This is a genomic window from Kitasatospora sp. NPDC059146 (assembly GCF_042786665.1).
Classification (GTDB): domain Bacteria; phylum Actinomycetota; class Actinomycetes; order Streptomycetales; family Streptomycetaceae; genus Kitasatospora.
In genome coordinates this window covers 55,984-141,559 of the sequence record NZ_JBHZCY010000009.1, presented here as the reverse complement: position 1 = coordinate 141,559, position 85,576 = coordinate 55,984, and the positions used below count along the sequence as shown (strand labels likewise).

43 protein-coding genes and 1 pseudogene are annotated in these 85,576 nt (G+C 75.9%); 17 read left to right on the top strand and 27 right to left on the bottom strand.

Annotation, left to right across the window (positions count from 1 at the left end):
• The first annotated feature begins 383 nt into the window (after nt 1-383).
• Complete coding sequence (locus ACFXPX_RS06260) at nt 384-722, top strand: GNAT family N-acetyltransferase (RefSeq protein WP_380399378.1); 339 nt, start codon at nt 384-386, stop codon at nt 720-722.
• A 121-nt stretch (nt 723-843) separates the two neighbouring features.
• The gene (locus tag ACFXPX_RS06255) at nt 844-1,575 is read left to right on the top strand and encodes a sigma 54 modulation/S30EA ribosomal C-terminal domain-containing protein (RefSeq protein ID WP_380639768.1); all 732 of its coding nucleotides are present in this window, start codon (nt 844-846) and stop codon (nt 1,573-1,575) included.
• Nucleotides 1,576-1,639: 64 nt separating this feature from the next.
• On the opposite strand, the gene lpdA is transcribed toward ACFXPX_RS06255, so the two are convergent.
• Both lpdA and ACFXPX_RS06245 read right to left on the bottom strand, forming a co-directional pair.
• Nucleotides 1,640-3,046 (bottom strand): dihydrolipoyl dehydrogenase, encoded by a 1,407-nt coding sequence (lpdA, locus tag ACFXPX_RS06250; protein ID WP_380639766.1) that lies wholly within the window; start codon nt 3,044-3,046, stop codon nt 1,640-1,642.
• Nucleotides 3,047-3,321: 275 nt separating this feature from the next.
• Nucleotides 3,322-4,914, bottom strand: a complete 1,593-nt coding sequence (locus tag ACFXPX_RS06245; protein WP_380530669.1) for a M28 family metallopeptidase — start codon at nt 4,912-4,914, stop codon at nt 3,322-3,324.
• Between the two features lie 147 nt (nt 4,915-5,061).
• Here ACFXPX_RS06245 and ACFXPX_RS06240 point away from each other — a divergent pair, with 147 nt between their 5' ends.
• A complete protein-coding gene (locus tag ACFXPX_RS06240) occupies nt 5,062-5,238 on the top strand; it encodes an antitoxin (protein ID WP_380530672.1) in 177 nt (58 codons plus the stop codon).
• 39 nt (nt 5,239-5,277) lie between these two features.
• Here ACFXPX_RS06240 and ACFXPX_RS06235 read toward each other — a convergent pair whose 3' ends face one another.
• Nucleotides 5,278-5,457: a hypothetical protein gene (locus ACFXPX_RS06235; RefSeq protein ID WP_380530675.1), complete on the bottom strand. Its 180-nt coding sequence runs from the start codon at nt 5,455-5,457 to the stop codon at nt 5,278-5,280.
• Between the two features lie 74 nt (nt 5,458-5,531).
• Here ACFXPX_RS06235 and ACFXPX_RS06230 point away from each other — a divergent pair, with 74 nt between their 5' ends.
• Entirely contained in the window at nt 5,532-6,176 is a 645-nt protein-coding gene (locus tag ACFXPX_RS06230) for a TetR/AcrR family transcriptional regulator (protein WP_380639764.1), read from the top strand.
• On the top strand, nt 6,173-7,549 hold the full coding sequence (locus ACFXPX_RS06225) for an MFS transporter (protein ID WP_380589392.1): 1,377 nt from the start codon (nt 6,173-6,175) through the stop codon (nt 7,547-7,549). The genes ACFXPX_RS06230 and ACFXPX_RS06225 overlap by 4 nt, the downstream gene beginning before the upstream one ends.
• Here the strand turns inward: ACFXPX_RS06225 and ACFXPX_RS06220 are convergent.
• The 6 genes from ACFXPX_RS06220 to ACFXPX_RS06195 all read right to left on the bottom strand — a co-directional run bounded on the left by ACFXPX_RS06220 (nt 7,536) and on the right by ACFXPX_RS06195 (nt 49,455).
• The gene (locus tag ACFXPX_RS06220) at nt 7,536-8,063 is read right to left on the bottom strand and encodes a DinB family protein (protein WP_380530684.1); all 528 of its coding nucleotides are present in this window, start codon (nt 8,061-8,063) and stop codon (nt 7,536-7,538) included. The genes ACFXPX_RS06225 and ACFXPX_RS06220 overlap by 14 nt on opposite strands.
• 84 nt (nt 8,064-8,147) lie before the next feature.
• A complete protein-coding gene (locus ACFXPX_RS06215; RefSeq protein WP_380530687.1) occupies nt 8,148-8,660 on the bottom strand; it encodes a GNAT family N-acetyltransferase in 513 nt (170 codons plus the stop codon).
• Between the two features lie 35 nt (nt 8,661-8,695).
• Nucleotides 8,696-8,899, bottom strand: coding sequence for an MbtH family protein (locus tag ACFXPX_RS06210; RefSeq protein WP_375897473.1), 204 nt, complete (start codon nt 8,897-8,899; stop codon nt 8,696-8,698).
• Between the two features lie 40 nt (nt 8,900-8,939).
• Entirely contained in the window at nt 8,940-29,048 is a 20,109-nt protein-coding gene (locus tag ACFXPX_RS06205) for a non-ribosomal peptide synthase/polyketide synthase (protein WP_380639762.1), read from the bottom strand.
• Nucleotides 29,049-29,061: 13 nt separating this feature from the next.
• Entirely contained in the window at nt 29,062-47,907 is an 18,846-nt protein-coding gene (locus tag ACFXPX_RS06200; protein ID WP_380639760.1) for a non-ribosomal peptide synthase/polyketide synthase, read from the bottom strand.
• Between the two features lie 165 nt (nt 47,908-48,072).
• Nucleotides 48,073-49,455: a serine hydrolase domain-containing protein gene (locus ACFXPX_RS06195; RefSeq protein ID WP_380639758.1), complete on the bottom strand. Its 1,383-nt coding sequence runs from the start codon at nt 49,453-49,455 to the stop codon at nt 48,073-48,075.
• A gap of 1,074 nt (nt 49,456-50,529) precedes the next feature.
• Between ACFXPX_RS06195 and ACFXPX_RS06190 the strand changes: the two genes are divergently transcribed.
• Nucleotides 50,530-51,018 (top strand): flavodoxin family protein, encoded by a 489-nt coding sequence (locus tag ACFXPX_RS06190; protein WP_380639756.1) that lies wholly within the window; start codon nt 50,530-50,532, stop codon nt 51,016-51,018.
• Nucleotides 51,019-51,083: 65 nt separating this feature from the next.
• Here the strand turns inward: ACFXPX_RS06190 and ACFXPX_RS06185 are convergent, their stop codons facing one another.
• Nucleotides 51,084-52,421 carry an MATE family efflux transporter gene (locus tag ACFXPX_RS06185; protein ID WP_380639754.1) on the bottom strand — a complete coding sequence of 446 codons (1,338 nt, stop codon included), beginning with the start codon at nt 52,419-52,421 and terminating at the stop codon, nt 51,084-51,086.
• Between the two features lie 147 nt (nt 52,422-52,568).
• Between ACFXPX_RS06185 and ACFXPX_RS06180 the strand changes: the two are divergent.
• The 5 genes and pseudogenes from ACFXPX_RS06180 to ACFXPX_RS06160 all read left to right on the top strand — a co-directional run.
• Nucleotides 52,569-53,099, top strand: a pseudogene (locus ACFXPX_RS06180) (PadR family transcriptional regulator); the annotation flags it as partial.
• 257 nt (nt 53,100-53,356) lie between these two features.
• A complete protein-coding gene (locus ACFXPX_RS06175; protein WP_380526092.1) occupies nt 53,357-54,232 on the top strand; it encodes a class I SAM-dependent methyltransferase in 876 nt (291 codons plus the stop codon).
• A 414-nt stretch (nt 54,233-54,646) separates the two neighbouring features.
• The gene (locus tag ACFXPX_RS06170) at nt 54,647-55,531 is read left to right on the top strand and encodes an oxaloacetate decarboxylase (RefSeq protein WP_380639752.1); all 885 of its coding nucleotides are present in this window, start codon (nt 54,647-54,649) and stop codon (nt 55,529-55,531) included.
• Entirely contained in the window at nt 55,528-55,845 is a 318-nt protein-coding gene (locus tag ACFXPX_RS06165) for a hypothetical protein (protein WP_380589372.1), read from the top strand. The genes ACFXPX_RS06170 and ACFXPX_RS06165 overlap by 4 nt, the downstream gene beginning before the upstream one ends.
• The gene (locus ACFXPX_RS06160) at nt 55,842-56,885 is read left to right on the top strand and encodes a bile acid:sodium symporter family protein (RefSeq protein WP_380589369.1); all 1,044 of its coding nucleotides are present in this window, start codon (nt 55,842-55,844) and stop codon (nt 56,883-56,885) included. Before ACFXPX_RS06165 ends, ACFXPX_RS06160 begins: the two co-directional genes overlap by 4 nt.
• Here ACFXPX_RS06160 and ACFXPX_RS06155 read toward each other — a convergent pair.
• The 6 genes from ACFXPX_RS06155 to ACFXPX_RS06130 form a co-directional block, all read right to left on the bottom strand.
• Entirely contained in the window at nt 56,851-57,324 is a 474-nt protein-coding gene (locus tag ACFXPX_RS06155; protein WP_380639750.1) for a hypothetical protein, read from the bottom strand. The genes ACFXPX_RS06160 and ACFXPX_RS06155 overlap by 35 nt on opposite strands.
• Nucleotides 57,325-57,393: 69 nt before the next feature.
• Nucleotides 57,394-58,236: a hypothetical protein gene (locus ACFXPX_RS06150; RefSeq protein WP_380526102.1), complete on the bottom strand. Its 843-nt coding sequence runs from the start codon at nt 58,234-58,236 to the stop codon at nt 57,394-57,396.
• The gene (locus tag ACFXPX_RS06145; RefSeq protein ID WP_380526104.1) at nt 58,233-60,023 is read right to left on the bottom strand and encodes a GMC family oxidoreductase; all 1,791 of its coding nucleotides are present in this window, start codon (nt 60,021-60,023) and stop codon (nt 58,233-58,235) included. The genes ACFXPX_RS06150 and ACFXPX_RS06145 overlap by 4 nt, the downstream gene beginning before the upstream one ends.
• Nucleotides 60,020-60,448 (bottom strand): hypothetical protein, encoded by a 429-nt coding sequence (locus ACFXPX_RS06140; RefSeq protein WP_380639748.1) that lies wholly within the window; start codon nt 60,446-60,448, stop codon nt 60,020-60,022. Before ACFXPX_RS06140 ends, ACFXPX_RS06145 begins: the two co-directional genes overlap by 4 nt.
• Nucleotides 60,449-60,660: 212 nt before the next feature.
• Nucleotides 60,661-61,707, bottom strand: a complete 1,047-nt coding sequence (locus ACFXPX_RS06135) for a TIGR03617 family F420-dependent LLM class oxidoreductase (RefSeq protein WP_380526108.1) — start codon at nt 61,705-61,707, stop codon at nt 60,661-60,663.
• A gap of 102 nt (nt 61,708-61,809) precedes the next feature.
• Entirely contained in the window at nt 61,810-62,427 is a 618-nt protein-coding gene (locus ACFXPX_RS06130) for a TetR/AcrR family transcriptional regulator (RefSeq protein WP_380526110.1), read from the bottom strand.
• A 115-nt stretch (nt 62,428-62,542) separates the two neighbouring features.
• Here ACFXPX_RS06130 and ACFXPX_RS06125 point away from each other — a divergent pair, with 115 nt between their 5' ends.
• Entirely contained in the window at nt 62,543-64,033 is a 1,491-nt protein-coding gene (locus tag ACFXPX_RS06125) for a carboxylesterase/lipase family protein (protein WP_380639746.1), read from the top strand.
• Between the two features lie 46 nt (nt 64,034-64,079).
• Here ACFXPX_RS06125 and ACFXPX_RS06120 read toward each other — a convergent pair whose 3' ends face one another.
• Nucleotides 64,080-65,318 carry a styrene monooxygenase/indole monooxygenase family protein gene (locus tag ACFXPX_RS06120; protein ID WP_380639744.1) on the bottom strand — a complete coding sequence of 413 codons (1,239 nt, stop codon included), beginning with the start codon at nt 65,316-65,318 and terminating at the stop codon, nt 64,080-64,082.
• Nucleotides 65,319-65,617: 299 nt separating this feature from the next.
• On the opposite strand from ACFXPX_RS06120, the gene argJ reads away from it, so the two are divergent.
• On the top strand, nt 65,618-66,772 hold the full coding sequence (gene argJ / locus ACFXPX_RS06115) for a bifunctional glutamate N-acetyltransferase/amino-acid acetyltransferase ArgJ (RefSeq protein ID WP_380526115.1): 1,155 nt from the start codon (nt 65,618-65,620) through the stop codon (nt 66,770-66,772).
• A 72-nt stretch (nt 66,773-66,844) separates the two neighbouring features.
• On the opposite strand, the gene ACFXPX_RS06110 is transcribed toward argJ, so the two are convergent.
• The 5 genes from ACFXPX_RS06110 to ACFXPX_RS06090 form a co-directional block, all read right to left on the bottom strand.
• Nucleotides 66,845-67,597 carry a thioesterase II family protein gene (locus ACFXPX_RS06110; RefSeq protein WP_380526117.1) on the bottom strand — a complete coding sequence of 251 codons (753 nt, stop codon included), beginning with the start codon at nt 67,595-67,597 and terminating at the stop codon, nt 66,845-66,847.
• Nucleotides 67,598-67,729: 132 nt separating this feature from the next.
• On the bottom strand, nt 67,730-68,971 hold the full coding sequence (locus ACFXPX_RS06105) for a serpin family protein (RefSeq protein WP_380639742.1): 1,242 nt from the start codon (nt 68,969-68,971) through the stop codon (nt 67,730-67,732).
• A 119-nt stretch (nt 68,972-69,090) separates the two neighbouring features.
• Nucleotides 69,091-69,633 (bottom strand): GNAT family N-acetyltransferase, encoded by a 543-nt coding sequence (locus ACFXPX_RS06100; RefSeq protein WP_380589343.1) that lies wholly within the window; start codon nt 69,631-69,633, stop codon nt 69,091-69,093.
• 42 nt (nt 69,634-69,675) lie between these two features.
• A complete protein-coding gene (locus ACFXPX_RS06095) occupies nt 69,676-70,251 on the bottom strand; it encodes an O-methyltransferase (RefSeq protein ID WP_380639740.1) in 576 nt (191 codons plus the stop codon).
• A gap of 28 nt (nt 70,252-70,279) precedes the next feature.
• Nucleotides 70,280-70,948: an AAA family ATPase gene (locus ACFXPX_RS06090; RefSeq protein WP_380639738.1), complete on the bottom strand. Its 669-nt coding sequence runs from the start codon at nt 70,946-70,948 to the stop codon at nt 70,280-70,282.
• A gap of 145 nt (nt 70,949-71,093) precedes the next feature.
• On the opposite strand from ACFXPX_RS06090, the gene ACFXPX_RS06085 reads away from it, so the two are divergent.
• Both ACFXPX_RS06085 and ACFXPX_RS06080 read left to right on the top strand, forming a co-directional pair.
• A complete protein-coding gene (locus tag ACFXPX_RS06085) occupies nt 71,094-72,638 on the top strand; it encodes an AMP-binding protein (protein WP_380639736.1) in 1,545 nt (514 codons plus the stop codon).
• Nucleotides 72,639-72,788: 150 nt separating this feature from the next.
• Complete coding sequence (locus tag ACFXPX_RS06080) at nt 72,789-72,971, top strand: hypothetical protein (protein WP_380399440.1); 183 nt, start codon at nt 72,789-72,791, stop codon at nt 72,969-72,971.
• Between the two features lie 12 nt (nt 72,972-72,983).
• On the opposite strand, the gene ACFXPX_RS06075 is transcribed toward ACFXPX_RS06080, so the two are convergent.
• The 4 genes from ACFXPX_RS06075 to ACFXPX_RS06060 are packed head-to-tail and all read right to left on the bottom strand — an operon-like array spanning nt 72,984 to nt 80,300.
• On the bottom strand, nt 72,984-73,973 hold the full coding sequence (locus ACFXPX_RS06075) for an ABC transporter ATP-binding protein (RefSeq protein WP_380526129.1): 990 nt from the start codon (nt 73,971-73,973) through the stop codon (nt 72,984-72,986).
• A complete protein-coding gene (locus ACFXPX_RS06070) occupies nt 73,970-74,161 on the bottom strand; it encodes a hypothetical protein (protein WP_380526131.1) in 192 nt (63 codons plus the stop codon). The genes ACFXPX_RS06075 and ACFXPX_RS06070 overlap by 4 nt, the downstream gene beginning before the upstream one ends.
• Nucleotides 74,158-76,974, bottom strand: coding sequence for a hypothetical protein (locus tag ACFXPX_RS06065; protein WP_380639734.1), 2,817 nt, complete (start codon nt 76,972-76,974; stop codon nt 74,158-74,160). Before ACFXPX_RS06065 ends, ACFXPX_RS06070 begins: the two co-directional genes overlap by 4 nt.
• Nucleotides 76,971-80,300, bottom strand: coding sequence for an FtsX-like permease family protein (locus ACFXPX_RS06060; protein WP_380639732.1), 3,330 nt, complete (start codon nt 80,298-80,300; stop codon nt 76,971-76,973). The genes ACFXPX_RS06065 and ACFXPX_RS06060 overlap by 4 nt, the downstream gene beginning before the upstream one ends.
• A 406-nt stretch (nt 80,301-80,706) precedes the next feature.
• Here ACFXPX_RS06060 and ACFXPX_RS06055 point away from each other — a divergent pair, with 406 nt between their 5' ends.
• The gene (locus tag ACFXPX_RS06055; protein WP_380527608.1) at nt 80,707-81,441 is read left to right on the top strand and encodes an ABC transporter ATP-binding protein; all 735 of its coding nucleotides are present in this window, start codon (nt 80,707-80,709) and stop codon (nt 81,439-81,441) included.
• Between the two features lie 399 nt (nt 81,442-81,840).
• On the opposite strand, the gene ACFXPX_RS06050 is transcribed toward ACFXPX_RS06055, so the two are convergent.
• The gene (locus ACFXPX_RS06050) at nt 81,841-83,463 is read right to left on the bottom strand and encodes an alpha/beta hydrolase (RefSeq protein ID WP_380639730.1); all 1,623 of its coding nucleotides are present in this window, start codon (nt 83,461-83,463) and stop codon (nt 81,841-81,843) included.
• 552 nt (nt 83,464-84,015) lie between these two features.
• Between ACFXPX_RS06050 and ACFXPX_RS06045 the strand changes: the two genes are divergently transcribed.
• Nucleotides 84,016-85,576: purine-cytosine permease family protein (locus ACFXPX_RS06045; RefSeq protein ID WP_380639728.1), on the top strand; the 1,561-nt coding region annotated here is incomplete at its 3' end.

Here is an 85,576-nt window from a genome sequence, read left to right as displayed (position 1 = left end):
TCCACGGCCACCACCGCCGCCAGCAGCACGGCGGGGATCAGCCAGGACCGGTGCCCGTACCGGACCAGCACCGGCAGCTGGGGCCCCGGGTCGGACGGCGGCCGGGCCGGCCCGAACGCCTCCGCGGCACGCACCCGCAACGGCCCCTCCGCTCTCCTCCGGTGTCGCGACGGTGCCGGGCCCGGCGCCGTCGCGCCCACGTTAGAGGGCCGCGGCGCCCCTCGCCCCTCGGCCCGCACCCGTCCGGCCCAGCCGGCCGGCCCCTCGCGCGGCGCGGCGGGGTGGGCACCCGGCACGGCCCGGAGCCGACCGCCCCACCCGGCCAGGGCTAACCTGGCCCCCGCACCGCAAGACCGTACCCGCACCGTGAGAGGCCTTTCCCGATGAGCACCCCCAGCACCCCCGTCGTCGAGCGGTCGGACGACCGGCACCGCTACGAGATCCTGGTCGACGGCGAACTCGCCGGTTTCACCGAGTACTTGGACCACGACGGGCAGCGCGTCTTCTACCACACCCTGGTCGAGGAGGCCTTCGCCGGCCGCGGCCTGGCCGGGCAGCTGGTCCAGGAGGCGCTGACGGACGTCCGGGCCGCCGGGAAGCGCATCGTGCCGATCTGCCCGTACGTGGCCAAGTTCCTGACCAAGCACCACGAGTTCGCGGACCTCACCGACGAGGTCACCCCCGAGGTCAAGGCCTGGCTGCGCGGCCAGCTGCACAGCTAAGCCCTGTCCGGCCCGGGGCGGTGGGGTCGTTGGGCCCTGGCCGCCGCCCCGGGCCTGTCGGGATCCTGGTGGCCGGTCGCGCCGGAGGGACGCGGCGCGCGGCGGCGGAAGGGCCTGGGCGATGGGCGGGTTGATCACGGTGGGGGCGTTCGAGGGCGGCGCGGCGGCTGAGGCCCTGGCCGAGGCCCGGGGGCGGATCGCGGCGGGTGAGGCCCTCGCCGGCGGGGTCGGCACGCTGGTGGAGGCGCTGCGGATCCGGCTGAGCGCCGTGGCCGGCGGGGTGCTGGCGCAGGCGAACGCCGAGGTGGACGGACGGCGGATCCGGGTCCAGCGGGCCGCCGCCGAGCCGGGCGCCTCGCTCGACCGGGTCGCCGAGTCCCTGCTCGGCCGGATCCGGTCCGTCACCGGCAGCTGGGCGCCGCGCCCGTGGCCCGCCCCGGCGACGCCCGCTCCCCCGGTGGCCGCCGAGGGTGCGGACCGGATCGTCCGCCGCAAGGAGCCGGCCCTGGTCCGGTGCACGCCCGAGGCGGCCGCCCGGACGATGGACGCGATGGACTACGACATCCACCTCTTCACCGACCCGGCCACCGAGACCGACGCCGTGCTCTACCGGGTCGGCCCCACCGGCTACCGGCTGGCCCGGACCAGGCCGGACGGCCCGTCCGGGCGCCGCACGGCGCCGATCACGCTCAGCCCGCACGGCGCGCCGACGCTCACCGAGCGGCAGGCCGTCCGGCGGCTGGTGGGGGCGGAGCTGCCGTTCCTGTTCTTCGCCCACCCGGCGGGCGGCCGGGGCCGGGTGCTCTACCGGCGCTTCGACGGCCGGTTGGGCCTGATCTCGGGCCGGGGCTGAGAGGGGAAGGCACGACGGTGCGACCCCGCCGGAGCGGGGCCGCACCGTCGGCACGTCCGGGTCGTCACATGTTGATCATGTGACCGGCGAGGCCGTGGACGGCCTCCTTGACCGCCTCGCCCAGGGTCGGGTGGGCGTGCACGTTGCGGGCGACCTCGTGGACGGTGAGGTCCCACTGCTGGGCCAGCGTCAGCTCGGGCAGCAGCTCGGTGACCTCGGGGCCGATCAGGTGGGCGCCGAGCAGCTCGCCGTGGGTGTTGTCGCAGATCACCTTGACGAAGCCGATCGGGTGGCCGAGGCCGTGCGCCTTGCCGTTCGCGGTGAACGGGAACTTGGCGACCTTGACGTCGTAGCCGAGGTCGCGGGCCTGGGCCTCGGTGTAGCCGAAGGAGGCGATCTGCGGCTGGCAGTAGGTGGCGCGCGGGATCATGGCGAAGTCGACCTCCATGGTCTCCGCCCCGCCGATCGTCTCGGCGGCGATCACGGCCATCGTCTCGGCGGCGTGCGCGAGCATCAGCTTGGCGGTGACGTCGCCGATCGCGAAGATGTGGTCGACGCTGGTACGGCCGTGGCCGTCCACCGCGATGGCGTTGCGGTCGGTCAGCTTGACGCCGGTGTTCTCCAGGCCGTAGCCGTTGACCCGCGGCGCGAAACCGATCGCCTGGAGCACCTTGTCGGCCTCCAGCACCTGCTGCTGCCCGTCCTTGCTGACGGTCACCCGCACCTTGGCGTTCGGGTCGCTGTCGTCGATCGACTCGACCCGGGTCGAGGTGAGCACCTCGATGCCCAGCTTGCGGTACTGCTTGGCCAGTTCGGTGGAGACCTCGACGTCCTCCAACGGCACCACGCGGTCCAGGAACTCGACGATGGTGACCTTCACGCCGTAGTTGTGCAGCACGTAGGCGAACTCGACGCCGATCGCGCCGGCGCCCGCGATGATGATGCTCTCCGGCAGCTGCTCGGTGAGGATCTGCTCCTCGTAGGTCACCACGCGCTCGCTCAGGCTGGTGCCGGGCAGCAGGCGGGTGGTGGCACCGGAGGCGATGACGCAGTGGTCGAAGGTGACCACGTCGAAGCCGCCGCCGCTGAGCGCGACCTGGAGGGTGTGGTCGTCGACGAAGGTGCCCCAGCCGTCGTACTCGGTGATGCCGTTCTTCTTCATCAGGTAGTGGACGCCCTTGACCCGGCCGTCGGCCACCGAGCGGCTGCGCTTGAAGGCCTCGGAGAAGTCGAAGGTCACCTGGCCCTCGACCTTGATGCCGAAGGTCTTGGCCTCCTTGGTGAAGATGTGGGCGAGCTCGGCGTTGCGCAGCAGGGCCTTGGAGGGGATGCAGCCGACGTTGAGGCAGACGCCGCCCCAGTACTTGGCCTCGATGACCGCGACCTTCAGGCCCAGCTGGGCCGAACGGACGGCGGCGGTGTAGCCGCCGGGGCCCGCGCCGAGGACGACGACGTCGTAGTGCGTGCTCATGTTGCTGACTCCTCCGAGGGTGTCACGGTGTCGTGATCTCGTGATCTCGGTCCCATGGTGTCAGGACCGGACTCGGCGCACCCACCGGGTCTCGGCGGATGCGCTCCGCGCGGCACCGTACAGGGCCGGGGGCCGATTGTCAGTGGCGTCCACTACGGTGGCCCGTACCCTGACCCACCAGGGGCGATGGCCGACGGGAGGTGCCGGATGGACGGTGTGCGCACGGCCGGTGGGTGGGCCCGCCGCCCGAGGACGGCAGCGGGCCCACCCGGGCGTCAGGCCGCCACCGCGTGGGCGTCGGCGCCGCCCGCTCCGGCATCGCCGGCTCCGGTGCCGCCCGGGGTGTCCGTACCCGCTCCGGCGGCCGCCCGAGCGGCCGGGCGCTGCCCGGGCACGGGCCGTTGCAGTGAGGAGAGGTCCCAGGCGTAGGTGCCGACGGCGTGGGCGATCACGTCGATGTTGACGTCGAAGGCCGCCGGGTCGAGGTTGTCCAGGTCGTCACAGGCCTTGTGGTAGCAGGCGTCGAAGGCGGTGCCCGCCGTGCCGCCGTAACGGGACTGCTGCTCGGGGGTCTTGATCACCTCGGCGCCGGTGTCGGTGCCGCCGGCCGGGATGCCCGCGTCGATGAACGGACCGTAGTCGGAGCGGCCGTTGAAGGCGGACGGGTCGTGCGGCAGCTCGCGGCCGTCCAGGTAGTCGGTGAGGAACCGCTCGATCTGGGCCGAGCCCTCCGGGCCCGCGCCGCCGCCCGCGCTGCCGGAGCCGTTGTAGACGAACTGCGCGTAGTTGGGGGACGCGATCATGTCGAAGTTGAGGTAGAGCCGGATGTTCTTCCGGTCCGCGTCGGAGAGCGACTTGACGTACGCCTCGGAGCCCTTGAGGCCGAACTCCTCGGCGGACCACCAGGCGAACCGGACCTTGTTCTTCACCGGCCGGGTGCCGAGGTTCTTCGCGACCTCCAGGATGCCGGCCGCGCCGGAGCCGTTGTCGTTGATGCCGGGCCCGGCCGGGACGGAGTCCAGGTGGGCGCCGATCATCACGGTGTTCGCCGGATCACCGCCCCGGGTCTCGGCGATGACGTTCCAGGTCTTGCGCTGCTCCATGAAGGTGCGGAGGTCCAGGGTCACCCGCACCGGCCCGGCGGCGGCCTGGGCGGCCAGCGCCTCGCCGGCCGCCTTGGCGATCCCGCCGGTCGGGACCTTCCCGGCGGTGGGCTCGCCGAGGGTCCCGTTCAGCTCGCCGTCGGTGTTGTTGTAGATCAGCGCCCCGAGGGCGCCGGCCGTGGCCGCGGCCGCCTGCTTCTCGGCGAAGCTGCACCCGCCGCGCCGGATCAGCGCGATCCGGCCGGTGACGGAGCCCGCCGGGTAGTCGGCGGGCGTGCAGCCGGTGGCGGCGCCCACCGGGGCGACGCCCAACTCGGCGGTCAGGCCCGCCTCCGGGCCGCTCACCGAGTAGGTCATCGCCAGGACCGGTACCGACTCCGCCTTCGGTGACAGCACGTCCAGGCGCTGGGAGCGGGCGTCGAAGAAGGTGTACTCGAAGTCCTGCCGGGAGACCTTGAGCCCGGCCCGCCGCGCCTGTTCGGCGATGTACCGCGCGGACAGGTCGTGGCCCTTCGAACCGGCCGCCCTGGTACCGCCGTTGCGGTCGGCGAACCGTTGCAGCGCGACCAGGGTGTCCCGGGCGTCCTCGGCGCTGCTGGCCCCGACCAGCCGCTCGGCCAGCTTGGCGCCGCGGCGGGCCGGGTCCGGGTCGGCGTTGGCGCTGCCCGCGCCGACCAGGAGTAACGGGGCGACCAGGGCGGCGGCGGTCAGGGCGGCGAGCGGGGACGTCCGGAAACGGGATCGGTGACGGGAGCGGGGCTTCAAGGCGACTCCTTCCGACGGTCGGTGGGTTCACGATTTGACAGGACGCGGACCGCCTTGCCAAGGGCGCCGCGCGGCCGCGAGGTGCGCGGGACGCCCTGGGCGGTGATCCTGGAGGGGTGGGGGCGTCTCATCCAGGAGGGTGACCACATGTCCATGCTGGATAAGCTCAAGGCCATGCTGAAGGGCCACGAGGACCAGGCCGAGAAGGGTGTCGACAAGGCCGGCGACTACGTCGACGAACGCACCCAGGGCAAGTACCAGAGCCAGGTCGACACCGCCCAGGACAAGCTCAAGGAGCAGTTCCGCGACCAGCCGCCGCAGTAGCGCGGCCCCGGCACTGCCCGGCCGGGCCGGCGGCGGCGCTCAGGCGTCGCCCCGGCCCGGCCGTTCGGCGTCCCCGTCCGGCTCGCCGTCCGCCGCACCGACCGGATCCCCGCCCGCGCCGCAGTTCTCGCACGGCCCCCGGCCGGGCCGCTCCCGCAACCGCCCGCACTCCGGGCACACCCGGTCCAGCCAGCAGGCCGACTCGCCGCCTTCGTCCATGCCCGCGATTCTGCCCGGCGGACCCGCGGCCCGGCGAGTAGACACTGTCTACGGCGATCCGGTAGACAGTGTCCATGACCGAACAGGACCGCGACCTGCGCGCCCGGCTGGTGGCCGCCGGCATCGAGCTGGTGACCGAGGAGGGCGTCCACGCCCTCGGGCTGCGGGAGATCGCCCGCCGCGCCGGGGTCTCCCACGGAGCACCGCGCCGCTACTTCCCCACCCACCGAGAACTGCTCGCCGCCGTCGCCCGACACGGCTTCGGCCGGCTCACCGACACCCTGGCCGGTGCCGACGCCCTCGCCGCCGGCACCGGGGCCGACCCCCGGGCCCGGATCGAGGCCCTCGCCCGCGGCTACCTCGGCTTCGCCGCGGCCAACCCCGGCCTGTTCGAGCTGATGTTCCGCCACGACCTGCTGGAGGGCAGCGGCACCGAACTGCGCCGCTCCACCCTGCCGCTGTTCCGCACCCTCGTCGGCCTGGTCGGCGAACTCCACCCGCAGGGCGGGGACCCGACCGCCGCCACCGCCGCGCTCTGGTCCAACCTGCACGGCTTGGCCCAACTCCGCAGCTGGGGCAGCCTCGCCCTGGCCACCGGCAGCGACGGCGACAGCGACAGCGACAGCGACAGCAACAGCAACAGCAACAGCAACAGCAACAGCATCGAACCCGTGCTGCGCGCCGCCCTGACCGCCCACCTCGGCCCGGCCGACCGGTGACCGCCCGCCACCGGGGGCTCGCCCTCGCCGCGAGCATCACCGGCGCCGTCCTGGTCGCCGTCGACGGCACGGTGCTCACGGTCGCCCAGCCCACCCTGCAGCGCGACCTGCACGCCTCCCTGGCCGCCGTCCAGTGGACCAGCAGCGGCTACCTCGTCACCGTCGCCGCGCTCCTGGTCTTCGCCGGGCGGCTCGGCGACCGGTACGGCCACCGGCGGCTCTTCGTGGCGGGGGTGGTCTGCTTCGCCGCCACCTCCGCCGCGATCGCCCTGGCACCCGGCATCGGCTGGGTGATCGCGCTGCGCGTGGCCCAGGGCCTCGCGGGCGCCCTGCTCCAGCCCGCCACCATCGGCATGCTGCGGGCCGTCTGGCCCGCCGACCTGCTCCCCCGCGCGATCGCCGTGCGCACCGCCGCCCTCGGCCTCGCGGTCGCCGCCGGACCGCTGGTCGGCGGCGCGCTCACCACCCACTTCGGCTGGCGGGCGGTCTTCCTGCTCGGCCTGCTGCCCGCCGCCGCGGCGCTGGTCGCGGCCCTCGCCGTGCCCGCGGCCCGTACCGAGCCGGCCGGCGGCGGCCTCGACCTGCCCGGCGCGGGACTGCTGGCACTCGCCCTGGTCTGCCTGGTGCACACCCTGGCCGTCCTCCCGACCGACGGCTGGTCGACGGGGACGGTCCTCGGCCTCGCGACGGCCGGGCTCGCCGCCCTCGCCTTCGCCCGGCACGAGCGCCGGACCGCCTGCCCGCTGGTACCGCCCGCCCTGCTCCGCTCACCGGCCGTCGGGCCGGCGCTCGGCGTCCTGCTCGCGGCATCGGCGGCGGTGCTCGGCACGCTCTTCCCCGCGACCTACTTCCTCCAGGAGGTGCTCGGGCTGGATCCGCTGCACAACGCCCTGCGGGGGCTGCCGCTCGCCGTGGCGATGATCGTGGGCGCGCCCGCCTCGGCCTGGCTGGCGAGGCGTCACGGCGTGCGCGCCACCGTCTTCACGGGCATGGCACTGATCACCACGGGCACCCTGCTCACCTCCCGGCTCGGACCGGACTCGGGCGACACCGCGATCGGCTGCTGCTTCCTGCTGCTCGGCGGCGGCCTCGGCGCGGTGATGGCGACCGCGACCTCGGCCGTCGTCCGGGGTGCGGCGGACGCCGAGTCGGGAGTCGCCGGAGGGCTCCAGCAGACCGTGATGAACATCGGACCGGCCCTCGGCATCGCCCTCGCCACCACCGTCGCCGGCCGTGCCGCACCCGGCACGGCGCTCACCCCGGTCGCCCTGGCGACGACCGGGGTGGCGGCGGCGGGAGCCCTGCTGGCGCTGCGGCTCCCCCGCCCGGCCGCGCGGCCGGTCCCGGCGCCGGTGCCCCTCAGACGCCCGTGACGCCGTCGATGCCCTCCCGGAGCAGGTCGGCATGACCGTTGTGGCGGGCGTACTCCTCGATCAGGTGCACCAGGACCCAGCGCAGCGAGACGGTGTCCGAGCCGACGATCCCGGCGATCCGCCGGTCCAGCGGGCCCGGTGAGTCCAGCGGCGCTCCCCCGGCCAGCTCGCGGCCGTGCTCGACCTCGGCCCGCCAGTTCGCCAGCGCCTCCGTCATCCCCCGGGCCTCGTCCAGGCCGTAGCCGTCCGGATTCTCCGGGCCGTACACCGGCGGCACCGTGCGGCCGGCGAACACCCGCTGGTACCAGGTGCGTTCGACCTCGGTGAGGTGCTGCACCAGGCCGAGCAGCGTCAGCGTCGACGGCGGCACCGAGGCCAGCCGCACCTGCCGGTCGTCGAGCCCGGAGACCTTCTGCACCAGCGTGGCCCGCTGGAACTCCAGCCAGCCCTCCAGCGTGGCGCGTTCGTCGGCGTGCGGCGGCGGGAAGGCCCGGCCGTCAGGCATGAGTGTCATGGCCGCCACTGTGCCATCCACCACTGACAGCGACCCCCGGCGCGGCCGAGCACGCCGGGGGCCGGTCGGGGGCCGGGCCCGGGGTCAGGCCTCGCCGGTCGTGGAGACCACCACCACCCTGGCCACCGTGCCGTCCTCGTCCACCGAGTCCCGCAGGTGGCGGAAGCCCAGCTTCTCGCACATCGCCAGGCTCGGCGTGTTCTCGGCGCCCACCAGGCCGTAGACCTCCTTGAGCCCCAACTCGTCGGCGGCGTAGCGGATCAGGCCGCGGACCACCTCGGTGCCCAGGCCGCGGCCCCAGAAGCCGGGGGCGAGGGCGGCGACCAGCTCGTGCCCGTCGACGTTCCCGGTCCGCTTCACCTCCGCGTGGCCCGCGTAGGCGCCGTCCAGCCACAGGCCCCAGACGTCGAAGAGCCGCTGGGGGTACACATCGCTCAGGATCGCGCGGAACAGCGTGCGCAGCTGCGGTTCGGGCACCAGGTCCTGGCCCATCCAGCGGCAGACCTCCGCGTCGCGGAGCAGGGCGACGAAGGCGTCCTCGTCCTCGGGCCGGTAGGGGACGAACTCCAGGCGTTCGGTGTGCAGCACGGGGGTCACGGCGGACTCCTCTTCCTCGTGGTGGGACGGTCGGGTCAGGCCTCGGCGTTCTCCATGCGCTCGCGCAGGCTGCGCGGGCGCATGTCGGTCCACACCTCGTCGACGTAGGCGGAGCACTCGGCCTCGGTGCCCTCCCGGCCGACCGGCTGCCAGCCGGCCGGGACGTCGAGGTCGACCGGCCAGAGCGAGTACTGCTCCTCGTCGTTGCGCAGCACCTGGAAGCGGGTGTTCTCGTCCATGTCGTTCCTGCCTCTTCTCGTTCTCGTGGGGTGGTGCCGGTCAGCGGCCCGGCCGGCCGTTCCGGGCGTGCCGGGCGATGTGGCGCAGCGCCTCGGCGAACTCCTCGGCGGCCCGGCGCACTTCGGCCGGGTCGTGGACGGCGGGGCGGTGGTGCCAGGTGAAGGCGAGCCGGCCCCGCTGGGCGGCGCCGACCACCTCCAGCGGGTGGGAGCCGGGGTCGCGGGGGTCGTGGTCCTGGCCGCAGGAGCCGAGTTCGGCGCGGACCAGGCCCCCGCCCGCGGCTTCGGGGCGGGCGTCCCACTGGCCGAGGTAGTTGAAGACCACCTGGCCGTGGGCGGCGGCGGCGAGGCGTTCGCGGACCTCGGGCGGGCCGAAGGCGCGCAGGGCGCCGAAGCCGAGCCCGTTGCCGGGCACGGCGCGCAGTTGCCGGCGGACGGCCTTGACCAGGGCGCGCCAGTCGCGCTCGGGACCGAGCTGCTCGGGCGCGGGGACGTCGAGGCCGACCGGGTGGACGGTGGTGAACCAGCCGACCGTACGGGACAGGTCGACGCCGTCGAGCAGGTCCTCCCGGCCGTGGCCCTCCAGGTCGAGGCGGATCCGCGGCTGTCCGGTCCAGCGGGCCAGGGCGAGCGCGAGGGCGGCGAGCAGCACGTCGTTGACCCGGGTGCGGTAGGCGGCGGGGGCGGCGCGCAGCAGGGCCTCGGTGTCCGCCTCGTCGAGTTCCACCGTGACGGCCCCGGTCCCGGCGGCTGTGCCGGTCCCGGTGCTGGAGCTGGAGCCGGGGGCGTCGGCGGGGCGCGCGGGCGGTTCGGCGCGGCCCGTCACCGCCTGCTCCCAGTAGGGCAGTTCGTGGTCGAGGCCGCCCTCGGCGACGTGGGCGGCGAGCCGCCGGGCCCAGTCCCGGAAGGAGGTGCCGCGCTCCCCCAGGTCGACCGGGCCGCCCGCCCGGGCCTGGTGGTAGGCGCTCTCCAGGTCGTCGCGCAGCACCCGCCAGGAGACGGCGTCGATCACCAGGTGGTGGGCGACCAGCAGGAGCAGCGGCGGACGGTCCGGTTCGCCGGTGAAGGTGAACAGGGCGGCGCGCAGCAGCGGGCCGCGGGCCAGGTCGAAGCCGCCGTGCAGCTCGTCGGCGGCCTTGGCGAGGGCGGCGTCGGCGGACTCGGGCGACTGGCCGGTCAGGTCGTGGTGGACCAGGAGGTCCTCGGTGCGGGCGGGCGGCGGGTTGAACTGGTGCCAGCCGGAGGCGTCGTGGGTGAAGCGCATCCGCAGCGCGTCGTGGTGCTCCAGCAGGGCGTTCAGGGCGGTGTCCAGGGCCGCGCGCAGGGCGGGGTGGTCGGGGTCGGGGCCGAGTTCGAGCAGCGCGGACTGGTTGAAGTGGTGGTGGGCGGCGCGCGGGGTGGTGAGGAACCACGCCTGGATCGGGGTGAGCGGCACGGCGCCGGTGACCGGTCCGTCGTCGGCGCGGTCGGGGGCGTCGCGCACCACGGTGGCGAGTTCGGCGACGGTCTGGTGGGTGAAGAGGTCGCGGGTGGCCAGGTGCAGGCCGTCCCGGCGCAGTCGGGAGACCACCTGCATGCTGAGGATGGAGTCGCCGCCGAGCAGGAAGAAGTTGTCGTCGGCGCCGACCCGTTCGACGCCGAGGACGTCGGCCCAGATCCGGGCGATCCGGCGTTCGGTGTCGTTCTGCGGGGGGCGGTGCGGGCCGGCCGCGGCCCGCACCGGTCCGGGGTCGGGCAGGGCCCGGCGGTCGGTCTTGCCGTTGGGGGTGAGCGGCAGCCGCTCCAGCGGGACGAACACGGCGGGGACGAGGTGCGGGGGCAGCGACTCGGCGAGCTGGGCGCGCAGTTCGAGGGCGGTGCCGGCCGGGTCGGCTTCCCCGCACGGGTCGGCGGGCACCACGTACGCGACCAGCCGGCCGCCGCCGGGGGCGTCGGTGCGGACGGTGACCACGGCGTCGCGCACCAGCGGGCTGCGGCGCAGCGCGCTCTCGATCTCGCCCGGTTCGATCCGGAAGCCGCGCAGCTTGATCTGGTCGTCGGCGCGGCCGCAGTAGCGGAGTTGGCCGTCGGCGTCGCGGCGGGCGAGGTCCCCGGTGCGGTACATCCGCTCGCCGGGGGCGCCGTACGGGTCGGGCAGGAAGCGCCGGGCGGTCAGGCCGGGGCGGCCGAGGTAGCCGCGGGCCAGGCCGGGGCCGGCCAGGTGGAGTTCGCCGGTCACGCCGGGCGGGACGGGGCGCAGGGCGGCGTCGAGCAGGTAGGCGCGGGTGGCACCGCTGGGGTGGCCGATGGCGGGGGCGGTGCCGGTGCCGGGGGTGAGCGGGCCGGTCCAGGTGGCGACCACGGTGGCCTCGGTGGGGCCGTAGGAGTTGACCATGCGGCGGCCGGGGGCCCAGGTGTCGACCAGGTCGGCGGGGCAGGCCTCGGCGCCGACCACCAGGGTGCGCAGCTCGGGCAGCGCGCCGGCGGTGCCGGGTTCGAGGGTGGCCAGGGCCGCCGGGGGGATCAGGGCGTGGCTGATCCGGCGTCCGGCCAGGGCCTCGGCGAGGCGTTCGCCGGCCAGCGGGCCCTCCTCGCCGGTGACCAGGGCGGCGCCGCTGAGCAGGGAGATGCACAGTTCCAGGACGGAGGCGTCGAAGCTGGGCGAGGCGAACTGGAGCACCCGGTCGCCGGGGCCGACGGCGTACTGGCGGGCGGCGGCGGCCGCGAAGGAGGCGAGTCCGGCGTGGGTGACCACGACGCCCTTGGGGGTGCCGGTGGAGCCGGAGGTGTAGACGACGTACGCCGGGTGGCCGGGGGTGAGGGGGGTGGTGCGGTCGGCGTCGGTGGGGGCGGTGTCGGGGCCGTCGGCGGCCCACACCCGGGCGGGGTCGTCGATCAGGACGGTGGCGCCCGCGTCGCGGACCATGAACTCCCGCCGGGCGGCCGGGTAGGCGGGGTCGACCGGGAGGTAGGCGCCGCCGGCCTTGGCGACGGCGAGTTGGGCGACCACGGCGGCCGCCGAGCGGGGCAGGGCGAGGGCGACCAGCCGTTCCGGGCCGATGCCGTCGCGGATCAGCTGCCGGGCCAGGCGGTTGGCCGCCCGGTCGAGTTCGGCGTAGCCGATCACCCGGTCGCCGTCGAGCAGGGCGGGGGCGTCGGGGGTGCGGGCCGCCTGCCGTTCGAACAGCTGGGGCAGGGTGGCCTCCGGCACCGGGGGGAAGTCGCCGGTGGCCAGGGCGAGTTCGGCGGCGAGCCGGTCGGGGCCGGCCAGCGGCAGGGAGCCGAGGGCGCACTGCGGGTCGGCGGTGACGGCGGTCAGCAGGGTGGCCAGCTGCTCGGCCATCCGCTCGGCGGTGGCGGGCTCGAACAGGTCGGTGTTGTAGGTGAGTTGGCCGTGCAGCGCACCGTCGTCGGCGTGGGCGAACTCCAGCACCAGGTCGAAGGCCGTGCCGGTGGCGTCGGTCTCGACGTCGGTCACCGCCAGGCCCGGCAGGTCGAGTTCGGCCGCGGGGGTGTTCTGCAGCACGACCAGCACCTGGAAGAGCGGGCTGCGGCTGGTGTCGCGCACCGGCTGCACCTCGTCGACGACCCGCTCGAAGGGCACGTCCTGGTGGGCGAAGGCGTCCCGGACGGTTTGCCGGACCTCGGCGAGGAAGGCGGTGAAGGGCTGCCGGGGTTCGATCCGGGAGCGCAGCACCAGGGTGTTGACGAAGAAGCCGATCAGCCGCTGGGTGCCGGGGTGCTCGCGGCCGGCGGTGACGGTGCCGACGGCGATGTCCCGGTCGCCGCCGAGCCGGGCCAGGTAGGCCTGGGCGGCGGCGACCAGGGTGGTGAACAGGGTGGTGTCGCCGCCGCGGGCGACCCGGGCGAGCCCGCGGGCGGTGTCGGCGGGCAGGTCGATCCGGACGCTGCTCCCGGAGCTGGTGCGGACCGTCGGCCGGGGCCGGTCGAGCGGCAGCCGGACGGGGTCCAGGTCGGCCAACTGGCCCTTCCAGTAGGCGAGCTGGTCGGTGGCGTCGTTGGCGCGCTGCCAGTGGGCGTGGTCGGCGTACTGCACCGGCAGCGGGGCGAGCGGCGGGTGGGCCGGGTCGAGGGCGGCGCGGTAGAGGTGGGCCAGGTCGGTGAGCAGGACGGCGTTGGACCAGCCGTCGGTGACGATGTGGTGCAGGGTCAGGGCGAGTACGTGGTCGTCGGCGGCGAGCCGGACCAGCGCGGGGCGCAGCAGCGGGCCCCGGCGCAGGCCGAAGGGGCGGGCGCGTTCGGCGGCGAGCAGGGCGCGCAGGGCCTCCTCCCGTTCCCCGGAGGGCAGTTGGGCGAGGTCGCGGCGGGGCAGCGGCACCGGCTGCGGCGGGTGGACGAGTTGAACGCCGTGGCCGTCGACGCCGTCGAAGGTGGTGCGCAGCGACTCGTGCCGGGCGGCCAGGGCGGTCAGCGCCGCGCCGAGGGCGTCGCCCTCCAGCGGGCCGCGCAGCCGCAGGGCGAGGGCGGTCACGTACTCGGCGCCGCCGGGTGCGAACTCCTCCAGGAACCAGAGGCGTTGCTGGGCGTAGGACATCGGCGCCGCGCCGTCCCGGGCGACCGGGACCAGGGGCGCCACGGGGGCGGCGGGGACGGCGGGCGGTCGGCCCGGGCCGGACCGCCCGGTGAGCAGTGCGGCGAGACCGGCCGGGGTCGGGTGGTCGAACACCGCTCGGGGCGTCAGTTCGGTGCCGAAGGCCTCGGCGAGGCGGCCGGCGAGCCGGATGCTGAGGATGGAGTCGCCGCCGAGCGCGAAGAAGCCCTCCGTCACCCCGGGCGGGTGGATGCCCAGCACCTCGCCGAAGACCTTGGCGGTGCGGCGTTCGGCCTCGGTGCGCGGCTCGGTGCGCGGCTCGGTCCGGTCGGCGGCTCCGGCGGTGTGCCGCTGCTCCGGTGCGGGGAGCGCGGCGCGGTCGACCTTGCCGTTGCGGCTGAGCGGGAGGGCGGTGAGCGGGACGAAGGCGGCGGGCACCAGGTAGTCGGGCAGGGTGCGGGCGGCGAGGTCCCGCAGGCTCTCGGGGTCGGCGGTGCCGACGGTGTAGGCGACCAGCCGGCGGGCGCCGGGCCGGTCGGTGCGGGCGACCACGGCGACGTCGGTCACCCCGGGGTGGGCGGCGAGGGCGGCCTCCACCTCGGCGGGCTCGACCCGGAAGCCGCGGATCTTGACCTGGTCGTCGGCCCGGCCGAGGAACTCGACGGTGCCGTCGGGGCGGCGCCGGGCCACGTCCCCGGTGCGGTACATCCGGGTGCCGGGCGGGCCGGACGGGTCGGCGAGGAAGCGGGCGGCGGTCGCGCCGGGGCGGCCGAGGTAGCCGCGGGCCACGCCCTCACCGGCGAGGTACAGCTCGCCCGCGCAGCCGGGCGGGACGGGCCGCAGCCGGCCGTCCAGGACGTGCAGGCGCCGGTCGTCCAGCGGGCGGCCGATCGGCAGGGTGTCGGGTACGGCGGCGGGGTCGGCGAGTTCGTGGGCGGTGGCGAAGGTGGTGGTCTCGGTGGGGCCGTAGCCGTCCACCACGGTCAGCCCGGGGCAGGCGGCGAGCACCCGGCGCACGGCCGCGGCGGGCACCACGTCGCCGCCGGTCCACAGCGTGCGCAGGCCGGCGAAGCAGTCCGGGGCGTCCTGGGCGAGCAGCCGGAACAGTCCGGCGGTGAGCCACAGCGCGGTCGGGCCCTGCGGTCCGGCGAGGCGGCGCAGCAGCGCGGCGTCCACCGGCCCGGCGGGGGCGACGAGCACGCAGCCGCCGGTCAGCAGCGGGGCCCAGACCTCGAAGGTGGCGGCGTCGAAGGCCACCGGGGAGTGCAGCAGGACCCGGGCGCAGCGGCCGTCGGCGAAGCGGCCGTCGGTGCCGAGCGAGGCCACGTCGCGGTGCCGGACGGCGACGGCCTTGGGCTCGCCGGTGGAGCCGGAGGTGTACATCACGTAGGCCAGCCGGTCGGGGTCGGCGGGCGGCAGGGCCGTGCCGGTGGCCTCGGTGCGGGCGGCGGCGGTGCGGGCGGCGGCGACCAGGTCGGCGGTGAGCCGCCGGGTGGCACCGGCCCGGGCGAGCAGGGTGCGGCGGCGCTCCTCGGGGGCGCGGAGGTCGACGGGCAGGTAGGCGCCGCCCGCCTTGAGGACGGCGAGTTGGGCGACGACCAGGGCGGTCGAGCGCTCCAGCTCCAGCGCGACCCGCTCCTCGGGGGCCAGCCCCTCGGTGAGCAGCCGGCCGGCGAGCCGGTCGGACCACTCGTCGAGCTGCCGGTAGGTCAGCCGGTGTTCGCCCTCGCGCACGGCGGGGGCGTCGGGGGTGCGCCGGACGTGCCCGGCGAGGACGGTCAGCGGGCTGCGGGGTACGGCCGGGCGGGCGGTGGCCTGCCAGTCGGCCAGCAGGGCGCGGTCGGCCGGGGTGAGCGGCTCCAGCGTGTCGAGGTCGCGGCCGTCGGTGAGGGCCTCGGTGAGGGCGGTGAGCAGCAGGGCGAGCCGGTCGGCGGCGTCCTCGGCGGTCCGGTGGTCGAACAGCGCGGGGTCGTACCCGAGGTCGAGGCCGAGGCGCTCGCCCAGGTGGGCGCGCAGGCACCAGGGGAAGGTGGTGGCGTCGTCGGCGCGCACCTCGACCACCCGGACCCCGGTGCGGGCTTCGGCGGACTCGTCCACGGGGTAGTTCTCGAAGACCAGCATGCTGTCGAACAGCGGCTCCCCGGGGGGCAGTTCGCCGAGTGCCCGGATCCGGGTCAGGGACAGGTGGTCGTGGGCGCGGGCCTCGCTCTGGCGCGCCTGGAGCTCCCGCAGCCAGGGCAGCACGCCGCCGGGGGCGAGCCGGACCCGGGTGGGGACGGTGTTGATGAACAGGCCGATCATCGCCTCCACGCCGGGCAGTTCGGCGGGGCGTCCGGACACGGTGGTGCCGAAGACGACGTCCTCGCCGCCGCCGTGCCGGGCCAGCAGCAGGCCCCAGGCGCCCTCCAGCACGGTGTTCACGGTCAGTCCGGCGGCGGCGGCCCGTTCGCGCAGCCGCCGGGTGAGCGCCTCGTCCAGCTCGCGGTGGACGGCGGCGGTGGAGCGGGCCCGGTGGGCCTGCGCCGGGCGGCGGTCGTACGGGAGCGGGGTGCGGGCGGTGAAGCCCTCCAGGGCGGCGCTCCAGTGCGCCTCGGCGGCGGGCCGGTCGCGTTCGGCCAGCCAGCCCAGGAAGTCCGCGAAGGGGCGGCGGACCGGGCGCGGGGCCTGGGGGCCGCCGGTGAGCGCGGCGTACTCCTCGCAGACCTCGGTGAGCAGTTGGCCGGTGCTCCAGCCGTCCAGGGCGAGGTGGTGGGTGGACCACAGCAGCAGCAGCTCGTCGCCGGGCAGGGCGGCCAGGGTGAGCCGGGTGAGCGGCGCGGTGGTCAGCTCCATCGGGGTGGCCCGCTCCTCGGCCAGCAGCTGTTCGGTCACCGCGGCCAGCTGTCCGGGGTCGGCCGGGTCGATGCCGAGGTCGAGGTGCCGTACGGGCAGCGCGGCGTGCCGGGCGACCAGTTGGACGGGGTGCGGCAGCCCGCGCCAGTGCACGGCGGAGCGCAGCGCCGGGGTGCGGTCGGCGACCTGCTGCCAGGCGGCGGCGAAGGCCCGCGGGTCGGCGATCCCGGCGAGGCGCACCGCGATCCGGTCGACGTAGGCGTCGCCGGTGCCGTCGGCCTCGTCGGTGGCTTCGGTGCCGCCGGTGCCGGCGCTGTCGACCAGGCCGTGGAAGAGCATGCCGGACTGCAGCGGGGTCAGCGGCAGCACGTCCTCGACCGCGCGGCCGTCGCCGACCAGCCGGTCCAACTGCTCCTGGTCCAGGCCGGCCAGCGGGAAGTCGGACGGGGTGCGCCCGCCGGCGCCGGGCCGGGCGCAGTGCTCGGCCAGTTCCCGCAGGGCGGTGCGCATCTCCTCGGCGAGGCCCCGGACGGTGGCCTCGCCGTAGATCTCCGCGGGGTAGGTCCAGGCCAGTTCGAGGCGGCCGTCCTGGACCGCTCCGGTGACCTCCAGCAGGTAGGGGCGCGGCTCGTCCGGGTCGGTGTCGCGCCCGGCCGGGGGCAGCTGGCCGCGGACCAGGCCGGCGGTGCCGGGGCCGTCGCCGGATCCGACGCCGCCGGGGTCGAACCGGCCGTGGTAGTTGAAGCCGACCTGCGGGGCGGCGCCGCCGGTCAGCGGGCCGTCCGGGTGGAGGTGGCGCAGCGCGCCGTGGCTGAGGCCGCGCAGCGGGACGGCGCGCAGCTGCTCCTTGACGGCCCGCAGGGTGTGGTGCCAGTCGGCGGCCGGGTCGACGCGCAGGGCGAGCGGGAACTCGGCGGTGAACCAGCCGACCGTGCGGGAGAGGTCGAGGTCGTCGAAGAGGTCCTCGCGGCCGTGCCCCTCGACGCCGATCAGCACCTCGTCCCGGCCGCACCAGCGGGCCAGGGTGCGGCCCAGGGCGCTGAGCAGCACGTCGTTGACCTGGGTGCGGTAGGCGGCGGGCGCCTCGCGCAGCAGGGCCGCGGTGGTGGCCCGGTCCAGGGTCACGGCGAGGGTGGCGGCGCCGGCGTGGGTGTTGGCGCCGGGGCGGCCGGCGGGGAGCCCGGCCGGGGCGGCGCCGGTGCGGGTCCAGTACGCGGTGTGGGCGTCCAGGGCGCCCGCGCGGGTGTGCCGCTCCAGCCGGGCGGCCCACCGGCCGTGGGTGGCGCCCTCCGGCGGGAGCTCGACCGGGGCGCCGGTGCGGGCGGCGTGGTGGGCGGTTTCGAGGTCGGCGAGCAGGATCCGCCAGGAGACCCCGTCGACGGCCAGGTGGTGGACGGTGAGGACGAGTTGGCCGGGCTGCCGCTCGCCGCGGTCGAAGAACAGGGCGCGCACGGTGCGGCCCTCGACCGGGTCGAGCGAGCGCTGGGCGGCGTCGGTGGCCTGCTGGACCTCGGCCTCCAGGGCGGCGGGGTCGAGGCCGGCGGCCGGGTGGTGGGCGAACAGGCCGCCGGGCGGCTGCTCGGCGACCTCCTGGCGCCAGCCGTCCGGGCCGGGGCGGAAGCGGGTGCGCAGCGCCGGGTGGTGCCGGACCAGGGCGTGGACGGCTTCGCGCAGGGCCGTCGGGTCGGTGCCGGGGGCGAGTTCCAGGCGCTGGGTCATGGTGAAGCGCAGCGGCTCGCCGGGGCGGCGGGCGTCCAGGTACCAGCGTTGGATCGGGGTGAGCGGCGCCTCGGCGGGCTCCGGCTCAATCTCCTGATGTTCGATCACCTCTTGGGTGATCAGGGCGAGTTCGGCCACGCTCTGGTGCCGGAAGACGTCCTTGGTGGTCAGCGCCAGCCCGGCGGACCTGGCCCGGGAGACGATCTGGATGCTCAGGATGGAGTCGCCGCCGAGCGCGAAGAAGTTGTCCCGGGCGCCGACCCGTTCGACGCCGAGCACCTGGGCCCAGATCTCGGCGAGCCGCTGCTCGGTGCCGGGCGCCGGGGCGACGTACGGGGTGGAGCGGTCGGGCTGGGCGGGCGGTGCGGGCAGGGCGCGGCGGTCGGTCTTGCCGCTGACGGTGCGCGGGATCCGGGCCAGCGGGACGAAGGCGGCGGGCACCAGGTGGTCGGGCAGGGTGCGGCGCAGCCAGGTCCGCAGCTCGTCGGCGGGTGGCACCCGGTCGGCGGCCGGTACCGGGTAGCCGACCAGCACGGTGCGTCCGGCGTGCTCGCGGGCGGCGACCGCGCAGTCGGCGAGGTCCGGGTGGGCCAGCAGGGCGGCCTCCACCTCGCCGGGTTCGATCCGGAAGCCGCGGATCTTGACCTGTTCGTCGGCCCGGCCGAGGAACTCCAGCTGGCCGCGGGCACCCTGGCGGGCCAGGTCGCCGGTGCGGTACATCCGGGAGCCGGGCGGGCCGTACGGGTCGGCGAGGAAGCGGGCGGCGGTCAGGCCCGGCCGGTTCAGGTAGCCGCGGGCGACCTGGGCGCCGGCCAGGTAGAGCTCCCCCGGCATGCCGGGCGGCACCGGGCGCAGGGCGCCGTCCAGTACGTGGGCGCTCAGGCCCCGGCCGGGGCGGCCGATGACGGGGTGCTCGGGGTGGTCGGCGCAGCGGGCCCAGGTGGCGTCGACGGTGCACTCGGTGGGCCCGTACACGTTGTAGGCGGTGACGCCGAAGTCGGCGCGGGCGGCGGCGAGTTGCCGCCAGGTGGTGGCGGGGACGGCCTCGCCGCCGACCAGCAGCAGCCGGGGGTGGTGGCGGCCGGGGGCGAGCAGCCCGGCGGCGGTGAGTTCGCGCAGGAAGGACGGGGTGACGTTGACCAGGTCGAGGCGGCGGTCGGCGACCAGCGCGCAGAAGGCCTGCGGGTCCAGCCGGACGTCCTCGTCGATCAGGTGGATCTCCTGGCCGAGGGCGAGCAGCAGCGGGCCCTCCCAGCTGGTGTCGAAGGAGAAGGAGGCGCTGAGTGCGACCCGCAGCCGCTCGCCGTCGGCGGTGTGCGGGTCGACCAGGCCGAGCCGGTGGTCCCGGCAGAGGTTGACCAGTTGGCGGTGTTCGACGGCGACGCCCTTGGGGCGGCCGGTGGAGCCGGAGGTGAAGACCACGTACGCCGTGCCGGCCGGGTGCAGCGGCGACGTCCGGTCGGCGTCGGTCAGGTCGTGGTCGGGCAGGGCCTGCCAGGCCGTGTCGCGCAGGGTCCGTTCGGTCAGCACGGCCCGTGGCCGGGCGTCGTCGAGCAGCAGGGCTGCGCGTTCCTCGGGCAGCTCCGGGTCGACGAAGAGCACCGCGGCGCCGGTCTTGAGCACCGCGAACAGGGCGACCACCAGCGCGGAGGTGCGCGGCAGCCGGACCGCGACCAGCTGTTCGGGGCCGGCGCCGAGGGCGACCAGGTGGCGGGCCAGCCGGTTGGCCCGGGCGTTGAGCGCGGCGTAGTCGAGGGTGGTGTCCCGGGCGACCAGGGCGGTGGCGTGCGGGGTGCGGGCGGCCTGGGCCTCGAACAGGGCGGTGAAGGTGGTGTCGGGTGCCTGCGGCAGCGGTTCGCCGCGCCCCTGCCGCAGGGTGCGCTCGCGCTCCTGGGCGGTCATCAGCGGCAGGTCGCCGACGGGGGTGTCCGGGCCGTCGGCGACGGCCGTCAGCAGCACGGTCAGCCGCTCGGCCAGCAGTTCGGCGGTGCGGGCGTCGAACAGCCCGGTGCTGTACTCCAGGTGGCCGGTGAGGCCGCCGTCGCGTTCGACGAAGTCGAAGGAGAGGTCGAAGCCGGCGGTGCGCACCGGCGGGGTCAGCGGCTCCGCCGTCAGCCCGGGCAGCCGGGGCGCCTCGGCGCCGAGGTTGTGCAGGGCCACCATGACCTGGAACAGCGGGGTGCGGCTGGTGTCCCGCTCCGGCTGGAGGGCGTCCACCAGTCGTTCGAAGGGCACCTCCTGGTGGGCCAGGGCGTCGAGCAGGGTGCCCCGGGCGCGGGCCAGCAGCGCCCGGAACGGCTCCTCCGGGCGGACGCTGCCGCGCAGCACCAGGGTGTTGACGAACATGCCGACCACGTCGTGGAGTTCGCCGTGCTCGCGGCCGGAGGTGACGGTGCCGACGGCGAAGTCCCGCTGACCGGACCAGCGGGCCAGCAGCACCTGGCAGGCCGCCAGCAGCACGGTGTACAGGGTGCCGTCGGCCTCCCGGCCGCGCTCGCGCAGCCGCCCGGTCAGCTCGGCGGGCAGGGTGAAGCTGACCAGCGCGCCCTCGGTGCCGCGGACGGCCGGACGCGGACGGTCGGTGGGCAGCTCCAGCGGCGGCAGCCCGGCCAGGGTCTCCCGCCAGTGGTCGAGCTCCGCCTCGGCCCGGTCGCCGCGGCCGCGTTGCCAGGCGGCGAAGTCGGCGTAGCGGACGGGCAGTTCGGGCAGTTCGGGGCGGCGGCCGGTGAGCGCGGCGGCGTACAGCTCGGCGAGGTCGCGGCCGAGCACGCCGATCGACCAGCCGTCGGTGACGATGTGGTGCACCGCCAGGACCAGCACGTGCTCCTCCGCCGCCGTCCGGGCCAGCCGGGCGCGCAGCAGCGGGCCGGCGGCCAGGTCGAAGGGGGTCGCGGCGATCCGCTCCAGCAGCGCGTCCAGGGCGGCCGGGTCGAGGTCCTCGCAGGGCAGCTCGACGGGGTACGGCGGGTGGACCACCTGCCGGGCCACGCCGTCCCGTTCGGCGAAGGTGGTGCGCAGCGCCGGGTGCCGGGCGACCAGGGCGTCCAGGGCCGCGCCCAGCGCGCCCCGGTCGAGCGTGCCGCGCAGCCGCAGCACGGACAGCGTGGTCCAGTCGGTGCCGCCCGGCTGGAAGCGGTCGAGGAACCAGAGCCGCTGCTGGGCGTACGACAGCGGCGGTTCGGCGGCGTCGGCGTCCGCGAGGACCGGGATGACGGCCGGGATGACGGGGCCGTCGGCGGGGCGGGATCCGGCGGGCTGCCCTCCCCCGGCGCTGAGGGCCTCGGCGAGCCGGGCCAGCACCGGGTGGTCGAACAGCACCCGGGGGGACAGGTCCGCCCGCCCGAAGGCCTCGCGCAGCCGGGCGGTGGCCCGGACGGCGAGGATGGAGTCGCCGCCGAGCGCGAAGAAGTCGTCCTCGGCGGCGACCTCGCCGGTGTCCAGCACGGCCGCCCAGGCCCGCGCCACCAGCTGCTCGGCCGGGGTGCGCGGTGCGGTGCGGTCCCGGCCGGCCGTGCCCGGGTAGCCGTCCGGGCCGGGGGCGGGCAGCGCGCGCCGGTCGAGCTTGCCGTTGGGGGTGAGCGGCAGCGCCGCCATCGGGACGTAGCCGGCGGGCACCAGGTAGGCGGGCAGCAGCCGCTCCAGGTGGGCGCGCAGGTCGGCGGCGGACGGCGGCTCGGTCGCGCCCTCCCCGGCGACGACGTGGGCGACCAGCCGGCGGGTGCCGGCGGCGTCCTGGTGCACCCCCACGGCGGCCTGGCCGACGCCGGGGTGGGTGAGCAGGGCGGCCTCGACCTCGCCGGGCTCGATCCGGAAGCCGCGGATCTTGACCTGCTGGTCGGACCGGCCCAGGTAGTGCAGGGTGCTGCCGTCGGCCGAGCGGCGGGCCCGGTCGCCGGTGCGGTACATCCGGGTGCCGGGGGCGCCGAAGGGGTCGGCGAGGAAGCGGGTGGCGGTCAGCCCGGGCCGGTCGAGGTAGCCCCGGGCCAGCCCCTCCCCCGCCACGTACAGCTCGCCGACCGCGCCCGGGGGGACGGCTGCGAGGTCGGCGTCCAGCAGGTACAGCCGCAGGTCGGCCAAGCCGTCGCCGAGCGGGGCCGGGCCGCCCGCGGCGGCGGTGGCGGCGTCCAGCGGGGCGTGGGTGACGTGCACGGTGGTCTCGGTGATGCCGTACATGTTGACCAGGCGCGGGGCGTCCTGGGGGTGGCGGGCGTACCAGTCGGCGAGCCGGGTGACGTCCAGTGCCTCGCCGCCGAAGACGACCGTGCGCAGCGCCGACCGCCGGGAGAGTTCGGGGTGTTCGGCGTCGGCGCGGACCAGCGGCAGGAACGCGGACGGGGTCTGGTTGAGCACGGTGACGCCCTCGTCGGCGAGCAGCCGCAGGAACGCCTCCGGGTCGCGGGCGGTGTCCGCGGGCACCACGACCAGTCGGCCGCCGTGCAGCAGCGGGCCCCAGAGCTCCCAGACCGAGAAGTCGAAGGTGTAGGAGTGGAACAGCGTCCAGACGTCCTGCGGGCCGAAGCCGAGGAGTTCCCGGGTGTGGTCGAACAGCCGGACCACGTTGGCGTGCGGCACCACGACGCCCTTGGGGCGGCCGGTGGAGCCGGAGGTGTAGATGGCGTAGGCGGGGTTGTCGGACAGCGGGCGGTGGCGGGGGCCGAGCGGGGCGGCCGGACGGCGCTCCAGGTCGGCGCGCACGGCCGGGTCGGCCAGTGCCAGGACGGGGACGTCCGCGTCGGTGCGGTCGAGCGTCACCAGGGCCACCGGGGCGGCGTCGCCGAGCAGTTCGGCCCGGCGTTCGGCGGGCAGGTCCGGGTCGAGCGGCAGGTAGGCCGCGCCGGCCTTGAGCACGGCGAGCACGGCCACCACCAGGTCGGCCGTCCGGGGCAGCGCGAGGGCGACGAACCGCTCGGGCCCGGCGCCGAGTTCGGCCAGCCGGTGGGCCAACCGGGAGGCCCGGGCGTCCAGTTCGGCGTAGTCGAGGTGCTCGGCGCCGTGGCTGACGGCCCGGGCGTGCGGGGTGCGGGCGGCCTGGGCCTCGAAGAGGTCCACCAGGGTGTTCCGGGGCCGGGCCGGGAGGGTGACCGGCCCGGTCGCCCGGCGGCGCTCCTCGGGCGTGGTCCAGGCGAGTTCGCGCAGCGGCCGGTCCAGGCCGTCGGCCAGCCCGGCGAGCAGCAGGCAGAGCCGCCCGGCGAGCGCGCGGACGGTGTCGGCGTCGAACAGCTCCGGGTCGTACCCGAGGTCGAGGCCGAGCCGCTCCCCCTGGTGGGCGCGCAGCACCAGCGGGAAGTTGGTGGCGTCCCGGGAGGAGACCTCGGCCAGCCGCACCCCGGCGCCGGCCGCGCGGGCGTCGTCGAAGGGGTAGTTCTCGAAGGCGACGATGCTGTCGAACAGCGCGCCGCCGGGGGGCAGGTCGCTGTACCCGGTGAGTTCGGCGAGCGAGACGGCGGCGTGCCGCCGGGCCTCGGCCTGGGCCTCCTGGAGGGCGCGCAGCCAGTCGGCGGCGGTGCGCCCGCTCTCCACCCGGACCCGGGTGGGCAGGGTGTTGATGAACAGGCCGATCATCGACTCCACGCCGGGCAGGTCCTCGGGGCGGCCGGAGACCGTGGTGCCGAACAGCACCTCCGGCTCACCGGCGTACCGGGCCAGCAGCAGCGCCCAGGCGCCCTGCACCACGGTGCCGAGGGTGAGCCCGGCCCGGCGGGCCGTGTCGGCGAGCCGTCCGGAGACCTCCTCGGACAGGCCCGCGCGGTGGCTCTGCGCCGAGCGGGCCCGGTGGGCCTCGCGCCGGGCCCGGTCGACGGGCAGCGGGGTGGCACCGGCGAAGCCCGCCAGCACGCCGCGCCAGTGGGCCCGGGCGGCGGCGGCGTCCTGGGCGGCCAGCCAGCGGACGTAGTCGCCGAAGGGGCGGCGCACCGCGGGGGCGGGGGCGGTGCCGGTGGTGACGGCGGCGTACTCCTCGAAGACCTCGGTGAGCACCTGGGCGAGGCTCCAGCCGTCCAGGATCAGGTGGTGGGAGGTCCAGAGCAGGTGCAGCCGGGCCTCCGGCAGCCGGACCAGGGTGAGCCTGGTCAGCGGGGCGGTGGCGATGTCCAGGCCCCGGGCGAGGTCATCGGCGCGCAGCCGCTCCAGGCGTTCGGCGCGCCGCGCCGGGTCCAGGGCCCGCAGGTCGTGCACCGTGACGGGCAGCCGGACGCCGCGGCGCACCAGCTGGAGCGGGGCGGGGACGCCCTCCCAGACCACCGAGGTGCGCAGGGCGGGCGTGCGGTCGGTGACCCGCTGCCAGGCCAGGGCGAAGGCCTGCGGGTCGGTGACGCCGTCCAGCAGCAGGGCGGCCTGGTCGAGGTAGACGTCGTCGGGGCCGCCGACCAGGCGGTGGAAGAGCATGCCCTCCTGGAGCGGGGTGAGCGGCAGCAGGTCCTCGACGTCCCGGCCGTCGCCGACGGTCCGGTCCAGGGCGGCCTGGTCCAGCCCGGCGAGCGGGAAGTCGGAGGGGGTGCGGCCGCCCGCGCCGGGGCGGGCGCAGTGCTCGACGACGGCGGTCAGCGCGGCCGCGGTGGCGTCGGCGAGGGCGCGGACGGTGGCGCTCGCGTGCACCTGGTCGCTGTAGTGCCAGGTGAGTTCCAGCTCGCCGTCGGCGACCACGGCGGAGACGTCCAGCAGGTGGTCCAGCGGCTCGCCGGGGGCGAGCTCCCGGCCGGGCGCCGGGCCGGCCGGGGCGAAGTCGCCACCGGCGGGCGCGGTCCACTGGCCGTGGTAGTTGAAGCAGACCTGCGGCAGCGGGACGTCCCGCAGGGCGCGGGCCGCCGGGTCGTCCCGGCGCAGCCTGGCCAGTGCCTCGAAGCTCAGGCCCCGGTGCGGGAGAGAGCGCAGCCGCTCCTTGACCCGCTTGAGGGTGGCGCCCCAGTCGGGGGCGTCGGCCGTCCCGGCGGGGGCGAGGGTGACGGGGTACCGGGTGGTGAACCAGCCGACCGTACGGCTGAGGTCGAGGCCGTCGAAGAGGTCCTCGCGGCCGTGGCCCTCCAGGGCGACGGTGACCTCCGCCCGGCCGGTCCAGTCGGCGAGGGCCCGGCCGAGGGCGCTCAGCAGCACGTCGTTGACCTGGGTGCGGTAGACCTCGGGGACGCTGCGCAGCAGGGCCGCGGTGGTGGCGGCGTCCAGCCGGGTGCGCAGGGTGCGGACGGAGCCGGCGGTCGGGGTGCCGGGGTGGTCGACGGGCAGCGGGTGGGCCGGCTGCCCGGCCTGGTCCGTCCAGTACGGGAGGGCCGGGTCGAGGGCGCCTGCGCGGACGTGTCCGGCGAGCCGGTGGGCCCAGTCGGTGAACGGGACCGGCTCGGGCTCCAGCTCGGGCGTGGCGCCGGACTCGGCCTGCCGGTAGGCCTGTTCGAGGTCGGCGAGCAGCACCCGCCAGGAGACGCTGTCCACGGCCAGGTGGTGGGCGGTCAGCAGGAGTTGGGGCCGGGCGCCGTCGTCAGCCGGAGGGAACAGCACGGCGCCCAGCAGGGCGCCGGTGGCCGGGTCGAGGCGGGCGCGGGCGGCGTCGGCGGCCTCGGCCCGGTCGCCGGCCGGGTCGGCCGTGCTCAGCAGGGCGGCGTCCGGCGGGGTGTCCACGGGCTGTTGCCGTCGGCTGCCGGGGCCGTCGGTGAAGCGGGTGCGCAGCGCCGGATGGGCGGTGACCAGGGCCCGCAGGGCGGCTTCCAGGGCGGGGCGGTCGAGCCGGTGCGGCAGGTCGAGCAGCAGCGACATGGTGAAGCGCCGCAGCGGGCCGTGGTCGGCGAGGAACCAGTCCTGCACCGGGGTGAGCGGGGCGGGTCCGTCCGGACGGCGCGGCGCCGGTGCGGTGGCGGCCGGGCGGGCGGCGGCGGCCAGGCAGGCGGCGGCCAGGTCGGCGACGCTCTGGTGGCGGAAGACGTCCTGGGAGCCGATCAGCAGCCCGGCCGCGCGGGCCCGGGAGACGGCCTGGATGCTCAGGATGGAGTCGCCGCCGAGTTCGAAGAAGTTGTCGGTGGCGCCGACCCGGGGCAGGCCGAGCACCTCGGCCCAGATCGCCGCCAGGGTCTGCTCCTCGGGGGTCCGCGGGGCGACGAACTCCCGTTCCGTGACGTGGACTTCGGGGGCGGGCAGGGCCCGGCGGTCCAGCTTGCCGCTGGTGCTGAGCGGCAGCGCCTCCAGGGCGGTGTAGGAGGAGGGCACCAGGTGGTCGGGCAGGGTGCGGCGCAGCGCCGCCCGCAGGTCGGCGGCGGTCCGGGCGGCGCCGTCGGCGAACACCAGGTAGGCGGCCAGCCGGGTGTGGCCGTGCCCGTCGGGTACGGCGGCGACGGCGGCCGCGGCGACCCCGGGCAGGTCCAGCAGGGCCGCCTCGACCTCGCCGGGCTCGATCCGGTGGCCGCGCACCTTGACCTGGTCGTCGGCGCGCCCCAGGTACTCCAGCCGTCCGTCGGCCGTCCAGCGGGCCAGGTCGCCGGTGCGGTACATCCGGGCGCCGGGCGGCCCGTACGGGTCGGCGGTGAACCGGGCGGCGGTCAGCCCGGGGCGGCCGGCGTAGCCGCGGGCGAGCTGCTCGCCGGCCAGGTGGAGCTGGCCGCCGACCCCGGGCGGCACCGGCCGGAGCCGGTCGTCCAGGACGTACGCCCGCAGGTTGGGCAGCGGACGCCCGATCAGCGGGCGGTCCTCGGCGGCGATCCGGCAGGCCAGCGCGTCGACGGTGCACTCGGTGGGGCCGTAGTAGTTGTACGCGGCGACGTCCGGGTGGGCGGCGAGTTCGCGCCAGAGCCGGGGCCCGACCGCCTCGCCGCCGAGCATCAGCACCCGGGGGCGGTGCCGGGGGTCGTCGAGCAGCCCGGCGGGCAGCAGTTGGCGCAGGTAGGAGGGGGTGAGGTCGAGGAAGTCGATGCGGTGGCGGACCACGTACTCGACCAGCGCGGCCGGGTCGGTCCGGGTGGTCTCGTCGACCAGGTGCAGCGGGTGGCCGTCGGCCAGCAGCAGCACGCCCTCCAGGGAGGTGTCGAAGGAGAACGAGGCGGTCAGCGCGACCCGCAGCGGGCCGCCGCCGGCCTCGGCGACGAACCCGGCCCGGTGGGCGGCGAGCAGGTTGGCCAGCGCGCGGTGCGGCACGGCGACGCCCTTGGGGCGGCCGGTGGAGCCGGAGGTGTACAGCACGTAGGCGGTGTTGGCGGGGTCGAGCGGGGCGGTGCGGTCGGCGTCGCCGGGGTCGGTGGCGGGGCCGTCGGCGGGCAGCGCGCGCAGCGCCGCCTCGTCCAGGACGAGCGCCGGGCGGGCGTCCGCGAGCAGGAACGCGACGCGTTCGGCGGGCAGCGCGCGGTCCAGCGGCAGGTAGCCGGCGCCGGTCTTCCAGACGGCCAGGATCGCGGTGATCATGTCGGCGGTGCGCGGCAGGTGCAGCGCGACCAGCTGTTCGGGGCCGATGCCGCGGGCGATCAGCTGGTGGGCGAGCCGGTTGGCGCGGGTGTTGAGCTCCGCGTAGCCGAGCGCCTCGCCCCCGGCGACCAGGGCCGGGGCGTCGGGCGTCAGGGCCGCCCGGCGCGCCAGCAGGTCGGGGTGGGTGGCGGGTTCGACGGGCAGCCCGGTGCCGCTCCAGTCCTGGAGGAGCTGCCGGGTCTGCGCCGGGGAGAGCAGCGGCAGGGTGCCGAGCGGGCGGTCCGGTTCGGCGGCGGCGCCGGCCAGCAGGCGCAGCAGCTGGTCGGCGGTGCGGCGGGCGGTGGCCGGGTCGATGAGGTCGGCGCGGTACTCCAGCAGGCCGGTGAGCGCCTCGCCGTCGGGGACGAACTCCACGCTGAGGTCGAAGGTGGCGGCCTGCCGGGGCACGTCCACCGGGGTGATCGCGGTACCGGCCGGGGCGGTGGCCGCGGGCGGTGCGGGGTGCAGCAGCACCAGGACGTCGAACAGCGGGTTGCGGCCGGCCTCGCGGGGCGCGGCCACCGCCTCGACCACCCGCTCGAAGGGTGTGTCGCCGTGCGCGAGGGCGTCGTTGCCGGTCCCGGTGGCGGCCGTCAGCAGGTCGCGGAAGGAGCCGGCCGGGTCGACCCGGGTGCGCAGCACGACCGTGTTGACGAAGCAGCCGACGGCCCGCTCCAGTTCGGTGCGGACGCGCCCGGGCGTCAGCGAGCCGACGGTGACGTCCGCCTGCCCGGACCAGCGGGCCAGCAGCGCCTGGACGCCGGCCGTCAGGGCGGTGTTCAGGGTGCCCTGCCGCTCGGCGGCGAGCTCGCGCAGCCGGGCGGTGAGCGCGGCGGGGACGGTGAAGGGGTGGACGGCGCCGGGGCCGGCCTCCTCGCCGCGCCGGGGGTGGTCCAGCGGCAGTTCGGGGGGCACCGCTCCGGTCAGGCGTTCCTTCCAGTGGGCCAGCTGTCTGTCCGCCCGGGCCCCGGTCTGCTGCTCGCGCTGCCAGGCCGCGTAGTCCGGGTACTGGACGGCGACGGGCGGCAGCTGCGGGGCCTCGCCGCGGGCCAGCGCCGCGTAGCCGGTGCACAGTTCGTCCAGGACCACGCCCATCGACCAGCCGTCGGTGACGATGTGGTGGGCGGTCAGCTGGAGCACGTGGGAGTGCGCGGACTCGCGCAGCAGCAGGGCGCGCAGCAGCGGGCCGTGCCGCAGGTCGAACGGGCGGGAGTACTCGGCGAGGAGCAGGGCGTCGAGGTCGGAGCCGTCGACCTCGTGGACCGGCAGCGGCACCGGCCCGGCCGGCCGTACGGTCGGCACCGGGCGGCCGTCGGCCTCCTCGAAGACGGTCCGCAGCGCCTCGTGCCGGGCGACCACGGCGGCCAGCGCCCCGCGGAGCGCCGTGGCGTCCAGCGGCCCGGTGAACCGGACGGCGAGCGCGCTGTTGTAGCGCGGGTCGCCGGGCCGCAGCCGGTCCAGGAACCAGAGCCGCTGCTGGACGGAGGACGGCGGCAGCGGCCGGTCGCGGTCGGCGCGCGGGATGCCCGCCGGGGCGGCGGCGGACTTCCCGGCCAGCCGGAGCCGGAGCGCTTCCCGCAGGTCGGCGGGGAGGGCGGCCGCGCGGTCCCGCCGGGCGGGCCCCGGGGGTGTCGAAGGCGTCGAAGGCGTCATGGTCGTCGGATCCTCACCGTTCGTCATCGTCGGGGCCGCCGGACGCGGCGGCTTCGAGTTCGCTCAGCACCTGGTCCTCCACCAGGTCGGCCAGGTCGGCCACGGTGCGGGAGACCAGCACGTCGCGGGGGGTGAGCGTGACGCCGAAGGCATCGTTGGCGCGGGAGGCGATCAGCAGGGCCCGCACGGAGTCGCCGCCGAGCAGGAAGAAGTCGTCGGTGACGCCGACGGCGGTGCCCAGGGTGTCGGCCCAGATCGCGGCGACCGCCTCCTCGGTGGGCGTGCGGGGTGCCACCCGCTCGGCGGGGCCCGGTTCGACCGGCCGGGGTGCGGGCAGCGCGGCGCGGTCGGTCTTGCCGCCGGGGGTGAGCGGGAAGCGGTCGAGGACGGCGAAGGCGGTGGGGACCATGTGGCCGGGCAGTGAGCGGGCGGCCAGCGCCCGCAGTTCCGCACCGGTCGGTGGCTCGCCGGGCGAGGCGAGCACGTGGGCGACCAGCCGGGGCAGTCCGGGCTCGTCCTCGCGGATGCTCACCACCGCGTCCAGCACCGCGGGGTGGCGCACCAGGACGGCCTCGACCTCGCCCGCCTCGATCCGGTGGCCGCGCAGCTTGAGCTGGTGGTCGGTGCGGCCCAGGAAGTGCAGTTCGCCCCGGTGGTCGCGGCACACCAGGTCGCCGGTGCGGTACATCCGGCTGCCGGGCGGTCCGTACGGGTCGGCGGTGAACCGGGCGGCGGTCAGTCCGGGCCGGCCGAGGTAGCCGCGGGCCAACCCGGGCCCGCTCAGCCACAGTTCGCCCGGCGTGCCGTCGGGCACCGGCCGCAGCCGGGCGTCCAGGACGCGGGCTCCGGTGCCGGGCAGCGGGCGGCCGATCGGCGGTGCGGCGCCGTCCGCCGTCAGCGGCGCGGACCAGGTGGCGACCACGGTGGCCTCGGTCGGGCCGTAGGAGTTGACCATGCGGTGGTGCGGGGCCCAGCGGGCGACCAGCTCGGGGCCGCAGGCCTCGGCGCCGACGATCAGGGTCCTGAGGTCCGGCAGCGTCCCGGGGGTGTCGGCGGGCAGGGTGGCCAGGGCGGCGGGCGGCAGCAGGGTGTGGGTGATCCGCTCGGCGCGCAGCAGGCCGGCGAGCCGGTCGCCGAGCAGCGGCCCGGGGGCGGGCACCACCAGGCGGGCGCCGTGCGGCAGGGCCAGGCAGAGTTCCAGCACGGAGGCGTCGAAGCTGGGGGTGGCGAAGGCCAGCACCCGGTCGCCGGGGGCGATCCGGTAGTGGGCGGCCTCGGCGGCGGCGAAGGCGGCCAGGCCGCGGTGGGTGAGCACGACGCCCTTGGGGGTGCCGGTGGAGCCGGAGGTGTAGATGACGTAGGCGGGGTCGTCGAGGTCGAGCGGGCGGGTCCGGTCGGTGTCGGTGGGGCGGTGCTCGGGGCCGCCGTCCGGTCCGGCGGCGAGCAGGGCGGCGGTCTCCTTGGCGTCCAGGGTGAGCGCGGGGGCCGCGTCGCGCAGCATCGCCTCCACCCGCTCGTCCGGGTAGGCGGGGTCGACGGGGAGGAAGGCGGCACCGGTCTTGGCCACGGCGAGTTCGGCGAGCAGCATGTCCGCCGAGCGCGGCAGCAGCAGGGCGACCAGGGTGCCGGGTCCGGCGCCGCGGGCGATCAGCCGGTGCGCCAACCGGTTGGCGTGGGCCTCAAGTTGGGCGTAGGTCAGCTCCGAGCCGTCGGCGCTCAGGGCCACCGCGTCCGGCCTGCGGTCGACGGCGGCCTCGACCAGGGCGGGCAGGGTGGCCGGGGTGACCGGGTCGAGGGCCGGGCGGGCCGGCCCGTGCAGCAGCCTCCGCCGTTCCCGGGGCGGCAGCAGGTCGAGGTCGTCCAGCCTGGCGGCGCCGTCGCTGCCGGCCAGCGCGGTGAGGATGTGCAGCAGTTGGTCGGCCAGGCTCTCGGCGGTCGCGCGGTCGAGGTGGCGGGGGTCGTGGCCGAGCTCCACGGCGAGCCGCTCGCCCGGCGAGACGACCACGGTGAGCGGGTAGTTGGTGGCCTCCCGGGCGTCCAGGTCGCGGATCCGCAGCCCGTGGGCGCCGGCCGAGGCCGCGCTGACGGGGTAGTTCTCCAGCACCACCAGGCTGTCGAACAGCGGTGTGCCGGGCGGGAGTTCGCTCAGCGCCCGGATCGCGGCGAGCGGCAGGTGCTCGAACCGGCGGTCCTCGGCCCGCTCCTCCTGGAGGCCGCGCAGCCAGTCGGCGCAGGGCCGGGTGCCGTCCACGGTGACCAGGGCGGGCAGGGTGGTGATGAACAGGCCGACGATGTCGTCCGCGCCGGCCAGGTCGGCGGGGCGCCCGGAGACGGTGGTGCCGAAGCACACCCGGGCGTCGCCGCTGCGGTGGGCGAGCAGCAGTGCCCAGGCGCCCTGCACCAGGGTGTTGAGGGTGAGCCGGTGGCGGCGGGCGAAGGCCTGGAGCAGCGCCGTGTCGGCCGCGGTCAGCCGGTGCGAGAGCCACTGCCCGGAGCGGGCGGTGTCGCCGGGGGCGGGCCTGCGGTGGTAGGGCAGGGCGGTGGGCGCGGTGAGGCCCGCCAGGGCGGTGCGCCAGTGCTCGGCGGCGGCGCCGGTGTCGCGGGCCGCGAGCCAGCTCACGTAGTCCGCGAAGGGGCGGCGTTCGGGCAGCTCCGGCGCCCGCCCGGCGAGGAGTGCGGCGTGCGCGGCCAGCACGTCGGCGAGCACGTGGAAGACGCTCCAGCCGTCCAGCAGCACGTGGTGGAAGGTCCACACCACCCGGATGCTGTCCGGCCCGAGCCGGACCAGGTCGAGCCGGAGCAGCGGGGCGCGGTCCAGCGCCATCGGGCGGGAGCGCCGGTCGGCGAGCAGCGCCTCCAGCCGCCGGGTGCGCTCGCGCTCGGTGTGCCCGCTCCAGTCGTGCCGGGTGACCGGCAGGGTGGCGTGCCGGTGCACCAGTTGCAGCGGGACGGGCACGTCGTGGAGGGCGACGGCGGTGCGCAGCACGGGCGTGCGGTCGACGACCAGCTGCCAGGCGGCGGCCAGCGGCTCCGGGTCGCGGGCGCCGTCCAGCACGAAGGTGAGCTGCTCGACGTACAGGCCGTGTTCGGCCTCGTCCAGGCCGTGCAGCACCATGCCGGTCTGGGTGGGGGTGAGCGGCTGGATCCCGGTCACCTCCCGTCCGGTGCCGACCAGCCGGTCGACGGCGGCCTGGTCCAGCGGGGCGAGCGGGAAGTCGGACGGGGTGCGGCCGCCGGCGCCGGGTTCGGCGCAGTGGCGGACGATCTCCCGCAGTTCGTCGAGGAGTTCGGCGGCGAGCCGGTCGACGGTGGCCCGGTGGTGCCGTTCGCGGGAGTAGGACCAGGTGAACTCCAGCCGCCCGTCCGCCACCCGGCCGAGCACGTCGAGCAGGTGGGGGCGCCGGGCGGTGCGGTCGAGCCCGCCGGTGAGCGCGCCGTACGGGGTGTGCAGCAGGCCGCCGGGGGCGGGCGTCCAGTCCTGCCGGCCCAGGTAGTTGAAGCCGAGCTGCGGGGTTCCGGCGAGGCCGGGGGCCTTGCGCAGGTGGCGCAGGGCGCCGTGGCCGAGGCCGCCGTGCGGGACGGCGCGCAGGTTCTCCTTGACGGCCTTGAGCACGGTGCCGGTGTCGGCGGCCCGGGGGACGTCCAGGGTGACGGGGTACATCGTGGTGAACCAGCCGACGGTGCGGGAGAGGTCGACGCCGTCGAGGAGTTCCGCCCGGCCGTGGCCCTCCAGGGCGACGCTCACCCGGTCGCGTCCGGTCCAGCGGGCCAGCACCCGGCCGAGGGCGCAGAGCAGTACGTCGTCGATCCGGGTGCGGTAGGCCGCGGGGACGTCCTGGAGCAGTCGGGCAGTCCGCTCGGCGTCCAGGGCGACGGTCAGCGACTCCTCGACGGCGGCGGTGTCGGCGCCGTCCAGGTCGGTCGGCAGGACGGCCCCGGCCTCGCCCTCCGGGCTTTGCCAGTGGGCGAGTTCGCCGTCGAAGCCGCCGGCGGCGGTGTGTGCGGCGAGCCGTTCGGCCCAGGCGCGGAAGGAGGTGGTCTTGGGGCCGAGGTCGGGCCGCTGCCCCGCGCGCAGGGCGCGGTGGGCGGTGTCCAGGTCCTCCAGGATCAGCCGCCAGGACACCGCGTCCACCACCAGGTGGTGCGCGGCCAGCAGCAGGACGGGGTGGGGTTCGTCGGCGAGGTGGCAGAGGGCGGCGCGCAGCAGCGGTCCGGCGGCCAGGTCGAAGCCCTCGGTCAGCTCCCGGCGCAGCGCCTCGAACTCCGGTGCACCCGGCAGGTGGTGGGTGCGCAGCTCCGGGTCCGGCCCGGGCGCGCTGCCGTACTGCCGCCACCCGCCGTCCGGCCGGCGCCGGTAGCGCAGCCGGAGCGCGTCGTGCTGCGCCAGGACGGCGGCCAGCGCCGCCCGGAGCAGGTGTTCGTCGGTGTCGGGGGCGAGCCGGAAGGCGAGCGACTGGGTGAGCCGGGCCGGGTCCCCGTCGAGGGTGTCGAACAGCCAGTGCTGGACGGGGGTGAGCGGGGCGTCGCCGGTCACCGGGCCCTGTTCGGCGGTGCCGCCCGGGTTCGGCGACTTCTCGGCGGCGCGGGCGAGTTCGGCCAGGGTCTGGTGGGCGAACAGGTGGCGGGGGGTCAGGGCGAGGCCGGCCCGGCGGGCGGCGGAGACGATCCGGATGCCCAGGATGGAGTCGCCGCCGAGGGCGAAGTAGTTGTCGTCGGCGCCGACTTCGGGCACGCCGAGGACCTCGGACCAGATCGCGGCGAGGGTGCGTTCGGCGGCGGTGCGGGGCGGCCGCGCGGCGGCGTCGGCCGGGGCGTGCCACTGCGGTACGGGCAGGGCGCGCCGGTCCAGTTTGCCGGTGGCTCCGAGCGGCAGCCGCTCCAGCGGCACCACGAGGGCGGGCACCAGGTGGTCGGGCAGGCTCCGGCCGAGGAAGTCCCGCCACTCGACGGGGTCGGGCAGCCGGCCGTCGCGGGGGACGGCGTAGCCGACCAGCCGCTTGTGGCCGTCCTGTTCGACCACCCGGGCGGCGGCCGCCGCCACCTCCGGGTGGCGGGCCAACGCGGCTTCCAGCTCGCCGAGTTCGATCCGGAAGCCGCGCACCTTGACCTGGTCGTCGGCGCGGCCGAGGTAGCGCAGTCGGCCGTCGGCACCCCAGCGCACCAGGTCGCCGGTGCGGTACATCCGGGCGCCGGCCGGGCCGAAGGGGTCGGGCAGGAAACGGGCGGCGGTGAGGCCGGGGCGGCGCAGGTAGCCGCGGGCCACGCCGGTGCCGGCCAGGTACAGCTCCCCGGGGGCGCCGACCGGCACCGGGCGCAGCCGCCCGTCCAGCACGTAGGCCCGGGCGCCGCCGGCCGGGCGGCCGATCGGCGGGTCGCGGTCGGGGTCGGCGGGATCGGCGGGACGAGCGGGGTCGGCCGGGTCGGCGGGGTCGCAGACGGCGGCGGTGGCGTAGACGGTGACCTCGGTGGGGCCGTAGACGTTGAGGACCCGGCAGCCGGGGACGGCCTCCCGGACCAGGCGTACGGTGCGGGCGGGCAGCGCCTCGCCGGCCAGCACCACGGTGTCGGCGGTGAGGCGGACGGCGTTCCCGGCCAGCAGTCCGCCGAGGGCGGAGGGCACCGCGCTGACCAGCCCGGCCCGCCGGGGCCCGGAGCCCTCGGTGAGGGCGAGGAGGTCCCGGACGAGCTCCACGCAGCCGCCGGCGAGCAGCGGCGAGAAGATCTCGAACACCGAGACGTCGAAGTTGAGCGAGGTGGCGGCCAGCACGTGGTCCAGGCCGCGGCCGGTGAACTCCCTTGCCGCCCAGTCGGTCAGGGCCAGCACGGAGGCCTGGGCGACCACCACGCCCTTGGGGCGGCCGGTGGAGCCGGAGGTGTGGATGACGTAGGCCGGGTGCCCGGGCAGCAGCGGGGCGGATCGTTCCTGCACGTCCAGCGCCTCGGCGGGCGCGGCGGCGAGCCGGGTGGCGCAGTCCGGGTCGTCGAGCAGGATCCGGGTGAACCCGCCCGCGGGGAGGCGCCGCCCGGCGCCGGAGTCGGTGATCACGGCCTCGGGCCGGACGTCCTCGAACAGGTACGCGATCCGCTCGGCCGGGTACCCGGGGTCGACCGGGAGGTAGCCGGCGCCGCTCTTGAGCACCGCCAGCAGGGCCACCACCAGCTCCGCGGTGCGGGGCAGCGCGAGCGCGACGAAGCGCTCGGGGCCGGCCCCGGCCGCGATCAGCAGCCGGGCCAGCCGGTTGGAGCGCTCGTCCAGCTCCCGGTAGCTCAGCACGGTGCCGCCGGAGCGGACGGCCGGGGCGTCGGGGGTGCGGGCGGCCTGCCGGGCGAAGGCCTCGGGCAGGGTGCGCTCCGGTGGCTCGACCACCGCGCCGCCGAGGCGTCGGACCAGCTCGCGGCCCGACTCCGGTGCCAGCAGGGGCAGTTCGGCGGCGGTCCGGTCGAGGCCCGCCGCCAACCCGGCCAGCAGCGTGCGCAGGCTCGCCCCGAGGCCCTCGACGGTCGCGGTGTCGAAGGCGGCCGGGTCGTGGTCGAGGTCGATCACGACCGAATCGCCGGGGGCGACCACCACGCTGAGCGGGTAGCTGGTCGGCTCCTGGACGCTCTCGGTCTCCACCGCCAGGCCGTGCCGGCTCAGCGCACCGGCGTCGAAGGGGTAGTTCTCGAAGACCACGATGCTCTCGAACAGGGCTGTCCCGCCGGGCAGTTCGCTCCAGTTCTGGAGCTGCGCCAGCGAGACGGAGTCGTACCGGCGGGCCTCCGACTGGGCGCCCTGCAGCGCGTGCAGCCACTCCCGCAGCGGGCGGCGCTCGTCGATCCGCGCCCGGGTCGGCAGCGCGTTGATGAACAGCCCCACCATCGAGGTGACGCCGGGGAGTTCGGCGGGCCGCCCGGAGACGACGGTGCCGAACACCACGTCGTCCCCGCCGCCGTAGCGGGAGAGCAGCAGCGCCCAGGCGCCCTGGAGGACGGTGTTGACGGTCAGCCCGGCCTGCCGGGCGGTGTCGCGCAGCCGCTCGGAGAGTTCGGCGCCGAGGCCGATCCGCACCTTGGCACCGGAGCTCGCCCGGTGGGCCCCGGCGGGGCGCCGGTCCCGGGGCAGTTCGGTGGGCGCGGGGAAGCCGGCCAGGGTGTCGCGCCAGTACCGTTCGGCCCGCGCCCCGTCCTGGGCGGCGAGCCAGCGCAGGTGGTCGGCGAAGGGGGCGCGTTCGACGAGCTGCGGCGGCCGGCCCTCGGTCAGCGCGGCGTAGCGCTCGCAGACCTCGTCGAAGACCTGGGCCGCGCTCCAGCCGTCGAGCAGCACGTGGTGGAAGGTCCACACCACCCGCACCCGGTCGGCGCCCAGCCGGACCAGGGAGAGCCGCAGCAGCGGCCCGGTGGCCAGGTCGATCCCGGCCTCCCGGTCGGCGGCGAGCAGCCGGGCGGTGTCCCGGGCGACCCGCTCGGCGGGCCGGTCCGACCAGTCGTGGTGGGCGATCGGCAGGGCCGCCCGCCGCCGCACGACCTGGACCGGCTCGGCGGTGTCCTGCCAGCTGAGCCGGGTGCGCAGCACCGGGTTGGCGTCCGCGGTCCGCTGCCAGGCCTCGGCGAGCGCCCCCGGGTCGGTGACCCCGGTGAGCACCAGCTGCACCTGGTTGACGTAGGTGCGCCCGGCCGGCTCCAGCAGGCTGTGGAACAGCATGCCCGCCTGCATCGGCGTCAGCGGGAGGACGTCGGCGACCTCGCGCCCGTCCCCGACGATCCGGTCCACCGCCGCCTGGTCCAGCCGGGCCAGCGGGAAGTCGGCGGGGGTGCGCCCGCCGGCGCCCGGTTCGGCGCAGTGCGCGAGGATCCCCTCCAGCGCGCGCAGCATCGCCTCGGCCAGGGCGGTGACGGTGTCCGCGCGGTGCCGGCCGGCGCCGTAGTACCAGGCGATCTCCAGCTCCTCGCCCTCGACCCGGGCGACCACGTCCAGCAGGTGGGGCCGCTCGGTGCCGGGCGCCTCCGAACCGCCCAGGCCGCCGGGGACGGCGCGCACCAGGGCGGCGCCCTCGGCGGACCAGTCGAAGCGGCCGAGGTAGTTGAAGCTGATGCCGGGCGCGGGGGCGTCGGCGAGTCCGCCGTCGGGCGCCAGGTGGCGCAGCGCGCCGTAGCCGAGGCCGTGGTCCGGCACCGCGCGCAGCTGCTCCTTGACGGACTTGAGCGCGGCGCCCCAGTCCCCGCCGGGGGCGTCGGGGACGTCCAGGGCGACGGGGTACAGCGAGGTGAACCAGCCGACCGTACGGGACAGGTCGACGCCCTCGAACAGGCCGTCCTCCCGGCCGTGGCCCTCCAGGCCGATCGCCACCGTGCGCCGCCCGGTCCAGTCCGCCAGCACCCGGCCGAGCGCGGTGAGCAGCACGTCGTCGATCCGGGTGCGGTAGACGGCGGGCACCTGGCGCAGCAGCCGGTCGGTGCGTTCGCGGTCCAACCGGACGGTCACCGAGCGCAGTTCGGCGGCGGTGTCGGCGCCCTCGCCGCCCACCGGCAGCGGGGCGGCGCACGCCCGGGCGGCCTCGGCCCAGTGGGCGCGCTGCCCGGCGAAGCCGCCGGACTCGGCGCGGGCGCGCAGCAGGCGGGCCCACTCCCGGACGGAGGTGGTGCGGGCGGGCAGCCGCAGCGGGCGGCCCTCGACGGCCTGCCGGTAGGCGGTCTCCAGGTCCTCCAGCAGCACCCGCCAGGAGACGCCGTCGACCACCAGGTGGTGGACGACGAGCAGCAGCCGGGCCGGGCCGGCGGTGCCGGGCCGGAACAGCCGGGCGGTGAGCAGCGGGCCGGTGTCCAGCCGGAAGCCGGCCTGGGCGGCCGCGGTCACGGCCGCCTCCTCGTCCCGGTGGTGGACCGTCAGCAGCTCGGGGGCGGTGGTGTCGGCGGGTTCGCAGTGCTGCTGCCAGGTGCCGTCCGGGCCGGGGGTGAAGCGGCAGCGCAGGGCGTCGTGGTGCGCCCGGAGGGCGGCCAGGGCACGGCGCAGGGCGTCCTGGTCGACCGTGCCGGGCGTCTCCACCACCACGGACTGGTTGAAGTGGTGGGCCTCGGCCGGGGCGGCGTCGAGGAACCAGTGCTGGATGGGGGTCAGGCCGACCTCGCCGCCGACCGGTTCGGTGCCGACCACGGTCACGGTGGTGCCGGCGGCCGCGGCCAGCGCGGCGACGGTGGGGTGCCGGAAGAGGTCGCGCGGGGAGAGCGCGAGGCCGGCGGCGCGGGCGCGGGAGACCACCTGGATGCTGAGGATGGAGTCGCCGCCGAGCAGGAAGAAGTCGTCGTCGAGGCCGACCCGCTCGACCCCGAGCAGCTCCGCCCAGATCCCGGCCAGGGCGCGTTCGGCGTCGGTGCGCGGGGCGCGGTGGGCGGCGCCGCCGGCCGGGGCGCGGTCGGGGGCGGGCAGCCGGCGGCGGTCGACCTTGCCGTTGGCGGTCAGCGGGAGTGCGGGGACCGTGACGAAGGCGGTGGGCAGCATGTAGTCGGGCAGCTCGGCGGCCAGGTGGGCGCGCAGGGCGGCGGCGGTGGGGGGTTCGGCGTTCGCGGCGGTATCGGCGGTATCGGCATGCTCGGCGCTCTCGGCGCTCTCGGCGCTCTCGGTGAGCACCAGGTGGGCGACCAGCCGCTTGCGCCCGCTGCCGTCCTGGTGCAGGCCGACCACGGCCTCGGCGACGGCCGGGTGGGCGGTCAGCCGGGCCTCGATCTCGGCGGGTTCGATCCGGAACCCGCGGATCTTGATCTGGTCGTCCGCGCGGCCGACGAACTCCAGGTCGCCGTCCTCGCTCCAGCGCACGGTGTCCCCGGTGCGGTACATCCGGCCGCCGGGCGGGCCGTACGGGTCGGCGAGGTAGCGGGCGGCGGTCTCCCCCGGCCGCCCGGTGTAGCCCCGGGCGAGGCCGGCCCCGGCCAGGTACAACTCGCCGGTGGTGCCCGGGGGTTGTGGCTGGAGCGCGCCGTCCAGGACGTACGCCCGGGTGTTGTCCAGCGGGCGGCCGATCGGCAGCACGGCGGGCAGCGGGTCGCCGGTGCGGAAGGCCCGGCGGGTGGCGAAGGTGGTGGTCTCGGTCGGGCCGTAGACGTCGACCACGGTGAGTCCGGGGCAGGCCTCCAGCACCCGGCGCACCACGGCGCCCGGCACCGCCTCGCCGCCGGTCCACACCTCGCGGGCGCCGCGCAGGCAGCCCGGGTCCTCCTGGGCGAGCACCCGGAACAGGCCGATGGTCAGGAACAGGCAGCGCACGCCCTGTTCGGTGACGGCGCGGCGGACCACGGCGGCGTCCACGTCCCCGGGCGGGGCCAGGACGGCGGTGCCGCCGCGCAGCAGCGGCACCCACAGCTCGTAGGTGGAGGCGTCGAAGGCGTGCGGGGAGTGCACCAGCACCCGGTCGTGCCCGGCGAAGGCGCCGTCCAGGGCGAGCGCGGCGACGTCCCGGCGGCGCACGGCGACGCCCTTGGGGGTGCCGGTGGAGCCGGAGGTGAACATCAGGTACTGGAGGTGGTCGGGGTGGACGGGCGCCGGCTCGAAGCGCTCCGGCTCCGGGCCGGCCGGGCCGCCGTCGACCAGCAGCACCCGCTCGTCCGGGCGCAGTCCGGCCGCGGTGCCGGCCCGGTCGGCGTCGGTGAGCAGCAGGTCCGCACCGGCCGCGGTGAGCATCCCGTGCAGCCGCTCGCGCGGGGCCCGGCCGTCCAGCGGGACGTACACCCCGCCGGTGCGGACCAACGCCAGCTGGGCGACGACCAGGGCGACGGAACGATCCATCAGGACCCCGACCGGACGCTCCGGGCCGACCCCGAGCGCCGCCAGCCGGGCGGCCAGGGCGGCCGCGCGGGCGTCGAGTTCGCGGTAGCTCAGGCGCTCCTCGCCCGCTTCCAGGGCGACCGCCCCGGGCGACCGCCGCACCTGCTCGGCGAACAGCTCGGCGACGTCCCGCTCCGGCCGCTCGACCGCGGTGGCGTTCCAGTCGACCAGGACCTTCCGGCGCTCCCCCGCGGACAGCAGCGGGATCCGCGCGGGCGGGCGGTCGGCGCCCTCGGGCAGCGCGGTCAGCAGGGCGGTGAGCTGCCGGGCGGTGCGCCGGATCGTGCCGGGGTCGAACAGCCGCGGGTCGTAGCACAGCCGCAGGGACAGCTCCGGCCCCGGGTGGGCCAGCAGGGCGAGCGGGTAGTTGGTGGTCTCGATCCCGTCCAGCTCGCGCAGCCGCAGGCCGTGGGCGGCCGCCGCGCCGTCGTCGACCGGGTAGTTCTCGAAGACCACGATGCTGTCGAACAGGGCGGCCTGCTCGGGGAGTCCGGTGGCCGCCCGGAGCCGGGTGAGCGGCAGGAAGCCGTGCCGGCGGTCCTCGCTCTGCTCCCGCTGGAGCCCGCGCAGCCAGTCCAGCAGGGTGCCGTCGGCGGGCACCGCGGTCCGGGTGGGCAGGGTGGTGATGAACAGCCCGGTCATCGACTCCACCCCGGGCAGCTCGGGCGGGCGGCCCGAGGAGGTGGTGCCGAACAGCACGTCGCCGCGGTGCGCGCCGCGGCCGAGCAGGATCGCCCAGGCGCCCTGGACCAGGGTGTTCAGGGTCAGGCCGGCGCCGCGGGCCAGCTCCTCCAGGGCCCGGGTCGCGGCGGCGGGCAGGGTGAACGGCAGGGCCCGGCTGGACTCGGCGCGGTGGCTGCCGCGCGGCTCGCGGTCGTAGGGCAGCGGGGTCGGCTCGGTGACCCCGGCCAGCCGGGTGCGCCAGTGCCGCTCCGCCTCGGCGGTGTCGCGCCCGGCCAGCCAGGCGAGGTAGTCACGGTAGGGGCGGCGGTCGGGGACGGTGCCGGGCGGGACGGTGCCGAACGGTGCGCCTCCCTCCGGGCCGGACCGGGCCAGGGCGGCGTGGGCCGCGAAGACGTCCGTGAGCACCTGGAACAGGCTCCAGCCGTCCAGCACCAGGTGGTGGAAGGACCACAGCACCCGCACCCGGTCCTCACCGAGCCTGATCAGCGCCAGCCGCTGGAGCGGGGCCCGGTCGAGGTCGAGGCCGCGGGCCCGGTCGCGGTCCAGCAGGTCGGCCAGCCGCGTGGCGCGCTCGGGCTCGGGGACCTCGCGCCAGTCCAGTTCGGTGACCGGCAGCTCCGCCCGGCGGTGCACCACCAGCAGCGGCTCGGGGACGTCCTGCCAGCGGACCCGGGCGCGCAGCACCTCGGTCCGGTCGGAGACCCACTGCCAGGCCGCGGCCAGCCGGCCGGGGTCGGGCACGCCGTCCAGGACGAAGTCCAGCTGCTGGAAGTAGGCGCCGCCGCCGTCGTCCGCGAGGTCGTGGAAGAGCATGCCGGCCTGGGTGGGCGTCAGCGGGAGGACGTCCGCGACCGCACCCGGGTCCTCGCCGGTGATCCGGTCCACGGCCGCCTGGTCGAGCCGGGCCAGCGGGAAGTCGGACGGGGTCCGCCCGGCGGCGCCGGGGCTGACCGCGAAGCGGGCGAGGTCGGCGAGCTCCTCGGCATAGCGCCGGGCGAGCGCCTCGACGGTGGCCCGCCGGTGCCGGGGTTCGGCGTAGTGGAAGGTGAACTCCAGCGCCTCGTCGACGAGTCGGCCGACGATCTCCAGGGGGTGCGGGCGCTCGACCCCCGGGTCGGCGTCCAGCTCCAGCGGGCGGAAGGTGCCGCGCAGCAGCCCGGCCCCGTCGTCCGCACGGTCGTCACCGCTGCCACCTCCGCCCGAAACATCCATCCGGCCCAGGTAGTTGAAGCTGATCCGGGCGGTGGGCGCGGCCGGTGCCGTGCCGGGGCGGCCCAGGTGGCGCAGGGCGTCGAAGCCGAGCCCGCGCCGGGGGACGGCCCGCAGCTGCTCCTTGACCTGCTTGAGCACGGCGTCCCAGCCGGCCTCGGACGGCACGGCCAGCGCGACCGGGTGCCGGGTGGTGAACCAGCCGACGGTGCGGCCGAGTTCGAGCTCGGCGAAGAGCTCCTCGCGCCCGTGCCCCTCCACGTCCACCAGCACCTGCGCCGGCCCGCCCGCCCCGCGCAGCGCCCGCCCGAGGGCGGACAGCAGCACGTCGTTGGCCCGGGTGCGGTAGGTCTCGGGCAGGGTGCGCAGCAGGGCGGCGGTGGCGGCGGGGTCGAGCCGTACGGTCACCGAGCGGGCCGAGGCGTAGTCGTCGGGGGCCGTCCGGTCCTCGGCCGGGAAGGGCTCGGGGTCCTGGCCGTGCGCGGACGGCGAGGGGAGGGCGTGCGCCCAATACTCCGTCTCGTCCTCGAAGCCTCCTGCGGCGGCGAACCCGGCCAACCGCTCGGCCCACTGCCGCAGCGGGGTGGACTTCGGCGGCAGGGCGGCCGCGCCGTCCCGGCCCGCGCGGCGGGCCCGGTAGGCGGTGTCGAGGTCCTCCAGCAGCACCCGCCAGGACACCCCGTCGACCACCAGGTGGTGGACGGCGAGGTGCAGCACGGGCGGCCGCCCGGCGCCCCGGTCGTGCAGTACGGCGCGCAGCAGCGGGCGGTGCCCGGCGCCGTGCAGCGCGAACGGACCGAAGTGGGGGGTGTCACCGTCCGGCCCGGCGTGCCGGCCCAGCCGTAGCCGGGGCGTGCGCTCCTCGACCCGCCAGTGCGCGGCATCCGCCCCACCGGCCGTCACGAACGAGGACCGCAGGGCGTCGTGGTGCGCGACCAGGTCGTTCAGCGCCTCCTCCAGCGCCGCCGGATCCACCTCCGCGGGCAGCAGCAGTGACAGCGCCTGGTTGAAGTGCCCGGCCCGGCCGGCGGAACGTTCCAGCCACCAGCGCTGGATCGGGGTCGGCACCGCCGTCCCGGTGGCGGCCACCGGGGCGACGGCGGCGGGCCGTTCGGCCGCGTCCGCGCAGCGGGCCAGCGCGGCGACGGTCTGGTGCCGGTAGAGGTCCCGGGAGGTCAGCGGCAGGCCCTCCTGCCGGGCCCGGGCGACCACCTGGATGCCGAGGATGGAATCGCCGCCGAGGTCGAAGAAGTTGTCGTCCGCGCCGACCCGCTCCAGCCGCAGCACGTCCGTCCAGATGGCGGCGAGCGCCTGCTCGGCGGGGGTGCGGGGGGCGACGTGGCGGACGGTCCGGGCGAGCGGCCCCGGGTCGGGCAGCCGGCCGCGGTCGAGCTTCCCGTTGGGGTTGAGCGGCAGGGCGGGCAGCAGGACGACGACCGCGGGCACCAGGTGGTCCGGCAGGGTCAGCGCGAGCGCGCGCCGCACCGCCTCGGGCTCCACCCCGCCCGCCGGGCCCGGCACCACGTAGCCGACCAGGCGCCGGTGGCCGCCGCTCTCCGCGACGGCGGCGGCCGCCTCGACCACGCCGGGGCAGCGCCGCAGCGCCTCCTCCACCTCGCCCAGTTCGATCCGGAAGCCGCGGACCTTGACCTGCTGGTCGATCCGGCCGAGGTACTCCAGGTCCCCGTCGGCGTTCCACCGCACCAGGTCCCCGGTGCGGTACATCCGCGTCCCGGGCCCGCCGTACGGGTCGGCCACGAAGCGGGCCGCGGTCAGCCCGCCGCGCCCCAGGTAGCCGCGGGCCAGGCCGCCCCCGCCGAGGTACAACTCGCCGACCACTCCCGGGGGTTGCGGGCGCAGCCCGGCGTCCAGGACGTACGCCCTGGTCAGTCCCAGCGGGCGGCCGATCGGCGGCGCCCGGTCCGGCAGCCGGTCACCGGCGAACCAGGCGGTGGCGTAGACGGTGGCCTCGGTGGGGCCGTAGAGGTTGGCGACGGCGCTGCCGGGCAGGGCCCGCCGCAGGTCGCGCACCGCGCGGGCGGAGAGCGCCTCGCCGGCCAGCACCACGGTGTCCGGGGCGACCGGGGCGGTGCCCCCGGCGATCAGCCGGGAGAGCGCCGAGGGCACGCCGCTGAGCAGGCCGACCGGGCGCGGGCCCCCGGCGTCGGCCTCGGCCTCGGCTCCGGCCTCGGCTCCGGCCTCGGCTCCGGCCTCGGCGAGGACGGTGAGGTCCGCGACCACCTCGACGGACCCGCCCACCAGCAGCGGGCAGAGCAGTTCGAAGACCGAAACGTCGAAGCTGAGCGAGGTCGCGGCGACCACGTGCGCCAGCCCGTCGGCCCCGAACCGCTCCGCCGCCCAGTCCGCGAGCGCGGCGACGCTGCGGTGGGTGACCACGACGCCCTTGGGGCGGCCGGTCGAGCCGGAGGTGTGGATGACGTACGCGGGGTGGTCCGGCAGCAGCGGGCCGAGCCGGTCGGCGTCGGTCAGGTCGGCGTCAACCCCTGAGGTGTCGGATCCTGAGGTGTCGGCCCCTGAGGCGTCAACCCCTGAGGCGTCGGCCCCGGGAGCGGCGGCGCAGTCCTCCAGCAGCAGCACCGGGCACCCCCCGGGCAGCGCGGCCGCCGTCTCCCGGGTGGCGAGGACCAGCGCGGGCCGGGCGTCCGCCAGCAGCAGCCGGATCCGCTCGGCCGGGTACGCCGGGTCCACCGGCAGGTACGCCGCACCGGATTTCAGCACCGCCCACACCGCCGCCGGCAGTTCCGCCGAGCGCGGCAGGCAGAGCGCGACCAGCCGCTCCGGGCCCGCGCCCCGGGAGACCAGCAGCCGGGCGAGCCGGTTGGCGCGCCGGTTCACCTCCGCGTAGTCCAGCCGCACCGGTCCGTGCACCACGGCGGTCCGCCCGGGGGCCTCGGCGGCCCTCGCCTCGAACAGGGCGGGCAGGACGGCGCCCGGCGCCCCGGCCCGGCCGGTGGCCGGCGGGTTCCAGGAGTCGAGCAGGGTGCGCTGCTCCTCCTCGGAGAGCATCGGCAGTTCGTCGAGGACGCGCTGCGGACCGTCCGCCATGCCGGCCAGCAGGCGGTGCAGGTGCCGGCTCATCCGGGCCACCGTGCGCCCGTCGTACAGGTCGGTGCTGTACTCGACGGTCAGCGTGCAGCCGCCGGCCCCGTCGGGGGTGAACTCCAGCACCAGGTCGAACCGGGCGGCCGGGCGGGGCAGCGGGTGGTCGGCGAAGTGCAGGCCGCCGGCGGTGGCCGGGGCGGTGGGGCTCTGCTGGACGACCAGCACCTGCACCAGCGGGGTCCGGCTCGGGTCCCGGGGCGGGGCGAGTTCCTCGACCACCCGGTCGAACGGCGCGGCGGCGTGCGCGAAGGCGTCCAGCAGCACGGCGCGCAGGTCCTCCACGTACCGGTCGACGGTGGCCTTGCCGTCCACGTCGGCGCGCAGCACCACGGTGTTGACGAAGAAGCCGGTGACGTCCTCCAGCTCCCGCCGGTCGCGCCCGGTGGTGACGGTGCCGAAGGCGACGTCCCGTTGGCCGGAGTAGCGCGAGAACAGCAGCGCGGACGCCCCGGCGAACAGGGTGAACAGGGTGGTGCCGCGGCCCGTCGCGAGGTTCCGCAGCCGGGCCACCAGTTCGGCCGGGAGGTGGTGGCGGTGCGCCGCCCCGGCGGTGCCGCGCAGCGCGGGCCGGGGCCGGTCGGTGGGCAGTTGGAGCGGCTGGAGGTCCGCCAGGCAGCGCTTCCAGTGGGCGAGGTCGGCGGTTGGGTCCGTGCCCCGGCGGTGCTGCTCCCAGTGCGCGAAGTCGGGGTACTGGAGGGCGGGTTCGGGCAGCCCGTCCGGTGCGCCGGTGGCCTCGGCCCGGTAGAGCGCGGCGAGGTCGCGGGTGAGCACGGCGACCGAGCGGCCGTCGGTGACGATGTGGTGCTGGCCGAGCAGCAGCAGGTGGTCCTCGGCGGCGAGCCGGACCAGCAGCGCCCGGGTGAGCGGTCCCTGCGCCAGGTCGTACGGGCGGCCGAGCTCCTCGGTCAGCAGCCGTTCGGCGGCCGCCGTGCGCTCCTCGGCGGGCAGCGCGGCCAGGTCGGCGGTGCGCAGCGGCAGTTCGGCCGTCCCGGCGACGTGCTGGACGAGCCGGCCGTCGAGGGTGGCGAAGGTGGTGCGCAGCGCGTCGTGGCGGCCGGCCAGCCGGTGCAGGGCGCGGCGCAGCGCCTCGACGTCGGGCACCCCGCGCAGCCGCAGCGCCGCGCCGGTGTTGTACTCGGTGCCGCCGGCGTCGAGGTCGTCGAGGAACCAGAGCCGGCGCTGGGCGCTGGAGGCGGGCAGCGGACCGCCGCGCGGGGCGGGCGGGATCGGCTCCGGCGCCGCGTCCGCCGGCCGGTCGTCCAGCAGCCGGGCCAGGGCGGCGACGGTGCGGGCGGTGAAGACGTCCCGGAGGGTGAGCCGGGCGCCGAGCCGCTCGGCGATCCGGGCCAGGGTGCGGGCGGCGAGGATCGAGTCGCCGCCCAGCTCGAAGAAGTCCTCGCCGACGCCGACCGCGTCGAGGCCGAGGGCCTCCGCCCAGATGGCGGCGAGGGCGCGTTCCCGGCCGGTGCGCGGGGCGAGCGGTTCGGCGGTGTCGGGGCGGGCGGGGGCGGGCAGGGCGCGCTGGTCGACCTTGAGCTGCGGGGTGAGCGGCAGGGCGGGCAGGACGACCACGGCGGAGGGCACCAGGTGGGCCGGCAGGGCCGCGGCCAGGGCGGACCGCAGGCCGGCCGGGTCGGGGGCGTGCTGCGGGTCGGCGGGGGTGGCGTAGCCGACCAGCCGGGTCCGGCCCGGCTCGTCCTCCCGGACCACCACGACGGCCTGGTCGACGGCCGGGTGGGCGCGCAGCGCGGCCTCGATCTCGCCCGGTTCGATCCGGAAGCCGCGGACCTTCACCTGCCGGTCGAGCCGGCCGAGGAACTCCAGCTGTCCGTCGGCGGTCCACCGGGCGCGGTCGCCGGTGCGGTAGAGCCGGGCGCCGGGCGGCCCGAAGGGGTCGGGCAGGAAACGCGCGGCGGTCAGGCCGGGGCGGCCCAGGTAGCCGCGGGCCACGCCCTCGCCGCCGAGGTACAGCTCGCCGTCGGTGCCGGCCGGCCGGGGGCGCATCCGTTCGTCGAGCACGTACGCCCGGGCGTGCGGCAGCGCCGCGCCGATACTCGGGGTGCCGCTGCCGGCGGCGAGCGGTCCGGTCCAGGTGGCGACGATGGTGGCCTCGGTCGGGCCGTAGGAGTTGATCATGCGGCGGCCGGGTGCCCAGCGGTCGACCAGCTCGGCGGGGCAGGCCTCGGCGCCGACGATCAGGGTGCGCAGGTGGCGCCCGGCCCCGGCGGGCACGGTGGCCAGCGCGGCGGGCGGGACGAGCGCGTGGGTGATCCGGTGCTCGTCCAGCACCGCGGCGAGCTCCGCGCCCAGCCAGGGGCCGTCCGGCGGGACGACCAGGGTGGCACCGGCCAGGACGGAGATGAACAGTTCCAGCACGGAGGCGTCGAAGCTGGGCGAGGAGAACTGCAGCACCCGGTCGCCGGGGCGCACCGCGTAGCGCTCGACGGCCGCGGCGGTGAACCCGGCGATGCCCCGGTGGGTGACCACCACGCCCTTGGGGGTCCCGGTGGAGCCCGAGGTGTAGATGACGTACGCCGCGTGGTCGGTGCCGGGCCCGGCGGCTGCGGCTCCGGCTTCGGCTTCCACGGCTCCTTCTGTTTCCGCCTCCAGCGCCGCGGCGACCCGGTCCGGGTCGTCCAGCACCACGGCGGGCGCGGCGTCGGCGAGCATCAGCGCCCGCCGCTCGGCCGGGTAGTCCGGGTCCACCGGCAGGAAGGCGGCGCCGGAGCGGGCGACGGCCAGCTCGGCGGCGACCAGTTCCATCGAGCGCGGCAGGACCAGCGCCACCGTGCGGTCCGTGCCCGCGCCGCGCCGTCTCAGCGCGCGGGCCAGCCGGTCGACCCGGTCGGACAGCTCCCGGTAGCTCCAGGTGCGCGAGCCGTCGGTCAGCGCCGGGGCGTGCGGCGCCTCGGCCACCCGGGCGGCGAACAGCCCGTCGAGGGTACGGCCCGCCGGGCGCGGGTCGGTGACGCCGTCCGGCGCCCCGGCGGTGTCGCGGGCCGAGGGCGGGGCGGACGGACGCACGGGCTGGGCGGGCCACTCGGCCATGGCGGGAGGTCCTTCCGGACGGGGAGGAGGCTGCGCGGGCACCCGGGCGGAGGCCGGCCCTCGGTGCTGCGGGAACGGTGTGGCGGCAGTGCACGAGCGTGGGGGTGCACGGCGGTACGACGGTGGTACGGCGGCGGTGCGACGGCAGGCGCCGCCTGCGGCGGCTCAGGCGGGCCCGGTCCGCCGCGCGGTGCGCCCGGACACCTGCACCAGGTCGACCACCCCGGTGGCCGGGTCGCGGTGGAACCACCCGCCCGGCTCGGGCCGGCCGGTGTCGGGCGCGATCAGGTCGTAGCGCAGGTCGGCGTAGCAGCGCAGCGGGAGCGGCAGGTCGCCGTCCACGGAGAGGGTGAGCCCTCCGTCGTGCGCCGCCTCGACGCGGTACCGGATCCCGCCGTTGCGGTAGTCGCCCGCGCACTCCGGCAGTTCGGCCGGGACACCCCGGGGCTCCTGCTCCCCCGCGGCCACCGGGGCGATCGCGGCGGGCACCGCGATTCCGGTCAACTCGGCCAGTTCTGCCGCGAGTTCCCGCCACAGTGCGGTGGCGCTGCCCGCGTTGCCGGTGAAGGCGACCACCGTCCCGCCGTCCGGTTCGGCCCGCAGGTGGCAGGAGGTGCCCATGGCGTTGCCGTCGTGGCCGCACCAGAGCCGCCCGTCCTGCCGGTAGAGCGCCAGGCCCGCGCCCCAGCCGTCCGCGAGCGCGCCCGGGCGGGCCCCGGGCTGGGGGCGGCGCAGTTCGTCGGCGACGTCCGCGGGCAGTGCCTTGGCCCGGCCGATCGCGGCGGCGCCGAAGGCGGCCAGGTCGGCGGCGCTCAGCAGCAGCGCCCCGGCGGGCGCCTCCACCGGGGCCAGGTTCTGCCGGACCGGCCGGACCCGGCCGGTCGCGGCGTTGAAGGCGTGCCCGGCGGCGAGCGGGCGCCCCGCCGCGGCCGGGCCGGCCGGCAGCGGACCGAGGAAGGCGGGCACGGTGTCCAGCGGTTCCAGCAGCAGGGTCGCGACGGCCTCCGGCCAGGGCATCCCGGTCACCGTCTCCACCAGGCGCCCGGCGGCGACGTAGCCGGCGTTGGAGTAGGAGAAGCCCGTCCCGGGCGGGAACAGCGCGTCCCGGGCGGTGCAGACCGCGGCCAGGTAGTGCGCCGCGGTGCTCCGGGCGGCCGTGTCGGAGTCCGGCCCGGTGGGCAGTCCGCCGGTGTGGCCGAGGAGTTGACGGATCGTCACCTCGCGGAGCGGGCGGAACTCGGGGAGGTGCGCGGCGGCCCGGTCGTCGAGGTCGAGGTCCCCGTCGTCGGCGAGCAGCACCACCAGGGCCGCGGTGTACGGCTTGGTGAGCGACCCGACCGGTACGGCGGTGTCCCCGGTGAGCGGCGCGCCGGTGGCGGCGTCGGCCACGCCGGTGTGCAGGGCGACGACCTCCGCCCCGGTGTCCAGGACCAGTTGGGCCCCGGGCACCCGGTGGCGGCGCGCGAGCGTGTCGAGCCGGTGCTGCAACTCGCGCCGCAGCAGCTGCGGAACGCGCTCGCGGACCGGCGCGGAAACGGGGTACGGCATGGGCGGTGGCTCCCGTTGACTGGTTCTCGGGTGCGGACGCGACGGCGCGCCCGTGAAGGAATTCCGGATTGCCGAGGAACGCTCTGCCGGATTCACGGCCGGCGGCGCAGCGCAGCGCGAAGTACCGCGCGCACAACGCGATCGACCGAACGCCGTCCGGCAGCAACCGGCCCGACACGAACGGGAATGGAGGCGCCTCCCGGCGCGGCACGGCGCGACGACGGCGCACACGGGGCGCTCCGGGCCACGACGGCGCGCGGCGGCCGGACGGCACGAATACGACCCGTTTTTCCCGCTACGCGGAAAGCCCCGCGCGGCCGAATACCCGGCCCGGGCCGACGGGACCGGACTGGCACCCCGGACACTCCGGCCTGCGGGCCCGTCGGCCCGCACCCCGCAGGGTCGCCCCACCCGGCATCGCAATCCCCCCTGCGCCCCTCCCCCGCGGCCACCGTGCGGAACCCTCTCCGCAACGGCCCCGGGAGACAGCGCAATCCTTGACGGACCGAACGTTCGAAAGACGAACGCGGAACAGTCTTCACGGCGGATCACCCGCTCGCAACCCCTTCCGATTGAACGGAAAGCAATTCTCATGGGAAACGGACCGACGAAATCCCTGGTGTGGCTCCCGACCACGGACGGAACGCCTGATGACGCCTGTGAATTGGTTGGCCGAAACCGTGGCCGTCGGATCCCGACGGGCCGGAACCAGATTTTCACCGACACCGCAGAGTGGCCACAATGACGCTCGGGACGGCTGTGCGGAAATGCGACGGAGGATATCGGGGGTGAAAGGGGAGGGCCCGTGGTTCGGACGTGCCGTGCGGTGTTCCCGGAGCCGGCGGCGCACCGTGGTGCGCCGTACCGGGGGACTCGCGTTCCGCAACGGCGCACGGCGGCTCGGGACGGCTCGCGGGGATCAGCGGCGCACGGGGCCCGGGCCGCGCGCCGCTCGGCGGCGCACGACCCGCGATGCCACGACCCCCGATGTCACGACCCCCGATGTCACGTTCCGCCGCGCTGCCCGGTCCATCCGGTACCTGCACGACGAAGAACGAAGGGAGCGTCCTCACCATGAAGGCCGTCATCGTGTGTGTCTCGGTGTCCCACGGCAACACCCGCCGGATCGCCGAGGCGATCGCCCGGCCGCTGGCCGCGCCGGTGGTCGCACCGGAGGAGCTGGACCCGGCCGATCTCACCGGCTACGACCTGGTCGGGTTCGGCTCGGGCGTCTTCACCGGCCGCCTCCACCCGCGCCTGCGGCGCTTCGTGAGCGCCGTTCCGTCCGCCGCCCCGTCCGCCGAACACCCCTGCCGGGCCTTCGTGTTCGCCACCAGCGGCCTGCCCGAACCCGGCTTCCGCCCCTTCACCCGGCCGGCGGAGCGCGCCCTGGCGGCGAAGGGCTTCCGGATCGTCGACGGCTTCACGGCCCGCGGCCACGACACCTGGCTCCCGTTCCGCCTGGTCGGCGGGATCAACAAGCACCGCCCCGACAGCCGCGACCTCGCGGCCGCCCACGCCTTCGCCGAGCGCCTGCGGAGCGCGACCACGCCGACGTCCTGAGCCCGACGTCCCGAACCCCGCACCCCGGGTCCGGTGGCCGGGCCCCCTCCCGACCACCGGACCGCCTACCTGCCCCGGAGGCCCGCCACCCGGGCCCGCGCCACGCCCAGCCCCGGATCCCCTCCGCCACCGTCCCCACGCCGGGTGAGCACCACCAACAGCACCAACTGCACCACCGCACCGACCCCCTGGCCGACCCACACCCCGTCCACCCCCCACCAGTGCGACAGCACCACCGCCGCCCCCAACTGCCCACCGAGCCCGCACACCGCCGACACCACCAACGCCCGCCCGGCCCCGGTCGCCTGGTGGTAGCCGCCGAGGGCGACCGCCGGGGCGTACGGCAGCAGGTAGAGGGCCGTCAGGTGGAGGAACCCCGTGGCCTGGGCGGCCACCGCCGGGTCGTCGGTGAACAGCGCGGTGAGCGGGCCGGCCGCGCCCGCCGCCAGCAGCGCCGCCGCGGCGCCCAGCCCGACGGCGAGCCGGGCGGTGGCGTGCCGGAGGTCGCGCAGCGGCTCGGGCGCGCCGGCCCCGGCGAGGTGGGCGGCCCGGAGGGCGGCGGCCTGGCGCAGCGCGTAGAAGGCCATGGTGAGCAGGAGCAGCAGCCGGTAGCCGATGCCGTACCCGGCCACCGCCGCCACCCCGAAGCCCGCGACCAGGGCGAGTTGGGCCGTGCCGACAGCCATCCGGGCGGTGAAGTCCAGTCCGAACGGCGCACCGGCCCGCAGGATGCCGACGGCCGCCGGGCCGACGCCCCGGACCGGCCCGCCGGCCCGGGGCCGCAGCCGCAGGGTGACGGCGAGGGCGATCGCCCGGGAGACGGTCAGGGCGAGCGCCGCGCCGGTCACGCCGAGGGCGGGCAGCGGGCCGGCGCCGAGGATCAGCAGCGGGTCGAGGACCAGCAGCAGGGCGTTGGAGAGCAGCGCGATCCGCATCGGGGTGCGGGTGTCGCCGGCGCCCTTGAAGAGTTCGTCGGCGACCCGCTGGGCGAAGAAGAGCCCGAAGGCCGGGAAGGCGACGGTGAGGTATTCGGCGGCCCTGACGGCGGCCTCGCCGTCGAGGAAGGCCTCCGCGATCTGGCCCCGGAACAGGAAGCCGGGGGCGGCGAGGGCGAGGGTGCCGAGCGCGCAGAGCCGCCAGGCGGCGCGGGTGATCCGCCCGGCCCCGTCCCGGTCCCCGGCGCCGAGGGCCCGGGCGAGCCGGACGCTGACGCCGGAGGACACCACCAGGACGAGTCCGAGCAGCAGGTTCTCCAGGGTTCCGGCCAGGGTGACGGCGGCGACGGCGGCCCCGCCGAGCCCGGCCACCCAGAGCGTCCCGATCACCGTGGCGACCACTCCGGACAGCAGTTCCGCGTAGACCGGTCCGGCCAACAAGGCCAGCCGGACGGACTGTTCACGCACGGGGTCCCCCATCGTCGCGCCACCCGCACCGGAGCGGGTGACTGCCTCGAATGGATATACATCGAATCGAGGCACCTCGACAAGAGGTAGCATCATCCGCGGTACGGGGCGCATCATGGGGCGCACTCCGACGAAAGGGCTCCGACCGTGCTGACCCTCGCGATCCTCGGCTTCCTGTACGACCAGCCCCTGCACGGCTACGAACTCAAGTCCCGGATCACCGGGCTGGCCGGTCACGTCCGTCCGGTCAGCGACGGCGCGCTCTACCCCGCGATCACCCGGCTGGAGAAGGCCGCCCTGCTGCACCGCCGCACCGAACCCGGCAGCGGCGCCGCACCGCGCCAGACCCTGGAACTCTCCCCGGAGGGCCGGGCGGAGCTGCTGCGGCGACTGGCCGACCCCGAACAGGCCGAGATCACCGACCAGATCCGCTTCTTCACCCTCGCCGCCTTCCTCCACCACCTGGCCGACCCGGACCGGCAGGCCGCCGTGCTCCGGCGCCGACTGGACTTCCTGGAGGCGCCGAGCAGCTTCTTCTACGACGGGGACGGCCGACCGGTCACCGCCGAGCGGGAGCCGAACCCGTTCCGGCGCGGCATGCTGCTGGTCGCCCGGGCCTCCGGCGCCGCCGAGCGCGCCTGGCTGGCCGAGACCATCGCCGGGCTGGAGGGCGGTGGGGGCGCCACGGGGCCCCGGTGCCCCCGTGACCGCGCCTCACCGCGACCCGGTGGCGCCCGAACCGCCCGGGCGCCCCAAGGGGCGCGGACCAGCGGCCCGAACGGCACGTCGAACGGCCCCGCCCCGGCGCGGAACCACGCCCTCCGAACCCGCCCCGGGGCGGCCCGGGCGTGGCTATGATGGCCTGCCTCACGACCACGGCGACCCTCCGCCGGCGTGATCCACCACCGCGCCCCGCCCGCCCCCTGGAGGCAGCCGTGCCCAGTGAAGAGACCGCAGCCACCGGCCCCGCCCCGCTCCGGCGGGACGACATCCCGGGCTGGTTCTTCGGCCTGGACCGGGCCGCGTTCTCCCATCTGCTGTCCGCCCAGACGGCCGCCGGGGTCAGCGGGGACATCCTGGAGCTGGGCAGCTACCTCGGCCGCAGCGCCGTCCTGCTCGGGGACCACCTCCGGCCGGGCGAGCGGCTGACCGTCTGCGACCTCTTCGACTCCGAGGCCTCCGACGCGGAGAACGCCGCCGAGATGTCCATGTCCTACCGCAAGACCCTCACCCGCAGCGCCTTCGAGTCCAACTACCTCGCCTTCCACGCCGAGTTGCCCGAGATCGTCCAGGCCCCCACCTCGGTGCTGGCCGACGGCCGGATCCCGGCGGGCAGCTGCCGCTTCGTCCACGTCGACGCCTCGCACCTGTACGAGCACGTCAGCGGGGACATCCTGGTGGCCCGGGCCGCACTCGCCGAGGACGGCCTGATCTCGCTGGACGACTACCGCTCGGAGCACACCCCGGGCGTCTCGGCCGCCGTCTGGGAGGCCGTCTTCACCGGCGGACTCCAGCCGGTGCTGCTCACCCCGATGAAGTTCTACGGCACCTGGGGGGACGCCGCCGCCGCCCGCCGGACCCTGCTGGCCCGCGACTGGCGGGCCGAGGACTACGCCGTCGACGAGGACAGCATCGCCGGCCACCAGGTCCTCCGCCTCAACTACCAGGTCAAGACGCCCGCCCAGCTCCAGCGCTCGGCCTCCCGCCGGATCGCCCTGGACCTCCTCCCCCCGGTCGCCACCCGCGCCACCCGCCGGGTCCTGCGCACCCTGCGCGAACGCCGCGCCGTGCGCCCCACCCCGAGCGCCTGACCCCACCGGAGCAGCCCCGGCCCCGGCCCCGCTCCGGCGCGATCCCGACAGATCCGACGCGCCCCCGGACACCGTCCCGGGGGCCCGCCGGAGCCCCATTAGCACCTCCGCCACCACCGCCGTCGCAGCGTCCGCTGCGGCGGCGGTCCGCGTTGCGGCGCCGCTCCGCGCCGTTGAGCGGGCCGTGGCACCGCCGTCACCCGGCCGTCATCCCGGACTCGTATCGAACTCAGATCGGACCCGGAATGTTTACTTCATATGACTGACGCATTGTCGAAAATTCGTTCACTCACATGGGTGAATCTCTATTAAAGGTTTGCCCATGGACCCTTAAAGACCGCATAGTGATGGCACCTCGATTTGGTCTTGAGAAAGCCAAGTTCAGGCAAAATCCTTGCGAGTCAGGAGAGACCCATGTTGCACGCTTCCACCTCCGCGGGCCCCGGGCAGCGGCTCCGCGCGGCGATCGCGGACCAGGGCACCACGCCCCTGATCGGCGTCCACGACATGTACTCGGCCTCCATCGCGGCCGAGCACTACGACGGCATGTTCGTCTCCGGCTTCGGCTTCGCCGCCTCGTACTACGGCCTGCCGGACATCGGCTTCATCGCCTGGCCCGACATGGTCGCCTTCGTCGAACGGCTGCGCGGCGCGTTCCCCACGCACCACCTGCTGGTCGACATCGACGACGGCTACGTCGATCCCGAGGTCGCCTGCCACGTGGTGCGCCGGCTGGAGGCCATCGGCGCCTCCGGCGTGATCCTGGAGGACCAGAAGCGCCCGCGCCGCTGCGGGCACGCCGACGGCAAGCAAGTCCTCCCGCTGGAGGAGTACCTGACGAAGCTCGAACTCGTCCTCGCCGACCGCACCGACCTCCTGGTGGTCGCCCGCACCGACGCCACCGAGGAGGCGGACATCCTGCGCCGCGCCCGCGCGCTCGCCGAGACGGACGCCGACGTGGTCCTGGTGGACGGCGTGCGCAGCGAGGAGTGGATCCGCCGGATCCGCAAGGAGGTCGGCGACAAGCCCCTGCTGTTCAACCAGATCGCGGGCGGCAAGTCCCCCCGGCTGTCCCTCACCGAGCTCACCGAGCTGGGGGTGGATGTCGCGATCTACAGCACGCCGTGCCTGTTCGCGGCCCACCGGGCGATCGACGAGGCGCTCACCGGCCTCAAGAGCGCCGACGGGCGCCTGCCCTCCCAGGCCGAGCTGGCCAAGCCGGTCGGCGTGCGGGAGTCCACCGAACTGCTGGAGCGCAACATCACGCGCTCCCGGCGGCTCGCGGACGTGACGGCTTGAGCCCCGGGCCGCGCCGGCCCGCCCCGTCCTCGGCGGCCGCCGCGCTGCGGGCCACCGTCCTGGGGCTGACCGGGGCGTGCGCCCTGCTCGCGGTCGGCGCGGCCCCGGCCGCCGCGGGCGGCAGCCTGATCACGGTCGTCGACAACTCGCACGCCGACTCCTGGCTGGAGGTCGACCGCACGGCCAACCTCCAACAGGGCGGCGGCTCCGCGGGCAGTGACCACGACGGCGCCGGGTCCCTGGTCGGAGGCCTGGACGGAAGCCTGACCGGGGGTCTGACCAGGAGCCCGGTCGGCGGCGGAGCCGGGCCGTGACGGCCCGCGCCCGACGCCCGCCGTGGTGGCGCAGGTTCGACCCGTACCTGCTGGCGCTGGCGGGCACGGTGGGCCTGGCCGCGCTGTTCCCGGCCTCCGGCGCCGGGGCCCGGTTCGCCGCGACGGCCTGCGACCTCGCCGTGGCCCTGCTGTTCTTCCTGTACGGCGCCCGGCTGTCCACCCGGGAGACCTTGGCCGGGCTGCGCCACCTGAGACTGCACGGCCTGGTGCTCGCCGCCACCTTCGGTCTCTTCCCGCTGCTCGGCCTGGCCACCGCGCTGCTGACGCCGGTCCCGCTGACCGAACAGCTGCAGGCCGGGGTGCTGTTCCTCTGCCTGGTGCCGTCCACGGTGCAGTCCTCGGTGGCGCTGACCGGCGCCGCCGGGGGCGACGTCCCGGCGGCGATCTGCGCGGGGACGTACTCCAGCCTGGCCGGGCTGGTGCTCACCCCGCTGCTGGTCGCCGGACTGCTCGGCTCGCACGCCGGGCTGTCGGCGGACGGGCTGCTGCGGATCGGGCTCCAGCTGCTGGCGCCGTTCCTGCTGGGGCAGGTGTTGCGGCCGTGGATCGGCGGCCTGGTGGCCCGTCACAAACGGCTGCTGACCCCGGTGGACCGCGGCTCGATCCTGCTGGTCGTCTACACGGCGTTCAGCGCGGCGGTGGCCCAGGGCATCTGGCACCAGGCGACGCCGTTCGCCCTGCTCGGCATGGTCGTGGTGCTGATGGCGCTGCTCGCCGCCACCCTGGCGGCGACCGGGCTCGGGGCGCGCGGGCTGGGGCTGGACCGCCCGGCCGCGATCGCGGCGATGCTGTGCGGTTCGCAGAAGAGCCTGGCCAACGGGCTGCCGATGGCCACCGTGCTGTTCGGGTCGGAGGCGGGGGTGATGGTGCTGCCGCTGATGGCCTACCACCAGCTCCAACTGGTGGTCGGCACCGTCCTGGCCGGGCGCTGGGCCGCCCGGGCACCCGAGCCGGCCGCGACCGGCGGGCAGCCCGCGGCCGAACTCAGTCCGGCGGGCGGGCCGCCAGCGCACGGCTGATCCCCCGGCGGAGCCGGCTGGAGGCACCGGGCAGGTGCCCCAGCCGGCTCAGCCGTTCCTCCGTCACACCCGGCCGCCGGGCCAGCAGCAGCACCGCGGCGTACGGCCGCTCGCCCTCCCGCAGCCGCTCGGCCACCAGCTCGACCACCCCGTCCAGGGCCTCGCCGGTGAGCTCTGGGCGGGCGGCTAACAACCGCAGCAGGCAGTTGTCGTCCCAACTGTCGTGCCGCCGGGGTGCGAGGGCGACCAGCACATCGACGGGCGCAGCGGAGTTACGGGCGATCTCGTGCCAGACGAAGGAGTACTCGCACCGGGCCAGCACGCGCAGCACCCCGGGCTGGGCGGTCCGTCGGGCCAGCCGCAGGTAGGCCCCGGGCTCGTGCAGGTGGTCGAGCGCCTCGAAGTCGCTCAGCCCGTCGATCTCGTGGGTGTCGTCCATGTCGGACGCGAGACTAGCGGGGCCCGTCCTCCTCGGCGACGCGGTTTCACTCCGGAGAGGGGCGCGCCGTCACCGGACGTAGTAGGCGCGGTGGTGGGCGGCCACCGGCGCGGACTGGTAGGTCCAGACGCCGGCCGCCGGGGCCTCGCCGATCAGCTGGGCGAGGTCGCGGGCGGCCTCCTCGGCCGGGTTGCCGAGGTCGAGCCGGACCCGGTCGGCGGTGCGGTCGTCCAGGGCGTAGTAGCGGTACGGCTGGTGGACGTTGAGCGGTCCGGCGAGCAGTCGGCCCTCGTCGTCGGTGCCGTAGCCGGTGATCGGGGTGTTGTTCACCGGCTCGGGGGTGAGGCCGACCAGGTCGACGTCCAGGGCGAGGATCTCCTCCTGGTGGCGGCGCAGCCCCTCCGGACCGAGTTCGCCCCGGCGGCAGGAGATGCTCCACCGTTCGCGCACGGCGGCCGCGTTGAGGGAGGGCAGGGTGGTCTCGAACCAGCCGGGGTGCTTGGGTTCGGCGTACAGCCGGCGCCCGGCGTCGATGGCGAGCGGGTTGTCGCACAGCACGTGCAGCCGGGCGATGCCGAGCAGCTTGGTCTGGTCGTAACCCCGGGCGTACTGGCCGTAGTTGACCACCGGGATGCGGTCCTCGGCGAACACCGGGTGGGCGATCAGGTTGATCTCCAGCTCCTCGGTGATGCCGCCGCCGTTCGGGTACTGGGCGAAGTACAGCTGGTAGTTGAGCGAGACGCAGGCTCCGCCGTCGAAGGTCGCGGCGCTCAGCCCGGGGTGGCGCTTGTCGAGCAGCCGGCGGGCCCGTTCCGGGTCCACCAGGTAGTCGACGCCGATGTTGTGCAGCGCGCCGTAGTGGAAGGGCAGGTGGTACGGCTCCGGGACGGGCGGCAGCGGCAGGCCGGTCATGAGGGCTCCGAGAACGAGGGGGGTACGGGCGTGCGGGGCGGGGAGAGGGCGGCCGGCCGCCGCAGCTCCAGCAGGTCCTGGTGCATCCGCTCGGCGCTGCGCAGCGCGAGGGCGGCCATGGTGAGCGAGGGGTTGGAGGTGCCGAGCGAGGGCATCGAGCCGCAGCCGACGGCGTACAGGTTGGGGTGGTCCCAGCAGCGCTGCCACTGGTCGACCACGGAGTTGCCGGGGGAATCGCCCATCAGGTGGGTGCCGCCGGCGTGGCCGGCTCCCCGGTAGCCGTGGACGGCGCCGCGGTGCTCCAGCCGGCCGGGCCAGCCCGCGCCCGGGTAGGCGGTGTGGTCCTCGGCGCCCAGCAGGGCGAAGAGCTGGTCGGAGACGGCCCGGGCGGAGGCCATGCCCTCGCGGACGTAGCCGTCCAGGTCGTAGTGGATCGCGGGGGCGGGCAGGCCGAGCGGGTCGCGCCGCTGCGGGTCGAGGGTGACCCGGTTGGCCGGGTCGGCGGGCTGCTCCAGTTCGAACTGGAGCGAGAACTGCCGCCCGAGCCGGTCACCGAGGCGTTCGCGCAGCTCCTTGCCGCGCAGCCCGGCGGCGAGCAGCGCGGCGGCCTCGGTCGCCGGGTCGCCGCCGGCCCAGGACCAGCCCCAGTTGCCGATCTCGATCCGGAACGGCGCCCGGTGCCGGCGGGCCCCGCCGAAGCGGAAGGCCTCCAGTCCGCTGGTGGAGCCGGGCCCCCGGTAGGGGCCGACCTGGCCGGGCATCAGCCCCCAGGTGAGCAGCGCGGGGTGGTCCATCAGGTTCCGGCCGACCTGGTCGCTGCGGTTGGCCAGGCCGGACAGCAGCAGCAGCCGGGCGTTCTCGATCGCGTGCGCGGCGATCACCACCAGGTCGGCGGTCACCCGGTGCGCCGTGCCGCCGGCCAGGTACTCGACCCCGGTGGCCCGTCCGGTCCCCGGGTCGGCGAGCACCCGGCTGACCACGGCCTCGGTGCGCAGTTCGACGGCGGGCGCCCAGCGGGCCTGGGTGCGCAGCGGGGTGTACTTGGCGCCGCCCGGGCAGGCGGGGACGCAGCTCGCGCTCCCGGCGCAGGGCGCGCCGTGGCCGGTGCCGGGCCGGGTGGGCAGGCCGTTGCGGGCGTGCGGGGTGCGGGTGACGGCGAGCCGGGCCGGGTCGGTCATGGCGGGGTCGCGCACCGTCCGGCCGTCGAGGGCGCGGGCCAGCTGCCGGTCGAGGTGGCTGGCCGGGATCGCCCGCATCGGGTAGGCGTAGCCCGCGGGGAGGGGCAGGCCGACGGCGCGGCGCTGTTCCTCGGCGTCGGCGGCGACGCCGAGTTCCTGTTCGGCGTCGCGGTAGTGGGGTTCCAGGTCGTGGTAGCCGATCGGCCAGCTGCGGCCGTGGCCGAGGTCGCCGGTGCGGAAGTCCTCGGGGTGCATGCGCGGGGTGAGGCCGGTCCAGAGCAGTCCGGTGCCGCCGTTGGCGCGCAGGTAGCCGCTGGCGTAGGGCAGCGGGCCGTACTGGCGCAGGTGCCCGTCGGCGGTGTAGCCGCCGTCCGGGTGGCCGGTGAGGTCGGTGACGTCGGGTGAGGGGGCGTCGGGGTTGTGCGGGTAGGGCGAGGTGGGCGGGCCGCCGCCGGCCGCGCGGTGGGCGGCGGAGGTCTCGGCGCTGCCCGGTGCGGGCCGGCCGGCTTCCAGGACGAGGACCCGCCATCCCCGGGCGCCGAGGCGCTGGGCGACCAGGCTGCCGGCGAAGCCGGCCCCGACCACGACGGCGTCCCAGTGGGCGCTCACTGCTGCTCACCTCCGGACGAGGTGCCGCCGAACGGAGCACTGCTGGACGGAGCACTGCTGGACACGGCACTACCGGACGGGGCCTCGGCCCAGCTGCCGTACCCGGGGGCGGCGGCGCCGGGCGGGCTGCCCCGGAAGGTCCGCCAGACCAGTCCGTGGTCGTGGGCGCGGGTGGAGCTCGGGGCCTCGCCGGGCCAGGCACCGACGTACCAGAGGTGGACCAGGGCGTGCTCGTCCCGGACCCGGTGGGCCAGGGTGGTGCGGTGGTGCTCGTCGGCCATGCCGGTGGCGCGGAGTTCGGGGACGTCGAAGCCGGTGAGTTCGGCGCTGACGCGCAGGAACTCGTCGAGGTCGGCGAGTTCGTCCTCCTCGGCGGGCCCCCAGGGCCCGTACGGGTCGTCGGCTGCGGTGCGATCGTCGGACACGGACACGCGGGCACCCCCGGGATCGTCGGCGGACGGCCAGGAGCGGATGGCCAAGACATGACAGGCCGCTGCCCACCGGGCACGGTCCGCCTGCTCAGCGTGATCCTCCCTCCCGGGCGGACCACCGAGGGCGGCTTGCCCGAATGTGACGCATCTTGATCAGTTCACGACCGATCACCATCCCTGTACGGCAGTTCCTGGACAGTTTCCGCTCAGCCCAGCGCGCGCACCGCCGCCAGCACGTCCAGGCCGAGCGCCGGATCCGCGTCCTCGGGCAGGTTGACGGACAGCCGGGTGACCAGCCCCGCGTACCGGCGGTGGATCTCCCGGGCGGCCTCCTCGACCGTGCCGGAGACCGCGAAGGCGTCGAACACCTCGTCGGAGACCAGCGCCGTCATCTCGGCCCAGCGCCCGCGCACCGAGTGGGTGTGCAGCTCCTCCTGCAACCCCTCCCAGCCGTGCTGCGCCAGCACCGGGCGGTAGGCCGGGGTGGAGGCGTAGAAGGCCAGCCGCTCGCGCACCCCCGCCCGGTTGGCCGCCAGCTCCTCCTCGGTCCGGCCGGTGGCGGTGAGCACATTGCCGACCGTCTCGAACGGCCGCCCGGTCCACTCCGCCCCCTCGGCCTCCGCCCGTGCCCGCGCCTCGACCAGCCCGGGCAGTACCTGCTCGGTCAGGTAGGCGGTGGAGGAGAACGGGTGCGCGAGGAAGCCGTCCGCCACCGCCCCGGCGGTGCGGGTCATCAGCGGCCCGACGCCCGCGAGCAGGATCCGGGGCACCCCGGAGGGGACCGGGTCGGGCGAGAACACCGGCGTCATCACCGTGTGGGTGTAGAACTCGCCCCGGAACCGCAGCCGTTCACCGGTCTGCCAGCTGTGCCAGATCGCCCGCACCGCGTGCACGTACTCCCGCATCCGGGCGGCCGGCCGGTCCCAGGGCATCCCGAAGCGCTTCTCGATGTGCGGCTTGACCTGCGAGCCCAGCCCGATGACGGCCCGACCGCCGGAGGCCGCGTGCAGCCCCCAGGCCTGGTAGGCCAGCGTCATCGGGGTGCGGGCGAAGGCCACCGCGATGCCGGTGGCCAGCTCGATCGACGCGGTGCGGTCGGCCGCGCGGGCGAGCTGCAGGAACGGGTCGTACGCGGTCTCGGCGACCACCAGCCGGTCCATGCCCCGGCGTTCGGCCTGTTCGGCGGCGTCGAGGATGCCGGCCGGGTGCCCGGAGGCGGTGGCGTCGAGGCGGAGGGAGGCGGGTCGGTCCATGCGGGTGCTCCTGGTCGCGGGGCTGGGGTCCGGCTCGCGCCGTGCGGTGCCGGGCTGGTGCGGTGCCGCGCGGCGGCGGTACCCGCCCAGCCTGCCACGCCGTCACGGGCCGGCCGGTCGGCCCTCCCCGGCGAACAGCCGGTCCAGGTGCCGGTCGACGGCGGTGAGCACGGCGTCCGGCTCGACCACGCCCAGCTCCAGCAGGGTGGTGAACCCGGTCAGTGCGAGCAGCAGGTCCGTCTCCACCACCGGGTCACGGTCGGCCGCAACCGACCCGTCGGCGATCGCCTGCCGCACCACCCGCTCGACCTCCGCGCGCCCCTGCACCAGCCCGCCCCGCACCCGGGCCCGGACCTCCTCGTCGTGCAGCGCCTCCAGGACGTACGCGGCGCCCATCCGGCTGGTGACCCGCGAGTCCGGCCGCAGCGGCAGCAGTTCGACCAGCATCGCCCGCAGCACCGCGCGCGGGTGCGGCCGTTCGCCCAGCCCGGCCAGCGCCCGGGCGACCCGCAGGCCGCTCTGCTCCCCGGCGAGGTCCATCGCGAAGCCGAGCAGCTCCGCCCGGGAGGCGAAGTAGTGCTGGAGCTGCCCGAGCGAGATCCCGGCCTCCCGGGCTACCTCGCGCAGGGTCAGCTGGGTGGTGCCGCGCTGCTCCACGATCCGCCACAGCGCGCGGGCGATGGTCTCGCGGCGCTCCCGGTGGTCCACCTGCTTGGGCATGTCCCGGCACTCCTCGACGGCTCCCGCCCGGCCCGTTCCGACCGGCTTTTTCCATACGCTTGACATAATACAACTGACCGACAACGCTGGAGGCATTCCGAGGGAGGAGCGTCCCGTGCTCGTGCAGCCCGTCGCCCGCACCACCGCAGGAGCCGTCCGCGGCTTCGTGGACCGCGGCCTCGCCGCCTTCCGCGGCATCCCCTACGGCCGGCCCCCGGTCGGCCCGCTCCGCTTCGCCGCCCCCGTACCGCCCGAGCCCTGGGACGGCGTCCGCGAGGCCGTCGCGTACGGCCCCGTCGTCCCCCAGTCCGGCCCCCTCCAGGCCGAACCGACCACCGGTACCGACTGGTTGACGCTCAACGTCTGCACCCCGCACCCGGACTCGGCCGGGCTGCCGGTGCTGGTCTGGCTGCACGGCGGCGGCTTCATCTCCGGCACCGCGGGCGACCCGCTGTACGACCAGACCGAGCTGGCCCGGGCCGGCCTGGTCGTGGTGACCGTCAACTACCGGGTGGGCGCCGAGGGTTTCGCCCTCCTCGACGGCGCCCCGGCCAACCGCGCCTTCCTCGACCAGATCGCGGCCCTGGAGTGGGTGCGGCACAACATCGCCGCGTTCGGCGGCGATCCCGCCCGGGTCACCGTCGCCGGCCAGTCGGCCGGGGCCTCCTCGGTGGCCGCGCTGCTGGCCGTGCCGCAGGCCCGCGGCCTGTTCCACCGGGCGATCGCCCACTCCGTCGGCGGCAACCTCGCCACCCCCGCGCTGGCCGCCGAGATCACCGCCGCCCTGGCGGAGCGGCTCGGCGCCGCCCCCACCGCGGCCGGCCTCGCCGGCATCGACCCCTGGCAGCTGGCCGAGGCCGTCACCGGGCTCGGCGCCGCCCTCCCCGGGCATCTCGCGCGCTGGGGCCGGCTCGCCCAGACCGGCGTCCCCACCGTGCCGGTGGTCGACGGCGAGCTCCTCACCGAGGAGCCCTGGACGGCACTGGCCGCCGGACGGGCCGAGGGCATCGAGCTGCTGGTCGGTCACGCCCGGGAGGAGTTCCGGCTGTTCGCCGTCCTGGCCGGCCGGCACGGCGCCTTCACCGAGGAGGACGCCCGCACCGCGCTGGCGCTGCTCGCCCCGCACCCGGGCGGCCCGGACGCCTACCGCGCCGCCTTCCCCGGCGCCACGCCCGACACCCTGGTCGGGGCCGTCTTCTCCGACGCGCTGTTCCGGATCCCCTCGCTCCACCTCGCCGAGGGCAACACGGCGGCCGGCGGCACCTCCCACCTCTTCCAACTCGCCTACCCGGCCCCGGCCCTGGGCGGGGCGTTCGGCGCCTGCCACGGCCTGGACGTCCCACTGGCCTTCGGCTCCCTGGACAGCCCGATGGGCCGACACTTCCTCGGCGACCCGCCCGCCCCGGAGGCCGTCGCGGTCTCCCGGGAGCTCCAGCAGGCCTGGGTCCGCTTCGTCGGCACCGGCGACCCGGGCTGGGCCGCCCACGAGCCGGAGCAGCAGCTCACCCGGGTCCTCAGCGCCCGTTCGGAGACCGTCCGCTACCCGGACCAGGCCTCCCGCGGCATCTGGGCGCAGGGCGGTCCGACCCGCTTCGACCTGGTCTGACGCTCCCCCGGCCCGGGCGGGGTCCTCCCCCCGCCCGTATGGACGTTCAGCGCCCGACCGAGGCCAGGTACCCGGCGGTCAGCTCGGGCGTGGCCAGCCAGGCGGCGTGGTCGCTCGGCTCGGCGTAGGTGTTGGCCAGCCGACGGGCGACCTCCGGGTGCTCCGCCGCGGCCGCGAAGACGCCCTGGAGGTGGTCCGGCATGGTCAGCAGGGCCGTGGTGAAGTCGACGGCGTGGCGGGCGTGCCGCTGCCAGAACCCTTCGGCGGTGCGGCACATCCAGTCCGCGGTGAACGGGGCGTCGCCGTGCTCGCGGATCGCCCGCCGGTACGCCTGCGCCGCGCGGGCGGCGCCGTTGGCGCCCTGGCCGGTGATCGGGTCGTTGACCACCACCGCGTCGCCCACACCCAGCACGTGCACGGCGTCGACGCCCGAGCCCAGTTCGGCCACCGGCCGGCGGACGGTCGGGGTGACCGCACCCGACAGCCCGGCCCCGGCATCGGTGGGTTCGGCCTCCCGCCACAGCTCCGCCTCCCAGGGCAGGTGCTCGGCCAGCAGGGCGCGGATCCGGTCGAGGTGGACGTCGGGTGCGGGCCCGTCGCCGAACACGTCCAGCGGGCCGCCGGGCAGCGCCTCCCAGAGCAGGATGTCGCACGGGCCGGTACGGGTCAGGGCCGGCTGGAGGTAGAGCTCACCCAGGCCGGGCAGGGCGTGCATCCGGGCCCTGGGCCCGGCGGCCGGGTCGGGCGCCCCGACGCCGTGCGCGTAGAGGCAGGACAGGGCGCGCTGCGGCCGGTCGAACGGCGAGCGCCGGGGGTCGCGCTGGAAGATCCCGGCGAGCTCGCCGCGCCCGGTCGCGACCACGGTCAGCTGGTGCCGGCGGGCCAGTTCGTGCAGCCCGATTCGGTCCAGGGAGCGGTACTCGACCGAGCCTCCGCGCTCGGCGAACAGCTCCAGCCAGCGGGACAGTTTGATCCGCTGGTCGACGGACCGGGCCGGCTCGTCGAGGGTCATGGTGAACTCCAGCGCGCGGACGCCCGGCGGCACCACCAGCGCCGCGTCCACCGAGTGCACCGCCGGGGCCTCGGCCGCCCACAGGTCCAGCCCGGCCGCCGCCTCGATCCGCAGCGCCGGGCCGAACATCGCCTGGGTGGACAGCACCCGCCCGTCCCGCAGCTGGTCCGGGGTGCGCTCGGCGACCAGCGTCACCTCGCAGCCGTCGGCCAGCAGCCCGAGCGCGAGCTGGAGGCCGGCCTGGCCCGCTCCGACGACGGCGATCCGGCGCATGCGGCGGCCTCCCGGGCTCTGTCGACGATCCGTTGACGATCCGTTGACGGTCCATCAACCAGGCACAGTAGTCGAGCCGCCGGGCCACCGGCAGGGGCCGGACGCGACGGAACCCCGAGCCCTCTCCCGGGCCGCTCCGACCGTCGAACCCGTTCGCATAGTCATGCACTGAGATAACTCATTGACCACGCCGAAATGTTTGATGTATTCAGTTCTCCGCAAATCTATTCACCGACTCCGGGTTCGAGGCCGCCCACCGCGCCCCGCGCCGGGCCCACTCGGAGAGGGATCGATCCACCATGCAGCCCGTCGCACCCCGCGGCTTCCGCGCCGTCACGACCAACATGGGCCTCAAGGACGTCGAGGACGACTTCGCGGCCGTCGTCTCCGAAGTCCCCTGCCGGTCGGCCGCGGTGTTCACCCGCTCCCGCTTCGCCGGCCCCAGCGTCCTGCTCAGCCGCGGGGCGGCCGCCCTCGGGGCCTGTCGCGGGATGGTCGTGCTGTCCCGCAACGCCAACGTCGCCACCGGGCGCACCGGGGCGGACAACGCCGCCGAGGTGCGCGACCGGGTCGCCGGGATCGTCGGGATCCCCCCGGAGGAACTCGTCATCGCCTCCACCGGCGTGATCGGTCGCCCGTACCCCATGGACGGCATCCGCGCCGGGCTCTCCGCCCTGAACTGGCCCTTCCCGGCGGCCGATTACACCGCGGCGGCCAAGGCCATCATGACCACGGACACCCGCCACAAGGAGGTCCGGGTCCGCTGCGGCGACGCCGTCCTGGTCGGCATCGCCAAGGGCGTCGGCATGATCGAACCCGACATGGCGACCCTGCTGACCTTCTTCTTCACCGACGCCGACCTTCCCGCCGACCGGCTCGACACCCTGTTCCGGCGCGTCATGGACCGGACCTTCAACGCGCTCAGCATCGACACCGACACCTCCACCAGCGACACCGCGGCGCTCTTCGCCAACGGACTGGCCGGCCCGGTCGACCCGGCCGCCTTCGAACAGGCCCTGGACGAGTGCGCGTTGCACCTCGTACGGGAGATCGCCTCGGACGGCGAGGGCGCGTCCAAGCTGATCGAGGTCCGGGTGACCGGTGCCCGTGACGCCGCCCAGGCGAAGCGCGTCGGCAAGAGCGTGGTCAACTCCCCGCTGGTCAAGGCCGCCGTGCACGGGGCCGACCCGAACTGGGGCCGCATCACCATGGCCGTCGGCAAGCTCCGGGACGAGACCGACATCGACCCGGCCGCCGTCCGGATCGGCTTCGACGAGCTCCCGATGTACCCGGAGGAGCCGGGCGAGGCCCTGCTCGACCAGGCCCGCCGCTACCTCGGCGGCGACGAGGTGGTGATCCGGATCGACCTGGGCATCGCCGACGGCGCCTTCACCGTCTACGGCTGCGACCTCACCGAGGAGTACGTCCGGCTCAACTCCGCCTACACCACCTGACGCCCCGGCCCGGCCCCGCTCCCCCTCGGGACGGGGCCGGAACCAGGGCCGGGACAGGAACGCGACGTACCGTCAGCCCCGCAGGTGCGCGGTGAGCAGCCGCACCACGGCGTCGATCTGCTCCGCCAGGTAGAAGTGCCCGCCCGGGAAGACCCGCAGGCTGAACCCCCCGGTGGTGTGCCGCTCCCACTGGGCGACCTGCTCCACCGTGGCGTTGGCGTCGCTCTCCCCCACCAGGGCGGTGATCGGCTGCGGGACGACGGCGTCCGGCGCGGCGAGGTAGGTCTCGATGGCGGTGTAGTCGGCCCGCAGCGCCGGGAGGATCAGCTCGCGCAGGGCCGGCACGTCGAGGATCCGCTCGTCCGTACCGCCGAGCCGGACGATCTCCTCCAGCATGCCGTCGTCCGACCTCAGGTGCACCGCGCTGTCCCGGGGCAGCGACGGCGCGCGGCCGGCCGAGACGAACAGCCGCTCCGGCCCGGCCAGGCCGTCCCGGGCGAAGCGGCGGGTGACCTCGAAGGCGACCGCCGCGCCCATGCTGTGCCCGAAGAACACGACCGGGCGGTCCATCCAGCCGCGCAGCTCCTGGTAGACCTGCTCGGCGAGTTCCGGCACCGAGTCGATCGTCGGCTCCGCGTAGCGGTTCTGCCGGCCCGGGTACTGGACGGCCAGCACGTCGGCGTACGGCGCCAGCGCGTTGGTGTAGTCCATGTAGTAGCTGGCCGATCCGCCGGCGTGCGGGAAGATCACGATCCGGGCGGGAGCGAAGTCGGACGGGTTGAACCGGCGGAACCACGGGTTGTCGACGGCTGCGCTGCTGGGCATGCGGGGTGTGACCTCTCTCCGTGACGGACTCTGCTCACCCCAGTCTCTCAGTGCACCCGCGCCACCGGGGGCGGTTACGGTGGGCGACCCGGATTCCGGCGCTCCGGACACCGCGCCGACACCCGCCCGTCCTCACCAGTCCTCGTCCTCCTCCGACCAGTCTCCCCTGGGGTCCACGGCCGCGTCCGGTTCGGTCACCCAGCCCGCCGCCAGCACCAGCCGGGAGAGCCGGTGGACGGCGAGGAAGCCGAACGGGCCGCCGAACTCCACGCTGACGTGGCGCTGCAGGAACGGCGGCCGCGACACGGCCGCGGCGCCGCCCGCCATGATCCCGATCGCCGTCACCGCGGAAGCCCGGAACCCGCGGGCGCCGAAGGTCGCGGTGGCCTTCTGGCGCGCGCTGTCGGCGAACAGCGGCAGCCCGCCGACCTGGAGGCCGGGCAGCCGGTCCTCCGTCGCGGACGGGGTGCTGAGCGTCGTCAGCCCGAAGAGTTCCTTGCGGGCCAGCAGATCGTGGTCGGCCGCCACGGTGAACTGCGGGACGCCCACGGTCAGCAGGTCCTCCGGCTCGTACCGCGCCAGCGCCCCGACCGAGAGCCCGGGGCCGGTGGTGCCGACCGGCAACCGGTCGGCGGTGGTGCGGCGGTGGCGCTGCGAGAGCGACCCGATCCCGGCGGCCAGCACGCTGCCGGGATCGGCCGTCGGCTCGCCGAGCAGCAGGTGCACGGTGATGTCGCCGTACCCCAGCACCTGGAACTCGGTGACCGGGCCCGCGGGCGTCTCCAGCAGGGCTGCACGGTCCAGCAGGCGCGTCGCCCCGGTCAGGTAGCGGACGGGCCGGCCCCAGTCGTCCGTGTGGTTCCCGCCGATTCCCCCCAAGTCCTGGAACGGCCGGATCCAGTCCGTCCGCAGGGTGAGCGCCGAGGCCAGCACCAGCCGGCTGTCCGGGTTCAACTCGACCGGCATCTCGTCGATCGCTCCGTCGGTCTGCTCGCTCGCCCAGGCGTCCAGCAGCTTCTTGTCCTGCTCCGTGTCACCGCTCAACCGCCCGACCAGGTCCGCCGGGACGGAGGCCCGCCACTCCGGGCGCAGCCGCAGCCGGTCGTCGGTCCAGACCCCCAGCGCGGAGCGCACCGCGGGGATGTCCCGCAACAGGCCGAGCAGTTCGCGGGCGCGCTCGGCGGCGGCCGCGGCCGGCACCCCGAGCGCCTGCGCCAACTCGCCTTGGACGGGGGCGCTTCCGGCCGGGGCCAGCAGCCCGAGCAGCGGCCAGACGCCGGCCGGCATCAGGACGGACCCCTGCCGCAGACCGGCCTCCCCGACCCAGCGCTCCCCCAACGCGTTCGCGGCCCGTACGGCCTCGGCCCTGCTCATCTGCTCCCCCGTGCTCGCTGGTTCCGGTGCGCGCAGACTCTAGGACCGTCGCACCGGGCAGGGCCAGCGGTTTTCCCGGCCGGGGCTCTCCGGTCAGGACTCCCGGTCAGAACTCCCGGTCAGGACTCCCGGCCCAGGTACCGCGCGCGGGTCAGTTCGTGGACCCGGACGGCGTTGCCGTTGCCGGGGACGGTGGTCTCCCGCTCGACCCGCAGACCGAGCTTGGCCATCACCCGCTCGGAGGCGGTGTTGCCGATCTGGGCGATGCTGACGACCCGCTCCAACCCGCAGTCCTCGAAGCCGAACCGCAGCGCCGCCGTCGCCGCCTCGGTGGCGATGCCCCGGCCCCAGAACGACCGGCCGAGCCGCCAGCCGATCTCGACGGCGGGCAGCACCTCGGGCAGGAACAGCGGCACCGCCAGGCCCGCGAACCCGGCGAGTTCGCCGGTCTCGCGCAGCTCCACCGCGAACAGGCCGAAACCCTCGTCCTCCCAGGCCCGTTCCCACCGCTCGACCGCCGCCCGGCTCAGCTCCGGGCCGAGGACGCGCCGGTCGCCGATCCACCGCATCACCTCGGGGTCCGCGTGCACCTCGGCCATCACCGGCACGTCGCTCTCGCGCCAGCGCCGCAGGACCAGCCGGGAGGTCTCGATCGTCACCATCCGCCCATCATCCCCCCGTTCATCCCCGCCACCGGGCCGGGGTCAGGCCCGTCGCACCGCCAGCACGGCCGAACTGCCGGGCGTGGTCAGCACCTCGCTCGCCGCCAGCGCCGGATGCGTCAGGTAGTGCAGGCGCAGCCGGTCGACCTCACCGCCGTAGCGGGGCGGCCAGTGCGGCGAGGGCGTGAAGTCGTCCATCAGCAGCAGGCCGCCGGGGGCGAGCAGGTCGACCACGCGGTCGGGGTCGTCGCGCTTGCCGCCGCCGTCGCAGAAGAACACGTCGAACGGCGCGTGTTCCGCCAGCAGCCGCCAGTCCCCGTGCAGCACCCGCACCCGTTCGTCCCCCGCGAACAGCGCCGCGGCCTCCCGGGCCAGTCGCCCGTCCCGCTCGACCGTGACCAGCCGCCCGCCCGGCCCGAGCCCGCTGCGCAGCCAGGCCGTACCGACGCCCGCACCCGTGCCGCTCTCGGCGACCCTACCGCCCGGCTTGGCCGCCGCGGCGAACGCCAGCAGCCGGCCGACCTCCCGGGTGCAGCTCTTCCCGAACCCCAGCCGGGCGGCGCCCCGCTCGGCCGCCGCCACCCGCTCGGGAACGCCCCGTTCCCCGTCGTCCACCATCCGCCACCCCTTCACCGGTTCCGGGCCGTCATGCCGCCCGCCCGAAGGCGACCGTCTCCGCCCTCGACCGGGAGACGGCGTCCAGCAGCAGGACGGAGGCCGCCTCCGGGGTCGGCGGCGGTCCGCCGGACCGGGTGTGCCGGGTGAACGCCGCCGACAGCCGTGCCAGGCCCTGGTGGTGCCGGGCGAACACCCGGGCGGAGGCGTGCCGTCCGCGGGCCCGCTGGCCGTCGAGGGCGGTGGCGGCGCCGACGTCGAGCAGCACCAGGTGCAGTTCGCGGCCCTGCCGGCCGGCCTCCCGGGCGAGCCAGCGTCGCATCCAGGCGCGGCTGCCGCAGTCGTGCACCAGCAGCGGTCCACCGCGCCGCACCGAGCTCCGCAGCAGCCGGACGTGCTCCAGTCGCGCCCACGGCCGGTAGACGGCGTACGGCAGGCGCGCGGGCATCACCGCCTCGCAGGCCTCGTGCACCGTCCGCGGGTCCACCGTCGCGGCCCCGCCGCCGGCCGACCAGCGGCGCAGCAGCGTGCTCTTGCCGGCCCCGGGCAGGCCCGAGACCACCACCACGGCCCCGGCCGGGTACTCCACGACGAACCGCTCCCCGGCCGCACCCCGTAGGTCCAGCACCCCACGCGGCGCCAGCACCGCCGCCCCCGTCATCTCCGCCGTCCCCGTCGTCCCCGACTCGCCGCTGTCCACCGCTCCCCTGTTCCCTGTCCGATCGACCGCCGACCCTAACAAGCCGGGCGCCCGCACCGTCGTACGGAGCGGGCCCCACCCACCGGGCACCCGTGGTGGTGCCGCGCCCTAGACTGACGCCTCGTCAGACGGCGGAAGGGTGGGCATGACAGAGGCCGGCGGGACGTACACCGGGCTGGTGCTGGACGGACTCGCGCGGGATCCGGGGCGGACGGCCCTGTCCCGCGGCACCACGGCGCTGACCGCCCGGGACTGCCTGGACGCGGTGTTCCGGACGGCCCGCGCGCTGGACCGGGCCGGGCTCGGTCGCGGGGACGGTGTCACCGTGCTCGCCGGGAACACCCCGGAGGCGGTGCTGGTCCGGCTGGCGGCCAACCTGCTGGGCTGCCGGGTGGCGATGCCCGGCCCGGACCTCCCGGTCGCCGACGTGGTGGCGCTGGCCGGGTTCGCCGAGACCGCGGCGCTGGTCTTCGACCCCCTCCGGTACGCCGCGGCGGCCGGGGCGGTGGCGCGGGCGCTGCCCGCCGCGGGGGTGTTCGCCCTCGGCCCGACGGCCTTCGGCACGGACCTCGTCGAGCTCGCCGCGGCCTGCTCCGCCGCCCCGCTGGAGCCGCGCTGCCGCCCCGAGGACGTGATGGCGATCCGGTTCACCAGTGGCACCACCGGCCGGCCGAAGGGCGTGCTGCGCCGCTTCGCCCGTCCGCCCCGGCCCGCGCTGCTGTCCGGGGCGTCCTTCCTGCTCTGCACCCCGCTCGCGCACGGCGGCGGCACGAGTGCGGACCTCGCCCTGGCGGCCGGGGGCACGGTGGTGCTGCAGGAGGGCTTCGCGGCCGAGGAGGTGCTCGCGGCCGTGGAGCGGCACCGGGTGTCCCGGGTGTACCTGCCGCCGCACCTGCTCTACCGGCTGCTGGACCACCCGTTGCTGGCCGGGACGGACACCGGCAGCCTGCGCCGGGTCGGCTACACCGGCTGTCCGCCCTCGCCGCGCCGGCTGGCGGAGGCGACCCGGCGGCTGGGCCGGGTGCTGCACCAGACGTACAGCCTGACGGAGTGCGGGCCGGTCTCCCGGCTGAGTCCGGACGAGCACCTGGACCCGAGGCTGCTGAGCACCGCCGGGCGCCCGTACCCGGACACCGGGGTGCGGATCCTGGACGAGGAGGGCGCGCCGCTGCCGCCGGGCCGGACCGGGGAGATCTGCGTCCGCACCCCGACCGCGATGGCCGGGTACTGGCGGGACCCGGAGCTGACCGCGCGGGTGCTGCGGGAGGGCTGGCTGCACACCGGGGACCTGGGCAGCCTGGACGCGGCGGGCTATCTGACGGTGGCGGGCCGACGGGACGCGATGGCCGTTGTCGAGGGGCACAATGTGTTCCCCCACCAGGTCGAGGAGCCGCTGCGCAGCCATCCGGACGTGCACGAGGCGGTGATGTTCACCAGCACCGACCCGGACCGCCTGGAGCGCGTCCACGCCGCCGTCGCGGTGGCTCCGCGCGCCCGGGTGACGGCGGACCAGCTGCGCCGCTGGGTCCGGGAGCGCGGGGACGCCCGGTGCGTCCCGGACACCGTCCTGCTGCTCCCCGCGATCCCGCTGACCGGGCTGGGCAAGCCCGACCTGCCGGCCCTGCGCACGCTGGCCGAGGAGCGGCGCGGGCGGACCGTCATCGCCACAGGGGCGCGCGAAACCATGTGACGCGCCCCTCCGGTGCTTCGAGCGCCCGCGTAGGCCACCTGTTGCGCACCAGCCGACGGGAAGAACCCCACGGTGGGCACTCGACCGTGCGGGCCGAGCTGCCGATACACCCCGGCGGCGCTCCCTCGCACCGCCCCCAGGAGGCACCCCTTGACCTGGCTACGCGTCCTGACCGCACTCGGCATCCTCGCCGCGGCGGCCGGTGCCCTGTTCCTCTTCGCCCGCTGCACCGCCCCCTCCCGGGGGGAGCGCACCGGCGGAGCCGCGCCACCCGACCTCCGGCAGGAGGCCGAGGGCAGCGGCCTCTTCCAGCGGACGGGCGGCGACGGCTGAGGAACCGCCCCCTCAGCTCCCCGCGAGGTCGTCCGGACGGACCTCGATGTGGTCGGCCGCGAGGTCGACCGCCACCCGGTGCTCCATGCCGAGCGACTCCAGGAACTTGACGGGCAGCTGGACCCGGCCGGCGCGGTCGAGCATCACGTACTCGCGCTCGCTGACCGACTCCTCGCCGTGCTCGTCCGTCACGGTGCGGCGCAGCACCTCGCTGCTGGTCCGCCCGTCCCGGATGGCCACCGTGCGGCGGACCTCGCCCGCGACCATCGGGTCGTGGGTGACGATCACGACGGTGGTGCCGAGCTCCCGGTTGACGGTGCGGAAGGACTCGAAGATCACCCCCGCGGTCTCGGAGTCCAGCTCACCGGTCGGCTCGTCGGCGAGCAGCACCGGCGGGTTGTTGGCCATCGCCACCGCGATGGCGACCCGCTGCTGCTGGCCGCCGGAGAGCTCGTTGGGGCGCCGGTGGGCGAGTTCCCCGATCTCCAGGGCCTCCATCAGCTCGGCCACCCGGGCGGCCTGCTGCTTCGGGCCGGTCCCCCCGCTCCGGCGGCCGCGCAACTGCATCGGCAGGGCGATGTTCTCGGCCGCGGTCAGGAACGGCAGCAGGTTGCGGGCCGTCTGCTGCCAGATGAAGCCGACCACCTCGCGGCGGTAGCGCAGCCGTTCCTTGGCGGACATCTCCAGCAGGTCGCAGCCCGCGACGGTGGCGGTGCCCGCGGTCGGCACGTCGAGTCCGGCGAGGATGGTCAGCAGGGTCGACTTACCGCTGCCGGAGGCACCGACCAGGCCCACCAGGTCGCCCTGCTGGATGGTCAGTTCCAGACCCTGCAGCGCCTGGACCTCGATGCCCTCGGCGCTGAAGATCCGGACCAGTCGGTCGCAGACGATGGCCGAGCCCGCTCCGTAGGCCTTGGGCGAGGCGGCGGCCAGGGCCCGCTGCCGGAGCTCCTGGAGGCTGGGGGCCTCGACCGCCGGCCGCTCCTGGGGGGTGCTCTTCACGGCTGCTCTCCTGTCTCGACGGTCCGGTCGGCCCGGTCGGTGCGGTCTGTCTGTGCGGTCCGGTCGGCGTGTGCGGCCCGGTCGGTGCGCTCGGCCCGGCCGGTGCCGATGGTCCGGCAGCTCCGAACGCCGCGGCCGGTGCCGATGGTTCCCACGGTGGCGGCGCGGGCCGCCCCTCGCGGCGTCATGCCTGTTCCCCGGCGCGGAGTTCGGTGGCGATCTGGCGTCGGCCGGCGATGAGGGTCTCCAGGACGATGCCGAGGCCGACCAGCAGGGCGAGGCCGGCGGTGGGCAGCAGGACGGGGAGCAGGACGGGGGTGATGGCGTCGCCGACCTCGGCGCCGACGAGGGTGGAGATGTCGAAGGCGCCGCCGAGCAGGGCGACGGCCGCGAGGGCGGCCAGGCCGCCGCCGACGGCGGCGGCGAGGGTCTGCGGCAGTGCCTCGGTGATGATCAGTGCGAGTCCTTGGCGGGGGCGCAGGCCCATGGTGCGCAGGCGGGCGAGGACGGCGGTGCGGTCGGGTGCGGCGCGGAACAGCGTCAGCAGGACGGCGAGCAGGGCGTAGCCGGCTCCGGCGGCGGCCGCGTACCAGAACAGCCGCTCGGCGGCGTGCTGCAACGGATCGTCGGCGAGCACGGTGACCGTCTCCGCGCTGCTGTGCACCGTGTACCCCACGGGCAGGCCGTGGGTGCCCTTGCCGGCGGCCGCGGCGTCGTCCGCGACCAGCTTGGCCAGACCCGTCGGCTGGGCGCCGCCGTTGTCCCGCAGGGTCGACCTGACCCGTTCGGGGTCGATGTCCCCGACGGCGAACCACTTGTTCACCCGCTTCGCGTCCGGCAGCCGCTCCCAGGCGGGACCGGCCGGAACCACGACGAAGGGCTTGCCCGGGTCCGGCAGGGCCGGGGTCGCGGCGACGGTCGCGACGACGCTCAGGCGCAGGGCGTTGCCGTTGGGCGTGCGCACCTGGGGCGGCCCGGCGGCCAGCCGCTTGGCCAGGTCGCGGCTGACCAGGGCGGGCACCGGGGTGTCCCGGCCGCCCGACGTGCCGGCCAGTTTCGCCCCGTCGAACTCGCCGACCCCGACCGTGCGGGAGATCTCGGCGTAGGCCGCCGGATCCACCACCACCAGGTAGGCCTCGGTGTAGTCCTGGTCGGCGCCGACGAAGCGGGCCTTGGGCTCGACCCACGCACCGGTGGAGGCGTGGACGCCGGGCAGGGCGTCGGCGGCCTTGGTGAAGGACTCGGTGAGGGTGGCGTAGTCGGGCAGGGAGACGCCGATGTCCCCGCCGGTGGCGATCCGCGCGGCCCGGGTGCGGACGTGGTCGACGGTGTCGAGCACGGTGGCACCGAAACCGGTGGTGGTCACGGCGATCAGCAGCGCGAGCAGCGGCAGCACGGAGGGCCTGCGCCGCCCCGTACTGTCCCGGGCCGCCCGGGCCAGGCCCAGGAACGCCACCAGGCCACGGCCCCGCCCGGCCAGCGCCGCCAGCCGGCCGACCGCCACCGGCTCGACCCGCGCCAGCACCAGCCCACCCGTCACCGCCAGCAGCAACGGCGCGGCCACCAGCAGCGGATCCAACCCGCCACCCGTCCCCACACCCCGACGCCGGACCTCGGCCACCGCCGCCACCGTGACCGCCAGCACCGCCAGCTCACCCACCAGCCGACGCCGGCCACCCGCGGCCCGCCCGCGCGACCACAACAGCGCCGCCCGCGCGGGGAAGGCCAGCAGCGCGATGGACGCCGCCACCACGGCGGCCAGCACCGCGCCCTCCCATCGCGGCGTCGGCAGCAGCACCACCGCGAGCGCCGCACCGGCCACCGCGGCCGGCAGCACCGTCACCGCGCCCTCACCGACCAAGCGCCCCAGCACCCCGGTCCGCGAACCGCCACGGGCCCGCAGCAACCGGATCTCCGCGGCCCGCCGGTCGGTGGTCAGCGCCGCGGCCAGGAACAGCACCACGACCGCGACACCCGCGACACCGGCCGGGCCGATCGTGCTGAGCGGCAACGACGCCCGGTAACGGTCGTCCGCCCGGCTCAGGATGTCCGTCAGGCTGGAGCCGGTCCGCAGGTCGCCGCGCAGGGTGACGCCGGACAGGTTCGTGGCGCCCGGCCCGGTCTGGAGGGAGCTGACCACGGTCCGGGTCCGGGCGAGCTGGTCGGCGCGCAGCGCGCCGGGGTCGACGGGCAGCCGCCAGAAGTTCTCGGCGCCCGAACCCCAGCGCGCCAGCGCGGCCAGGCCGGCGCCGTCGACGAAGCCGCTGGTCGCCCAGTGCTCGTGCTCGGGGACCGGCTTGAGGCAGGCCCGGGCCGGGCAGCCGAGGTTGTCCCAGAACGGGTCGTGGGGGTCGTTGATCCGGTAGAAGCCGACCACCACGGTGGTCCGCTTGGCGCCCACGCCGTCCACGCCGTTGTCGATGACGTCACCGAGCTTGATGTGGATGGTGTCGGCGGCCGTCCTGCTCAGCACGATCGGCAGCGGACCGTCGCCGGTGCCGGGGGTCGGCCAGGTGCCGTCGGTGAGGGTGGCCCGGTCGGCCAGGTCCTGGAGGTAGAACAGGCCGATCTCGGGGTCGGTGCTGTCCGAGATCCGGACGTACTCCGGGTTGCGCATCGTGCGCCCGCTCAGGGCGCGGGCGCCGTGGGCCTGGCCCGCCTGGGCCAGCGTCAGCTGCCGGCCGACCGTCTCGGTCAGCTGCCGCTGCACCCGGTCGAGCACGACGGCGTTGTCGTCGAGCTGCGTCCGGGAGGTGACCTGGAGGCTGGTCGCGTTGAGGCCCTTCTGGCCGACGAAGTCGCGCAGCGCCGCGTCCGCGCCCCGGTCCGCGATCCGCGGGAAGGCCGCCGCCAGGAAGACGGTGACGAACGCGAGCACCGCCATCAGCAGCGCGGCGAGCGGGTTCGCCCGCAGCCGGGTGGGGACCCAGCGCGCGGGCCGGTGGGCCGGACGGTGGGCGGTGTCGGGGGCGGGCACGGGGGTGCCGGCCTGGGTGGTCACATCTCCTCCACGTGGCGCAGCCGGTTGGCCACGTCTCGACGGCGGCGTCCGATCAGGAAGGCCGACAGCAGCGGGGCGACGGCGATCGCGGCCGCGAACAGCAGGGCCTGGCCGACGGGCAGGTCGATCAGGGCCTCGGGCAGGGGGCGGTGGGCGGCGGGTGTCAGGACCACGAACGGGACGATCAGGTGGACCAGCAGGGCGCCGAGGGCGATCCCGACCGTCCCGCCGAGCCCGACCAGCAGCGCCTGTTCGGCCGCGACGGTGCGGGTGACCTGCTTGCGCGGCGCGCCCAGGGCGAGCAGCAGCGCGGAGTCCCGGGCGCGCTCGTGGGCGGAGCCGGCCACGGCGGCGACGAAGCCGATCGCGGCGAGCAGGGCGGTGACGAGCGCGATGGCCATCAGCGCGTTCTGCGGGGCGGCGCCCACCGGGTCGCTGAGCATCCCCTCGGTGACCTCGTCGGAGAGCTGGACGTCCTGGGTGCCCGGGGCGGCCCGCACGGCGGCGGCCAGTTCGGCCGGAGCGCGGTCGCCGGGCCCGGTGGCCGGCAGCCACCACTCGGCGTGGCTGGGCAGCACCCGGCCCTGCGCGGCCAGCAGCCGCGCCACGGTGTCGAGGTCGACGACCAGCGCGCTGCGGCCGCCGACCGGCACGGCCTCGACCGCCTTGGTGATCTTGACCGGGACGACGCCCCCGGCGAACGGCACCCGGACGACGTCGCCGGCGGAGCCGCCGATGAGCTTGAGGTAGTCCTTGGTGGCGACGCCGGACACGGTCGTCGGAACGTCCGTCCCGGCGGTGCCGAGGACGGCCCGCAGGGAGAGGCCGGTGCCCCTCGCGAAGCGGTAGTCGACGGTGAACAGCCGCCCGGCATCGGCGGGTTCGGGCGCGACGGCGACCAGCGGGGCCTCCCCGCTCTTGAGCGCCGGACCGTCGACCACGTCCCCCTTCCAGGAGAGGCCGGCCGGCACCGGGACCTCGGTCGCGGGGCCGTCGGCGCTGTCCGAGACGGCCAGCCGGCCGACGGTCACCTCGCCCTCGGCCCGGTCGCTGTAGGAGACGGTCGCCCCGACCAGGGTCAGCGGCGCGGCGACGGAGCCCATCGGCGCGTCGACCAGCGTGGTCAGCGGGGCCGAGGCGTGCTGCTGACCGCTGACCGGGAGGCCGACGAACGGGGCCTTGTGGACGTATCCGTTGCGGTCCCGCAGCAGCAGGGTCACCTCCGGCGGGGAGGGGGCCATCGGGTGCATCCCGGTGAACAGGCCGGTGTTGTCGACCGTCTGTCGGATGGACAGGTCCGCGTCGATCCGCAGCGGGCGGCCGGGGAGCGGGACCCCGCCCTTGGCGCCGGTCGGGGCCGGCTGGGCGAGCGGGCCGAACACCGCCGCCCGGTCGGCCCCGTCGAGCAGGTCGGCGCGGATCGGGACGCGGTCGGCGACGGCGGCCGTGTCCAGGGCGAGCAGTTGGCCCGTGCCGGCCGGGAGCGGCTGCTGCTCGTGGTAGACCGGGATCAGCCGGTCGCCGCCGGGCAGCGCGCCGTAGCGGCCGCCCTGGCCCATCAGCGCGGTGTGCGCGGCGGATATCCGCAGGCCGCCGGCCGTGTCGAAGGCGGCCTGGTCGCGCTGGGAGTCGGTCCAGGTGGCGTGCTGGCCGAGCGCGAGCACGCCGGTGGCCACGGCCATCACCAGCAGCAGCACCGGCCCGTTGGCCCGGGCGGGCTGACGCGACAGCTGCCAGCCGACCATGGCCGGGCCGAGGCCGCTGCCCCGGGCGGCGACCCGGGCGCCCAGCCGGGCGACCAGGGGCAGCAGCCGCAGCACCACCAGGGTTCCCGCGCACAGCGCCAGGGTGGGGGTGGCGACCAGCAGCGGGTCGACGCCGAGCTGTCCGGAGGAGTCGGCGGACAGTCCGCCGCCGTACTGGTCGAGTTGCTGGTAGGCGAGCACGGCCAGGGCGAGCACCGCGAGGTCCCCGCCGTTGCGCGCGATGCCGGAGACCACCGCCTGGCGTCGGCCGGCCTTGCGGCGCAGCGCGGCGCCGGCGCCGCGCAGCAGGCCGGGCGCGCTGGCCAGCGCGATGCACAACAGGGTGCAGAGCACGGCCACCGGCCAGAGCGTCCAGCTCAACCGGGTGTCCAGGGCGATCTGGTGGGCGCGGCCGAGGCCGGCCAGGACGCGGACCAGGAACGGTGTGAGCAGCGGTGCGAACACCGCGGCCGGGAGGGCGAGCAGCACCGACTCCAGGGCGGTGAATCCGCCGAGCCGGGCACCGGAGGCACCGCGGGCGGCGAGCAGTTCGTTCTCCCGCTCCTGGCGGGTCGAGATCAGCCGGACCACCAGCAGCAGGGCCGCGGCGGCCAGCACGGCGAGTTGCAGCGCGCCGATCAGCAGGGTGGACCGGGCGACCATCAGACTGGCCGACAACTCGCGCACCAGGACGGGGAGTTCGGTGGTGGCAGTGAGACTGGAGGTCTTCCGCAGGTCGTCGGCCAGGGGCTGGGCCCGCCCGCCGATGGCCTCGGCCGTGTCCTGGTCGACGCCCGCGAAGTCGGCGTCGAGCAGCCAGCCGCGGCTGCTCTGCGGCAGGGCCCCGGCCGCGAAGGCGCTCGGGTCGACCATCATCGGGCCGTAGGTGGTGAATCCGCCGGTCTCGACCTCGTGGCCGCCGATCGGGTCGATGCGCCAGTACGCGGCGAACGGATCGGCGGCCCGGTAGACGCCGGTGACCCGGACGGTCAGCGCCGTGCCGTCGAGCCGGTCGGTGAGCGGGACGTCCACGGGCAGCGCCCGGGCGGTCAGGCCGAGCCGGGCCAGCATGGTCTGCGGCACGGCGACCTGCGGGGCCGCGGAGCGGACCGGCCCGGTGACGGCGCCCGGCCAGGCACCGGCGACCAGGCTCACCCGGGAGCGGTCGAGGTCCGCGAGGACCGTCAGGTCGACCTTGTCCGTGCCGGACTGACCACCCGCCGGGGCGCCCGGCGCCGTGCCGCTCCCGGCCGCCGGGGCGTCACCGCCCGACAGGCCGAAGGATCGGCTGCGCAGCAGGCTGTCGGTGTGGACCGGTAGGTCGCCGAAGAGCTTCTGCCGGTAGGAGGCGAGCGCCTCCTCGTCCTTCTGCCGCTGGTCGGAGCCGTGTTCCGCGGTCACCACCACAGCGGTGCGGGCATGGCCCGGTCCCTGGAGCGCCTGCCGCAGGCCGGCCTGGCCGACGCTGCTGTTGAAGGTCACCAGAGCGGTCAGTACCGCCGTGGTGATCAGTACCGTCAGCAGGACGGCAGCAGCCAGCGGCAGTCGCCCGCGCACCCTGCGCACGACGAAGCCGAGCATCAAGTTCCTCCCCCGGTCTCAGACCCGGTCGCAATCCAGCCCCCACCCGTCGATCCGTTCCGGACCCTCATCGGTCACGGACGGGCACCCCACGGGCGTACCGGCGCAGTGATCACCGGCATTCGATCGCCGGATAGCGGACGATGCTGTCAGATTCGATCCAGGAACGGAAGGGACTTGCGCGAATCAAGTAAGCAATGAGCAAATTCCTTGTATTGGCGACATCCCCGGTGGGGAGAAGCCACTGAAATGCCATGCACACTTCATGACTTCGGGTTCGCCGACCGCCTCCTGACCAGGGAACTTCTCCTTTCGAATTTCTCTGCCCGGGAGGTTGAACCCACGAAAGCACTCCATCCGTTGACCCGAACAGAACCGGGTCGTCACCACCCCAGGGGGACGCCGCATGACGCAAGACCAGGCCGCCGACACCACCCTGACGGCCACCGGCCCGATGGTGGCCGTGTCCGATCTGCGGCGCAGCTTCGGCAGCGGGGAACGGACCGTCCACGCCCTGCGCGGCATCGACTTCTCGATCGAGCGCGGTGAACTCACCGCGCTCAAGGGCCGCTCCGGCTCCGGCAAGACCACGCTGCTCAACCTGGTCGGCGGTCTGGACGCGCCGACCAGCGGCAGCATCGTCCTGGACGGCATCGATCTCGGCGGCCTGGACGAGGACGGCCGGCTCGCCCTGCGGCGGGAGCGGATCGGATTCGTCTTCCAGTCCTTCGGACTGATCCCGATGCTCACCGCCGCCGAGAACGTCGGCGTGCCGATGCGGCTGCGCAAGGTCCCGCCGGCCGAGCGCGAGGAGCGCGCGCACACCCTGCTCGCCCTGGTCGGCCTCGCCGACCACGCCAACCAGCGGCCCGGCGAACTCTCCGGCGGCCAGCAGCAGCGCGTCGCGATCGCCCGCGCACTCGCCAACGACCCCGGCCTGATCATCGCCGACGAGCCCACCGGCCAGCTGGACTCGGAGACCGGCCGCTCGATCATGGAGCTGCTGCGCGCTGTGGTCCGGAGCGAGGGCGTCACCGTCCTGGTCGCCACCCACGACCCGACGCTGATGACCCTCGCCGACCGGGTCATCGAACTCCACGACGGACGGATCCTCGACCAAGAGGCTGAGCAGGCCGCCTAGCAGCGGCGGGCCGGGGCTACGGGCCGGGGTGCGGTGGGCGGCAGGCCCACCGCACCCCACGGAGACGTGCCTCTCGAGTTTGAGCGAGCAGGGCGAGCAGGGCGAGCAGGGCTAACAGCACACCCACGGCCGTATTCGGCTTTGTGGATTCCTTGACGAATCACTATGATTGCACGTCATTTTCGCTTCTCTACCGGCGAGCTGTTACACCGTCGAATCGGATCCCGATTTCCCGTGGCACCGATGACGGCCCCTCGCAAGCTGCCGGAATTCGCTCCACCGGGAAGTTCGACGGCGATCTCCTGCCGCATTCTCCACCGCACACGACTGTGGTGGGCGCCGGGCTCGTCGGCCCCCACCGCCCCCGCCGCCACCGCCGGTCGGTGGCGGGGCGGTACTTCAGAACCCCGGGAAGATCTCAGCGTCCGGCTTGAGCAGCTGGCCCGGCTTCGGCGCGGTGCCGTCCACCAGGTAGCGGGTGACCAGCGCGTTCAGCGCCTTGCTGCGGCCGACGGCGCAGTGCTCGATGGAGTCGACGCTGACCAGCACGGCGTTGCCCAGCTCCTGCTGCATCCGCTGGGCGAACTTGTACTGGGTGGCCGGGTCGTAGAGGTTGCCGATCACCATCACGGTGTTGGAGGTCTTCTTGTTCCAGGGGCCGGTGAAGCGCTCGGCGTCCCGGGCCGGGGCGGGCCAGCTCGCGCACGCCGGGGCGTCGAAGGCCTGGTAGCGGCCGAAGGTCGGCGACTCCTTCTCCCACGCACGGGCGACGTTGGCGAACACCCGGTCGTTCGACGGGTACGGCTTGTCCTGGCAGTTGACGCCCATGTAGGAGTCGTCACCGGCGTACTCGGAGTCGGCCGGGGCCTCGCGCAGCGCCCGCGGGACGTTCACCGTGAGCTGGTTGGCCGCCTCGTCGGAGACGTCCGCCTTCGGCGCCAGCAGGGCGGCCGCGGCCGGCTTCTGCATCACCTGGTAGGTGGCCTGCAGCGACTTCGCCAGCGGAGCCAGCTTGGCCTGCGAGTACAGCGCGCTCGCCACCTCGCTGGTGAAGCTGCTCAGCGTCACCTTGGAGCCGTTCGACAGCGTGATCGGGCTGGTCCGCAGGTGGTCGCGGAGCTCGTCGAACTTGGCGCGGGTGTCGCCGTCACCGAAGGCGCAGCGCGGGGCGCCGGCGGTCTGGCAGCGCTTGAGGAACTCGTCCAGGGCGATCTCGAAGCCGCCCGCCCGCTGGCGGTCGTACTCCAGGCCGTTGTGCAGGCGCAGGTCGGGGTCGACGTTGCCGTCGACGATGACCGCGCGCACCTTGTTCGGGTACATGGCGGCGTAGGTGGACCCGATCAGCGTGCCGTAGGAGAACCCGGCGAAGGTCAGCTGGGAGTCGCCGACGGCGCGGCGCATCCGGTCGAGGTCACGGACCACGTTGATGGTCGACATGTGCTCGATCAGCGGGCCGGCGTTCTTGCTGCAGGCGTCGGTGTAGTCCTGGTCGGCGTCCAGGGTCTCGTCGACCTCGGCCTTGGTGACGGGGACGCCCACCATGCGGTTGTTGACCGCGTCGGCCTCTTCCTGGGTCTTGAAGCACTTGAGCGGGTTGCTCCGGGCCACCCCGCGCGGGTCGAAGCCGACCAGGTCGAACTTGGCCTGCACCTCGGCGCCGAAGCGGGTGGTGGTCGCCCACATGTAACCGCTGCCGCCGGGGCCGCCCGGGTTCATGAACAGCGAACCGATCCGCTTGGCCGGGTCACTGGCACGGTGCCGCATCATGGCGATGCCGACCTTCTGGCCCGACGGGTCGTCGTAGTCCAGCGGCACGGGGTAGACGGCGCAGTCGAAGCCGCCCGGGTCCGGCTTGGTCGGGTCGGGGTTACAAGGCTTCCAGTCGACGGGGTCGACCTTCGCTTCGGCGGCCGCCGCACCCGGGGCCTGGTCGATCGGCGCGGCCGACGCGGCCACAGCGGTTCCGGTGACAAGGGCGAGCGCGCAAGTGACCGCTCCGGCCAACGTGGATATGCGGGACAAGGAACCTCCTCCGTGCTGAAAGGGCGGCCCCAGCCTGTCAGTCTGAGATCTCCCTGTGAAGACCTCGTGGCGGCGGAATTGTTTCGGACTTCCGGCCGCTCTCCCCGGAAACATTCTGTGAATGAACCAACTTGACGGTTGATTGACCTGACGGTGGTTCAACCACACCCGATCGGACGACGGGCGAGCGCCGACCGAGCCGTGGGTCGGCGGGCCGACCAGGTCCTTGATCCACTCGACGCGGCGCTCCTCGACCGAGCCCGGGCGCCGCATCCACTCCCCCGTGGACTCCGGCCCGTGCCCGGGACGCCCGCCGGGTCGGCCGGACGGGCCGGCCGGACGGGCCCAGGAGGCTCCGGGGCGGCAGGACGGCGGGGCGGCGGCGGGATGGCGGCGGGGCGGCGGCGGGCCTGCGGCGGGCGGCAGGGTAGCGCAATCAGGATGCATCCGGAACAAAGTAGGATGACTCAACTCCCGCGCTACGCGCGAAGAGTTCCATAAATGTTCCATTTGCCCGATTTGCCACCGCTTCACACGCCCGGAGCCCCCCTCATGGACAACACGTCCACCGCCGACACCGCCGCCGGCGCGATAGAGACGCGCGGAATCGAACCCGTCCCCGACCACGAGCGTCAGGGCAGAGTCCGCGAGCTCTTCCCGACCTGGGTCGCGGCGAACATCAGCGTCCTGCTGCTCACCATGGGTGCCGCCCTGGTGGTGCTGAACCAGCTCAACTTCTGGCAGGTCCTGATCGTCGCCGCGTGCGCCGCGGTCGTGTCGTTCGGCCTGGTCGGCGTGCTGTCGGTCTCCGGCAAGTGGGGCGGGGCCCCGGGCGCGACCCTCTCGCGGGCCACCTTCGGGGTGCGCGGGAACCTCTTCCCCGGCGCGATCCTCTGGATCGCCCGGTTCGGCTGGGAGACGATCAACGCCGTCACCGGCGCCTACGCCGTGCTGACCGTGCTCGACCTGGTCTTCGGTGTCAAGAGCAACACCGCGCTGATCGTGATCACCCTGTTCGCCTTCGTCGCCTGCACCTTCCTGGTCTCCGGCATGGGCCGGAAGGCGCTCAACGTCTGCAACACCTGGTCGACGTACCTCTTCGGCGTGTTCAGCGTGCTGGTGCTGGGCTACCTGATCGCGACCATGCACTGGAGCGAGGTCTTCTCCAAGCCCGCGGGCACCACCGCGATGGTGGTCGCCGGCATCGGGACCATCGCCGCCGGCGGCATCAGCTGGGTCCCCACCGGCCCGGACTTCGCCCGCTACCTGCCGCACTCCGCCTCCGGCAGGAAGATCGTCGGCGTGACGGTCTCCGGCGCCGGCCTGGTCATGGTGCCGATGGTGCTGATGGGCGCCGTGATGGCGGTGGCCTCCCCCGGCCTGGCCCAGGCCGCGGACCCGGTCTCCTTCCTCGGCGACCTGCTGCCGACCTGGCTGGCCGTGCCCTACCTGCTGACCGCGATCGTGGGCATGCTGCTGATCAACAGCCTGTCCATGTACTCGGCCGGCTTCACCGCGCAGACCATGGGCGTCAAGCTGCCGCGCGCCCTGGCCGTCAGCATCAACGCCGTGATCTCGCTGGTCGGCGGCCTGCTGCTGATGCTGGTCGCGAAGAGCTTCCTGGGCTCCTTCATCACCTTCCTGATCCTGCTCGCCGTCTCCTTCTCCGCCTGGATCGGCGTCTACGCGGTGGACATGTTCCGGCGCCGGACGCGCGCGGTGCGCTACGACGCCGCCGCCCTGATGGACACCACCCGGAACAGCCGCTACTGGTACGCGGGCGGTTTCTGCTGGCAGGCGATGGTCTCCTGGGTGCTCGCGCTGCTGTTCGGGCTCGCCTTCACCAAGTGCGACTGGTTCGCCGGCCCGCTCTCCGACACCCCCGTCGGCAAGTACGGCCTGGCCTGGGCCGCCACCATCGTGATCTCCGGCGCGATCATGGCCGCGCTCCCCACGCCCCGGGAGAACACCCCGGCCACCCCGGCCACCCCCGACCGGTCGGCCGCCGAGCAGGCCGAGCGGGCCGGGGGGCGCGACCAGGTGCCGGTCTGGGCCGGGCCGGACCCCGGGCGCGCGCCCGGGGGCGACGGGCGGGGCGGGCCGGGCGCGGCGC

Excerpts from the sequence above, each read along its gene's own strand:
- ACFXPX_RS06260 (WP_380399378.1), top strand. The coding sequence starts at position 384 with ATGAGCACCCCCAGCACCCCCGTCGTCGAGCGGTCGGACGACCGGCAC.
- ACFXPX_RS06255 (WP_380639768.1), top strand. The coding sequence starts at position 844 with ATGGGCGGGTTGATCACGGTGGGGGCGTTCGAGGGCGGCGCGGCGGCT.
- lpdA (WP_380639766.1), bottom strand. The coding sequence starts at position 3,046 with ATGAGCACGCACTACGACGTCGTCGTCCTCGGCGCGGGCCCCGGCGGC.
- ACFXPX_RS06240 (WP_380530672.1), top strand. The coding sequence starts at position 5,062 with ATGTCCATGCTGGATAAGCTCAAGGCCATGCTGAAGGGCCACGAGGAC.
- ACFXPX_RS06235 (WP_380530675.1), bottom strand. The coding sequence starts at position 5,457 with ATGGACGAAGGCGGCGAGTCGGCCTGCTGGCTGGACCGGGTGTGCCCG.
- ACFXPX_RS06230 (WP_380639764.1), top strand. The coding sequence starts at position 5,532 with ATGACCGAACAGGACCGCGACCTGCGCGCCCGGCTGGTGGCCGCCGGC.
- ACFXPX_RS06220 (WP_380530684.1), bottom strand. The coding sequence starts at position 8,063 with ATGACACTCATGCCTGACGGCCGGGCCTTCCCGCCGCCGCACGCCGAC.
- ACFXPX_RS06210 (WP_375897473.1), bottom strand. The coding sequence starts at position 8,899 with ATGGACGAGAACACCCGCTTCCAGGTGCTGCGCAACGACGAGGAGCAG.
- ACFXPX_RS06205 (WP_380639762.1), bottom strand. The coding sequence starts at position 29,048 with ATGACGCCTTCGACGCCTTCGACACCCCCGGGGCCCGCCCGGCGGGAC.
- ACFXPX_RS06200 (WP_380639760.1), bottom strand. The coding sequence starts at position 47,907 with ATGGCCGAGTGGCCCGCCCAGCCCGTGCGTCCGTCCGCCCCGCCCTCG.
- ACFXPX_RS06195 (WP_380639758.1), bottom strand. The coding sequence starts at position 49,455 with ATGCCGTACCCCGTTTCCGCGCCGGTCCGCGAGCGCGTTCCGCAGCTG.
- ACFXPX_RS06190 (WP_380639756.1), top strand. The coding sequence starts at position 50,530 with ATGAAGGCCGTCATCGTGTGTGTCTCGGTGTCCCACGGCAACACCCGC.
- ACFXPX_RS06170 (WP_380639752.1), top strand. The coding sequence starts at position 54,647 with ATGTTGCACGCTTCCACCTCCGCGGGCCCCGGGCAGCGGCTCCGCGCG.
- ACFXPX_RS06155 (WP_380639750.1), bottom strand. The coding sequence starts at position 57,324 with ATGGACGACACCCACGAGATCGACGGGCTGAGCGACTTCGAGGCGCTC.
- ACFXPX_RS06150 (WP_380526102.1), bottom strand. The coding sequence starts at position 58,236 with ATGACCGGCCTGCCGCTGCCGCCCGTCCCGGAGCCGTACCACCTGCCC.
- ACFXPX_RS06135 (WP_380526108.1), bottom strand. The coding sequence starts at position 61,707 with ATGGACCGACCCGCCTCCCTCCGCCTCGACGCCACCGCCTCCGGGCAC.
- ACFXPX_RS06130 (WP_380526110.1), bottom strand. The coding sequence starts at position 62,427 with ATGCCCAAGCAGGTGGACCACCGGGAGCGCCGCGAGACCATCGCCCGC.
- ACFXPX_RS06120 (WP_380639744.1), bottom strand. The coding sequence starts at position 65,318 with ATGCGCCGGATCGCCGTCGTCGGAGCGGGCCAGGCCGGCCTCCAGCTC.
- argJ (WP_380526115.1), top strand. The coding sequence starts at position 65,618 with ATGCAGCCCGTCGCACCCCGCGGCTTCCGCGCCGTCACGACCAACATG.
- ACFXPX_RS06110 (WP_380526117.1), bottom strand. The coding sequence starts at position 67,597 with ATGCCCAGCAGCGCAGCCGTCGACAACCCGTGGTTCCGCCGGTTCAAC.
- ACFXPX_RS06105 (WP_380639742.1), bottom strand. The coding sequence starts at position 68,971 with ATGAGCAGGGCCGAGGCCGTACGGGCCGCGAACGCGTTGGGGGAGCGC.
- ACFXPX_RS06100 (WP_380589343.1), bottom strand. The coding sequence starts at position 69,633 with ATGGTGACGATCGAGACCTCCCGGCTGGTCCTGCGGCGCTGGCGCGAG.
- ACFXPX_RS06095 (WP_380639740.1), bottom strand. The coding sequence starts at position 70,251 with ATGGTGGACGACGGGGAACGGGGCGTTCCCGAGCGGGTGGCGGCGGCC.
- ACFXPX_RS06085 (WP_380639736.1), top strand. The coding sequence starts at position 71,094 with ATGACAGAGGCCGGCGGGACGTACACCGGGCTGGTGCTGGACGGACTC.
- ACFXPX_RS06070 (WP_380526131.1), bottom strand. The coding sequence starts at position 74,161 with ATGACGCCGCGAGGGGCGGCCCGCGCCGCCACCGTGGGAACCATCGGC.
- ACFXPX_RS06060 (WP_380639732.1), bottom strand. The coding sequence starts at position 80,300 with ATGCTCGGCTTCGTCGTGCGCAGGGTGCGCGGGCGACTGCCGCTGGCT.
- ACFXPX_RS06055 (WP_380527608.1), top strand. The coding sequence starts at position 80,707 with ATGACGCAAGACCAGGCCGCCGACACCACCCTGACGGCCACCGGCCCG.